Source organism: Actinoplanes sp. ATCC 53533 (assembly GCF_003947245.1).
Genome location: NZ_QHHV01000074.1, coordinates 1 through 90198 on the forward strand (window position 1 = coordinate 1; position 90198 = coordinate 90198).

93 protein-coding genes are annotated in these 90198 nt (G+C 72.2%); 50 read left to right on the top strand and 43 right to left on the bottom strand.

Features of this window, described 5'->3' with window-relative positions; all coding sequences use genetic code 11:
• The 3 genes from glgX to treZ form a co-directional block, all read left to right on the top strand.
• On the top strand, nucleotides 1-1363 hold a 1363-nt coding region (gene glgX, locus DMB66_RS24450; protein WP_125806456.1), incomplete at its 5' end, for a glycogen debranching protein GlgX.
• A 1-nt stretch (nucleotide 1364) separates the two neighbouring features.
• Nucleotides 1365-3632, top strand: coding sequence for a malto-oligosyltrehalose synthase (treY, locus tag DMB66_RS24455; protein WP_125806457.1), 2268 nt, complete (start codon nucleotides 1365-1367; stop codon nucleotides 3630-3632).
• Nucleotides 3632-5365 (top strand): malto-oligosyltrehalose trehalohydrolase, encoded by a 1734-nt coding sequence (gene treZ, locus DMB66_RS24460; RefSeq protein WP_125806458.1) that lies wholly within the window; start codon nucleotides 3632-3634, stop codon nucleotides 5363-5365. Before treY ends, treZ begins: the two co-directional genes overlap by 1 nt.
• A gap of 229 nt (nucleotides 5366-5594) precedes the next feature.
• Here treZ and DMB66_RS24465 read toward each other — a convergent pair whose 3' ends face one another.
• Nucleotides 5595-6344: a hypothetical protein gene (locus DMB66_RS24465; protein ID WP_125806459.1), complete on the bottom strand. Its 750-nt coding sequence runs from the start codon at nucleotides 6342-6344 to the stop codon at nucleotides 5595-5597.
• Nucleotides 6345-6413: 69 nt separating this feature from the next.
• Here DMB66_RS24465 and yidD point away from each other — a divergent pair, with 69 nt between their 5' ends.
• The 5 genes from yidD to DMB66_RS24490 all read left to right on the top strand — a co-directional run bounded on the left by yidD (nucleotide 6414) and on the right by DMB66_RS24490 (nucleotide 12322).
• Nucleotides 6414-6785 carry a membrane protein insertion efficiency factor YidD gene (gene yidD, locus DMB66_RS24470; RefSeq protein ID WP_233624812.1) on the top strand — a complete coding sequence of 124 codons (372 nt, stop codon included), beginning with the start codon at nucleotides 6414-6416 and terminating at the stop codon, nucleotides 6783-6785.
• Between the two features lie 45 nt (nucleotides 6786-6830).
• A complete protein-coding gene (locus DMB66_RS24475; RefSeq protein WP_233624813.1) occupies nucleotides 6831-7982 on the top strand; it encodes a transporter substrate-binding domain-containing protein in 1152 nt (383 codons plus the stop codon).
• Entirely contained in the window at nucleotides 7979-9010 is a 1032-nt protein-coding gene (locus DMB66_RS24480) for a hypothetical protein (RefSeq protein WP_125806462.1), read from the top strand. The genes DMB66_RS24475 and DMB66_RS24480 overlap by 4 nt, the downstream gene beginning before the upstream one ends.
• 91 nt (nucleotides 9011-9101) lie before the next feature.
• On the top strand, nucleotides 9102-9824 hold the full coding sequence (locus tag DMB66_RS24485; protein WP_125806463.1) for a PP2C family serine/threonine-protein phosphatase: 723 nt from the start codon (nucleotides 9102-9104) through the stop codon (nucleotides 9822-9824).
• Nucleotides 9825-10003: 179 nt separating this feature from the next.
• The gene (locus tag DMB66_RS24490; protein ID WP_233624814.1) at nucleotides 10004-12322 is read left to right on the top strand and encodes a bifunctional diguanylate cyclase/phosphodiesterase; all 2319 of its coding nucleotides are present in this window, start codon (nucleotides 10004-10006) and stop codon (nucleotides 12320-12322) included.
• Nucleotides 12323-12353: 31 nt separating this feature from the next.
• Here the strand turns inward: DMB66_RS24490 and DMB66_RS24495 are convergent, their stop codons facing one another.
• Entirely contained in the window at nucleotides 12354-14720 is a 2367-nt protein-coding gene (locus DMB66_RS24495; protein ID WP_125806464.1) for an ABC transporter permease, read from the bottom strand.
• Complete coding sequence (locus tag DMB66_RS24500) at nucleotides 14717-15409, bottom strand: ABC transporter ATP-binding protein (RefSeq protein WP_125806465.1); 693 nt, start codon at nucleotides 15407-15409, stop codon at nucleotides 14717-14719. The genes DMB66_RS24495 and DMB66_RS24500 overlap by 4 nt, the downstream gene beginning before the upstream one ends.
• A gap of 77 nt (nucleotides 15410-15486) precedes the next feature.
• On the opposite strand from DMB66_RS24500, the gene DMB66_RS24505 reads away from it, so the two are divergent.
• Together DMB66_RS24505 and DMB66_RS24510 are read left to right on the top strand one after the other, a co-directional pair.
• Entirely contained in the window at nucleotides 15487-16368 is an 882-nt protein-coding gene (locus tag DMB66_RS24505; RefSeq protein ID WP_125806466.1) for a sensor histidine kinase, read from the top strand.
• Nucleotides 16365-17066 carry a response regulator transcription factor gene (locus DMB66_RS24510; RefSeq protein WP_125806467.1) on the top strand — a complete coding sequence of 234 codons (702 nt, stop codon included), beginning with the start codon at nucleotides 16365-16367 and terminating at the stop codon, nucleotides 17064-17066. Before DMB66_RS24505 ends, DMB66_RS24510 begins: the two co-directional genes overlap by 4 nt.
• A gap of 39 nt (nucleotides 17067-17105) precedes the next feature.
• On the opposite strand, the gene hrpB is transcribed toward DMB66_RS24510, so the two are convergent.
• Nucleotides 17106-19682: an ATP-dependent helicase HrpB gene (hrpB, locus tag DMB66_RS24515; protein ID WP_125806534.1), complete on the bottom strand. Its 2577-nt coding sequence runs from the start codon at nucleotides 19680-19682 to the stop codon at nucleotides 17106-17108.
• A 129-nt stretch (nucleotides 19683-19811) separates the two neighbouring features.
• On the opposite strand from hrpB, the gene uraD reads away from it, so the two are divergent.
• The 6 genes from uraD to DMB66_RS24545 all read left to right on the top strand — a co-directional run bounded on the left by uraD (nucleotide 19812) and on the right by DMB66_RS24545 (nucleotide 25664).
• Nucleotides 19812-20321: a 2-oxo-4-hydroxy-4-carboxy-5-ureidoimidazoline decarboxylase gene (gene uraD, locus DMB66_RS24520; protein ID WP_233624815.1), complete on the top strand. Its 510-nt coding sequence runs from the start codon at nucleotides 19812-19814 to the stop codon at nucleotides 20319-20321.
• Nucleotides 20308-20670: a hydroxyisourate hydrolase gene (uraH, locus tag DMB66_RS24525; protein WP_125806468.1), complete on the top strand. Its 363-nt coding sequence runs from the start codon at nucleotides 20308-20310 to the stop codon at nucleotides 20668-20670. Before uraD ends, uraH begins: the two co-directional genes overlap by 14 nt.
• 5 nt (nucleotides 20671-20675) lie before the next feature.
• Nucleotides 20676-21536, top strand: coding sequence for a factor-independent urate hydroxylase (gene pucL, locus DMB66_RS24530; protein ID WP_125806469.1), 861 nt, complete (start codon nucleotides 20676-20678; stop codon nucleotides 21534-21536).
• The gene (locus tag DMB66_RS24535; protein WP_125806470.1) at nucleotides 21533-22885 is read left to right on the top strand and encodes an 8-oxoguanine deaminase; all 1353 of its coding nucleotides are present in this window, start codon (nucleotides 21533-21535) and stop codon (nucleotides 22883-22885) included. The genes pucL and DMB66_RS24535 overlap by 4 nt, the downstream gene beginning before the upstream one ends.
• A gap of 65 nt (nucleotides 22886-22950) precedes the next feature.
• Nucleotides 22951-24501, top strand: a complete 1551-nt coding sequence (gene aceB / locus DMB66_RS24540; protein WP_125806471.1) for a malate synthase A — start codon at nucleotides 22951-22953, stop codon at nucleotides 24499-24501.
• A 2-nt stretch (nucleotides 24502-24503) separates the two neighbouring features.
• Nucleotides 24504-25664, top strand: a complete 1161-nt coding sequence (locus DMB66_RS24545) for an aldolase/citrate lyase family protein (RefSeq protein WP_125806472.1) — start codon at nucleotides 24504-24506, stop codon at nucleotides 25662-25664.
• 51 nt (nucleotides 25665-25715) lie between these two features.
• On the opposite strand, the gene DMB66_RS24550 is transcribed toward DMB66_RS24545, so the two are convergent.
• Nucleotides 25716-26264, bottom strand: a complete 549-nt coding sequence (locus DMB66_RS24550) for a hypothetical protein (protein WP_125806473.1) — start codon at nucleotides 26262-26264, stop codon at nucleotides 25716-25718.
• Between the two features lie 190 nt (nucleotides 26265-26454).
• On the opposite strand from DMB66_RS24550, the gene allB reads away from it, so the two are divergent.
• Both allB and alc read left to right on the top strand, forming a co-directional pair.
• The gene (allB, locus tag DMB66_RS24555) at nucleotides 26455-27765 is read left to right on the top strand and encodes an allantoinase AllB (protein WP_125806474.1); all 1311 of its coding nucleotides are present in this window, start codon (nucleotides 26455-26457) and stop codon (nucleotides 27763-27765) included.
• 2 nt (nucleotides 27766-27767) lie between these two features.
• Nucleotides 27768-28769 (top strand): allantoicase, encoded by a 1002-nt coding sequence (gene alc, locus DMB66_RS24560; protein ID WP_125806475.1) that lies wholly within the window; start codon nucleotides 27768-27770, stop codon nucleotides 28767-28769.
• On the opposite strand, the gene DMB66_RS61340 is transcribed toward alc, so the two are convergent.
• The gene (locus DMB66_RS61340) at nucleotides 28751-29287 is read right to left on the bottom strand and encodes a hypothetical protein (protein WP_158647346.1); all 537 of its coding nucleotides are present in this window, start codon (nucleotides 29285-29287) and stop codon (nucleotides 28751-28753) included. The genes alc and DMB66_RS61340 overlap by 19 nt on opposite strands.
• A 106-nt stretch (nucleotides 29288-29393) precedes the next feature.
• Entirely contained in the window at nucleotides 29394-30179 is a 786-nt protein-coding gene (locus DMB66_RS62720) for a transglutaminase family protein (protein ID WP_199752611.1), read from the bottom strand.
• A gap of 78 nt (nucleotides 30180-30257) precedes the next feature.
• Here DMB66_RS62720 and DMB66_RS24575 point away from each other — a divergent pair, with 78 nt between their 5' ends.
• Together DMB66_RS24575 and DMB66_RS24580 are read left to right on the top strand one after the other, a co-directional pair.
• Nucleotides 30258-31433 (top strand): phosphotransferase family protein, encoded by a 1176-nt coding sequence (locus tag DMB66_RS24575; RefSeq protein WP_125806476.1) that lies wholly within the window; start codon nucleotides 30258-30260, stop codon nucleotides 31431-31433.
• On the top strand, nucleotides 31426-32532 hold the full coding sequence (locus DMB66_RS24580) for a protein-L-isoaspartate O-methyltransferase (protein WP_125806477.1): 1107 nt from the start codon (nucleotides 31426-31428) through the stop codon (nucleotides 32530-32532). Before DMB66_RS24575 ends, DMB66_RS24580 begins: the two co-directional genes overlap by 8 nt.
• Before the next feature lie 11 nt (nucleotides 32533-32543).
• On the opposite strand, the gene DMB66_RS24585 is transcribed toward DMB66_RS24580, so the two are convergent.
• The 3 genes from DMB66_RS24585 to DMB66_RS24595 all read right to left on the bottom strand — a co-directional run bounded on the left by DMB66_RS24585 (nucleotide 32544) and on the right by DMB66_RS24595 (nucleotide 36143).
• Complete coding sequence (locus DMB66_RS24585; protein ID WP_125806478.1) at nucleotides 32544-33197, bottom strand: response regulator transcription factor; 654 nt, start codon at nucleotides 33195-33197, stop codon at nucleotides 32544-32546.
• Nucleotides 33185-34492, bottom strand: a complete 1308-nt coding sequence (locus DMB66_RS24590; protein ID WP_125806479.1) for a sensor domain-containing protein — start codon at nucleotides 34490-34492, stop codon at nucleotides 33185-33187. Before DMB66_RS24590 ends, DMB66_RS24585 begins: the two co-directional genes overlap by 13 nt.
• Before the next feature lie 70 nt (nucleotides 34493-34562).
• Nucleotides 34563-36143 carry a phospholipase D-like domain-containing protein gene (locus DMB66_RS24595; protein WP_125806480.1) on the bottom strand — a complete coding sequence of 527 codons (1581 nt, stop codon included), beginning with the start codon at nucleotides 36141-36143 and terminating at the stop codon, nucleotides 34563-34565.
• Between the two features lie 99 nt (nucleotides 36144-36242).
• On the opposite strand from DMB66_RS24595, the gene DMB66_RS65295 reads away from it, so the two are divergent.
• Together DMB66_RS65295 and DMB66_RS24600 are read left to right on the top strand one after the other, a co-directional pair.
• Complete coding sequence (locus tag DMB66_RS65295) at nucleotides 36243-36371, top strand: hypothetical protein (RefSeq protein WP_255440918.1); 129 nt, start codon at nucleotides 36243-36245, stop codon at nucleotides 36369-36371.
• A gap of 79 nt (nucleotides 36372-36450) precedes the next feature.
• On the top strand, nucleotides 36451-37848 hold the full coding sequence (locus tag DMB66_RS24600) for a hypothetical protein (RefSeq protein ID WP_125806481.1): 1398 nt from the start codon (nucleotides 36451-36453) through the stop codon (nucleotides 37846-37848).
• A gap of 39 nt (nucleotides 37849-37887) precedes the next feature.
• Here the strand turns inward: DMB66_RS24600 and DMB66_RS24605 are convergent, their stop codons facing one another.
• Nucleotides 37888-38523 carry a TetR/AcrR family transcriptional regulator gene (locus DMB66_RS24605; protein ID WP_233624816.1) on the bottom strand — a complete coding sequence of 212 codons (636 nt, stop codon included), beginning with the start codon at nucleotides 38521-38523 and terminating at the stop codon, nucleotides 37888-37890.
• Nucleotides 38524-38602: 79 nt separating this feature from the next.
• Here DMB66_RS24605 and DMB66_RS24610 point away from each other — a divergent pair, with 79 nt between their 5' ends.
• The 7 genes from DMB66_RS24610 to DMB66_RS24640 all read left to right on the top strand — a co-directional run bounded on the left by DMB66_RS24610 (nucleotide 38603) and on the right by DMB66_RS24640 (nucleotide 45459).
• Nucleotides 38603-39568, top strand: a complete 966-nt coding sequence (locus DMB66_RS24610) for a zinc-binding dehydrogenase (RefSeq protein ID WP_125806483.1) — start codon at nucleotides 38603-38605, stop codon at nucleotides 39566-39568.
• Between the two features lie 74 nt (nucleotides 39569-39642).
• Nucleotides 39643-41964 (top strand): polymorphic toxin-type HINT domain-containing protein, encoded by a 2322-nt coding sequence (locus DMB66_RS64005; protein ID WP_125806484.1) that lies wholly within the window; start codon nucleotides 39643-39645, stop codon nucleotides 41962-41964.
• A 46-nt stretch (nucleotides 41965-42010) separates the two neighbouring features.
• Entirely contained in the window at nucleotides 42011-42415 is a 405-nt protein-coding gene (locus tag DMB66_RS24620; RefSeq protein WP_125806485.1) for a hypothetical protein, read from the top strand.
• A gap of 400 nt (nucleotides 42416-42815) precedes the next feature.
• Complete coding sequence (locus DMB66_RS24625) at nucleotides 42816-43103, top strand: DUF1778 domain-containing protein (protein ID WP_125806486.1); 288 nt, start codon at nucleotides 42816-42818, stop codon at nucleotides 43101-43103.
• A gap of 44 nt (nucleotides 43104-43147) precedes the next feature.
• On the top strand, nucleotides 43148-43621 hold the full coding sequence (locus DMB66_RS24630; RefSeq protein WP_233624817.1) for a GNAT family N-acetyltransferase: 474 nt from the start codon (nucleotides 43148-43150) through the stop codon (nucleotides 43619-43621).
• Between the two features lie 523 nt (nucleotides 43622-44144).
• On the top strand, nucleotides 44145-44654 hold the full coding sequence (locus DMB66_RS24635) for a hypothetical protein (protein WP_125806488.1): 510 nt from the start codon (nucleotides 44145-44147) through the stop codon (nucleotides 44652-44654).
• A 247-nt stretch (nucleotides 44655-44901) separates the two neighbouring features.
• Entirely contained in the window at nucleotides 44902-45459 is a 558-nt protein-coding gene (locus DMB66_RS24640) for a hypothetical protein (RefSeq protein ID WP_125806489.1), read from the top strand.
• A 16-nt stretch (nucleotides 45460-45475) separates the two neighbouring features.
• Here the strand turns inward: DMB66_RS24640 and DMB66_RS24645 are convergent, their stop codons facing one another.
• The 6 genes from DMB66_RS24645 to DMB66_RS24665 form a co-directional block, all read right to left on the bottom strand.
• Complete coding sequence (locus DMB66_RS24645; RefSeq protein WP_125806490.1) at nucleotides 45476-46087, bottom strand: dihydrofolate reductase family protein; 612 nt, start codon at nucleotides 46085-46087, stop codon at nucleotides 45476-45478.
• Nucleotides 46088-46162: 75 nt separating this feature from the next.
• On the bottom strand, nucleotides 46163-47005 hold the full coding sequence (locus DMB66_RS24650; protein WP_125806491.1) for a helix-turn-helix domain-containing protein: 843 nt from the start codon (nucleotides 47003-47005) through the stop codon (nucleotides 46163-46165).
• Between the two features lie 39 nt (nucleotides 47006-47044).
• Complete coding sequence (locus tag DMB66_RS24655) at nucleotides 47045-48016, bottom strand: pirin family protein (RefSeq protein ID WP_125806492.1); 972 nt, start codon at nucleotides 48014-48016, stop codon at nucleotides 47045-47047.
• 10 nt (nucleotides 48017-48026) lie between these two features.
• Nucleotides 48027-48491 carry a MarR family winged helix-turn-helix transcriptional regulator gene (locus tag DMB66_RS24660; RefSeq protein WP_125806493.1) on the bottom strand — a complete coding sequence of 155 codons (465 nt, stop codon included), beginning with the start codon at nucleotides 48489-48491 and terminating at the stop codon, nucleotides 48027-48029.
• Between the two features lie 56 nt (nucleotides 48492-48547).
• Nucleotides 48548-49720: an MFS transporter gene (locus tag DMB66_RS61350; protein WP_158647347.1), complete on the bottom strand. Its 1173-nt coding sequence runs from the start codon at nucleotides 49718-49720 to the stop codon at nucleotides 48548-48550.
• 7 nt (nucleotides 49721-49727) lie between these two features.
• Nucleotides 49728-50345, bottom strand: coding sequence for an HAD-IA family hydrolase (locus tag DMB66_RS24665; protein WP_125806494.1), 618 nt, complete (start codon nucleotides 50343-50345; stop codon nucleotides 49728-49730).
• A gap of 52 nt (nucleotides 50346-50397) precedes the next feature.
• Here DMB66_RS24665 and DMB66_RS24670 point away from each other — a divergent pair, with 52 nt between their 5' ends.
• Nucleotides 50398-51570, top strand: coding sequence for an ROK family protein (locus DMB66_RS24670; RefSeq protein WP_125806495.1), 1173 nt, complete (start codon nucleotides 50398-50400; stop codon nucleotides 51568-51570).
• A 53-nt stretch (nucleotides 51571-51623) separates the two neighbouring features.
• The gene (locus tag DMB66_RS24675; RefSeq protein ID WP_125806496.1) at nucleotides 51624-52154 is read left to right on the top strand and encodes a GNAT family N-acetyltransferase; all 531 of its coding nucleotides are present in this window, start codon (nucleotides 51624-51626) and stop codon (nucleotides 52152-52154) included.
• Here DMB66_RS24675 and DMB66_RS24680 read toward each other — a convergent pair.
• The 6 genes from DMB66_RS24680 to DMB66_RS24705 all read right to left on the bottom strand — a co-directional run bounded on the left by DMB66_RS24680 (nucleotide 52142) and on the right by DMB66_RS24705 (nucleotide 58018).
• A complete protein-coding gene (locus DMB66_RS24680; protein WP_125806497.1) occupies nucleotides 52142-52564 on the bottom strand; it encodes a hypothetical protein in 423 nt (140 codons plus the stop codon). The two genes, DMB66_RS24675 and DMB66_RS24680, sit on opposite strands and share 13 nt — an antisense overlap.
• A gap of 87 nt (nucleotides 52565-52651) precedes the next feature.
• Nucleotides 52652-53278 (bottom strand): Clp protease N-terminal domain-containing protein, encoded by a 627-nt coding sequence (locus DMB66_RS24685; protein WP_125806498.1) that lies wholly within the window; start codon nucleotides 53276-53278, stop codon nucleotides 52652-52654.
• 1 nt (nucleotide 53279) lies between these two features.
• Nucleotides 53280-53516 (bottom strand): helix-turn-helix domain-containing protein, encoded by a 237-nt coding sequence (locus tag DMB66_RS24690; protein WP_125806499.1) that lies wholly within the window; start codon nucleotides 53514-53516, stop codon nucleotides 53280-53282.
• A gap of 104 nt (nucleotides 53517-53620) precedes the next feature.
• Nucleotides 53621-54406, bottom strand: a complete 786-nt coding sequence (locus tag DMB66_RS24695) for a VOC family protein (RefSeq protein ID WP_233624818.1) — start codon at nucleotides 54404-54406, stop codon at nucleotides 53621-53623.
• A gap of 157 nt (nucleotides 54407-54563) precedes the next feature.
• The gene (locus DMB66_RS24700) at nucleotides 54564-55832 is read right to left on the bottom strand and encodes a sodium:proton antiporter (RefSeq protein ID WP_125806501.1); all 1269 of its coding nucleotides are present in this window, start codon (nucleotides 55830-55832) and stop codon (nucleotides 54564-54566) included.
• Between the two features lie 47 nt (nucleotides 55833-55879).
• The gene (locus DMB66_RS24705; protein ID WP_125806502.1) at nucleotides 55880-58018 is read right to left on the bottom strand and encodes a SpoIIE family protein phosphatase; all 2139 of its coding nucleotides are present in this window, start codon (nucleotides 58016-58018) and stop codon (nucleotides 55880-55882) included.
• Between the two features lie 468 nt (nucleotides 58019-58486).
• On the opposite strand from DMB66_RS24705, the gene DMB66_RS24715 reads away from it, so the two are divergent.
• Nucleotides 58487-59923, top strand: coding sequence for a hypothetical protein (locus tag DMB66_RS24715; RefSeq protein WP_125806503.1), 1437 nt, complete (start codon nucleotides 58487-58489; stop codon nucleotides 59921-59923).
• A gap of 76 nt (nucleotides 59924-59999) precedes the next feature.
• On the opposite strand, the gene DMB66_RS24720 is transcribed toward DMB66_RS24715, so the two are convergent.
• Together DMB66_RS24720 and DMB66_RS24725 are read right to left on the bottom strand one after the other, a co-directional pair.
• Nucleotides 60000-60347 carry a DUF6401 family natural product biosynthesis protein gene (locus DMB66_RS24720; RefSeq protein WP_125806504.1) on the bottom strand — a complete coding sequence of 116 codons (348 nt, stop codon included), beginning with the start codon at nucleotides 60345-60347 and terminating at the stop codon, nucleotides 60000-60002.
• A gap of 229 nt (nucleotides 60348-60576) precedes the next feature.
• On the bottom strand, nucleotides 60577-60774 hold the full coding sequence (locus DMB66_RS24725) for a hypothetical protein (protein ID WP_125806505.1): 198 nt from the start codon (nucleotides 60772-60774) through the stop codon (nucleotides 60577-60579).
• Nucleotides 60775-60889: 115 nt separating this feature from the next.
• Between DMB66_RS24725 and DMB66_RS24730 the strand changes: the two genes are divergently transcribed.
• Nucleotides 60890-61600, top strand: a complete 711-nt coding sequence (locus tag DMB66_RS24730) for a hypothetical protein (protein ID WP_233624819.1) — start codon at nucleotides 60890-60892, stop codon at nucleotides 61598-61600.
• 56 nt (nucleotides 61601-61656) lie between these two features.
• On the opposite strand, the gene DMB66_RS24735 is transcribed toward DMB66_RS24730, so the two are convergent.
• Both DMB66_RS24735 and DMB66_RS24740 read right to left on the bottom strand, forming a co-directional pair.
• On the bottom strand, nucleotides 61657-62121 hold the full coding sequence (locus tag DMB66_RS24735) for an SRPBCC family protein (RefSeq protein WP_125806506.1): 465 nt from the start codon (nucleotides 62119-62121) through the stop codon (nucleotides 61657-61659).
• Between the two features lie 66 nt (nucleotides 62122-62187).
• Nucleotides 62188-63159, bottom strand: coding sequence for a YihY/virulence factor BrkB family protein (locus tag DMB66_RS24740; protein ID WP_125806507.1), 972 nt, complete (start codon nucleotides 63157-63159; stop codon nucleotides 62188-62190).
• A 106-nt stretch (nucleotides 63160-63265) separates the two neighbouring features.
• Between DMB66_RS24740 and DMB66_RS24745 the strand changes: the two genes are divergently transcribed.
• Nucleotides 63266-64855 (top strand): NAD(P)/FAD-dependent oxidoreductase, encoded by a 1590-nt coding sequence (locus DMB66_RS24745; RefSeq protein ID WP_125806508.1) that lies wholly within the window; start codon nucleotides 63266-63268, stop codon nucleotides 64853-64855.
• Nucleotides 64856-64920: 65 nt separating this feature from the next.
• On the opposite strand, the gene DMB66_RS24750 is transcribed toward DMB66_RS24745, so the two are convergent.
• Nucleotides 64921-65379 carry an SRPBCC family protein gene (locus DMB66_RS24750; RefSeq protein ID WP_125806509.1) on the bottom strand — a complete coding sequence of 153 codons (459 nt, stop codon included), beginning with the start codon at nucleotides 65377-65379 and terminating at the stop codon, nucleotides 64921-64923.
• Nucleotides 65380-65497: 118 nt separating this feature from the next.
• Here DMB66_RS24750 and DMB66_RS24755 point away from each other — a divergent pair, with 118 nt between their 5' ends.
• From DMB66_RS24755 to DMB66_RS24765, 3 genes are all read left to right on the top strand, one after another.
• Complete coding sequence (locus tag DMB66_RS24755) at nucleotides 65498-66700, top strand: glycosyltransferase (RefSeq protein ID WP_125806510.1); 1203 nt, start codon at nucleotides 65498-65500, stop codon at nucleotides 66698-66700.
• Nucleotides 66701-66789: 89 nt separating this feature from the next.
• Nucleotides 66790-67701 (top strand): ABC transporter ATP-binding protein, encoded by a 912-nt coding sequence (locus DMB66_RS24760; RefSeq protein WP_125806511.1) that lies wholly within the window; start codon nucleotides 66790-66792, stop codon nucleotides 67699-67701.
• Nucleotides 67701-68441 carry an ABC transporter permease gene (locus tag DMB66_RS24765; protein ID WP_125806512.1) on the top strand — a complete coding sequence of 247 codons (741 nt, stop codon included), beginning with the start codon at nucleotides 67701-67703 and terminating at the stop codon, nucleotides 68439-68441. Before DMB66_RS24760 ends, DMB66_RS24765 begins: the two co-directional genes overlap by 1 nt.
• A gap of 73 nt (nucleotides 68442-68514) precedes the next feature.
• On the opposite strand, the gene DMB66_RS65300 is transcribed toward DMB66_RS24765, so the two are convergent.
• On the bottom strand, nucleotides 68515-68643 hold the full coding sequence (locus tag DMB66_RS65300) for a hypothetical protein (RefSeq protein ID WP_255440919.1): 129 nt from the start codon (nucleotides 68641-68643) through the stop codon (nucleotides 68515-68517).
• Between the two features lie 17 nt (nucleotides 68644-68660).
• Between DMB66_RS65300 and DMB66_RS24770 the strand changes: the two genes are divergently transcribed.
• From DMB66_RS24770 to DMB66_RS24780, 3 genes are read left to right on the top strand one after another with little or no spacing between them, the layout of a single operon-like run.
• A complete protein-coding gene (locus tag DMB66_RS24770) occupies nucleotides 68661-69722 on the top strand; it encodes a sensor histidine kinase (RefSeq protein ID WP_233624820.1) in 1062 nt (353 codons plus the stop codon).
• Entirely contained in the window at nucleotides 69719-70345 is a 627-nt protein-coding gene (locus tag DMB66_RS24775) for a response regulator transcription factor (RefSeq protein ID WP_125806513.1), read from the top strand. Before DMB66_RS24770 ends, DMB66_RS24775 begins: the two co-directional genes overlap by 4 nt.
• A gap of 46 nt (nucleotides 70346-70391) precedes the next feature.
• The gene (locus DMB66_RS24780) at nucleotides 70392-70838 is read left to right on the top strand and encodes a hypothetical protein (RefSeq protein WP_125806514.1); all 447 of its coding nucleotides are present in this window, start codon (nucleotides 70392-70394) and stop codon (nucleotides 70836-70838) included.
• Here the strand turns inward: DMB66_RS24780 and DMB66_RS24785 are convergent.
• From DMB66_RS24785 to DMB66_RS62725, 9 genes are all read right to left on the bottom strand, one after another.
• A complete protein-coding gene (locus DMB66_RS24785) occupies nucleotides 70792-71655 on the bottom strand; it encodes a class I fructose-bisphosphate aldolase (RefSeq protein WP_125806515.1) in 864 nt (287 codons plus the stop codon). The genes DMB66_RS24780 and DMB66_RS24785 overlap by 47 nt on opposite strands.
• A gap of 135 nt (nucleotides 71656-71790) precedes the next feature.
• On the bottom strand, nucleotides 71791-72012 hold the full coding sequence (locus DMB66_RS24790; protein ID WP_125806516.1) for a hypothetical protein: 222 nt from the start codon (nucleotides 72010-72012) through the stop codon (nucleotides 71791-71793).
• Nucleotides 72009-75056: an SUMF1/EgtB/PvdO family nonheme iron enzyme gene (locus tag DMB66_RS24795; RefSeq protein ID WP_125806517.1), complete on the bottom strand. Its 3048-nt coding sequence runs from the start codon at nucleotides 75054-75056 to the stop codon at nucleotides 72009-72011. The genes DMB66_RS24790 and DMB66_RS24795 overlap by 4 nt, the downstream gene beginning before the upstream one ends.
• Entirely contained in the window at nucleotides 75056-75769 is a 714-nt protein-coding gene (locus tag DMB66_RS24800) for an SDR family NAD(P)-dependent oxidoreductase (protein WP_233624821.1), read from the bottom strand. Before DMB66_RS24800 ends, DMB66_RS24795 begins: the two co-directional genes overlap by 1 nt.
• 245 nt (nucleotides 75770-76014) lie before the next feature.
• Nucleotides 76015-76434: a VOC family protein gene (locus DMB66_RS24805; protein WP_125806519.1), complete on the bottom strand. Its 420-nt coding sequence runs from the start codon at nucleotides 76432-76434 to the stop codon at nucleotides 76015-76017.
• Nucleotides 76427-77275, bottom strand: a complete 849-nt coding sequence (locus DMB66_RS24810) for an AraC family transcriptional regulator (protein ID WP_125806520.1) — start codon at nucleotides 77273-77275, stop codon at nucleotides 76427-76429. Before DMB66_RS24810 ends, DMB66_RS24805 begins: the two co-directional genes overlap by 8 nt.
• 75 nt (nucleotides 77276-77350) lie before the next feature.
• Nucleotides 77351-77854 (bottom strand): hypothetical protein, encoded by a 504-nt coding sequence (locus DMB66_RS24815; protein ID WP_125806538.1) that lies wholly within the window; start codon nucleotides 77852-77854, stop codon nucleotides 77351-77353.
• Nucleotides 77855-77865: 11 nt separating this feature from the next.
• On the bottom strand, nucleotides 77866-79515 hold the full coding sequence (locus DMB66_RS24820) for an ATP-dependent DNA helicase RecQ (RefSeq protein ID WP_125806521.1): 1650 nt from the start codon (nucleotides 79513-79515) through the stop codon (nucleotides 77866-77868).
• A 71-nt stretch (nucleotides 79516-79586) separates the two neighbouring features.
• Nucleotides 79587-79727, bottom strand: a complete 141-nt coding sequence (locus DMB66_RS62725) for a hypothetical protein (RefSeq protein ID WP_199752612.1) — start codon at nucleotides 79725-79727, stop codon at nucleotides 79587-79589.
• A 172-nt stretch (nucleotides 79728-79899) separates the two neighbouring features.
• Between DMB66_RS62725 and DMB66_RS24825 the strand changes: the two genes are divergently transcribed.
• Entirely contained in the window at nucleotides 79900-81585 is a 1686-nt protein-coding gene (locus tag DMB66_RS24825; RefSeq protein WP_125806522.1) for a glycoside hydrolase family 3 protein, read from the top strand.
• Nucleotides 81586-81588: 3 nt separating this feature from the next.
• Here the strand turns inward: DMB66_RS24825 and DMB66_RS24830 are convergent, their stop codons facing one another.
• Nucleotides 81589-81870 (bottom strand): GNAT family N-acetyltransferase, encoded by a 282-nt coding sequence (locus DMB66_RS24830; RefSeq protein WP_125806523.1) that lies wholly within the window; start codon nucleotides 81868-81870, stop codon nucleotides 81589-81591.
• 45 nt (nucleotides 81871-81915) lie between these two features.
• On the opposite strand from DMB66_RS24830, the gene DMB66_RS24835 reads away from it, so the two are divergent.
• The 7 genes from DMB66_RS24835 to DMB66_RS24865 all read left to right on the top strand — a co-directional run bounded on the left by DMB66_RS24835 (nucleotide 81916) and on the right by DMB66_RS24865 (nucleotide 86145).
• Nucleotides 81916-82239, top strand: coding sequence for a hypothetical protein (locus DMB66_RS24835; protein ID WP_125806539.1), 324 nt, complete (start codon nucleotides 81916-81918; stop codon nucleotides 82237-82239).
• A gap of 61 nt (nucleotides 82240-82300) precedes the next feature.
• A complete protein-coding gene (locus DMB66_RS24840) occupies nucleotides 82301-83122 on the top strand; it encodes a DUF1206 domain-containing protein (RefSeq protein WP_125806524.1) in 822 nt (273 codons plus the stop codon).
• An 82-nt stretch (nucleotides 83123-83204) separates the two neighbouring features.
• Nucleotides 83205-84407, top strand: coding sequence for a mechanosensitive ion channel family protein (locus DMB66_RS24845; RefSeq protein ID WP_125806525.1), 1203 nt, complete (start codon nucleotides 83205-83207; stop codon nucleotides 84405-84407).
• 74 nt (nucleotides 84408-84481) lie between these two features.
• Nucleotides 84482-84916, top strand: a complete 435-nt coding sequence (locus tag DMB66_RS24850; RefSeq protein ID WP_125806526.1) for a phage holin family protein — start codon at nucleotides 84482-84484, stop codon at nucleotides 84914-84916.
• Nucleotides 84917-84971: 55 nt separating this feature from the next.
• Entirely contained in the window at nucleotides 84972-85409 is a 438-nt protein-coding gene (locus tag DMB66_RS66020; RefSeq protein WP_125806527.1) for a DUF3618 domain-containing protein, read from the top strand.
• Entirely contained in the window at nucleotides 85406-85678 is a 273-nt protein-coding gene (locus DMB66_RS24860) for a DUF4235 domain-containing protein (RefSeq protein WP_125806528.1), read from the top strand. Before DMB66_RS66020 ends, DMB66_RS24860 begins: the two co-directional genes overlap by 4 nt.
• 263 nt (nucleotides 85679-85941) lie before the next feature.
• Nucleotides 85942-86145, top strand: coding sequence for a cold-shock protein (locus DMB66_RS24865; protein WP_007458127.1), 204 nt, complete (start codon nucleotides 85942-85944; stop codon nucleotides 86143-86145).
• A 116-nt stretch (nucleotides 86146-86261) separates the two neighbouring features.
• Here the strand turns inward: DMB66_RS24865 and DMB66_RS24870 are convergent, their stop codons facing one another.
• The gene (locus DMB66_RS24870) at nucleotides 86262-86468 is read right to left on the bottom strand and encodes a hypothetical protein (protein WP_199752613.1); all 207 of its coding nucleotides are present in this window, start codon (nucleotides 86466-86468) and stop codon (nucleotides 86262-86264) included.
• A gap of 10 nt (nucleotides 86469-86478) precedes the next feature.
• Nucleotides 86479-87468: an aldo/keto reductase gene (locus DMB66_RS24875; RefSeq protein ID WP_125806530.1), complete on the bottom strand. Its 990-nt coding sequence runs from the start codon at nucleotides 87466-87468 to the stop codon at nucleotides 86479-86481.
• 66 nt (nucleotides 87469-87534) lie between these two features.
• Here DMB66_RS24875 and DMB66_RS24880 point away from each other — a divergent pair, with 66 nt between their 5' ends.
• Entirely contained in the window at nucleotides 87535-88305 is a 771-nt protein-coding gene (locus DMB66_RS24880) for a trans-aconitate 2-methyltransferase (RefSeq protein WP_125806531.1), read from the top strand.
• Nucleotides 88306-88314: 9 nt separating this feature from the next.
• The gene (locus DMB66_RS24885) at nucleotides 88315-89337 is read left to right on the top strand and encodes an adenosine deaminase (RefSeq protein WP_125806532.1); all 1023 of its coding nucleotides are present in this window, start codon (nucleotides 88315-88317) and stop codon (nucleotides 89335-89337) included.
• Here DMB66_RS24885 and DMB66_RS62730 read toward each other — a convergent pair.
• Nucleotides 89331-89489 (bottom strand): hypothetical protein, encoded by a 159-nt coding sequence (locus tag DMB66_RS62730; protein WP_199752614.1) that lies wholly within the window; start codon nucleotides 89487-89489, stop codon nucleotides 89331-89333. The genes DMB66_RS24885 and DMB66_RS62730 overlap by 7 nt on opposite strands.
• Before the next feature lie 22 nt (nucleotides 89490-89511).
• Nucleotides 89512-90198: RICIN domain-containing protein (locus tag DMB66_RS24890; RefSeq protein WP_199752615.1), on the bottom strand; the 687-nt coding region annotated here is incomplete at its 5' end.

Genomic DNA, 90198 nt, shown 5'->3' on the forward strand with positions numbered 1-90198 from the left:
GGGGATGGTCAAGGCGCTGCACGCGGCCGGCATGGAGGTCATCCTCGACGTCGTCTACAACCACACGGCGGAGGGCAACCACCTCGGCCCGACCATGAGCCTCAAGGGCATCGACAACCGGACCTACTACCGCCTGGTCGACGATCAGCCCAATTTCTACATGGACTACACCGGCACGGGTAACAGCCTCAACGTGCGCAGCCCGCAGAGTCTCCAGCTGATCATGGATTCGCTGCGGTACTGGGTGACCGAGATGCACGTCGACGGCTTCCGGTTCGACCTCGCCTCCACCCTGGCCCGGGAGTTCTACGACGTCGACCGGCTCTCCACCTTCTTCGAGGTGGTCCAGCAGGACCCGGTGGTCGGGCAGGTCAAGCTCATCGCGGAGCCGTGGGACGTCGGCCCGGGCGGCTACCAGGTCGGCAACTTCCCGCCGAACTGGACCGAATGGAACGGCAAGTACCGCGATACCGTGCGCGACTTCTGGCGGGGTGAGCCGGCCACCCTGGCCGAGTTCGCCAGCCGCATCACCGGCTCGGCCGACCTCTACCAGGACGACGGCCGTAAGCCGTTCCACTCGATCAACTTCGTGACCGCGCACGACGGCTTCACGCTCAACGACCTGGTCTCGTACAACGACAAGCACAACGAGGCGAACGGCGAGGAGAACCGCGACGGCGACGGCCACAACCGGTCCTGGAACTGCGGCACCGAGGGCCCGACCGACGACGTGCAGGTCCTGGCGCTGCGGGCCAAGCAGCGGCGCAACTTCCTCGCCACCCTGATGCTGAGCCAGGGCGTGCCGATGATCTCGCACGGCGACGAGCTCGGCCGCACCCAGCAGGGCAACAACAACGCGTACTGCCAGGACAACGAGGTCAGCTGGATCGACTGGGAGAACGCCGACGAGACGCTGCTGGAGTTCACCCGCAAGCTGACCGCGTTCCGGCACCGCCACCAGGTCTTCCAGCGGCGCCGGTTCTTCACCGGCCTGCCGGTGACCGCGCGCGGCGGCGGCGACCCGCTGCCCGACCTGGAGTGGTTCACCCCGGACGGCCGGCAGATGGCCGGCGACGACTGGGGCAACGACTTCGGCCGGGCGGTGGCCCTGTTCGTCAACGGCGAGGGCATCCGTGAGCGCGGCCAGTACGGCCAGCGCCACGTGGACAGCTCCTTCCTGCTCTTCTTCAACGCACACGACGCGCCCATCGAGTTCCACACGCCCCCCACGGAGTACGGCGAGAAGTGGGAGAAGGTCATCGAGACCGCGGAGCCGTCGCCGGACAGCCCGGTGTTCGTCGAGGCGGGCTCGGCCCTGCTCGTGCCGGACCGCTCGCTCATCGTCTTGGACAGGACGGTCTAAATTGCCCCTTTCTGGCACCTATCGCGTCCAGGTCCGCCCCGAATTTCCCCTGAAGGCCGCCGCCGAAGTCGCCGACTACCTGGCTGACCTCGGGGTCAGCCACCTCTACACCGCCCCGCTGCTGACCGCGACGCCCGGCTCCGGGCACGGCTACGACGTCGTCGACCACAGCCAGGTCAACCCGGCGCTCGGCGGCGAGGAAGGCCGGCTGGCCCTGCGGGCGGCCCTGGACGGCGCCGGGCTGGGGCTGGTGATCGACATCGTGCCCAACCACGCCGGCGTCGGCGTCCCAGCGGCCAACCCGACGTGGTGGGACGTGCTCAAGCGCGGCGAGCAGTCCGCGTACGCGAAGTTCTACGACATCGACTGGTCCCGCGGCCGGCTGCTGATCCCGGTGCTGGCCGACGAGCCGGACGCGGTGGAGCAGCTCAAGGTCGAGGGCGACGAGCTGCACTACTTCGACAAGCGTTATCCGATCGCCGAGGGCACCGGCGGGGGCACCCCGCGCGAGGTGCACGACCGGCAGCACTACGAGCTGGCCAACTGGACCCGTGGCGACTCCGAGCTGAACTACCGCCGGTTCTTCACCATCACCGACCTGGCCGGCCTGCGGGTCGAGGATCCCGAGGTTTTCGCCGCGACCCACCGTGAGATCCTGCGCTGGTACGACGAGGGCGCCGTGCAGGGCATCCGGGTCGACCACCCGGACGGCCTGCGCGACCCGGGCGAATATCTGCGGCGGCTGCACGAGGCCGCGCCGGACGCCTGGATCACGGTGGAGAAGATCCTCGAACCCGGCGAGAAGCTGCCGGACTGGCCGGTGGCCGGCACGACCGGGTACGACGCGCTGGCGGAGATCTGCGGAGTCTTCGTCGACCCGGGCACCGAGGCGTTCTTCGACACCCTCGACCACCACCTGACCGGCGGCGAGCGCAGCTGGCAGGACCTGATGCACGGGACCAAGCTGCACGCCGCCAGCACGCTGCTCGCGGCCGAGCTGGCCCGGATGTGCCGGCTGGTGCCCGAGATCGGGGCCGCCCCGCGTGCCCTCGCCGAGTTGGCCGCCTGTTTCCCGGTCTACCGCTCCTACCTGCCGTTCGGCTCGCGGCATCTGGCCCAGGCGCGGTCCGAGGCCGGCCGGCGGTGCCCCGCGCTGATCCCGGCCCTGGACCAGCTCACCGCCCGGCTGCGGCGCCCGGAGGACGAGCTGGCCATCCGGTTCCAGCAGTACACCGGCGCGGTCATGGCCAAGGGCGTGGAGGACACCGCCTTCTACCGGTGGACCCGGTTCACCGCCCGCAACGAGGTCGGCAACGACCCGGCCAAGTTCGGCGTGCACCCGGACGAGTTCCACGAGTATGCCGCCGAGCGGCTGCGTAAATGGCCCGAGACCATGACCACGCTCTCCACCCACGACACCAAGCGCAGCGAGGATGTCCGGGCCCGGCTCGCCGTGCTCAGCGAGCTGCCGGGGGACTGGACCGAGACCATCCGCCGCTGGGTCCGGCTCGCCCCGCTGCCCGATCCGGCCCTGGCCCACCTGATCTGGCAGGCCGCGGTCGGCGCGTGGCCGCTGCCACGGGAGCGGCTGCAGGCGTACGCGCTCAAGGCCGCCCGCGAAGCCGGCGCCGGTACCACCTGGCAGCATCCCGACGACCGGTTCGAGACCGCGCTGCGGGAGATGGTCGACAAGATCTACGACGACCCGGCCCTGCACGCCGAGGTCACCGACTTCGCCACGGCGATCACCGCGCCCGGCTGGTCCAACTCGCTGGGCCAGAAGCTGATCCAGCTCACCATGCCCGGCGTGCCGGACACCTACCAGGGCACCGAGCTCTGGGATTTCTCGCTGGTCGATCCCGACAACCGGCGGCCTGTCGACTACGGCCTGCGCCGGGAGTTGCTGGGCCGGCTGGACGACGGCCCGCCGCCGCCGATCGACCCGACCGGCGCCGCGAAACTGCTGGTCACCAGCCGCACCCTGCGGCTGCGCCGGCAGCGGCCGGAGCTGTTCACCGGCTACCGGCCGGTGTTCGCCGAGGGCCGGGTCTGTGACCACGTGCTCGCCTTCGACCGGGGCGGCGTGGTGGCGGTCGCGACCCGGCTGCCGGTGGGATTGTCACGCCACGGCGGCTGGCACGACACCACGTTGTCACTCGACGGCCACACCTGGCGGGAAGTCTTCACCAATACCAGCTACGGCGGATACCGCCTGGCGGTGGCCGACCTGCTGCACACCTACCCCGTCGCGCTGCTGGTGAAAGAGTGATGACGCTCTTCGAAGTGTGGGTCCCCGAGAAGACCGTCAGGCTGCGGGTCGACGGAACGGACCGCGAGATGGAACGTGGCGACGACGGGTGGTGGCGCCTCGAGGTGCCCGAGGCCGGGCCGGGCACCGACTATGCCTATCTGCTGCCGGACCACGACGGTGCGCTTCCCGACCCACGCTCGGCGTGGCAGCCTGGTGGCGTGCACGGCCCCAGCCGGGTGTACGACCACTCCGCCTTCGCCTGGACGGATGGTTCCTGGACCGGCCGCCAGCTACCGGGCGCGGTTCTCTACGAGTTGCACGTCGGCACGTTCACCCCGCAGGGCACCTTCGACGCCGCGATCGAGCGGCTGGACCACCTCGCCGACCTCGGTGTGGATCTGGTCGAGCTACTGCCGGTCAACTCCTTCAACGGCGAATACAACTGGGGTTACGACGGCGTCTGCTGGTATGCCCCGCATGAGGTGTACGGCGGCCCGGACGGTCTCAAACGCTTCGTGGACGCCGCCCACCGCAGGGGCATCGGGGTGGTGCTCGACGTCGTCTACAACCACTTCGGCCCGAGCGGTGCGTACGCGCCGATGTTCGCGCCGTACCTGAGCGCCGCCGGGACCAACCCGTGGGGCGACTCGGTCAACCTCGACGGCCCGCTGTCGGAGGAGGTGCGCCGCTACATCATCGACAGCGTGCTCGGCTGGCTGCGTGACTACCACGTCGATGGATTGCGGCTCGACGCCGTGCACGCGCTGGCCGACCACAACGCGATCCACCTGCTGGAACAGCTGGCGGTCGAGGTGGAGAGCCTGTCCACCCACCTGAACAGGCCGCTGTCGCTGATCGCGGAGTCCGACCTCAACGACCCGAAGCTGATCACCGGTCGCGAGGCGAACGGCTACGGTCTGCAGGCGCAGTGGGACGACGACGTGCACCACGTCCTGCACGCGCTGCTCACCGGCGAGCGGCAGGGCTACTACGGCGACTTCGGCTCGCTGGAGAGCCTGGAGACGGTGCTCACCGGCGCGTTCTTCCATGCCGACACGTGGTCCAGCTTCCGCCGCCGCCGGCACGGCCGCCCGGTCGACCGGGCCCGCATCCCGGGGCACCGGTTCGTCGCGTACCTGCAGAATCACGACCAGATCGGCAACCGGGCGGTCGGTGACCGGCTGTCCGCGACGCTCTCGCCCGGCCGGCTCAAGATCGGCGCCACGCTGCTGTTCACCGCGCCGTTCACACCGATGCTGTTCATGGGCGAGGAGTGGGCGGCGAGCAGCCCGTGGCAGTTCTTCACCAGCCACCCGGAGCCGGAGCTGGCCACGGCGGTGCGGAAGGGCCGGCGGCGCGAGTTCGCCACGCACGGCTGGGCCGAGGCCGAGGTGCCGGACCCGCAGGATCCCGCCACGTTCGAGCGATCCAAGCTGGACTGGGACGAGCGGGACAAACCGGGCCACGCGGAGATCCTGGAGCTGCACCGGCGGCTGATCGCACTGCGCCGCAGCCGCACCGACCTGTCCGACCCGCGCCTGGACAAGGTCGAGGTCTGGCACGGCGACCAGTACGTCGTGATGCGCCGCGGCGCCTGCGCGGTGGCCGCGAACCTCGCCGCGGTCCCGCAGACGATCAGCCTGCGCGCGACGCCCCGCAGCGTGCTGCTGGCCACCGAGCCGGGCGTCGTGCTGCAGCGCGACCGGGTCGAGCTGCCCCCGGAGACCGCGGTGGTGGTCGCCTTCCGCTGACGACGGCCCACCGCACCGGATCCCTGAGACACGCGCTCAGGCGAGGCGGGCTGGTCCAAGACGCCCGCTAAGCGGTGCGGTGCGGGGCGGTCCGCGACACCCGCTCAGTGGGGTGGGCTGGTGCGGGAGAACCGCTCAGCGGGGTGGGCTGGTCCGTGACGCTCGCTCGGCGAGGGTGGGCTGGTGCGGGAGAACCGCCCAGCGGGGTGGGCTGGTCCGTAACGCTCGCTCAATGGGGCGGGTTGGTCCGGGCCACAGCCGCCGGGTTCGGCGCGGCCGGGTGGGCTCCGCGCCAGCGTTGGCTCAGCCGGTACGCCGCCGCCCGGGTGCCGTGCCCGATGCCGGTCGGATACAGGTCCGGCGGGGCGTTACGGACCGGGTCGAACGCCAGTGCCGCGTCCTGGGCGGCCGGCAGGACCGCGCCGAAGCGTACCCGGCCGACGACGTCGACGGCGGCGCCGTCGGCCAGCGACAGCAGCAGCCGGGCGCCGTCGTGCTCGGCCGCGGCGACGACCGATTCGAGGGTGCGGCCGAGCGGCCGGCCGGATGGGTCCGGCCGGACCTCGAGGTGGAACGTGCGCCCGGAGCCCGACCGGTACGGCAGGATCGAGTCGTAGGTGGCGTCGAAGCCGCGCCGGGGCACCGGCACGTGGCGCAGCAGCCGGCCCTGCCCGGCCGTGGAGAAGAGCAGGTCGTGCCGCCGTCCCGCGACGGGACCGTGCACCCGGACGGCGACACCGAGGACGTCGGCGCGGCCCGGCCGGGTGCCGGCGCCCTTGGAGATCCGCAGGGTGACCGGGTGCCGGCCGGGGCGGTCGAGCAGCGCCGAGCCGGTCGGTGCGGGCGCACCCCAGACTTCCAGGTCGCCGGTGAAGGAGCGGCCGTCCGGATGCAGGAAACGGCGGTCGCGGGAGCGTGCGACACGCACCGCCACGGCTGCGGCGACGGCGGCCGCCGTCAGGGTCGTGGCGATTCGCATGCTGCGCGGTTACCCCGATCCGGGTGGCGATATGCGGGACTGTCGCACCCGTACGCCACCATGGTCAGCATGTGGGGGAGCAAGCGGCGCCGCAAGCGCAAGGGCAAGTGGTACGACAACTGCGACTGTGACTGCAGTTTCTGCGATTTCTGCGATTTCTGCGACTTCAACCTGCTGAGCAGCACTTTGCTCGCGCTGTCCCGGCTCGGCGGCCGACGGCGGGGCTCGCGTGCCGACGCCGCCGTCACCGCCGCCATCCGCGGCTACCGCCGGATCTCGCCGCGCCTGCCCACCCGCTGCCCCTACACCCCGACCTGCAGCGCGTACGGCCTCGATGCGGTCCAGCGCTACGGCACCCGCAAGGGCCTGCGGCTGACCGCGGGCCGGCTGCGGCGCTGCCGCCCCGGTGTCACGTTCGGGACGGCGGACCCCGTTCCGTGACATTCGTCCGGCACGATGTCGATCCGGAACGCGGACGGGAGAGCGGTGTCGACGATCGATGACGAGAACGGCGGGGCGCAGGTTCGCAAGGTGGTCCTGCACCGGCGGGTGCCCACGCAGCGCCGGCCCCGCCCGGCCCGCGCCCAGCGCGCGATCGCCGGCCTGCGGCGCACCTTCACCCAGTCGGATTACCCCCAGCCGGATTTCGTCCGGCCCGACCGGCTGATCCGCACCTGGGGTGGCTCGCTCGCGCCGTGGCGGCTGGCCGCCGTCGGCGTGATCATCATTCTCCTGCTGTCCTTCGCCTGGGTGCGGCTCTTCCACATCGGCCCGCCCTCGATCGAGGACCTGCGCCGCACCGCCGGGGTCGACGAGTGGCAGACGCTGCCCATCGGCGTCAAGGACGACCAGCCCAGGGTCGCCGAGCGGAACAAGGCCACCGGGAAGTGGAGCGGCTTCGACATCGACATCGCTTACATGATCGCCGAGGATCTGGGCTTCCGCCGCGAGGAGGTGCTGTTCTACGGCATCGAGAGCGAGGACCGGGCCCGGATGGAGGCCACCGACCTGAACGGCAAGCCGGTGCCGGTCAAGATGGTGATCGCCAGCTACAGCATCACCGAGGATCGCGAGCGCGAGCCCAACGTGATGTTCTCGCAGTCATACCTGCACACCGAGCAGTCGGTGATCACCCTCAAGGGGCATGACAAGGTCGCCAGCCTCGAGGAGTTCAAGGACAAGGATGTCTGTTCGCTGTCGAGTTCCACCAGCGCCAAGACCGCCGACGACTCCAAGGCCAGGCTGACGCGGCGAAACCGCGTCTCGGAGTGCTTCCGCCTGCTGGACGACGAGAAAGTTCAGGCGGTCACCACCGACGCGGCCATCCTGGGCGGCTACAAGGACCGTTTCCCGACCAAGTACGACCACTGGGACCTGGGCCTGGACAAGACCGAGGCGTGGGGCGTCAGCGTTGGCGCCAACGCCGCCCTGCGCGACCTGGTGAACATCACGCTCTACCGGTCCTTCAAGGATCCGAAGGACGCGCGCTGGGAGCACGCGTACGAAAACAACATCCTGCCGGAGACCGTGACGAACAAATCGGCCGACGGTGAGCTCGTGCCGCTGGCCCGGCCGCAGCAGCCCGTCACGGCCCGGCCGCGGGTCCGCGAGCTGCCCTGGGAGGAGGTGGTTCCGTGACCGTGACGCCGATCGCGCGGCCGCCGCGCCGGGTGCGCCGCAGCCAGCTCAACTGGCTGCTGACCGCGCTGCCGGCCTTCCCGCTGGTGCTGCTCGTGCTCCGGCTCTGGTATCTGAGCCGCCAGGATCTGCCGACGATGCTGCTGCTGGTGCAGTACATCAGCCCGCTCGGCATGATCAGCGCCCTGATCATCACGCTGATCTGGACCGTCCCGGCGGTCGTGCTGGTGCTGCGGGCCCTCGGTGGCCTGCTGCTGGTCAGCACGCCCGATCAGGAGGACGCCGCCCGCCGTTCGTTGCTCGCGCTGACCGCGCTGCGCATGCCGGACTGGGTGGTGGCGGTCGCCGTGGCGCTGGCCGGCTTCACCTGGCAGCTGCGCCTGCTGCCCACGCTGTTCATGCTCGTCGCCGTCATCCTCGCGCTGACCGCGGTGCAGCGCCATCCCGGCGAGCGGCGGATGCTCGTCGTGGCGACGCTGGTGGTGCCGGTCGTGCTCGGCCTGATCGTGCTGCTCTGGGCCTGGCCGGGCATCCGGATGTCGCTGGCCGCGGGGGAGTACGGCACGGCCGCGCTGCTGATCGCGCCGTCCCTGCTCGGCTGGCTGCTCACCGGCCCGCTGCCGCCGCGCGCGGCCCGGCTCGCCACCCACTGGCCGGCCGTGGCGGCCGTGATCGTCGCCCCGTTCGTGATCGGCGTGGTCTTCCTGCGCGCGCCCGTGCTGCCCAACAGCGCCGTCGAGGTCGGCGATCCCGCTCCCGCGGCCACGGTCGAGGTCATCCGCGGCCAGCTGATCACGGTCGACGACACCGCCACCACGATCCTGCAGCGGGGCGGCGAGGTAAGGTTCATCGCCAACGATCAGGTCCGCTCCAAGACCCTGTGCCCGGAGCCGATCCGGACCCAGCACAGCCGGATCACGGTGCGCGGCTGGGCGATCGACCAGTCCGCGCTGGAGTGGGTCGCGCCCACCCGGCGGGTCACCGATGTTGACCCGCGCTGCCTCGGCCGCCCGCTGAAACCGCGATGACCTCGGGATTTGCGGGGGTACGAGCCGGTTGTCCCGGCGCGCCGCCGACCACGTGCAGACAGGTTGGACCGGACCTGGCAGGCTGCACGCCATGACCTTGCACCTGCGGTGGGCGGCCGTCACCGATAGAGGCCACGTCCGGAGCAACAATCAGGACGCTTACTACGCCGGTGACCGGCTCCTCGTCGTCGCGGATGGTATGGGCGGCATGGCCGCCGGTGACGTCGCGAGCCGTCTCGCCGTCGAGGCGATGACCTCGCTCGACGTGGCGATCGACAACGACAGCCAGATGGACGCGCTGCACAAGGCGCTCGAGGTGGCGAACGGCCGGATCGCCGAGACCGTCGCCACCGACGCCGCCCTGCAGGGCATGGGCACGACGCTGACCGCCGTGATCTTCTCCGGTGACCGCGCCGCCCTGGCCCACGTCGGCGACTCCCGGGCCTACCTGCTGCGCGACGGCCGGCTCAACCAGCTGACCAAAGACGACACCTACGTGCAGATGCTGGTGGACCAGGGCCTGATCCGGCCGGAGGAGGCGGGCAGCCACCCGCGCCGCGCGGTCGTCACCCAGGCGCTGCAGGGCGAGCCGGTCAGCCCCTCATATGTCATCGTCGAGCCCGAGGCCGGCGACCGCTGGCTGCTGTGCAGCGACGGCCTCACCACGGTCGTCTCCGCCGAGCGGATCGAGGCGGAGATGCTCGCCTGCGACGATCCGCGGAGCTGCGCCGAGCGGTTGCTGGATCTCGCCCTGCAGGGCGGCGGTCCGGACAACATCACGGTGATTGTCGCCGATTTGACAGCCATCGACTGAGTCGACCCGCAGCGGAAATCCCCTGCGGGTCCGCCAAATACGCGCGGCCTGAATCCGGGTCCGCACAGCCTTCCCGCAACGGCCCGGGGCTGCGGTACCTTACTCCGGTCGCGGGACGGCCAGCCGCGGCTCTGCTGCGGGTGGTGATGACGACGGGACGGCTGTCGGCACAGTCAGCCGTGACGCTGGCGCTCGTCGCCGCCGTCACGGCGATCGGCACGTACGCCGTGCCCGCCGGCGCCGGCCAGCGGCTCTTCATCGACGCGGCCCAGGCCGCCGCCGGGGTGCTCGCCGCCGTCGTCTGCTTCGCGGCCGGCCGGGACCGCAGCGGCCCGCGGCGCCGCTGGCGCGTCCTGCTCGGCACCGGCCTCGCCGGCTTCGCGGCCGTCCGCCTGTGGTGGACCATCAGCGACGTCATCGAGCCCACCCGGCCCGTCGCCGCCCGGGTCATCGACGTCGGCTTCCTCGGCCTGCCGCTCTTCGCGGTGCTGGCCCTGATCGCCGGCTCGATGGCGCTGCCCCGCCCGGTCCAGGCCTCGGTGCGCCGCGACCAGGTCGTGCTGTTCATCGACAGCGTCCTGATCACCGGCTCACTGCTCGCGCTGGCCTGGTCGGCGCTGCCCCGCCGGATCTTCGACGAGATGGGCGACAACCCCAGGGTGGTGGGCTTCGCGGCGGCATACCCGATCGCGGATCTGCTCATCGCGGTGATGATCATGCTGCTGCTGGCCACCCGGCCGGCCTCGCGGGCGGCCCGGGTGCCCCTGCGGCTCAGCGCGCTGGCCATGCTGGCCCTGGGCGTCTCCGACGCGCTGCGGCTGCTGCACCTGAGCAGCGGGGTGCTCTCGCCGGTCGAGTCGGCCGGCTATCTGCTCGGCCCGATGCTGCTCGCCCTCGCCGCGGTCAGCAATCCCGGCCTCGGCGGTCCCGGCGGTCCGCGCCTCGAAGGGCGCGCCGAGGCGGACTGGCTGCACCTGCTGCTGCCGTACGTGCCGGTCGTCGCCACCGGCGTGGTCATCGCCGTGCGCACCGGGGCGGGCGGGCAGCTCACCTCGTACGAGGCCTATCTGGGGTGGCTCGGCCTCGGCCTGGTGGTGGCCCGGCAGATGTTCACCATCGTCGACAACACGGTGCTGCTCGCCCGCGTCTCCGAGGGCCAGCAGCGGCTGCACCACCAGGCATACCACGATCCGCTGACCGGGCTGGCCAACCGGGCGCTGTTCCGCGAGCGGCTGGTGCTCGCCCTCGACGCGCACCGCTACCGCGCCGCACCGGTGGCCCTGCTCTTCGCCGACCTGGACGACTTCAAGCTCATCAACGACAGCTTCGGGCACGCCATGGGCGACCGGCTGCTGCGCGCGATCGGCGAGCGGCTGGTCGCCGCGGTCGGCCCCGAAGCCCTGGTCGCCCGCCTCGGCGGCGACGAATTCGCGGTGCTGCTGGAGCACCGGACGGCCGACGCCGAGCCGGCCGGCCACCGCATCCTCGGGGCGCTGCGCGAGCCGTTCTCGATCGACGGCCACACGGTCGGCGTCAGCGCCAGCCTCGGCCTGGTCCTGCCGGAGCCCGGCGACGTCGAACTGTCGGCGGACACCCTGCTGCGCCGCGCCGACGCGGCCATGTACGTCAGCAAGCGCCGCGGCAAGAACGCCCTCGCCCGCTACGCCGGCAGCGCCGACGGCGGCCCGAACGCGGATCTGCCGCACCTGCTGGCCCGGGCGCTGTCCGGCGCGCCCGCGGCGGCCGGCTTCGAGGTCTACTACCAGCCGATCGTCCGGCTCTCCGACGGCGTGGTCGTCGCGGTGGAGGCCCTGGCCCGCTGGACCGACCCGGTGGCGGGCCCGGTCGACCCGGACGTGTTCGTGACGGTCGCCGAACGCACCGGGCTGGTCGCGGCGATCGACGACTTCGTGCTCGACCGGGCCTGCGCTGACGCGGCGGGACTGGCCAGCACCTACGGCCGGCCGATCGACGTGCACGTCAACGTCTCCGCGGCCCGGCTGGGCCAGCACGGGCTGGAGGAAGCGGTGGCGCAGGCCCTGGAGCGGCACAACGTGCGGCCGTCCCGGTTGGTCGTGGAGATCACCGAAACCCGCCGCATCCCGGACCTGCCGCGCGCGGCCGAGGTCGCGGACCGGCTGCGCCGGCGGGGGGTACGAATCGCCCTGGACGACTTCGGCAGCGGATACAACGCGCTGGCGCAGTTGCACTCGTTGCCGGTGGACATCGTGAAGCTGGACTCGACCCTGACCGATGTGGACGTCTCGCCGGAGCGGGCCGGGGCGTTGTGCCGCTCCGTGCTGGCGATCTGCGCGGAGCTGGGCATCGCCGTGGTGGCCGAGGGGATCGAGACTCCCGCCCGGGCCCGGGCGCTGGCCGCGCTGGGCTGCCACCTCGGCCAGGGCTATCTGTTCGGTCAGCCCGGGCCCGTGCACCGGCTGGCCGCGACGATTCCCGCGCAGCCTTCCCCACACCCCACCTCACACCTGGCCTCCTAGTTAGGAGACCAGGTGCCGCGGGAGGAGGCGCTTACTCGTTGTGCAGCACCTCGGCGATGGTGAGCCGGGCCGCGCCGCGGGCCGGGAGCAGCGCGCCGAGCAGGGCGATCACGACGCCAGCGAGGGCCATGAGCGCGAGCATCGGCGCCTGCCATACCTCCAGCACCGCCTGCGGGATGGCGACCCGCGCCGCGTCGGCGGCGGCCGGCAGGATGTAGCGGTGCGCGACGATCCCGATCGGGATGCCGAGCACGCCGCCGAGCACGCCGACGACGGCCATCGACGTCAGCACCATCGTGACGACCTGGCGCGGTGTCATCCCGATCGACTTCAGCATGCCGAGGTCGCGTCGGCGCTCCCGGACGTTGAGTACGACCGTGTTGAAGACTCCCAGCGCCGCCACGGCGGACAGCAGCAGCGACAGCACCGACGAGAAGCCGATCACGGTCACCTCGAAGTCGCTGACCTGGGCGGTGTCCCAGGCGTCGAGCGCCGGGTCGGCTGCTTTGACCGCGGTGAGGTAGGCCGTGACGTCGCCACCGGGCTTGAGCTGGACCTGGTAGAACACCTCGTCCGGTCTGACGACGCGGTCCGGGGCGAGGTCGGTGCGGACCCGCCAGTCCGCGAAGATGCCGGGCGGCCCGGACGGGCCGTCCATCGTCTCCCCCACCACGGTCAGGACGGCCTGTCGGCCACCGAGGGCCAGGGTGAGTTTGTCGCCGATCCTCAGCCCGAGTTCCCGCGTGAGCTGCGACGGCACGACCGTCTGGTCCGCACCGGTCATCCAGCGCCCGGCGGTGAGCTCGCCCTGGTAGCCCATCGATGAGTAGTCACCGCGGACGAAGTTGACGTTCAGCGGCTGCATCTGCCCGACGGTGGGCACCGGCAGCGAGTAGACCGCGGTCACCCGGGCAGCGCCCGGCAGCCCGCGCAACAACTCCTCGACCTGCGCGTCGGTGCGGCTGGTCCGCGCCGGTGGCGCTGTCGGCGGTTGGCCCTGTCTGCCGATCCGCGTCTGACCGTCGAACGGCCGGACCCCGATCTGGCCCGAGGCCCGGTCCTCGAGCGTGGAGATCCGGGTCAGCGAGTCGGCCAGCCCGGTCGCGAAGGTCACCGTGGTCACGCCGAGCAGGACGGCCACGACGGTGAACAGGGTCCGGCCCGGGCGGGCGAACGGCATGCCCAACCCGAGGGTGACGGGACGCGGCAGCCCGACCCCGGCGAGCCGGCGCTGGATCCGCGTCCCGTGCCCGGTCCGCGGGGAAGTGCCGGCGCTGATCGCCTGGGCGGGGGACAACCGGTGCGCCCGTACGGCGGGCACGAACGCCGCCAGGGCGACGAGCGCCGGCACGCCGACCAGCCCGGCGACCCAGATCCAGCCGCCGACGTTGATGCCGACGTCCAGCCCGAGGCCCTGGAACCCCTCGCTGAGCAGCGGCTGGGCGGCCAAGGTGCCGGCTATGGTGCCGATGACGCAGCCGACGACAGTGGGTACCGAGACCATGACCAGGTAGACGGCGACCACCTGGCGCGGGGTGAACCCGAGCGCCTTGAGGATGCCGATGTGCCGGAAGCCGGAGACGACCGCGCCGCTGACCACGTTGCCGACGATGACGACCGCGACGATCAGCCCGAGCACGCCGAACGTGGCCAGGAAGGGCACGTACACGCCGATGTCCTCGGCGACCTCCTCCTTGACGGCGAGGTAGGGCTGCTCGGCGATCAGCGCGCCCGGCGGCAGCCCGGCCGTGACGGCGGCCAGCCCGGTCCGGACCGCGTCCTTCGTCGACACGTCACCGCCGAAGCGGTAGAGCATCTGGGTGGACGTGGGGTGCAGTGCGGTCATCTGTGCCGGTGTCACCCACATGTCGGCGGTCTGGCCGAGACTGTGGGCCCGGCCGACGATGGTGTACCGCTGGCCGCCGAGGGTGATCTCCCCGCTGTCCATCGGCGGCCCCTCGTTGTCCGGGCCGGGATCCGCCTGGTTGAGGGCGACCTCGCCGGGTGCCGCGGGCCAGCGCCCCTCCCAGAGGCTGAGGCGGTCCACCGGACCGCCCGGGTCGGCGCGCCCCACGACGGTCTTCGGACCCGGCGGGCCCAGCGCGCTGAACCCACTGACGTCCAGCGTGACCTGCCCGAACGGTCCCGCCGCGGCCGTCACGCCGGTGCGTGCGCCGGCGAGTTGCGCGTCGGTGACCTTGGCCGGGTCGTAAACGGCGATCGCATGTGGTCCCTGCTGCTTGGCGAAGGCCTCGTCGAACGGCGCCGAGGACGCCTGGAGCAACGCGAGCGCCACCACGATGGTCGTGGTGGAGAGCAGGACGACCAGACCGATGACGAACGTCTGCACCCGGCGGCGCTTGACCGCCGCCCGAGAGGCCCGCCAAACGGCACTCATGCGCGTTCCAGGGTGCGCTCGCGGGTGATCTGGCCGTCGGCCAGCTCGACCACGCGGCTGGCGCACCGCGTCGCCAGCCGCTCGTCGTGGGTGACGATGAGCAGGGTCTGCCCGATCTGGTTGAGGTCCAGCAGCAGGTCCATCACCTGCTCTCCGGCGCGGCTGTCCAGGGCGCCGGTGGGCTCGTCGGCCAGCAGCAGCGCCGGGCGGTTCATCAGCGCCCGGGCCACCGCGACGCGCTGGCGCTCGCCGCCGCTCAGGGTCGCCGGATAGGCGTTGCGCCGGTCGGCGATGCCGAGTTCGTCGAGCAGTTCCATGGCCCGCTTGCGGGCCGGGCCGGCCTTGGTGCCGGTCAGCTGGGCGGCGAGGGTCACGTTCTCCAGCGCCGGCAGGTCGTCGAGCAGGTTGAAGAACTGGAAGATCATGCCGATCCGGTGCCGCCGGAACAGCGCCAGCTTGGTCTCGTTCAGCCGGCCCAGGTCCTCGTCGTGCACGCGCACCGAGCCGGAGGTCGGCCGGTCCAGCCCGGCGATCATGTTCAGCAGGGTGGACTTGCCGCAGCCCGACGGGCCCTTCACGGCGACCGCCTCGCCGGTGTGGATCTCGAGTGAGACACCGTCCAGGGCGGTGGTGTCGCCGTACTCTTTGCGGACGTCGTCCAGCCGCACGACGCGGGTGTCAGTGGTCATGGGGAGCACGTTATGGCCGCGACCGGGGCCCGGTCGTCGGCCCCGGGAGGTAAGCCGCCCGCGCCGTCATCCCCGGGATGTACCGGCTGCATACCGGGGATGATGTGGCGCCGATCGTCCTCTGCGAGGATTCCCGGGTGGGATCGGGAGCGGTGTGGCTGACCGGCGCGCTCGTCGCCGCCTGTGCGACCGCGGCCGGGCTCGGTGTCGCCCTGGTGCGGGCCCGCCGAGAGCATCGCCGGGCCCTGGAGCAGCGGGGGTGGTTCCTGGAACGGGAGCGGGAGAGCGCGGCGAGCACCGCGGTCGACGCCGAACGGGCCCGCATCGCCCGCGAGCTGCACGACATCGTGAGCCACAACGTGAGCATCATGATCGTGCAGGCCGCCGCCGCGCGCGAGGTGCTCACGACCATGCCCGGCGACGCCGCGGCGGCGATGTCGGCCGTGGAGGGTGCCGGCCGGACCACGATGACCGAGCTGCGGCACCTGCTCGGCCTGCTGGCGCCCGCGGCGGACGGCGAGGACGACAGCGGCGGGTCCGCCCTGGCGCCGCAGCCCAGCCTGAGCCGGCTCAGCCCGTTGATCGACCGGATCGCGTTCGCCGGCCTGCCGGTCGAGGTGCGGATCTCCGGTGAGCTCCGGCCGCTGCCGTCCGGCATCGACGTCACCGCGTACCGCATCGTGCAGGAGGCGCTGACCAACGCGCTCAAGCACGGCACCGGAGGGCAGGCGGAGGTGACGATCCGGTATGCCGAGCACTCGCTGCGGGTGGAGGTGCTCACCAGGGGGCCCAGCGTGCTGACGGGTGACCGGCCCACGGCGCGCGGCGGAGAGGGCGCCGGGCGGGGGCTGCTGGGGCTGCGGCAGCGGGTCGCGGTCTACGGTGGCGATCTCGACGCCCGGCGGCGGCTCGGCGGCGGATACCGGGTCCGCGCGCGCATCCCGTTGGAGCGCCCGTGACCGCCGGGCCGCCCCCGTCGCCGCGGGTGCTCATCGCCGACGATCAGGAGCTGATCCGCACCGGCTTCCGGCTGATCCTCACCGCCCGCGGCATCGACGTGGTCGGCGATGTCGCCGACGGCGCCGAGGCGGTGGCGGCCGAGCGCCGGCTGCGTCCCGACGTCGTGCTCATGGACATCCGGATGCCGACGATGGACGGGCTGGAAGCGACCCGGCGCATCCTGGAGCACAGCCCGCGCTGCCGGGTGCTCATGCTCACGACCTTCGACCTCGACCGGTACGTCTACGCCGCGCTGGCCCTCGGCGCGAGCGGCTTCCTCCTCAAGGACGTCACCGCCGACCACCTCGCCGCCGCCGTGCGCCTCGTCGACACCGGCGACGCCCTCCTCGCGCCCTCGATCACCCGGCGGCTGGTCCAGCGCTTCGCCGCCGAGAGCGGGCGCGCCGGCGACAGCGCGGCGCCTGCGGTCCACCGGGATCTCACCGCGTTGACGCCGCGCGAGTTGGAGGTGCTGACGCTGCTCGGCCGCGGCCTGTCCAACACCGAACTGGCCCGGGCGCTGACGCTGAGCGAGGCGACGGCGAAGACCCACGTGGCGCGGATCTTCGCCAAGCTCTCGCTCCGTGACCGCGCGCAGGCGGTCGTCCTGGCGTACGAGACGGGCCTGGTCGCCCCCGGCGACGCCGCAGCGGACTGACCGCACGAGTCGCCGGGCCGCGCCCGGCGGCGTGCGCCGTCAAGGGCTCCGGCGGTTCAGGCGGCGGGTGGGCACCGCGGTCGTCGGGTCCTCCGGCCAGGGGTGGCGGGGGTATCGGCCGCGGAGTTCGGCGCGGACCTGTGGGTAGCCCGTGGCCCAGAAGGACGCGAGGTCCCGGGTCACCGCCACCGGGCGCCCGGCGGGGGAGAGCAGGTGCAGCAGGATCGGGATGCGGCCGTCGGCCAGGCGGGGTGCCTCGCGCCAGCCGAAGGCCTCCTGGACCTTCACCGCGAGGACCGGGGCCGCGGGGTCCGCGTAGTCGATTCTGACCTTGGAGCCGCTCGGGACCGGGAGGCGTTCGGGGGCGATCTCGTCCAGCCGGCCGGCCACCGACCAGGGGAGCAGCCGGCGCAGGGCGCCGGCGGTGTCGATCTTCGCCAGGTCGGCGCGGCGGCGGGCCTGGCCCAGGGGCAGCCAGTCCTCCAGCGACTTCAGCAGCGAGCCGTCGTCGACCGCCGGCCAGGGTGCGCCCAGGGCGGCGTGCGCGAAGGCCAGCCGTTCCCGCAGCTCCGTGGTGGTCCGGGACCAGGTGAGCAGCGCCAGGCCCTCCCGGCGCAGGCCGTCGAGCAGGGCCGCCCGGACGCGTTCCGGGTCCGGCTTGTCGATGCGGCGCTCCACCAGGGTGATCGCGCCCAGCCGTTCCGTGCGGCGGGCCACCACGTCGCCGTCGCGCCAGGCGATCTCCGTGCCGGATTCCAGCAGGGCCGCGGCCGCCTCGCGGGCCGTCGCCTCGTCCAGCGGGGCGGCGCTGCGGATGCGCGCGGTGCGGGCGCCCGGTGCCCGGTCCGCGTCCGCGATCGCCAGCCAGGTCGTGCCCGCCAGGCCGCTGCCGCCGGTGAGGTCCGCGGCGGTGCCGCCGGCCATCAGGTACGCGCGCCCGCCCGGCTCCCGCACCCGCGCCACCCGCTCGGGGTACGCGAGCCCCACGATCAGCCCGGCGGCCAGATCATCGGCCAGCCACTCCCGGCCGCCTTCCGCGAGGTCCTTGCGACGGCCACCGCCGGAGCCGGCGGTGCGCGGAGATGGCTCGGTGATGGCGTATTCGGCGGCGTCGGTGGCGTCCTCGTCCGTTGCCGGGTTCCGGGTCGTCGCCGCGGTCAGCCGGCGGACCTCGGTGCGCCAGGCCGGATCCCGGTCCGTCCGGGCCCGGCGCCAGGCCGCCGCCAGGTCGTCCGCCGTCCGGTCCGCGTCCAGCAGGGCCACGACCTCGGCGGCCCGGCGCCCGCCGATCGTGCGCGCGCCGTCCAGCAGGGCCCGGGCCAGGCGGGGGTGCAGGCCCGCGTCGGCCAGGGCCCGGCCCCGGGCGGTGATCCGGCCCGCCGCGTCGGTGGCGCCCAGGGCGCGCAGCGTGTCGGTCGCCACCTGCAGCGCCCCCGGCGGCGGTGGGTCCGGCAGGCTCAGGCCCGTACCGTCGGGGTGACCCCACTGGGCCAGGTCCAGGGCGAAGCCGGTCAGGTCCGCCGCCGCGATCTCCGGTTCCGGCTGCGCCGGCAGGCGGTCGTGCTGGGCCTGCGACCAGCAGCGGTAGACCCGGCCGGGGGCCCCCCGCCCGGCGCGGCCGGCCCGCTGGGTCGCCGACGCCCGGGAGACCGGGACCGTCACCAGGGCGCCCAGGCCCCGGCCGTGGTCCATCCGGGGGACCCGGCTCAGGCCCGCGTCGACCACCGCGCGTACGCCGGGAACCGTCAGGCTGCTCTCCGCGACCGCCGTGGCCAGCACCACCCGGCGTACCGGGCTCGGCCGCAGCGCCGCGTCCTGGGCGGAGCCGGACAGCCGGCCGTGCAGGGCGACGATCTCCGCGTCGGCGCCGCGGAGCCGGTTGGCGACCGTCTCGATCTCGCGGGCCCCCGGCAGGAACGCCAGCACGTCGCCGTCGCCCTCGGCCAGGGCCCGGCGGATCGTCGTGGCGACGTGGTCGAGCAGTTTCGGGTCTACCCGCAGGCCGTGCGGCGGGGTGATCGGCTGCGGGGGCGGCGACCAGTGCACCGCCACGGGGTGCAGGGCGGACCTGGCCTCGACGACCGGCGCGCCGCCCAGGACCTCGGCCAGGCGCCGGGACTCGGCGGTCGCCGAGGTGGCCAGCACCCGCAGGTCCGGGCGCAGGGCCGCGCGGACCTCGATCAGGAAGGCCAGCGCCAGGTCCGAGTCCAGGTGGCGTTCGTGGCACTCGTCGAGGATCACCACCGCGGTGCCCGCCAGTTCCGGGTCGCGGTGCAGGCGGCGCACCAGCACGCCGGTCGTCACCACCTCGACCCGGGTCCGCCCGGAGACCTGGCGGTCACCGCGCACGGTGTAGCCCACGCGGTCGCCCACCTGCTCGCCGAGCAGGGACGCCATCCGCCGCGCCGCCGCGCGGGCCGCGACCCGGCGTGGCTCGGCCACCACCACCTTCGCGCCGGGCGCCGCGCCGGCCAGCGCCAGCGGCACCAGGGTCGTCTTGCCCGTGCCCGGGGGCGCGACCAGCACCGCCGCGCCCGCTGCGGCCAGGGCGCCGGCCACCTCCGCCAACACCGCGCGGATGGGCAGGTCGGGCAGGTCTTCCGCGGCGATCAGCACCGGACAAGTCTCGCGCACGGCCGCTTCGTCGATCACGTCACGTGTTCGAGGTGGTGATTCGCGGGGGAAACTGGTGCAAGATCGGTTGGTGGCCTGCTTGACTGTCCGTCAGAAAACAGGGGGTGAGCGGTGGATCAGGTGGAGGCTTTCAACTCCCTGCCCGCCGACCGGCTAACAGCGGAGCTGCTCGCCGTGTGTGCCGCGTCCGCCTGGGGCAGCGCGGTCGCCGCGCTGCGGCCGTACCCGTCGAGGGCGGCCGTGATCGCCGCGGCCGACACCGCCGCACGCGGCCTGAGCTGGCCGGATGTCCTGCGGGGTCTGTCCGCGCATCCCCGGATCGGGGAACGGGCAGAGGGCGCCTCGAAGGAGGCCGCGTGGTCGCGGCGGGAGCAGTCGACGGCCGCGAGCAGCGGTGACGACGCCACCAGGGCCGCGCTGGTCGCCGCGAACCACGCCTATGAGGACAAGTTCGGGCACGTGTTCCTGATCTTCGCGAGCGGGCGGACGCAGGCGGAGGTCCTGGCGGCGGCGCGGGACAGGATCGGCAACGACGAAGAGACCGAGCGGGCGATCGTCACCGACGAGCTCCGCAAGATCGCCCTGTTGCGGCTGGAGAGGCTGCTCGATGCCCTCGACTGACGGCACGGCGGCGACGTCGCATGCCAAGATTTCGACGCACATCCTGGACACGGTCACCGGCGATCCGGCCCGCGACGTGTACGTGCGCCTGGAGCGCCGCGACTCCGACGGCTGGAAGCTGATCGCCGAGGGCCGCACCGACGACGACGGCCGGCTGCGCCACCGGGTCCCGCTGCACGACTGGCAGGCCGGCGGCTACCGGCTGGTGTTCTACGTGGAGCCGTACCTCGGCGGCGAGGCCTTCTTCCCGGAGATCACCGTCGCGTTCCACGTGCACGACCCGGGCCGGCACTACCATGTGCCGCTGCTGCTGAGCCGCTACGGCTACACCACCTATCGAGGGAGCTGACCCGCGTGGCGATCGTGTTGGGCCGCAACCGTTACGGCAAGGCGGAGACGCGCCTGGTGCACGTCGGCCGCGGCGGCGACAGCCATGACCTGACAGATCTGAACGTGAGCGTCGCGCTCTCCGGTGAGCTCGCGGCCACCCACCTGCGCGGCGACAACGCCGGGGTGCTGCCCACCGACACGATGAAGAACACCGTGTACGCGTTCGCCCGCGAGCACGGCGTCGGCTCGCCGGAGGCCTTCGGGCTGCTGCTGGCCCGGCATTTCGTGACGACGCAGCCGCAGGTCTCCGGCGCCAAGGTGACCCTGGAGTCGTACGGCTGGGAGCGGCTCGGCCCGCACTCGTTCCGGCGCTCGGGCGACTTCGTGCGGACCGCCGTGGTGACCGTCGCGGAGCAGGGGACCCAGGTGGTCTCCGGCCTGAAGGACCTGGTGCTGCTCAACACGACCGACTCGGAGTTCCACGGCTTTCCCCGCGACAAGTACACCACCCTGCCGGAGGCGACCGACCGGATCCTCGCCACCGCCGTCGCCGCCCGCTGGCGGCACCTGACGGACGCCGCCGACTGGGAGGAATCCTTCGTAGGTGCGAAGGACGCGCTGGTGGAGGCGTTCGTGGGCACCTACAGCTATTCGTTGCAGCAGACGCTGTACGCGATGGGCGAGCGGGTGCTGCAAAACCGGCCGGAGCTCGCCGAGATCCGGCTCGAACTGCCCAACAAGCATCACTACCTGGTGGATCTGTCGCCGTTCGACCTGGCGAATCCGCAGGAGGTCTTCATCGCCGGCGATCGCCCGTACGGCCTGATCGAGGGCACCGTCACGCGCGACGACGCGCCCCCGGCCAGCGCGGAGTGGTACCTATGATCGTGATCGAGAACGTGACCGTCGCGACGGTCGACGCGGACGACACCGAGTATGCGGACGGCCACGTGGTCGTCGGCGACGACGGCCGGATCGCCGCTGTCGGCGCCGGTGGCGCAGGCCCGCTGCCCGGCTCGCCGCGCCGGGTCGACGGCACCGGTTGCCTGGTCACCCCGGGCTTGATCAACACACACCACCACCTCTACCAGTGGGTGACCCGGGGCCTGGCCCAGGACGACAACCTGTTCGGCTGGCTCACCACGCTGTATCCGATCTGGGGGCGCATCGACGCCGAGGTGGTCGGCGCCGCGGCGGGCGCGGGCCTGGGCTGGCTGGCGCTGTCGGGCTGCACGACGAGCATGGACCACCACTACGTCTTCCCGCGCGACGGCGGGGACGTGCTGGCCGCCGAGATCGAGGCCGCGCGGCAGATCGGGCTGCGGTTCCACCCGACCCGCGGTTCGATGGACCTGGGCCGCTCGTCGGGCGGGCTGCCGCCGGACCACGTGGTCGAGGAGACCGACGCGGCCCTGGCGGCCACCGAGGCGGCGATCGACCGCTGGCACGACCCGTCACCGGAATCGATGCTGCGGATCGGCGTCTCGCCCTGCTCGCCCTTCTCGGTGACCCGGCGGCTGATGAGCGAGGCCGCCGAGCTGGCCCGCCGCAAGGGCGTCCGGCTGCACACCCACCTCGCCGAGACCGACGACGAGGAGGACTTCTGCCGGGAGCAGTTCGGCTGCACCCCGGTGGAGTATGCGGAGCAGCTCGGCTGGCTGGGCGAGGACGTCTGGCTGGCGCACGGCGTGCACCTGGACGACGCGGCCGTGGCCCGGCTCGGCGCGACCGGCACCGGGGTCGCGCACTGCCCGAGCTCCAACGCCCGGCTCGGCGCGGGCCTGGCCCGGGTCCGCGACCTGCTGAACGCCGGCGTGCCGGTGGGCCTGGGCGTGGACGGCTCGGCGTCGCAGGAGGCGGCCCACCTGGGCGAGGAGCTGCGCCAGGCGCTGTACGTCGCCCGGCTGCGGGGCGGCCCGACGGCGCTGTCGGCCCGCGAGTCGCTGCGGCTCGGCACGATGGGCGGCGCCCGCTGCCTCGGCCGCGCGGCCGACATCGGCTCCATCGAGGTGGGCAAGCTCGCCGACCTGGTGCTGTGGCGCCTCGACGGGCTCGGCCACGACGGCATCGACGACAAGGTCGCGGCGCTGGTGCTGGGCCCGGCCGCGCCGGTCGAGCTGGCCCTGGTCGGCGGCCGCCCGGTGGTGGAACGCGGCGAACTGGTCAACGCCGACGCCCGCAGCCTCACCCTGCGCGCCCGCAACGCGCACCGCAGGCTGCTCGACGGGGCTTAGCGGATGCGCGCGGCGCGGGGACGGATACCGTACGGGGGAGAAGCCTTCGAGGGGAGTCGCCGACCGTGACCGAGATTCTGTCCGACCAGGCTGTGGCGTTCGTCGCCGAGCTGAACAGGCGGTTCCGGCCGCGCCGGGACGAGCTGCTGGCCGCCCGTGCCGCCCGGCGCGCCGAGATCGCCGCCGGTGGCAGCCTCGGGTTCCTGGCCGAGACGGCCGACGTGCGGGCGGGTGACTGGCGGGTGCCCCCGGCGCCCGCCGATCTGACCGACCGGCGGGTGGAGATCACCGGGCCGACCGAGCGCAAGATGACCATCAACGCGCTGAATTCCGGCGCGAAGGTCTGGCTCGCCGATCTGGAGGACGCCAACACCCCGCACTGGGCGAACGTGGTCGACGGCCAGCAGAATCTCTACGACGCGATCCGGCGCACGATCACGCTGGACACCGGGCAGAAGACCTACGAGCTCGGCGAGGGCCCGTACCCGACGATCGTCATGCGGCCCCGGGGTTGGCACCTGGACGAGCGGCACCTGCCCGTGGACGGCGAGCCGGCCGTCGGCGCGCTGGTCGACTTCGGGCTCTATTTCTTCCACAACGCCGCCGAGTTGCTCAGCCGGGGCAGCGGGCCGTATTTCTACCTGCCGAAGATGGAGTCGCACAAGGAGGCGGCGCTCTGGAACGACGTCTTCACCTACGCCCAGGAGGCGCTCGGCATCCCGGTCGGCACCATCCGGGCCACCGTGCTGATCGAGACCATCCCGGCCGCCTTCGAGATGGACGAGATCCTGTACGCCCTGCGCCCGCATATCTCGGGGCTCAACGCGGGCCGCTGGGACTACCTGTTCAGCATCATCAAGTACTTCCGGGACAACCCGGCGATGGTGCTGCCGGACCGGGCGGCGGTCACGATGACGGCGCCGTTCATGCGGGCGTACACGGAATTGCTGGTCTCGACCTGTCACAAGCGCGGCGCCTTCGCGATGGGCGGAATGGCCGCCTTCATTCCCAGCCGCCGCGACCCGGCGGTCAACGAGGTCGCCCTCGCCAAGGTCCGCGAGGACAAGGAGCGCGAGGCCGGCGACGGCTTCGACGGCTCCTGGGTCGCGCACCCCGACCTGGTGCCGGTCTGCCGGGAGATCTTCGACCGGGTGCTCGGTGACCGGCCCAACCAGCTCGATCGCCGCCGCGACGACGTCGTCGGCGTGGACGCGGGGCGGCTGCTCGACGTGGCGGTCACCGGTGGCGCGGTGACGGAGGCGGGCCTGCGCGGCAACGTCTCGGTCGCCCTGCAGTATCTGGAGGCCTGGCTGCGCGGCAACGGCGCGGTCGCGATCAACAACCTGATGGAGGACGCGGCCACCGCGGAGATCTCCCGCTCCCAGGTCTGGCAGTGGATCCACAACGGGGTACGCCTGGACGACGGCACCGCGATCACGGCCGAGCTGGTCGGGCGGATCGAGGACGAGGAGCTCGCCAAGATTCGCGAGGCGCTGGGCGACCAGGCCTGGTCCGCCGGCCGCTTCGACGACGCCCGCAAGCTCTTCGAGCGGGTCGCGCTCGCCGACGACTTCGCGGAGTTCCTGACGACGGCCGCCTACGACTCGATCGACTGACGATGCGGCTCAGCGACGACGACTACGCCGCCCTGGACCGCCGGCTCGCCGCCCACGACACGTTCCTCGCCACCCGCTATCCGGGTGAGCGTCCCGGGCGGCAGCCGGTGCACACGGTCTACATCCCGGCCGACCGCATCGGCGGGTTCCGCGAGTGGGGTCCGCAGGCGTTGGCCGCCCTGGACGACTGCCCGCCGCTGCCGTTCCCGGCCGCGCTCGCCGACCGGGTCCGGGCCAAGCTGGCCACCGAGCCGATCGAGGACCTGCGGGTCGACTTCGAGGACGGGTACGGCGTCCGCGACGACGACCAGGAGGACGCGGCGGTCAAGGCGGCCGTCGCCGTGCTCGCCGAGGGCCCCCGGCCGCCGTTCCTCGGCATCCGGATCAAGTCGCTGGAGGCGGCCACCCGGCACCGGTCGCTGCGCACCCTGGACCTGTTCCTGTCGCTGTACGGCTCGCTGAACCCCGAGCCGTTCACGGTGACGCTGCCCAAGGTGAGCGGCCCGGACCAGGTCACCGCGATGGTCGCGCTCTGCGAGACGCTGGAGCGCGGGTACGGCCTGGCCGCCGGCACGCTGACCTTCGAGATCCAGATCGAGCTGCCGTCGGCGGTGCTCGGCGCGGACGGCACCGCGACGGTGGCCCGGCTCATCACGGCGGCCGCCGGCCGCTGCACGGGCCTGCACTACGGCACGTACGACTACAGCGCGGCGGCCGGCGTGGCGGCGGCCTACCAGGCGATGGACCACCCGGTGGCCGACCACGCCAAGGCGGTCATCCAGGCCGCCGCGGCCGGCACCGGCGTCCGGCTCTCCGACGGCTCGACGAACATCCTGCCGGTCGGCTCGGACGTGGCCGTGCACGACGCCTGGGCGCTGCACCACCGGCTGGTGCGCCGCTCCCTGGAACGCGGCTTCTATCAGGGCTGGGATCTGCACCCCGCGCAGCTGCCGACCCGGTTCGCGGCCACCTACGCGTTCTTCGCCGACGGGGTCGACGCGGCCTCGATCCGGCTGCGCCGCTACCTGGACAGGCAGTCGGGCGGCATTCTGGACGAGCCGGCGACGGCCCGGGCGCTGGCCGGCTACCTGCTGCGCGGCCTGGACTGCGGCGCCCTGGACGACGTGGGCTTCACCCGGGAGGAGCTCACCGCCCTGACCTGACCGCGCCGGCCCACGGAAATCGCCGCGCCGCCCCGGATGCCGGGCGGCCGGTCAGCCGCCCGAGGTGCCGGTGCTGATGCCCGAGCCGGCGCTGCCGCGCCCGACGACGCCGGTCTTGATGGTGCCGTTGCCGACCTTGCCGGTGGCCGGCAGCTTGAATGCCCGCCGGGCCGCCCGGTCGCCCGCCGAGATGTAGTCGCCGCCGTCCAGGAACGTGCCCGGCCGCAGGCCCCGGGCGTAATTCGGCGAGTACCAGAGGAAGTACGACGAGGTCTCGTCGGCGTCGGCGCAGTATTCCTCGTCGAGGATCTCGCCCTCCTCGTCGGCGCAGTAGAACACCTCGTCGGTCGCGGTTTCCTCGTCCTCGTCCTCGTCCTCGTCCTCGTCCTCGGCCTCCTCTTCCTCGGCCCCCGAGAAGTCGGACTCGTACGAGCCGGAGCCGGAGCCGGGCTCGGCGTCGTGGTCGTCCGACTCCCATTCGTAGGTCGACCCGGCGAGATCGTCGTCGCCGAGGTTGTCGCAGGCGGCCGTGCCACCGGCGGCCAGGGCGAGGAAGGCGGCGGTCAGGGCGACCTTGCGGGAGGCCATGCGTCGGGTCATGCGGGTGGGACTCCGTCCTGGTCAGTGGCCAGGCCGGAGGGCTCGCCGAGATCTTTTTATACCGGCACCGGGCACGTCTCCGCTGTCCCGGCGGTCGCAACGGTCAGGAACCGGACAACCCGGTGTGATCTTGCGCGGCGGCTTCGCGCGACGGAACCGTCCGGCAACGCCGGGCGGTTAGGCTCGGCGCATGGTCGATCTCGTGCTGCGGTCCCGTCGTGCCATCGTCGCGGGCGGTGAGCGCCCGGCCGCCGTGTCCGTCGCCGCCGGCCGGATCGTCGCCGTCGACGACTACGCCGCCGACCTGGCCGCCGCCGAGGAGGTCGACCTCGGCGACGTCGCGCTGCTGCCCGGCCTGGTCGACACCCACGTGCACGTCAACGAGCCCGGCCGGACCGAGTGGGAGGGCTTCGCCACCGCCACCCGCGCCGCCGCCGCCGGCGGGGTCACCGCCATCGTGGACATGCCGCTCAACAGCCTGCCGCCGACCGTCGACGCCGCCGCGCTCGCGGTCAAGCAGGACGCCGCCCGCGGCCAGATCCACGTGGACGTCGGCTTCTGGGGCGGCGCGATCCCCGGCAACGCGGGCGCGCTGCCCGCCCTGCACGCCGCCGGGGTGTACGGCTTCAAGGCCTTCCTCGCCGATTCCGGGGTGCCCGAGTTTCCGCCGCTGAGCCCCGGCCAGCTCGGCGACGCCCTGCGCGCGGTCGACGCCCAGTTCGTGGTGCACGCCGAGGACCCCGACCACCTGCACGCCGCGGCGTCCTCCCCGGCGTACGCGGACTTTCTCGCCTCCCGGCCGCCCGACGCCGAGCACGCCGCCGTCGCGACCGCGATCGCGGCCGCGCGTGCCACCGGCGGGCGGGTCCACATCCTGCATCTGTCCGCCGCCTCCGCCCTGCCGCTGATCGCCGAGGCCAAGGCGGAGGGCCTGCGGGTCACCGCCGAAACCTGCCCGCACTACCTGACCCTGGACGCCGCCGAGATCCCCTCCGGCGCGACCGAGTTCAAGTGCTGCCCGCCGATCCGGGACGCGGCCAACGCCGACCGGCTCTGGGCCGCGCTCGCCGACGGCCTGATCACCTGCGTGGTCAGCGACCACTCGCCGTGCACGCCCGAGCTCAAGCGCCGGGACACCGGCGACTTCGCCGCGGCGTGGGGCGGCATCGCGTCCGTGCAGCTCGGCCTGCCGGTGATCTGGACCGCCGCCCGCCCGCGCGGGCACACCCTTTCCGACGTGGTGAGCTGGATGGCCCGCCGGCCCGCCGACCTGGTCGGGCTGCACCGCAAGGGCCGGATCGCGGTGGGTGCCGACGCCGACCTGGTCGCCTTCGACCCGGAGGCGGATTTCACCGTCGATCCGGTACGGCTGCACCACCGCAACCCCGTCACGCCGTACGCGGGAAAGGTCCTGACCGGTGTGGTCCGCACGACCTGGCTGCGCGGGCGGACCGTGACCGGCGACGCCCCTCGCGGCGTCTTCCTGACCCGGGAGGTCTGAGGATGGAAGAGTTCACGTTGCTGCCCGACCTGGCGTCGCGCACCTTCGGCGGCGGGGTGGTGTTCGCCAACGACGAGTTCTTCGCCGCCGCCGACCACCTGGTCGAGCCGGCCCGGCCGGTGTTCGCGCCGCAGACCTTCGGGCACAAGGGCCAGGTCTACGACGGCTGGGAGACCCGGCGGCGCCGCGAGCCGGGCCATGACACCGTGATCGTCCGGCTCGGCGCGCCCGGCATCGTGCACGGCGTCGACATCGACACGGCGTTCTTCACCGGCAACTACCCGCCGCACGCCTCGGTCGAGGGCGCGGCGCTGGAGGGCTACCCCGACCCGGTCCAGCTCGCCGAGGCGCGCTGGGTGCCGCTGGTGCCGCGCTCCCCGCTGGTCGGCGACAGCCAGAACCTGTTCGCCGTCGACTCCAGCCAGCGATACACCCACATCCGGCTGAACATCTACCCCGACGGCGGGGTGGCCCGGCTGCGGGTGCACGGCGAGGTGGTGCCCGACCCGCGGCTGCTGCCGAGCGTCTTCGACGTGGCGGCCGCCGAGCACGGCGGCCGGATCGCCGGCTGCAGCAACATGTTCTACGGCCACCCGCAAAACATGATCTATCCGGGCCAGGCCCGCTCGATGGGCGACGGCTGGGAGACCTCCCGGCGGCGCGACGACGGCAACGACTGGGTGCTGGTGCAGTTGGCGGTGCCGTCGGTGATCGAGCTGGCCGAGCTGGACACCAGCCACTTCAAGGGCAACGCGCCGGGCAGCGCGATCCTGCGCGGCATCGACGCCCGCACCGGGCTGCTCGACGACCCGACGGACTGGTTCGACCTGCTGCCGCAGGTGCGGCTCTCGCCGGACACCCGGCACCGCTTCGGCGTGTCGGTGGTGCCGGTCGCCACCCACGTCCGGCTGGACATCTTCCCGGACGGCGGCATGGCCCGGCTGCGCCTGCACGGCCGCCCCGACGGCACCGTGCTGCGCGCCCGCTACGAGGCGGTGACGTGACACCATCGTGACGGAGGGGAGATGATTGTCATGGCCAAAGTGGTAGCCGACATGTCGATGTCGCTGGATGGCTTCGTCGCCGACCTCGGCGACGGCGTCGACGAGCTGTTCGGCTGGTACGGCAACGGGGACGTCGAGATCCCGAGCTGGAACGCGGACATCACCGCCCGGGTCTCCGCGGCCAGCGCGGAGCATCTGCGACCCGCGTTCACCGGGGCGGTCGGCGCGCTCCTCGCCGGCCGGCGCGTCTTCGACCTGGCCGGCGGCTGGGGCGGAACGCACCCGTGCGGTGCCCCGGTCTTCGTGGTGAGCCACTCGGTGCCGCCGGGCTGGCCCCGGGCGGACTCGACCACCACGTTCCACGACGACGCGCTGGCCGCCCTGGCGGCGGCGAAGGCCGCCGCCGGCGACAAGATCGTGGCGGTGGCGACCCCGACCCTGACCCGGCAGTATCTGGACGCCGGTGAGCTGGACGAGATCGTGGTGTCGCTGATCCCGGTGCTGCTGGGCCGCGGCATCCCGTTCTTCTCGAGCCTGACGAAGACCCCGGTCCGGCTCGACCGACCCGAAGGTCGTCGAGGGCACCGGCGTCACCCACCTGACCTACCAGGTCCGCAAGGACGGCTAAGCCAGCTCCACGAGCCCGGTGTGGTCGTCGATCGGCAGGTCGCCGCCGGCCACCGCGGTGATGAGCAGCTCCGGCATGGTCAGCCAGCCGGACAGGGTGGTGGCCAGCGCGGTGTCCGCCGCGTCGCGGCCCGTGGCGATCCGGATCAGGCTCTGCCGGGGCGCGAGCCCGGTCGCGTCCCAGACCCGCCACCGGCCGTCCAGTGCGGTCTCCGCCACCAGGTGGAAGTCCATCGGGGACAGACCCGGCGCGTAGACCGCCGCCACCCGGGCCGGCACGTTCAGCGCCCGGCAGAGCGTGGTGACCAGGTGCGCGTAGTCGCGGCAGACGCCGCGCCCGTCGAGCAGCGTGTCCGCCGCGTCGGTGGTCGGCCCGCTGCTGCCGGGCTCGTAGCTGAGGTGGTCGTGCACCCAGTCCCGGATCGCCCGGACGGTGCTGGCCGGGTCCGGCAGGCCGCCGAACATCGTGCCCGCGAAGCCGGCCATCCGGTCCGAAGGGCAGTACCGGCTCGGCCGCAGCGCGACGATCCGGTCGAGCTCGGTGACGTCCGGCGACCTCGGCCGGGTCGGGGGGACCTCGGCCGAGTACGTCACGGTCAGCCGGCCCTCGGGGGCCCGCAGGTAGTGCTGGCGGCCGGGCAGCTCCACCGCCTCGACGGCGCGGCCGCCGCTGGAGATCAGCAGGGATTCGGTGACCGGGTCGACGGCGGCGATCCGCAGGACGATCTCGGCGGGCTCGGTGACGTCGAAGACGAGGGTCGAGCCGACCTGGGAGTTGTTCACAGACACCACGGTATCCAGGTTCCGGTGCGGGCCTGAAAGCGTTCGCCGGCGTGGCGGACCACCGGCTACCTTCCTCGGGTGAGCCGAACCGTGACACTTGTCCTCGTCGACGCCGATGGTGCGCTGCTGGGCGCGCTGCCACCCGTGGCGGTCGAGGTGCCCTGGTGGATGTCGGTGGCCGACGTGGTCGCGGCGGCCCGGGCCCGCCACGGCGTCGAGGTGCACGTGCTGCGGCTGCTGCACGCCGACCGGCCCCGCCAGCCGGGCGGCCACGTGACCTACCTGGCCCAGGTCTTCGAGCCGCCGGCGGTGCCGCTCGCCCCGGCCGATGTGGACCTGGCGCCGCACCCGTTGCGGGCCCCGTACGCGGTTCCCGGCGGCCCGGCCGCCTCGGTGGCCTGGGCGCTGGCCGCGGTGGGCCGGGACGGCCTGACCGCCGTGCAGGAGCGCACCTGGAACTTGTCGATGATCTGGCATCTCGACGCCGCGGGCAGCCCGGTGGCCTGGCTCAAGCAGGTGCCGCGGATGTTCGCCCACGAGCCCGCCGTGCTCGCCCTGGTGGACGGCTTCGCGCCCGGCCTGGTGCCCACCGTCCTCTCCGCCGCCGCCCCCGGCCGGATGCTGCTCGCCCACGTGCCGGGCGAGGACCGGTACGGCGCCGACGCCGACTTCTGCGCGGCCGTCGCCGCCGACTGGCACCCGGCCCAGGTGCACTTCGCCGGCCGGGTCGACGAACTGCTCGCGGCCGGGCTGCCGGACCAGCGGTTCGACGCCGACCGGTACGTGCGGGTGGCCGAGCCGTTCCTGGACGGCATCGACGGGCTCGCCGCGCTGCTGGACGAGCTGCCCGCGCGGTTCGCCGCGATCCGGGCGTGCGGGCTGCCCGACACGCTGGTGCACGGCGACCTGCATCCCGGCAACGTGCGCGCCGACGGCGACACCCGGGTGATCGTCGACTGGGGCGACGCGTCGGTCGCCCACCCGGCGTACGACATCCTGCGGCTCGCCGAGGGGTTGGACGAGCCCGGCAAGGTGCTGCACGCGTGGGCCCAGCGGTGGCGCGCGGAGCTGCCCGGCGCCGATCCCGAGCGGGCCGTCGACCTGATCCGGCCGGTCGCGGAGCTGCGCGCGGCCGCGGCGTACGCGGACTTCCTGGACCGCATCGAGCCCGCGGAGCGGCCCTACCACGAGGCCGACGTGCCGGATCGACTGAGCGCCGCGGCCGCCGCGGCCGTACGGTGGAGGAGTGACTGACCTGCGGCGACGATTCGTGGAGCAGCTCCGTCGCAACGGCGCCCCGCTCACGCCCGAGCTGGCCGCCGCATTCACCGCCGTGCCCCGCGAGGTGTTCGTCGCCGAGGGCTTCCAGCGCCGCGACGGGTCCTGGGCCCGGCCCGGCTCCGCCGGCTTCCGCACCGCGGTCTACCGCGACGACGTGCTGGTCACCAAGGTCGACGGCCGGGTGGCGGTCAGCTCGTCCAGCCAGCCGTCCCTGATGGCGATCATGCTGGCCGGCCTGGACGTGCGCCCCGGCGACCGGGTGCTGGAGATCGGCGCCGGCACCGGCTACAACGCCGCCCTGCTGGCGGCGCTGGGCGCGCGGGTCACCAGCGTGGACGTGCAGGAAGACGTCGCGGCCCGGGCCCGGGCCGCGCTGGCCACGGCCGGCGTCGAGGGCGTCCGGGTCGTCACCGGCGACGGCTACGCGGGCGTGCCGGGCGAGAGCTTCGACCGGGCGATCGTGACCGTCGGCGTCGCCGGAGTGTCGCCGCGGTGGCTGGCCCAGACGCGGCCGGGCCCGGTCGTCGTGCCCGTCGAGCACGCCGGCACCCACCCGGTCCTCGCGATCCAGGGCCCGGCGGAGGGGCCGGTGACCGCGACGGTGCTCTGCCCGTCCGGGTTCATGAGCGCGTCCGGCCCGCTGACCGCCACCCATCCCGGCTCACACCCGGCGCCGGCGTCGTCCGGGTCGCTGACCGCGTTCGCGCCGTTCGCCCCGCCGCGCTGGGAGCCGGCCCTGGATTCGTACGGCTACCGCGACCTCTGGTACGCGGCCGGGGTGTGGAGCAACCGGGCCACCCACGCCGCGCTGCCGGGCCACGACCTGAGCGGGGTGGTCCTGCTGGACGAGGACGGCAGCGGCGGCGCGGCCATCCTGCCCGACGGCTCGGTGCTGGCCGGGGGAGACCAGGCGACCGGGTACGGCGACCAGGCGGTGGAGATCATCGACCGCTGGGACGCGGCCGGCCGCCCCTCGATGCGGGCCTGGCGGATCGGCCTGCGGCTGACCGGTGACCCGCAGGCCCCGATCTGGGCGCCGGCCACCTGGGCGCTGCGCCCGGAACATCTCTAGGCCGGCACGCTTCAGGCCCGAAGGTAGGCCAGCACGGCCAGCACCCGGCGGTTGGTGTCGTCGGCCGGTGGCAGGTTCAGCTTCGCCAGGATGTTGCCGACGTGCTTGCCCACCGCCGCGTCGGTCACGAACAGCCGGGCCGCGATCGCCGAGTTCGAGTGGCCCTCGGCGACCAGCCCCAGCACCTCACGCTCGCGTGCCGACAGCGTCGCGAGTGGATCCCGGGACCGGCGCAGCAGCCGGCGCACGACCTCGGGGTCGACGACCGTGCCGCCGTCGAGGACCGTGCGCAGCGAGGCCATGAAGTCCGGCACGTCGACCACCCGGTCCTTGAGCAGATAGCCGATCCGCCGGCCGTCGCCGGTGTCCAGCAGCGCGGCCGCATACTCCTCCTGCACGTACTGGCTCAGCACGACGACGGCCAGCTCCGGCCGCTCCCGGCGCAGGGTGACCGCCGCCCGCAGGCCCTCGTCGGTGAAGCCCGGCGGCATCCGGATGTCGGTGATCACCAGCTCCGGCCGGTGCTCGGCGACCGCCGCGAGCAGCGCCGGGCCGTCGCCGACCGCCGCCACCACCGTGCACCCGAAGCGGGAGAGCACCCCGATCAGACCCTCGCGCAGCAGCACGCCGTCCTCGGCGAGCACCACCCGGATCAGTTCTGCCACGGAAGCTCCACCCGGATCAGGGTAGGGCCACCCGCGGGGCTGGCCAGCAGCAGCCGTCCGCCGACGGCCGCGACCCGGTCGGCGAGCCCGGTCAGCCCGGTGCCGTGCGCCGGGTCCGCGCCGCCGTGGCCGTCGTCGCGGACCTCCAGCACCAGCATGTCGCCGGGCTGGGCCAGCAGCAGGTCGGCGCGGCTCGCCCCGGCGTGCTTGACCACATTGGCCAGAGCTTCCGAGGCCGCGAAATACGCGGTGCTCTCCAGGTGCGGGGCCGGCCGGTGCAGCCCCTCCGCGACCGTGACCGTGACCGGCAGCGGGGAACGGACCGTCAGCTCCCGCAGCGCCGCGGGCAGGCCGAGATCGGCCAGCGACTGCGGCCGGATGCCGTGGATCAGCTCGCGCAGCACCACCATCAGTTCCTTCGCCTCGTCGTGCGCCTGCGCCAGCGGGGCCGCCGCCGGCGAATCCGCGGGCACGTCCAGGCGGGCCATCCCCAGTTGCAGGGTGAGGCTGGTGAGCCGGTGCTGGGCGCCGTCGTGCAGGTCGCGCTCGATGCGCCGGCGTTCCGCCTCGAAGGCGTCCACCAGCCGGGCCCGGGACTGCGCCACCGCCCGCAGCGCGATGCCGTCGCGGTCGCCGAGCAGCGCCCGCGCGGTGGCCGCCTGCCCGGCGGAGATCAGCCCGAGCAGGTAGATCAGCACCGGGACCAGCAGCAGCCCGACGACCGCCAGCGGGATCGCCTGGCCGACGGTACGCACGCTGAACACACCGAACTGCCAGCTGTCCGTGCCGGTCGCGGCGAGCAGCGGGCTCACCAGGAAGCCGATGTCGATCAGCACGAAGAAGGCGTACACGCCGTAGACGACCGGGACGATCAGACCCAGGAAGGCGCTGTAGAGAACCTCGCGCCAGGTGGCGCTCTCGGAGTAGCGGACCCGCAGCCAGGTCAACGGATCCACCGCGAGCGGCCGGTGCGCCGACTGCACGGGACGCCGGTCGACCAGGGCCAGCCGGCCCCGCTCGACCACGGCGAGCGGGATGGCGAACAGCGGGCCGAGCCCGGCGAACAGGGCGAGAGCGACCACCATCAGGAACAGCAACGGGGCGCCGAGCGCCCGGCCCTCGTCCACGCGCACGCCGGCGCCCAGCCATGGCAGGATCAACATGCCCAGCGCCGTGCCGGCGACCCCGGCGAACGGCAGCGTGGTGAGGACGTAGACCAGGGCGCGCCACGGACCCGCCGAGAGCAGGTAGCGGCGCTCGCTGAGGGCTTGCCAGGGAGACTCGTTTGTCGACACAGCGTCACGGTAGTGAGCGCGGGGTGGTCGTTCCCAGCCGTCCACGGCTACTTCCGGGGTATGGCTGGCACTACCACGTGCCGGCCCGGCGAGCCCGCCACGGGCGGCCGTCCGGGTCGTAGATCAGCCGGTACGCCGGGACCGCCCACAGCCGCTGGTGCCACGGCAGGCGCTCGGTCTCGTGCGGCACCAGCCGGCCGGGCGGGCGGGGGCCCCGCTCGCCGCCGGCGTGCCAGTCCCGCAGCGCGTCGGCGGCGGCGCTGATCACGCGTACGGCCTCGTCGGGGTCGATCAGGTCGGCGTCGTCGCCGGCCCGATCCAGGTGCTCCCGGTTCAGCGCGAGCCGCAGGTCGCGGGCGTACCTCCGGGCGCCCTCGCCCCGGCCGGCGGGATCGCGCGGCTCCCGCTCGTCGGGGGTCCGGTCGAGGACGGCGCACGAGAGCTCGCTGTCGTGGGTCCACGAACGACGGTTGAAGTTGTCACTGCCCGTGCTGGCCCAGGTGTCGTCGACGACGCAGACCTTGGCGTGCACATAGACCGGCGTGCCCGCGTGGTTCTCCACGTCGAAGACGTGCACCCGCTCGGGCGCGGCCTTGCGGCACAGCGCGATGGCCTCCTCGCGGCCCACCTGGTTGGGCGGCAGGGCGAAGCGGCCGTCCACGTCCGGGTGCCGGGGCACCACCGCGACCAGGTGCAGGCCCGGGTTGGCGTTGAGCGCGTCCGCGAAGAGCTGGGCGACCTCCTTCGACCACAGGTACTGGTCTTCCAGGTAGATCAGCCGGCGGGCCCGTTTGATGGCCTTGGTGTAGCCACGCGCGATGCTCTGCTCGCCCAGCCGGGCGAAACCGTACGGCGGGCGCATCGCCGGGTAGGTGCGCAGCACCTGGATGTCGTAGGGGCCGCACTCGGGCGGGTCCGGCGGCTGCGGCGGCAGCCGGTCGGCATGCAGGTCGGCGCCGCGCAGCTTGTCCTGCACCGTGGCGATCGGTCCGTGCTGGTCCAGCGGCACCCGGTCGGTCCAGCGCTCCCGGAAGGTGAGATCAAGGGCGCCGACCACCGGGCCGCGCAGCGCGAGCTGCACGTCGTGCCAGGGCGGGTGCTTACCGTACGCGGCGGACATCGCGATCGGCTGCGGGTCGCCGTGGTGACCGGCGTCGTCGCGCCGGCTGTGGCACAGGTCGATGCCCCCGGCGAACGCGATGTCACGTTCCGGATTGCCAAGGTGACGCAGGATCACCAGCTTTTGGTGGTGTGATCCGCCGCGCCGGACCCGCTGGTCGAGCAGCACCTCGCCGCCGGCGGCGGCGATGTCGTCACCGAGGGTGCGGTTCTCCTCCTCGCTGTACGCCAGCTTGTCCATGTGGGAGCGCCAGAGCAGGCCCTTGACCACCACACCGCGCTTGGCCGCCGCGGCGAACAGCTCGGCGACGGTCGGTCCGTCATCACGCATCCGCTCGTCGGGGTCGCCGCGCCAGTCGGTGAAGAACAGGTGGTCGCCGTCGCGCAGCGCTTCCACCTCGCTCACCAAACGGTCGAAATACGTTCTTCCGTGAATAAGCGGCTCTGCGGTGTTTCCCCCGCACCAGGTGGGTATGTGTGAGTCCGGGTTGCCGCGCTCGTCCGCGGTCAGGAACCAGTCCTCCAGTGGCACGGGGCAGCCCTTCCGAGGTCGACGACGCCCTCACCGTAGGCCCCTTGACGGCCGACCGCACCCTGAAGCCGGCCTCCCCCGCGAGATAGGAAACCCGCCATGACCACCGAGCCCCTGACTTCGACGGTCGCACCGGCCGAAGCGGCAGCCGCCTCCGAGCGGGGCCTGCTCATCGCGATGCTGGTGCTGGTTCTGTTCGGCGTGGGTGCGATGCTGATGATCTCCTGACCTGCCGATACCGAACCGTTGTCCCAGGTGACGGATTTCGGGCAGCGCCGGCTGGCGTGCCTCATCCATACTCGTCAGCATGACGGGGGATCCGGGGTTTCAGAGCGCAGTCATCGAGGTCCCGCAGGCGGAGGCGGCGGCCGGCACGACCAGGCAGGTCTGGTCACCGACGCACGGTCCGCTCCACGTGGTCATCCCGCCCGGGACCGTGGACGGTGCGGTCGTCTGGGCGCAGAGCCAGACCGCCGGCAACGTGCCCGTCACCATCCGGGTGTCCTCCCCGTTCCCCCCACCGCAGCCCTATTCGGGCGCTCCCGTCTCCGTCCCGCCCGGGCCCGACTATGCGCCGGGCCAGCCTTACCCTGGTCAGCCCTACCCCGGTCAGCCTTTCGCCGGCCAGCCGCAATACCCGGGCCAGCCCCAATATCCGGGCCAGCCCCAATACCCGGGCCAGCCGCAATATCCGGGTCAGCCGCAGGCGCTCGCCGGGCCGCCGCAGGCCGGCGCGCGCAGCAGCCGGCGCACGGCGGTGATCGGCGGCAGCATCGTCGTCCTGCTCGCCCTGGGCTGCTGCGGCATCGTCCGGGTGTTCTCCGGCGGCGACGACAGCCCGGAGGCCGGCAACCGCAACGGCATCGCGGCGACCGGCGGCACCAACGCGCCCAAGGTGGCGACCGACCCGCTCACCCCGGAGCAGTACGTCAAGGTGCTGGCGGCCTCCGACACCGCGATCGGGACGAGCTTCAAAAAGCTCAACACCGCGGACGGCGCGGCCTTCGCCAAGGCGGCCCCGGCGGCCGCGACCACGATCCGCGCCGAGGCCGACAAGCTGCGCGCCACCCTGCCGCCGGCCGGCGCGGCCGCGGCGCACGGGCAGCTCGCGCTGGAGCTGGAGAGCCTCGGCGACATGGTCGACGAGACCGCCTCGGCCAAGCAGGAGTGCCCGGCGGCCTCGCCGTGGGCGACGGTGCTGCAGTCGGGCTGGGCCGACGGCATCCGCGAGGACGCGAAGAAGCTGGCGGCGACGGACCCGAAGTACAAGTTCGGCACGTTCCTGCCGGCGGCGCCGAAGGAGACCAAGAACCGCCTCAAGAACGGCACGTTCATCAAGCGCACGAGCTCGGGCGGCTCCGGCCACCTGAAGATCAAGAACGGCGCGGCCGACACAACGGTCAGCCTGGTGCCGACCAAGGGCAAGAACCCCAAGGCAGTCCTGACGGTGTACGTCCGCGGCGGCGGCACCTTCACCGCCAAGGGGGTGCGCGACGGCACCTACCGGGTCTACACGGCCTCGGGCGTGGACTGGAACAAAGCCAAGAAGGGCTTCACCCGGGACTGCTCGTTCAGCAAGTTCGACGACACGTTCAAGTTCAGCACGACGGCGGTCTCGGCCTCGATCTGGACGATCACGCTCACCCCGGTGATCGGCGGCAACGCCTCGACCAGCGACGTGGACCCGAAGTCCTTCCCGGGCTGACCAACGGCCGCGGCCGCGGACGCGGCCGGCGGCGGGCGCCTACGGCGCGCGGTGGCCGAGCAGGGCGAACGGCAGTGCCTCGTTGAGCCAGGTCTCGGAGTCGTCCAGCGACCACCCGAGGTCGTCGGTGCGGACGAAGTAGGCGGCGTTGCAGAGGTGGAGCCAGAGCACATCGGTGGCTCGGGCGACGTCCATACCGGGGCGCAGCGCGCCCATCGCGGCCAGCCGGCGGGCGGTCAGATTCAGCCCACCGCGCATGCTTTCGTGGGCGATCCGCAGGCTCTCGCGCACGCTCGCCTCCTGCGGGGCGGCGGCGACGACCTGTCGCATCAGGCCGGACCACTGCGCGAACTTCAGGCGCGTGGCATGAACGATGAAGCGGATCAGCTCTTCCGGCTCGGCGATCGACTCGATCCGGACGAGTATCCGCGGGATGTCGTCGGCCGCGGTGCCGGACTCGATCAGCGTACGGATCAGGCCGTTCTTCCCGCCGCCGACCGCATAGACCGTCGCCGGCGCGACGCGAGCCGCCCGGGCGATGTCGTCGATCTTCGTGGCGAAATAGCCCCGCTCCACGAACAGGTCGCGGGCCGCCTCCAGGATCGCCCGGCGGGTGAGCTCGGCGTACTCGGCCCTCCTGCCCTTCGGGGCAGGGCTGCTCCGCGCGGATGTCACGCCGTTGATCATAGATGCTAGATTTCGCCAGAGCCGACTCTGGTGAATGAGTCATGGTCTATTGATGGGAAGTGGCGCTGTGCGTGCTGTGTGGCTGAAGGAATTCGGCAAGCCCGACCTGCTGCGGGTCGAAGACACCCCGCCGCCGGTGCCGGCGGCGGGCCAGGTCCTGATCGCCGTGGAGTTCGCCAACATCACCTGGATCGAGACGATGTTCCGCGCGACCGGCTTCGGGCCGTTCCCACCGCCGCCGATGATTCCCGGCAACGGGGTGGGCGGCGTGGTGACCGCGGCCGGCTCCGCCGCGGAGGAGCACCTGGTGGGCAAGCGGGTGGTGACCGGCACGGGCGGCTCGGGCGGGTGTGCGGAGCTGGTCGCCGTCGATGCCACCCAGCTCATCGAGGTGCCGCCGACCGTTCCGATGGACGACGCGGTCGCCCTGCTGTCGGACGGCCGCACGGCACTGATGATCATTGCGGCCGCCGAGGTCCGCGCCGGCGACCGGATCTTGATCGAGGCGGCGGCCGGCGGCGTCGGATCGCTGCTCGTGCAGTTGGCCGAGGCCGCGGGGGCGCGCGTGGTCGCCCTGGCCGGTGGGCCACGAAAGATGGCGCTGGCGCGGGAGCTCGGCGCCGCGATCGCGATCGACTACCGGGAACCCGACTGGGCCGCAGCGGTGCGAGCAGCCTGCGGGGAGGTGGACGTCGTCCTGGACGGCGTCGGTGGTGCGGTCGCCGAGGTGGCCTTCGATCTGCTCGGTCGCGGCGGCAGGATGATCAGCTTCGGCTTCAGCTCGGCCGCCGGCTGGCCGGACCTGTCGGAGGAGGCCATCGCTGAACGCGGGATCCGAGTGCGCCGCGGGGTCTTCGGCCCGCCCGAGGAGCAGACCCGGCGCACCACCGAGGCCCTCGCCCTGGCAGCGGCGAGCCGGCTGCGACCCGTGATCGGGCAGCGTTTCCCGCTCGACGGGGCCGGCGAGGCCCACCACACTATGGAGACCCGCGCCGCGGTCGGAAAGACCCTGCTCTATACCGCGTCCAGCTAGTTGGCGCGGTCGTCGACCAGGCCTACGAATACGATCCCGCCGGGAACATCCTGTCCATCAGCGACAACCCCCAGGTGGGGACCGCCGACAAGCAGTGCTTCGGATACGACGGACTGCAGCGGATGACCTCGGCGTGGACCCCCAAGAGCGGGATCGCATGCTCGGTGGCACCCTCGACCGGCGACCTCGGCGGCCCTGCTCCGTACTGGTACGACTGGACGATCGACAAGATCGGCAATCGCACCAAGGAGGTCTCGCACGCCGCGGGCGGAGACACCGTCCGCAGCTACGCCGCTCCGGCCGCCGGAGTGGGTGTGGTCCGTCCGCACGCCGTCACGTCGATGACCACCAGCCAGCCTGGGCAGAGCACCGACAGCACGGTCTCCTACGGCTACGACAACACCGGCAACATGACCACCCGACCCGGCGCGACCAACGGTCAGGTGCTCACCTGGGACGCCGAGGGCCGCCTCGCCAAGGTCGTCGAGGGCGGTAGCACTACCACCAACCTCTACGATGCGAGCGGCTCCCGGCTCATTCGCCGCGACGCCGGCGGCACCACGCTCTACCTGCCCGGCCAAGAGATCCGCCGAGCTGTCTCCGGCAACACCGCGACGGTTTCCTGCACGCGCTACTACACCTTCGCCGGCGCCACGGTCGCTTCGCGGAGCACCGGACAACAGAACCTCACCTGGCTGTTCAGCGACCATCAAGGCACCCAGCAGGCCTCGGTCAACGCCTACAGCCAGCAGGTGAGCATCCGCCGGCAGAACCCGTACGGCGAACCCCGCGGTGTCAATCCGACCTGGCCGACCCAGAAAGGCTTCGTGGGCGGCGACATCGATCCGACCGGCCTCACCCACCTCGGCGCGCGGGAATACGACCCGGCTCTGGGCCGGTTCATCTCGGTCGATCCGCTCCAGGATCTCACCAATCCGCAGCAGTGGAACGCGTACAGCTACGCCAACAACAGCCCGATAACCCTGAGCGACCCGAGCGGCACCGACCCGTGCCCCGGCGGCGGAGGCGGCTGCGGCTACGACGACACACCGGAGCACGTCAAGGACCCGGGAAGCTGCGGCAGCGCGAACTCGTGCGAGCACCACCAGGAGACAGACGGTAGCGGCACCGGCGGCATCGCAAAGGGCAGTGGTGGCGGCGACGGCGGAGGCCGTGGGGGCAGCGGCGGCAGCTCCGGCACGAAAGCCGGCTGCGGCACCGGCAACTCCTGTCAGGAGACCGAACGCCTGCGTTCCGCCATGATCCAGATCATGTCGGCATCCAACCCCGACACCAGTACGGAGATCGGCGCATTCTGCAGGATGCGGAGTGATCTGTGCGCCGGCTATCTCAACGATCTGAAGAACGGCGCAGTTCCCTGGCACATCGCCGCGTCTATTCATTGCGGCGAAAGCATCGCCTGCCGGCAGGACTACGGGATCGCCGGTATGGCCGGCGGACAATCACTCGGCAGCACCTTGAACCCCACCGTGGGCGACGCCCTGTTCCTGTCGGTCGTAGGCGGTGGGAGCTCGGGGATCGTGCGGATGGTGAAGGCGGCCCTCAGCGGTAACAAGGAAGCCGGGCAAATGCTGAGAAGCTGTGTCGCCAGCTACGGCGCCAACAGCTTCGACCCGGCCACGTTGGTTCTCATGGCCGACGGGACCACCAAGCCGATCCGCGATGTCCAGGTCGGCGACCGGGTCCTGGCCGCCGACCCGGAGACCGGCGCCAGGGCTGCCAAGGAAGTCACCGTTCTGCACAACAACCTCGACGTTGATCTTGTCGACGTGGAGATCGCGCGCGCCGGTGAGATCGAGACTCTTCACACCACGGCCGACCACCCCTTCTGGGACAAGACCCTGGGCCGGTGGGTCGGCGCCGGCGACCTCGAGCCCGGCCACCGGCTGAGCACCGCGCAAGCTGGCACTGTCACGGTGGTCGACCGGAGGCCGGCTCCCGGCAGCAACTTCATGCTCAACCTCACGGTGAGCGATCTGCACACGTACTATGTGCTCGCCGGCAAAACCCCGGTCCTGGTGCACAACACGGGCGGCTGCATCCCTGCGCTGCGTAACTGGCAGAGTGCGCGATTCCAGTTCGGCAACCAGCAATTCCTGCTTGACAAGAAGGGAATGGAGCACATTCTGACGCGGCATCATCCTGCCCACTGGGATGGCTCAGTGAAGGCGCAGCAGAGTTTCTTCGACCGCTCCATGTCTGTGGAGGATGTGCAGAGTGCGATCGGCTCTGTTATGCGGCAGAACCGGGATACGCTGGTGCAGCGTGGAGGGCGAGGCATGTATCAAGTTCAAGGAAACGTGAACGGCGTGGATTACGTACTCGGAGTCAACAACGGTCGCGTGGGCCAGTTCTATCCATTGCCGGGCAACTGAGATGTTGACTGTTAACTCTTTTATTAGGCTCCCTGACGGATCGTTTGTGCACGTCGATTCATATGGGGATCGTCCAGCAGACCCCGACTATGTCGAGGGCGCGATCGAGATCGTTGCGGATGGCGTGGAGATCGTCGGTCAGCGGGAATGGGACTATGTCGATCAACTTTGGTCCTATCTGGCGGACGCCTTGGAGCGGTTTCGGGCGGATGGGGCCGCAAGTACTTACTATCCGGATCAGCCGATTCTGATAGAGTTCTCGGCGCAGGGTTCCCGTGTTCTCATCTCGTCCACTGGAGGAGAGCATGTGCGTCGGGTCAGCGTCAATAGAACTGAGTTCGAAGAGGTCTTTAATGCGGCTGGCCGACGATTCTTTGACCGGATCTCAGAGATTGTCCCGGTCAATTCTGATGGCTACGCGGCGGCCCGCTCTAAGCTGGTGACTGGCTGAGCTTCCATTGGTACAGCGTTGCTGTGCGTAGTGGTGTCGCCGTCGTCGCCTGTGCTGGATCGTGGACGTTGCCGTCAGGGTGGCCGTCAAGCTGAAGCATCAATCGATGACTATCGCTGAATGGGCCGAGTGATCAGCTGAGATGTGGTCCGGGATTGCTGCGTCTGTTGTGGCAGTGATCCCGGACTTCCCGGCATGGCGGGCGCATCTGTTCTGCCAGTGTGCGGGCTGTGAAGCTTGTGTTCGGTATTGCTGGGCGTGCGCGCGGGGCCGTAGGCCTTGAGCGCGTGCGCGCGGCCCGGCTTCGGCCGGGCCGCATCTCTTGATTGTGTAGAGCAAATTTGGACCAGCCTCGGTTGCAGCCCTTCGCTCTGGCGTACGTTGTGCGTACACTTGGGTGATGAGTGCGAAGGCGGAACGGCTGCACCTGCGGGTGGATGCTGAGCAGAAGGCGTTGCTGGAGGCGGCTAGTCAGGCCGCGGGCGCGAGTGTGTCGACGTTCGTGCTGAAGGCGGCCACCGACGCGGCGGCTGATGTGCTCGCCGATCGGCGAGCGTTCTTGCTGAACGAGGACGCGTGGCGGGTGTTCGACGAAGCGCTCGAGCGCCCGGCCCAGGATGTCGCCGGCCTGCGTGAGTTGCTGACCGCGCCGACGGCTCTGGACAACCCTGGCGAGGCGCAGCGGTGAGCTCGCGTTTCTCGCCGGTCGAGCCGCTGTCGGCCACACATGTGGTGACCGGCTTCGACTGCGGCTCACCGGCCCAATCCGTCTGGTTGGCCGAGCACGCGCTGCAGGCACACCGGGCCGGGCTGTCCCGCGTGTACGTCGTCGGCGACATCGATCACCCGGATCGCCGGGTTATCGGCTACTACGCTCTCGCAGCGGGCAGCGTCGCTCCTGCTGACGCCTCTCCGCGGCTGCGGCAGGGTGCCGGCCGCTACCACCAGCCCGTGGTGATCCTGACCCGTCTCGGCGTCGACCGTAGCGCCCAGGGTGCCGGACTCGGACGTGCCCTGGTGGTCGATGCGCTGCGACGGATCGCCACCGCGGCCGAGGTCATCGGTGTGCGGGCGGTGCTCATCCACTGCGAAACTGACGCCGCCCGCGACTTTTATCTGCGGCTGGCCAAGTTTGAGCCGAGTCCCACGGATCCGATGCACCTGCTGCTGTTGATGAAGGACCTCCGCCGGGCACTCGCGGGGTAGCGCGCGTTGTTCGGACGTAGTGGTCTGTGCGCGTTGCCGTCACGGTTGCCGTCAACCCCGTCCGACAGTCCGATCCGCTGCCGGACCGTTCCGAGAAAGACCAGGTGAGAGCCCCTCACTGATCGGTCACTCTCCGTGTCGGCGGTGAATATGCCACACGTACTATGTGCTCGCCGGCGCCGCGCCGGTGCTGGTGCACAACGATCCAGCGCCCGTGCCGCCTATTATTCAGAACGCAATCGACGCCTATAATAATGGTCAACTCAGTCAGCGAATGACGGGCCCAAAGGATGCGCAAGTGCCGGATGTTTTCCGTGGTAACACCGGCCCAATCGGAGCGCGGAAGTTCTGGAAGGATACAAAGATCTACGATGTGCCCGGTGGTGGTAACGATTGGCGGCTTCTAGTAAAGTCCGACGGCACTGTAGGCTGGGTCGGACCGACGGGAGGAGTGAGGGGTGCGGGCCACAACTACGACCGGATCTCCACGTACAAGCCGTCTTGTTGAATTGCGGGAATCTTGATGTTCGATCAGCAGGCTATTGAGGCGTCACTTCGGACTGCGGGAATTGTGATGCTCGACTTTGTGTGGCCTTCACCCGCATTGCCTGCCAGTGCGGCATGGATGCTGACGGCTTGCCTTCCTGAGGACGGCAGAACCGACCGCACTTTCGATCTTGACGAGCCCGATCTCGTTGGGTTGGCGAACGATGCTTGGTGGCAACTCGTGGTCGAGTACGACTTACTCGACGAGGATCGAAGGTTCCTCGTCTCTGTTGGTCCTGTGGATCAGGTGACTCCGGCAAGACCGCACTGGGCGCGAGTAAGGCTGGAACGCGATTGGAACATTGTGGGCGGGGGTGTCGACAATGGAGTGCTCGGTGGCCCGCCGGGCCGGCCGGGTTTCGTGATGTTGTCGCTGAATGAAGGCGTTTTGATCGGAGGTACTACGTGGAATGACTCGATTGGCATTATCGCGCTTCCAAATCCGGTTGCTGCCAGCGCCATTCGAAAGTTCGTGGACCGGTTGTAGTAGGTAGTTGTATTCGTCACGCACAGCTTTCAGATTTGCCGCCGATTCCGAGCCTACCGGACTGGCGTGCTGGAACACCTCGGTCCGGTCATGAAGCAGAAGTTTGTAGGGATACGTCCGGAGGGCCGATGTCTCGTTCATTGTTTCCGCTGCCGTCCTCGGCGCAGACTCCACGCCCCGAGTTTCGGGCGCCGTCGTGACGGTGTCGGCTCGGCGATGGCGGGCAGTCGGGCGCAGCCCCGCGCTGGTGTTGCTACTGACGCTGGCGGCCGGGTGCGGCGACGTCGGAGCCGCGACCCCGGCGCCTGCGCCGGCCCGGACGGCGGCCACCTGGCAGCGGTTCGCCGTGGAATGCCCCGAGCTGGTCAACGCACCCTACGGGCTGCCGACGCGAGGTAAGCCATCCGCCGCGGACCATGTCGATGACGCCGGGCGCTACGAGGAACGGTGCGAATATGCGGCGCCGGGCGGCCGGCCGCTGCTCACCCTCCATGTGACGGTCTTCCGCGGGGCGGACGGTGCGACGCGCGTCGAGCAGGAATATCTGAAGGAGCGCACCGCGGCTGACAGCACCGAGTCTGTTGACTTCGTCGATGTGCCGCAGCTCGGTGACGCTGCCTTCGCGATATACGACAAGGGGGCGTGGAATGTGCTGATGAAAGCCCGCACGGGGAACGCGATCGGCGTCGCGGAGCTGCTCGCGGGCAAAGATGTCGCCGAGTCGTGGAGCGCCAGTGCGCCTCTGGAACAGCAGGTCCCCAAGCTGTCGGTCTTGATGACGAACTTCCTGACCGGACTCAGCTGATCGTGGGCGCCCTGGCCTAGCGGCGCACCTTGAACTTCAGGTGCAGCACCCGGTCGCCCTGGATGACCACGTGGGGATCCTCCAGCAGACGCTGCCCGTCGATGCTGCCGAAGTAGCGTTTGCCCGACCCGAACACGACCGGCACGATGTCCATCGCCACCTCGTCCACGAGGCCGGCGGCGAGGATCTGGCCGCCGACCTCGCCGGCGTTCACGCTGACGATGCGCGCCCCGGCGAGCTTCTGGGCCTTGTCGATCGCGGCCGCCACGTCGTCGACGAAATGGTATGACGCCTCGGGGTGCCAGCCCTCGGGCTTGGGTCGGTGTGACACCACGACCACGTGGTCGCCGGCGGGTGGTTGACCCTCCCAGCCGTTCATCAGGTCGAACATGGTGCGGCCCTGCACGATCGTGCCGATCGCCTCCCACATCGGCCGGACGTACTCCGCCGACGCGCGTGAGACCTTGAAGCCGCTTCCGGCTCCGGAGTGATCGTATTGCTGGTCGCCGCCCTGGGTGATCGGGGTGTCCCCGTTGAAGTACCACTCGTGGAGCGGCCCGACGTCGTCGTTCGCGTCGGCGATGAAGCCGTCCACCGACACCACGCTGTGCATGACTACTGTGCCCACAGGTTTCTCCTTGAGTCGCCTTGCGTATTCGCCTCCGATCTTTTCGTTGCCTGGGGCGCCCGGGCTTGTAAAAAATCAATCTGCGGGCATCGGACCGCTGTCCGGCGGGAACCCCCGCTCGGCGGGGAACCGGCGCCGCAGGGCCAGGTACTGCGTCGGGGTGTGGCCGGTGAAGTCCTTGAACTCCCTGCTGAAGTGGGCCTGGTCGAAGTAGCCCGCCGTCTGGGCGAGCTCCGACCAGTCAACCGGGCGCAGGGTGTCGACGGACAGGATCAGCCGTGCGAAGCGGTAGATCCGCGCCAGCCGCTTCGGGGTGACCCCGACATGAGACTTGAACTGGGTGGCCAGGTGATTGCCACTCACCCCGGCGGCATCGGTCAGCGCACAGACCGGGACCGCACCGTGGAGGGTCGCCAACCGCCCGCCTGTGTGCTGGACCAGGTCGAGGCCGCGCGATGGGCCCTCGGCGAGTCGCGATCGCAGCTCCCGCTCCAACGCCCGCAGCGTCTCGGAGGCCGATGCGAGCTCGCCGACCTGATTGCGAATCCGCTCCACCGACCGTTGCCAGACGGCGTCGACCGGCACCCATCGGTCCCGCAGGTCGGTCGCCGGCAGGTCGACGAACGGCGACATCCCCCAGGGCTTGAAGTGCACCCCGACGAGCCGCACCCGGGTGGGGTACTCGATGAGGAAGCGCCTGGTCCATACGCCCATGAACCACCCATCGGTGAGAACCGCCGGCGGCACCGAAGGATCGGAATCCCACAGGCGGACGGGTGCGCTCAGGTTGACGAACAGGTGCGCCGACGGCATCGGCGGGATGTTCATCCGGCGATGCCGCGGCACTCCGGTCAGGCAGTAGATGTCGTCGATGAACCGGTCGAGCGGCGGGGCGGGCACCTGGCCGACGTACTCCATGGGCTCAGTGTGCCCGGCACCCGCGGGTCAGGACGGCCGTCAGTTGGTGTGCGGCAGGCGCTCCGCCGGGATCACACCCAGGCGGCCCTTCTGGTAGTCCTCGAACGCCTGCGCGAGCTCCTCCCGCGTGTTCATCACGAACGGACCGTACTGCGCCACCGGCTCGCGGATCGGCCGGCCGCCCATGATGAACAGCTCCATCGCCGGGATGTTGGCGTCCTGCGACTTGTCGGCGGTGACCCGGATCGTGTCGCCGGCGCCGTGGGCGGCGAGCTGGCCGATCTGGATCGGGCGCCGTTCCGCACCGACCGTGCCGCGGCCCGCCAGCACGTAGACCAGCGCGTTGTAGTCCGCCTGCCAGGGCAGGTCGAGCTGGGCGCCCGGCTGCAGGGTGACGTGGGCCAGGTTGATCGGCGTGAACGTCGAGCCCGGGCCGGCGTGCCCGGCGATCTCGCCCGCGATCACCCGGATCAGGCTGCCGCCGTCCGGGGTGGTCAGCAGCGTCGACTCGCGGCCGCGGATGTCCTGGTATTTCGGGGCGATCATCTTGGCGGCCCGGGGCAGGTTGACCCAGAGCTGCAAGCCGTGGAAGAGCCCGCCGCTGGTGACCAGCTGCTCCGGCGGCGCCTCGATGTGCAGGATGCCGCCGCCCGCGGTCATCCACTGGGTGTCGCCGTTGGTGATCGAGCCGCCGCCGCCCAGGGAATCCTGGTGGTCCATCTGACCATCGATCATGTAGGTGACGGTCTCGAAGCCGCGGTGCGGATGCCATGGGGTGCCCTTGGGCTCGCCCGGCGCGTAGTCGACCTCGCCCATCTGGTCGAGGTGGATGAACGGGTCGAGCTCGTTCGTCGGCACGCCGGCGAAGGCGCGCCGGACCGGGAAGCCCTCGCCCTCGAAGCCGGACGGGGCGGTGGTCAGCCGGAGCACGGGCCGGTAGCTGGTGGTGGTGGGATCCAGCTGCGGCAGGCGCGGCAGGACCAGGACGTCGTCGACGGTGATCGCTGGCATGGTCTTCTCCTCAGACAGCGACCGGCTGCGTGCGCAGTCGGGGGCCCAGGCGTCCGAAGACGCGCGTGATGGTGGCGAGCTCGGCGTCGTCGAGGTCGTCGATGAACGTTTCCCGCACGGTGGCGAGGTGCAGTGGCGCGGCGGCGGTCAGCGCGGCCATCCCGGCGTCGGTCAGCACGGCCTCCTGGCCGCGGCCGTCGTCGCAGCAGCTCTGCTTGCGGACCAGGCCGCGCTTGACCATCGTGGTGATCTGGTACGTGCACCGGCTGGGCGAGAACACCAGGCGGCTGGCCAGCTCGCCCATGCGGAGCCGGTGCTCCGGCGTCTCGGAGAGCACGACCAGCACGTGATAGTCGGACATGCTCAGGCCGGTCGTGGCCCGCAGGTCGTCCTCAAGACGGTTGTGCAGCGCCCAGCTGCTCTCCACGAAGGCGCGCCAGGCGGCCTGCTGGGTGTCGCTGAGCGGTTCGGTCATGAGCAGAACGATACTCCTTCAAATCTGAAATACCAGCGGTTCGACGGTGGCGGTCGTCACTGACGGTGGCGCACCAGGAGCAGGGCGGCCAGCAGCGGAAGCGTGATGAGGAACGCGAGCCGCAGGTCCACCACGTCGGCGAGCCGGGCCAGGGCCGCGGGGGCCGCCAGGATGGCCGTACCCGAGGCGAGGGCGCCCAGCGACGCGGCGTGGGTGGCCCGCAGGCGCGGCGTCGCGACCAGGCCGGCCAGGGCCACCGGGTAGAGGGTCGCCACGCCCGCGCCGGCCGCGACGAGCCCCGCGGTGATCGCGGCCGGGCCGCTAGCGGCGACGACCACCAGGGCGCCGGCCGCGGTGATCGCCGCGCCGATCGGCACCACCGGGATCCGGCCGATCAGCGCCGGGCCCGCCAGCCGGCCCAGGGCCATGCCGATCGGGAAGGCCGTGCCGAGCGCGGCGGCGGTCCCGGGCGCCAGGCCCGCGGCGGCGAGCCGGGCCACGGCCCAGATGGTGAAGCAGAACTCGACCGAGACGGCGAGCACCACGGCGGACCAGCGCCGCGCCACCGCACCGGCCGCGGGCCGGCCCACCCCACCGGCCGCGGGTCGGTCATCCGCGTCGGCCGCGGGTCGGTCATCCGCGTCGGTTGGGGGCCGGGCGGGTCGGGCGGGCCAGGCGGGTCGGGCGGCCGGCGTCGGCCAGGATTTCGTTGGGCGCACGGTCGCGGCCAGATAGAGCAACGGGGGTACGACGAGCAGCAGCGCCAGCCGCCCGTTGACCAGGCCGGTCGCGTTCAGGCCGCCGATCGCCGCCGGGGCGAGCACCGCCGCGCTGCTGGACGCGGCGTTGACCTTGGTGAGCTGCACCGCCGCCTCCGCCCCGGCCAGCAACGCGGGGGTGACCAGCGCGAACGCCGCTCCTCCCGCGCCCAGCAGCAGGGCGCCCGCGACCGCCACCGCCGCCACCGGGGCGAGCGCGAGCAGCGTCGCTCCCGTCGCGACGGCCAGTGCGCCGCCGGCCAACGCCGGGCGCGGGCCGTTCCGCAGCAGCAATGGCCCGGCCGGTGCCATGACCAGCAGCCCGAAGCCGAACGTCGCGGGTAGCCAGGCCAGCTCCTCCGGCGGTACGCCGAAGTCGCCGGCCAGCAGCACGAGACAGGCGCCGAGCGCGGTGATCGCGTAGCCCAGGGCGGCCTGCGCGATCCCGGCCTGCCTGACCTTGCTGTCCATTCGATCCTCAGGGCTGTGGGGCCAGGAGTCGCGCGAGGGTGCCGAGATCGGCGATGGCGAGATCGCCGTCGACGCCCTTGAGGGCGGCCACCTGCGCTCCCGCGGCCCGGCCCGCGGCGACGCCGACCTCCGCGTCCTCGACCACCAGGCAGCGCTCCGGCGCGACGCCGAGCAGTTCGGCGGCGCGCAGGTAGCCCTCCGGGTCGGGCTTGCCCACCCGTACGTCGTCGACGGTGATCAGCAGCGGGGCCGCGATGCCGGCCGCGCCCAGCCGGGCCTTGGCGAGTCGCGCGTCGGCGCTGGTCACGATCGCCCACGGCAGTCGCAGCGCCGCCAGCAGCTCGTGTGCGCCGGGCGTGGGCACGACGTCGGAGAGATCTTCGTACTGGAGCTCGAGCTGGCGGGCGGCGGCCACGGCCGCGGCGGCGTCCGCCCCGGTCAGGTCCGGGCGGACCAGGCCGACGGTCCGTTCGGCCGGGGCGCCGTGCGCGACGGCCAGCACGGCGGCCGGGTCGACGCCGTATTCGGCGGCCCACGTCCGCCAGGCGCGTTCGACGGCGGCGTCCGAGTCGACCAGGGTGCCGTCCATGTCGAAGAGCACCGCCTCGATGATGGTGAGGTCCACGTCGTCCTCCTATTATCCTCGTAGTACGAGGATAAGGTGGTGAACCCCTGTCATGGCAAGCCCGACCCGCCGCCGGGCCCAGGAGACCCGCTGGCACACCGCGTCCCAGGTGCTCGCCTGGCTGCGCCTGCACCCCGGCGCGACCCGCGCGGCCCTGGCCCACGACCTGCAGCTCACCAGCGGCCTGGCGACCGAGCTCACCGGCCGGATGCGGGCGTTGAGCCTGCTCGCCGAGACGCCCGCGCCGCCGCGGGGCCGGGGCCGGCCGACCACCGTGCTGGGTGCGCACCCGGCCGGGCCGGTGGTGCTCGCGGTCGACGTCCGGGTGGCGGACTGGCGGCACGCGGTCGCCGGCCTCGACGGCCGCCTGCTCGACATCACCGCGGCCCGGCACGCCGGCGACCCCACCGCCGTGCTCAGTGCCGTCCGGCGGACAGTCGACGAGGTTCGCGAGCGGTACGGAACGCGGCTGCGGGCGGTCGCGGCAGCGGTCGCCGGGTCGATCCACGACGGCCGGCTGGCCCAGTCCGCGACCCTCGGCTGGCGTGACGTGGAGCTGGCCGGGCTCACCGCCGGCACCCCCGTTCCGCTCCTGCCCGGCAACGATGCGACGCTCGCCGGGCTCGCCGAGGCCCGCACCGGCGCTGCCGTCGGGGCGCGAGCGGCGCTGCACCTCATGGTCGAGGTCGGTATCGGTGGGGCGTTCACCGTCGATGGTCGCCCGTGGACCGGCGCGCACGGTGCTGCGGGTGAGTTCGGCCATCAGCCGTACGGGGACCGGTCCTTGACCTGCCCCTGCGGGGCGCGCGGCTGCTGGGATCTGGAGATCGACGGTCGCGCGCTGGCCCGCCACCTCGGCGTGACCGCCCCGGGCGACCCGCGGGGGTATGCGCGGCAGATCCTGGACCGGGCGGCGCACGACGCCGACGCCCGGCGAGCGCTGGCGATCGTCGCGGGCGCGCTCGGCGGGGGCATCGGCGCCCTGGTCAACGTGCACGATCCGGACACGGTCACGCTGGGCGGGCTCGCCGCACCGCTGCGCGCCGCCGCGCCGGACAGCTTCGCCGCGGCCTACGCCGGCGGGCTCATGGCGTTCCATCGTGGACAGCCGCCGCCGGTGGTCGACGCGGTGCACGGCGACGACGGCGCCCTGCACGGCGCGGCGATCCTGGCGCTGGACCACATCACCAGCGAAACCGCCCTGGCCGAGTGGTCAGCCCGATAGCCGGCGCGGGTGACCAGATCGTCGTAGCCGGACACCCGCGCCATAATCGCGCGATGGAACTGACGACCGCGCGGCTGTTTCTGCGCCCGTTCCGCGCCGACGACCACGCGGAACTGCACGCCATCGCAGGCGATCCGGAGGTCGTGCGCTGGATGGACTGGGGCCCGAACACACCCGAGGAGACCGGCGTCTTCCTCGGCTACGCCCTGGCGTCGGAGGCCGAGACCCCGCGGCGCGCCTGGAAGTTCGCGGTGATCCGGCGGACGGACGCGACGCTCATCGGCTCGGCGGAACTGCACATCGAGAGCCCCGAACACCACCGCGGCGCGATGGGCTATCTGATCGCCCCGGCGGCGCAGGGCCACGGGTACGCGACAGAGGCGGCGCAGGCCGTGCTGGACTTCGGGCTGACCGAAGGTGGCCTGCACCGGATCACGGCGACCTGCGACCCGGAGAACGTCGGTTCGAACCGCGTGCTGGAGAAGATCGGCATGAGCCGCGAGGGCCACCTGCGCGACCACTTCCTGATCCGCGGCGAGTGGCGCGACCGCCTGCTCTACGCCAGGCTCGCTCAGCTGCGATAGTAGATCCGCAGCTCGAAGCCGCTGGGGCCGGGCCGCCAGCCCAGATCGTCGACGGCGACCACCTCCGGGCGCCCGGCCAGCCAGTTCGCGGCCATGCCGAGCACATCGGCCGGGGTCGACCCGGTGAACACCCGCCGCCGGGCGAGATCGTCGGTATTGGCCGGCGCGTGCCGCGGCACACTCTGCGCGGCCAGCATCGGCTCGGGCCCGGTGACGACCGCGGTCGCGCCGATGGTCCTGCCGTCGACCACGCCCTGGACGAACCAGTCGTTGATCGACTCGTCGTGCTCGACGGTCCACCCGCTGACCGGCCCGATATCCGCGGCGATGGCGTGCTTGGCGTTGTCCAGGGCGGCGTCCAGGGTGGCGAGCTCGAGATCTTCGCCGTTGTATTCGACCCGATAGCTCATGTGTGTCCTCCGGCGTGTCCAACGAGCGGCCCAGCGGTGAGCCAGTACCCAGCCGGGAACCTGTTCAGTCAGGTCCGCCCCCGGGGCTCAGGCCGCCTGGTCCCGCAGGGAGCGGGTCACCTCCGCGCGGAGTCGCGCCGGATCCACCTCCGCGTCCGCGAGGATCCGCATCGCCAGGCCCTGACCCTCGCGCAGGATGCCGAGCACGATGTGTTCCGGCGCGATGAAGTTGTGCTTGAGCCGGAGCGCCTCGCGCAGGGACAGTTCGAGGATCTTCTTGGCGCGCGGCGAGAACGGAAGGTGGCCGGAGGTGAAGGCGCGCGGCGCCCGGCGCAACAGGCCGCGGCGCTTCGGGGCGGCCGGCTGGGGCAGGCGCAGCGCCCCGGGACCGAAGTTCTCCTCGATGGCCCGGCGGACCGCGTCCAGGTCGATGCCGATTGCCTTGAGGGCCGCGGCGTCGTCCGCGGTGGTGTCGATCTCCGGGGTGCTCGGCTCGGGGCTGGGCTCGACCAGGCGGATGACCGCGGCCCGGACGGACCGGGCGTCGACCCCGTGCTCGGTCAGCGCCGGGGCGGTGGCGACCGGGCCGGCGCTGTCCGCGAGCAGGGCGAGCAGCAGGTGCTGCGTGCCGATCGGGCGCTGGGCCAGGTCTCTGGCCTCCTCCTGGGCGCGCACCACGACCTCGCGTGCGGCATGGGTGAATCGCTCGAACATCTCAGCCCTCCCGTGGGTCCAGCATGGGCACGCGACCGGCGTGCTTCTTGTGTACGCCCTGGCGGGTCACCTCGAGGGCGTCCGCGATCTCCTGCCAGGACCAGCCTTTGCGTCGCGCGTTGGCCACCTGGAGATTTTCGAGGCCCTCCAGGAGGCGGCGCAGCGCCACGACCGCCCGCAGGCCGACCCGAGGATCGGTGCTGCCGGCGGCGGCGGCGAGATCGGTTGCTTCGGTCATGCTGTCAACTTACGTTGACAGCCGCGGCCTGTCAACCAAGGTTGACAGGACGAGCGCGAAAAGGCGCCGGGCGGATGCCCGGCGCCTTGCTGATCGTGGTTGGTCTACAACACCCCGAAGGTCAGCTCCATGCCGGCCGTCGAGTTGAACGACATGCTGAGCTCCACCGGCAGGGCCGCCGGGGCGGCCACCGCGAACGGCACGCCCCACGGGTCGAGGAGCTCCGCGTAGCTGCCGAAGCCCATGTCCGTCGGGCCGGCGATCACGCCGCCGCCCAGGTTGCGGCACGCCTGCATGGTCGCCGCGCAGTCGGCCACCTGGAACGCCGCGCGCCACCAGCTGCCGCCGTGGCTCGGGGCCAGCCCGGCCATCGCGTCGTGCGCCGTGGTGATCCATTCGCCTCGGGTGCCGTCGCTGCCGTACTCGTCGCGCAGCAGCCATCCGAACGCCTGGCCGTAGAACCGGGCCGCGGCCACCGCGTCGTCGGTGAGCAGCTCCGGGAAGGTCATCGTGCCCGGCTCGCCGCCGACCTCGGCGCCGGTGAAGCTGCCGCTCTCCCAGAGGCCCAGCAGGGCGCCGGCCGGGTCGGCGACCAGCGCCGAGCGCCCGCCGCGCCCCTCGGCGGGCTCGCTGACCAGGCTGCCGCCGGCCTCGCGGACCCGGGTGATCGAGGCTTCCAGGTTGTACTCGGTGAGGTAGGTGAGCCAGCCGGCGGGCCGGTCGGCGCGGGCGCGGGTCAGCCCGGCCGCGGCGCGGCCGCCGAGCTTGAATCGATCGCCGGCGGGTTCCCAGCCGAAGAGCCCGGCGTAGAAGTCCGCCGCACGAGCGGGATCAGCACTCGCCAGCTCGACCCAGCAGGGGGTCGCCGGCGCAAAGCCCCGAAGTCGCATCGGCCGCACCTTTCCTGTCGTTCCATCGTGGAATCTCGGCCCAGCGGAGATTGCCGATCACCTTACAGCTATGAATACGCTCTGCCACTACACCCGGGTTCAATGTCCTCAATAAACCACGACTTTGCGGGAGTGGGGCTACTCAGAGTTACGATGGTTACTGAGCGTGTCGCTCTTCCGGGGTACGCGATCGTTCGTTGTATCGGTCCAGAAGCCGCATCACGGGCGTCACCGCAACGCCGTGCAACACCACGCTCACGACCACGACGAAGGCCACTGTCGCCCATGCGACATCCACGGCCGGGAACGGTGCGTGGCTCATCGCGTACGCGAGGTAGTAGAACGAGCCGATGCCGCGAATGCCGAACGCGGCGATGACGGCGTGCTCGGCCGGATGGCCGGGCGCGCCGCGCAGCGACAGGAAGCCGGCCACCGGCCGGACCACGAAGATCAGCGCCAGCCCGGCCAGGGCGGCGGGCCAGGTGAGCGGGCCGAGCAGGCCGCCGACCACGGCGCCACCGAGCAGCAGGAGCAACAGTACGGTGAGCAGCCGCTCGATCTGCTCCGCGAAGTCGTGCAGCACCTGGTGGTACTCGTCGGTGCGCTGCGCCGAGCGGATGCCGCGCGCGGCGATGAAGACGGCCAGGAAGCCGTACCCGCCGGCGACCTCGACGAGCCCGTACGCGAGGAACGTCGCGGCCAGCGCCAGGAAGCCCTCGGAGTGGTGGGCCAGCCGGAGCTTGTGGTTGGGCGCGCGGAAGAAGAGCTTGCCCAGCAGCCGGCCGACGAGCAGACCACCGGCCACCCCGACGGCGACCTTGTAGAGCACATCCTTCAGGACCCACTCGCCGAGCCAGCTCTCCCCGGTCGCCGCGACGGTGGCCAGCGCGATGGCCGCGTACACGAAGGGGAAGGCGAGCCCGTCGTTGAGGCCCGCCTCCGAGGTCAGCGCGAACCGCACCTCGTCCTCGGAATCCTCCTCGTCGGTCGGCTCGCCGACCTGGACGTCCGAGGCCAGCACCGGGTCGGTGGGCGCGAGGGCTGCGCCGAGCAGCAGCGCGGTGGCCGGCACCAGCCCGGCCCACCACCAGCCGAACAGCGCCGTCGCCGCGATGGTGACGGGCATCGCGACGGCCAGCAGTCGCCACGTCGACGACCACCGGCGGGCGCCCAGCGGCCGGTCGATCTTCAGCCCGGCGCCCATCAGCGCCACGATCACGCAGACCTCGGTGAGGTGCTCGGTGAGCTTCGGATGGGCGAGCGGGTCGGCGGCGGGCAGCCCGAGGGGGAGCGCGAAGACGATCATCCCCAGGGCGAGGAAGACGATCGGCATGGACAGGGGGCGGCGTTCGAGGACCCGCGGCAGGATTCCGGCCAGCAGGGCGCCCACGCCGAACAGGGCGAAGAGAAGGTCGGGCAGCTGCACGGCTTTGAACTGCCCAGCCGCGGGGGAAACATGCCGCGCGGGTCAGCTCAGCGGGCTGGGATGAGCATCTCGAACCAGACCGTGGAGCCGCGCACCGTCGGGTCCGTGCCCCAGGTGTCGCTCAGCTCCTCGATCAGGCCCAGGCCGCGGCCCCGGCTGCTCAGCGCGTCCGTCCGGGCCCGGGTCACGCTGCCGCGCGTGCCGGTGTCCGCCACCGACACCAGCAGGCGCTCCGCGCTCAGGTCGATGTGCACCTGGGCCGGGGTGCCCGCGTGCAGCAGGGCGTTCGTGGTCAGCTCGCTGGTGCACAGGATGGCCGCGCCGATCACCGGCTCGGGCACCGACCACTCCCGCAGCCGGGTCGTCATCCACTGGCGGACCCGGCTCGGGCCGGTCGGCTCGGCCGGGACCAGCATCGTCGCCGAGCGGCTCAGGGCCACCGCCCGCTCCACGGCCAGCACCGCCACGTCGTCGTCGGTGCGGCCGGACACCGCCGCCGTCGCCAGCGAGCACAGGTTGCGCGGGTCGCCGCTGGTCGTGGCTGCGGCCGCGGCCACCAGATCCGCCAGGCCCGCGCTCAGCGGGCGGTCCCGGCGCTCCACCACGCCGTCGCTGAACATCAGGATCGAGTCACCCGGGTCGAGCCGCAGCACCGTGGTGCGCCAGCGCCCGCCGAGGCCGAGCGGCGCGCCCGGCGGCACCGGGACCAGCTCCGCGGTGGCCGGCCCGCCGAGCGGATCGACCCGGCGCAGCACCGGCGGCGGGTGGCCCGCGCTGGCCAGGGTGATCGTGCCGTCGGCCGGCTCGAGGACGCCGTAGACCACGGTCACGAAGATCTCCTCGTTGCGCGACTCGGCGCCCAGCGAGCCGACCAGCCTGTCCAGGCCGGCCAGCACGGTCTCGGGCGCCGGGTCGGTCAGCGCCAGCGCCCGCAGCGCGGCCCGCACCTGCCCCATCACGGCGGCGGCCCGGACGTCGTGCCCGGCGACGTCGCCCAGCACCATCGCCAGGCGCCCGTCGGAGAGCTCGAACGCGTCGTAGAAGTCGCCGCCGGCCGCGTTGCCGTCCACGCCGACGTCGTAGCGGGCCGCGATCCGGAACCTGTCCAGCTCCGGCAGGTGCTCCGGGAGCATGCTGCGCTGCAGCAGCTGGGCGGTGCCGTGCTGGGCCTCGAACCGGCGGGCCCGCTCGGCGGCCTGGGCCACCAGCTCGGCGGCCGCATACAGCAGGGCGCGCTCGGCGGGCAGCCAGGTGTGCGCGGTCCGGTAGCCCATGGTCAGGGCGCCGCGCAGGGACGCGGTGCGCAGCGGCATCGCGGCCAGCGCGCGGACCCGGCGCTCGTGCCGGTCGGTGGCGATGTCGGCGAGCGGGGCGCCGTCGGCCTGGAACGTCGACCGGCCGGTCTGCGCGGCGGTCACCATCGGCGAGCCGGGGTCGGGGCCGATCCTCTTCCACAGCGGCGGCAGGCGCTCGTCGGCCTCGTCCATCATCTCGCCGCGGATGCGCCGCACGTAGCGGAACTCCGCGCCGTCGTCCACCGCGAAGACACAGTGATCGACGTCGAACGAGGTCATCCCGTACGACAGGACGACCCGGGCGACGTCGTCGATGGTCAGCGCGGAGGCCAGCCGGGCGGTGAGGTCGCCGAGGCTCTGCAGCCGCCGGGTCACCTGGGTGGTCTCGGCGGCCACGGTCAGCACACCGGCGATGCCGCCGTGCACGTCCCGGATGATCGAGTGGCCGCGGGTGAACGATGCCTGCTCGACGTGCCCGGCGCCGCCGCGGGCCACGGCGACCTGCGTCTCGGCTTCGAGGAACGGCTGGCCGCTGCGGTAGACGTCGGCGATGACGCCGCCGACGCCGGGCGCCTGCCACTGCTCGCCGAAGACCTCGGCGGCCGGGCGGCCCACGGCCGCCGGGTGCCGGGCGCCGAGCACTTCCGCGTACGCGTCGTTGTAGATCATCACGTGGTCGTCGCCCCACGCGAGCACCATCGGCACCGGGGAGCCGAGCAGCATGTCCACGGTCGCGCGCACCACCGGGTCCCACGCCTCGGCCGGGCCCAGCGAGGTCGTCGCCCACGGGTGCAGGCGGACGAGCTCAGCGCAGTCGAGCGTGCGCTCCGGAGGCACACCGGTCTGATCGGGCAGCGTGGTCATCGCGAGAGAGCTCCCCATGCCGACCATGAGATGAGCGTAGCCCGCGTCGGCCGTTCGGACGATGCGGGCACCATACGGACGTCCGATTATGCCCGGTACGCGCGGCCAAAGGGTTGTGCCGCTCGCTTATAGTTCCTCGCCGGCCGAAACCCCGCCGGATCGGCCCTGCCGTCCTGGGCTGCGGCGCTGAGCTGCGACGATTCGATCTCTCGGCGCCGGATGTGTGCTCACGTCGCCGGTGCCGGCGACCGGAGCGGCTCCCGGCGCAGCCGTCGGCTAGGGCATCGACGGCGGTGATGGTGTCGCACATTCGACAGCGGCCGCGGCGCCGGCTCCCCGCGCTGGCTCCCCGGCCGTGCCCGTAGCGGCCGCGGCGCCGGCTCCCCGGCCGTGCCCGTCGACGGGCTGCTTCCGCAGTGCGGATCGGGTTTCGGCGACCTATGGTCGGCGCAGGGGCCGCATCGACGCAGGCCGTTGGGAAACCGAGGAGAGCGGATGAGCGGCGCCGATCTGAGCGATGCGTTGAGCGACATGTGGCGTTCCGTGTTGTTGTTCGTGCCGACGGCGCTGGCGTTCCTCGCCATCCTGCTCATCGGCTATGTGCTGGCCCGGCTGGTCCGCACGGTGGTGGTCAAGACACTGAGCCGGATCGGTTTCGACCGGGCCGTCGAGCGCGGCGCCATCGGGAAGGCGCTGGGCGGCCGGGTCGAGCCCAGCGACCTGTGCGCCAAGATCGCGTTCTACGCGGTGCTGCTCTTCGCGCTGCAGCTGGCCTTCGGCATCTGGGGCCCGAACGCGGTCAGCGACCTGCTCACCGCGCTGATCGGCTGGCTGCCCCGGGCGTTCGTGGCCATCGTCATCATCGTGGTGGCCGCGGCGATCGGCGGCGCCGTGCGGGATCTGATCGGCAGCGCGCTCGGCGGCCTGGCGTACGGGCGGGTGCTGGCCCGGGCCGCGTACTGGCTGATCGTCGCGCTGGGTGTCATCGCGGCCCTGGACCAGGTGCAGATCGCCACGGCGGTCACCCAGCCGGTGCTGATCGCCGTGCTGGCGACCGTGGCCGGGGTGCTCATCGTCGGCGTCGGCGGCGGGCTGGTCCGGCCCATGCAGCAGCGCTGGGAGATCTGGCTGGACCGGGCGAGCACGGAGTCGGCGGCGATCCGCGAGCACGCCCGCGGCTATGCGGACGAGCGGGCCCGGGTGGCGGCCGAGAAGCAGGCCGCCGAGCAGAAGGCGGCCGAGGAGGCAGCCGCCCGGGTGGCTGCGGAACTGGCCGCCGAGCAGGCGCGGCGGGCCGAGGAGGCCCGGGTCGCCGAGGAGACCCGACGGGCGGAGGAAGCGCGGCGGGCTGAGGAAGCGCGGCAGGCCGAGCAGGCGCGGGTCGCCGAGGAGGCCCGGCGGGCCGAGCAGGCGCGGGTCGCCGAGGAGGCCCGGCGGGCCGAGGAAGCGCGGGTCGCCGAGCGGGACCGGGCCGCCGACGAGGCGCGGGCCGCTACGGAGGCCCAGGCTGCCCGGCTCGAGGCCGGGCGGGTCGCCGGGGAAGCCGAGCGCAGGCGGGCGCTGGAGGCCGCGGCCGAGGAGAAGACGCAGGTCATCCCGGTGCAGCGGCCGTGGCCCGGCAGCGACGACCAGCCGCACATCGTGCCGGGCTTCGACGACCCCGAACCGGTCGGAGTGTCTGATATCGGGCCGGGCGCCGACGCCGGTCCCGACGAGCAGCCGGGCGGCGTCGCGGCCCGGTCCGCGGATGACGACGCGGAGACCACGGCGGACGTCGCGAGGCGAGGTGACGAGCCGGAGCAGTCCGGCCGGGAGCCCGAGACGACCTCGCCGAGCGGGCGGCGCCCCGTGCCGCCGCAGCCGGGTGGTGCGGTGGAAGCGGAGAAGACCCAGCTCATCGACCCTCGGCTCGACGACGAGACCAGGCCCTGACGCGGGTATGACGAGGGGCCGGTACCGGATTTCCGGTACCGGCCCCGAATGGTCGGTGTGGCCTGTCAGCGCAGGATCAGGGCAGGGTGCGGGCGAGCGAGCACACGCCCAGCAGGCGGTTGAGCACCCAGTCGTTCTTGGACCAGTTGATCGGGCCGGCCGGCGGGCGCCAGCCGTGCTTGAACGCCGCGTCGCGGACGCCCTCGGCGTAGGCGGCGAGGATGACCGCCGTCAGCGGGCGTACGTCCGACGACAGGCTGTCGCGGATGCCCGCGACGTGCTGGTCGACGGTGGCGAGCAGTCCCGGGGACTGCGTCGCGGCTTCGAGGCCGGCTGTGCCGACGGACGACATCAGCTCCTCGAGGCAGTCGTGGGCGGAACGCAGGGCAGCACGGGCGGCAGCGCCGCTGAACAGGCCATTCATAGGAAGAAACGTTAGGTAGCCCGGGGTAGCCAACGGTGTCTCCGATCGGTGCAGCTCGGTTGAAACCGCGCCGGTGGGGAACGGCGAGCGCCGCCAGGCGAGGGAGGCACCGGATGGCGGACGGCCCGGACAGCGCGCGCCGGCACCGCCACGAGGCCGAGCTCAAGGAACGCCGCGGGACCCGTGGCCGACCGGGGCATGAAGCCCGCTGACCCGGCTGAGCCCGCCGTCAGTCGGTGGTCGGGCGCCGGCGGTGGACGTCGTCAGCGACGATCACCGTCGCGACGAGGATCGCGACCACCACGGCGAAGAGCCACGAGGCGTCGTCGATGAGCTGGGCGGCGGCAGGTGCCTGGAAGGCGGCGAGCAGGAAGCCCACCCACGCGAGGCGACGCTGACGCTCGGACAGGAAACCGGCTGAACGCATCCGGATATTGTGGCCCGATTTGGGCGCTTCACCGTCACCCTTTCGGCCGATCTCGGGTTGTCCGATGGTGCCTACTGCGCAGCGTCATCGTCGTCACACGAACGGTGCGCGATCGGTGTTTTCGCTGCTCGCGGCCTTGATCGTGGTGATCTCCGGCGCCGGGTGCGGGCCGGCGACCAGGCTCGGCGCCCGGCAGATGCCCGCGCGGGACGGCCCGCAAGAACATGTGCTCGCCGGCGCGTCGCACGGCCGGGCGCGCGCGTTCCTGATCGTCCGGGACTCGGCGTCGCGGGTCGACGTGCGCCTGGTGGACCTGCCGGGGCTGCTCTACCGGATCAGCACGCCGGCCGACTCGGGCCTCGCCCCGGCGGTCACCGGCGCCCCCGGCCGGGTCCGGCTCGGCCTGCGCCCGACCGGCGCCGACGGCCCGGACACCGTGGAGATCCTGCTGAGCCGGGCGGTCCGGTGGGACATCCGGCTGCCGGCCGGCGCCGGCGAACAACACCTGGACCTGGCCGCCGGCCGGCTGAGCCGGCTCGAACTCGGCGCGGGGACCGGCCTGGTGAGCCTGCGGCTCCCGCCGCCGCGCGGCACGGTGCCGATCATCGTGGCGGGCGGCGTGGGCGAGGTGGCGCTGGCAACACCCCCGGGTACGCCGGTGCGCCTGCACCTTCGCGGCGGGGCGGGCCTGGTCGCCGTCCCGTGGACCGGCCGGGCCCGGGCCCTGGCGGGCGCGGTCGTGGCCACCGCGGGCTGGCGTACGGCCCCCGACCGCTATTCGGTGAACGTAGCCGCGGAGGTAGGCAGCGTCACGATCTGGGGCTGACCGTGACGCGCCGAAAACGGCCGCCGGTTACCCGGCGGCCGTTTCGGTCTACGCGATCATGCTCCGGGGCGGTCCACCTGGCCGCGCCAGCCGCCGCTCTCGATGCCGCCGCGGCCCTCGATGTATTCCTTGAACCGCTTCATGTCGCCCTTGACCTGGCGGTCGAGGAAGCCGAGCTTGGCGCCGGCCTGCTCGGCCACGCCCTGCGGCTCGAAGTCCAGCTGGCAGGTGACCCGGGTGGTGGTGTCGTCGAGACGGTGGAACGTCACGACGCCGGCCTGCTTGGAGCCCTCGATGGAGGTCCAGGCGACCCGCTCGTCGGGGAGCTGCTCGGTGATCTTGGCGTCGAACTCGCGCTTCACACCGTCGATGTTGGTCTTCCAGTGCGTGGTGGTGGCGTCGAGCTGCCGGATCTCCTCGACCCCGCCCATGAAGCGAGGGAACTCCTCGAACTGGGTCCACTGGTTGTACGCGGTGGTTACCGGCACGTTGACGTCAACGGACTCGGTGACTGTACTCACGGTGATTCCCCTTTGCTGTGTGTTGCCCCGCCTTGCTGTAGTAACTGGTGCCCGGCCTCCTCGCGGCTAAACCGGCTCGTCGTCCGCGGCCTCGCGCGGTGCCAGCGGCGGGTCGGGGTCCTTCGCGCCGGCCTGCAGTTGCCGGCCGCGCTGCACCTCGGCGTTGATCTCGACGCCGAGCATGAGCGCGCAGTTGGAGAGATAGAGCCAGACCAGGAAGGCGATCGCGGCGCCGAGGCTGCCGTACGTCTTGTCGTAGGAGCCGAAGTTGGCGACGTACAGGCCGAAGCCGAACGACGCCAGCCCCCAGGCCAGCAGCGCGACCGCGCCGCCGGGGGTGAGCCAGCGGAACCGGGGCTGCCGTACGTTCGGCGCGATCCAGAACAGCAGGGAGAGCAGCAGCATCAGGATCAGCACGAGCAGCGGCCAGCGGCCGATCGAGTAGGTGAGCTTGGCGGCGTCGCCGGCGTGCAGGGCGTTGCCGACCGCGTCCACCAGCGGGCCGCTGATCACCAGCCCGGCGGCCACCACCGCCATCAGGACCAGGGCGATCGCGCTCAGACCGACCTGCAGCGGGCGCAGCTTCCACCACGCGCGCCCCTCGCGCACCCCGTAGACGCGGTTGGACGCGCGGGTGAAGACCCCGACGTAGCTGGACGCCGACCACAGGGCGCCGAGCAGGCCGAAGCTGAGCAGCACCTTGGCGGAGCTCTGCTGCACGATGATCGCGTCCAGCACGTCCGTGAGGTTGCGGTCGGCGACCACCGAGCCGGCGCCGAGGTCCTGCAGGATGCCGATGATCGTGGTGACCGCGGTGCGGCCGTCGGTGACCAGGTTCACCATGGCGACCACGACGATCCCGACCGGGAAGACGGCCAGCACCGCGTTGTAGGTCAGGGCCCCGGCGAGGTCGCCGCAGTCGTCGTCGAGAAAGCCGTTGACGCTGCGCCACAGCACCCCGCGCCAGGTCGACCAGCGCAACTGGCGGAACCGGGTGGGCAGCGGGGTCGTCTCGGTACGGGCGGTGGCGGCTGTCATCGTGGGGCTCCTCATCCGTCACGCCTTGCGCACACAGCACTACCCGGGCGTTGTTTGCGACAAACTCGGCGGGGTAGGGCGAGCGCGACGAGAGGCGGCGGGCGACGTGGAACGTGCGGACGCGATAGTCATCGGGGCGGGACACAACGGGCTGGTGGCGGCCAACCTGCTGGTCGATGCCGGCTGGAGTGTCGAGGTGCTGGAGGCGACGCCGCAGCCGGGTGGCGCGGTGCGCTCCGGTTATGTGACGGCTCCCGGCTACCTCAGCGACCTGTTCAGCTCCTTCTATCCGCTGGGCTACGCCTCGCCGGTGATGCGCGGGCTCGAGCTCGGCGACCACGGGCTGAGCTGGACGCACGCCCCGGACGTGCTGACCCACCTGCTGCCGGACGGCCGGGCGGCGACCGTCAACCGCGACATCGGGATCACCATGGCCTCGATGGAGCAGTTCGCCGCCGGGGACGGTGAGCGGTGGCGGCACGCGTACGACGACTGGCGCGACGTCTCCGAGCAGATGCTCGGCGCCCTGTTCGACCCGTTCCCGCCGGTGCGCTCGGGGCTGGAACTCGCCCGCCGGCTCCGCGTCGGCGGCGCGCTGCGGCTGGCCCGCCGGCTCGTGCTGTCGGTGCGTGAGCTGGGCACGGAGCTCTTCTCCGGCGAGGGTGCCCGGCTCGCGCTGGCCGGCTGCGCGCTGCACACCGACCTGTCGCCGGAGGACGCGGGCGGCGGCGTCTACGGCTGGCTGCTGGCCATGCTGGGCCAGGAGCACGGCTGGCCGGTCCCGGTCGGCGGCGCCCAGCAGATCACGTCCGCGCTGGTCGCGCGCCTGGAGTCGCGCGGCGGGCGGATCACCTATGACACCCCGGTGGCCCGCGTCCTGGTCGCCCAGGGCAAGGCGATGGGGGTACGCACGGCGGACGGCCGCAACTGGCGCGCCCGGCGGGCCGTGCTGGCCGACGTGCCGGCGCCGGCGTTGTATCTGGACCTGGTGGGCGCGCGGTGGCTGCCCTCGCGGCTGCGGGAGGACCTGGAGTTCTTCCGCTGGGACGGCGCCACGGTCAAGGTCGACTGGGCGGTCAACGGCAAGATCCCCTGGAAGAACCCGGCGGCGGCCGGCTCCGGCACGGTGCATCTGGGCGCGGACCTGAACGGCCTGACCCGGTACGCGGCCCACCTCGCCGTCGACGAGCTGCCACCGAGCCCATTCCTGCTGCTGGGGCAGATGACGACCGCGGACCCGTCGCACTCGCCGGAGGGCACCGAGTCGGCGTGGGCGTACACCCATCTGCCGCACCGCGCGCACTGGGCGGCCGAGGAGATCGCCGCCCACGTCGAGCGCATGGAGGGTGTGCTGGAGGAGCAGGCGCCCGGCTTCGGCCGGATGGTGGTGGGCCGCAACGTGTTCTCCCCGGCGGATCTGGAACGGGAGAACCCGTCGCTGGTCGGCGGGGCGCTGGGCGGCGGCACGGCGGCGGCGTTCCAGCAGCTCTTCCTGCGCCCGGTCCCCGGGCTGGGCCGGCCGGACACCCCGGTGGACCGGCTGTTCCTGGCCAGCGCGTCGGCGCATCCGGGCGGGGGAGTGCACGGCGCGCCGGGTGCGAACGCGGCCCGGGCGGCGCTGGCCCGCGACCGGCTGCTGACCGGCAAGCTCTACGCGGCCGCGATCGGCGCCGCGCACAAGGCGATCTACCGCTGATCGCGGCGGACCCGCTGCTGGTGAGCGACCCGCTGCTGGTGAGCGGCGGGCCCGCTGCTGGTGATCTACCGCTGATCGCGGCCGACCCTGCCGGCCGAGCGCAGCACGATGTCGGTCAGCCGGCTTAGCGATTCGATGTTGCGCCGGTGCAGCACCAGATCGTTGATCTTGTTGCGGATCCAGAGCAGCGGCCCGGCCTCGAAGTCCTCCGCCATGACGATCCGGGTGCCGCCGCCCGCCGGCGCCAGGTCGATGGTGACGATCGCCGACCCGAGCGGCCAGAGCCCGGCGCGCAGCCGCAGCGACCGGCCCGGCACGACGGCCAGCACCGTCGAGCTGTCCTGCAGCGACAGGGGCCACGGCCCGGCCTTGTGATGCAACTGGGCGCCCACGGCGGGCCAGTGCTCGTCCACGTCCCTGATGTGCACCGTGCCGACGACCCAGTCGCTGTAGGTCCACCCGTCGGCGAGGACGGTGAAGACCTGCTCAGGGGAGGCCTGGACGGTACGCTGCACGATAGCCACGAGGCACTCATACCCGGCGCCGGAATGTTTACGCTTTCGGGTGACGGGCATGTCTCGCCGCGTATCACAGCCTCAACTCCGGTCTTTCTCCCGGAATCAAGCTGTTGGAGGAGGACCCGTGCGCATCGCGATGATCTCCGAACACGCGAGCCCGCTGACCACCCCGACCACCACCGGCGTGCAGCAGCGCCACGTGGCCGAGCTGTCCGCCGCACTGGCCGAGCTGGGCCACGACGTCCGCGTCTACACCCGCCGCGACGACCCCAACCTGCCGGCCATCGTGAAGATCAGCGAGGGGGTGTGCGTCGTGCACGTCCCCGCCGGTCCCGCCGTCGCGCTGCCGCCGGAGCAACTGCTGTCGCACATGGGCGATTTCGCCCAGTGGCTGCGCGCCGAGTGGCTCGACGCCGACTGGCTGCCCGAGGTCGCCCACGCCCACTTCTGGACCAGCGGCCTGGCCGCGGTCACCGCCGCCCGGCAGGTGGGCATCCCGGTCGTGCAGTCGTTCCACGAGCTCGGCCCCGCCGGCCAGACCGGCGGCGGCGCGTCGCGGGCCGGCTACGAGCGTGCCCTCGGCCGGGCGGTCGACCGGGTGGTCGCCCAGACCCAGAACGAGGTGCGCGGGCTCGTGCGCATCGGCGTGCCCCGCACGCAGCTCACCGTGGTGCCCGCCGGTGTCGACAGCGACCGTTTCACCCCGGACGGCCCGGCCGCCGAGCGCGACCCGGAACGGCCCCGCATCCTGTCGGTCGGCCGGCTGGTCGAGCGCAAGGGCTACGGCGACGTCATCCAGGCCATGCGCTATCTGCCGGGCGCCGAGTACGTCGTGGTCGGCGGCCCGTCCGCGGCCCAGCTCGCCGACGACCCGCAGGCGAAGAAGCTGCGCGCGCTCGCCGAGCACTACCAGGTCGCCGACCGGGTCCGCCTGGTCGGGAGCGTGCCCAGCGCCGACATGCCGCGCTGGTACCGCTCGGCCGACCTGCTGGTCGCCGCGCCCTGGCAGGAGCAGTTCGAGCTGGCCCCGCTGGAGGCGATGGCCTGCGGCGTGCCGGTGATCGGCACCGCCGTCGGCGGGATCAACGAGACCGTCGTCGACGGCCTCACCGGCGAGCTGGTCCCGGCCCGCGACCCGCGAGCGCTGGGCGGCGCGCTGCGCCGGCTGATCAACGACAAGGTACGGCGGTTCGCGTACGCGACGGCGGCGCTGGACCGGGCCCGCCAGGCGTACTCGTGGAAGCGCGTCGCCGCCCAGGTCGGCTCGGTGTATTCGGCCGTCGCCGGCCGCAAGCCCACAGAGGCCGGTGCCGAGGCGACCGTGTGAGGGCGTAGCCCGGGGTCCACCGATCGGTTGACCGGTGGACTCGCGAGCTGGTCGATTCGCCGCCCGGCGTCCACTGTGACGCTGGGAACATGACAGTCATCAACGTCGACCGCCTGCGGAAACGGTACGGCGACACCGTCGCGGTCAGCGACGTCTCCTTCACCGTCGAGCGCGGCGAGATCTTCGGCATCCTCGGCCCGAACGGCGCCGGCAAGACCACCACCGTCGAGTCCATCGCCGGGCTGCGCACCCCGGACGGCGGCACGATCACCGTGCTGGACCGCGACCCCGGCGACCCCGAGCTGCGCCGGCTGGTCGGCGTGCAGCTGCAGGAGAGCCAGCTCCCCGAGAAGATGACCGCGGGGGAGGCGCTGGAGCTCTACGCCGCGTTCTACCCCGAGCCCGCCGACTGGCGCCGGCTCGCCGCCGAGCTCGGCCTCGCCGGCAAGCTGACGACCAGGTTCGGCAAGCTCTCCGGCGGGCAGAAACAGCGCCTGTCCATCGCGCTGGCGCTGATCGGCGACCCGGACATCGCCATCCTGGACGAGCTGACCACCGGCCTCGACCCGCAGGCCCGCCGGGACACCTGGGGCCTGGTCGAGTCCGTCCGCGACCGCGGGGTCACCGTGCTGCTGGTCACCCACTTCATGGCGGAGGCCGAGCGGCTCTGCGACCGCGTGGCCCTGATCGACGGGGGCACGGTCGTCGCGCTCGACACCCCGTCCGGGCTCATCGCCGGCGTCTCGGCGGAGCAGCGGATCCGCTTCCGGCCGTCCGTGCCGCTCGACGACGCCCTGCTCACCGGCCTGACCGAGGTCCGCGAGGTCCGCCGGCACGGCACCCAGCTGGAGGTGATCGGCGAGGGCAACCTGCTGCACGCCGTCACCGCGACGCTGGCCGCCCACCAGATCATCGCCAACGACCTGCGCGTCGAGCAGGCCAGCCTGGACGACGCGTTCGTCCGGCTGACCGGCCGCGCCGCCACGGAGGAGCACTCCTGATGCGCGTCTTCGCCAAGCTCACCCGCACCGAGTTCCGGCTGCTCCTGCGGGAACCGATGCAGCTCTTCTGGATCTTCGCCTTCCCGTCGCTCCTGGTGATCATCCTGGGCGGCATCCCGGCCTTCCGGGAGCCCAGCCCCGACCTCGGCGGTCTGCGCGTGATCGACCTGTACGCGGCCATCGCGATCATCCTGACCCTGGCCATGCTCGGCGTGCAGTCGGCGCCGCTGGTGCTCACGACCTACCGGGAACGCGGGATCCTGCGCCGGCTCGCCACCACGCCGGTGCGGCCCGTCGCGCTGCTCGGCGCGCAACTGGTGATGAGCCTGCTCACCGCGATCGTCTCGGTCGCCCTGCTGCTGATCATCGCCCGGCTGGTCTTCGCCGTGCCGCTGCCCCGGCACGGACCTGGGTTCGCGGTCGCCTTCCTGGCCACGGCCGGTGCCGCGTTCGCCATCGGGCTGTTCATCGCCGCGGTCGCACCCGGCGGCAAGGCGGCCAACACGATCGGCACCCTGTCCTTCTTCCCGCTGATGTTCTTCGCCGGGCTGTGGACGCCGCGCGAGGTGTTTCCCGAGGTCCTGCGGCGGATCGCCGACCTGACGCCGCTGGGCGCCGGCGAGCGGGCCGTGCAGGAGGCGATGGCCGGGCAGTGGCCCGCCTGGGGTTCGCTTACCGTGCTGGTGGCGTACATGCTGGTGTTCGGGCTGGCCGCCGCCAGACTGTTCCGCTGGGAGTGAGGAGCGCGATGTCCGACGCGAGCCGGCTGGAGACGCGGGTGCGCCGGACCGACAAGCGGTTGCTGCTGATGCCCTACGCGGCCTTGGCCGGCTCGATCGTGCTGGTGGTCGTGGCCGGTGACATCGGGGTGCCGCGCCAGAGCCTGCCGGTCACCCTCGTGGTCGCCGCGGTCGCCGCCGCCTGGTTGCTGTGGATGGTCACCCTCCATCCCCCAGTGGGTGGACCGGCCGCGGGTCATGGCGGTGTTCTTCGTCGGCCTGCTGGTGCTGATCGGGCTGCTGGTCTGGTGCCACCCGTTCTTCGGGTTCTTCGCCTGGAGCGGCTACCTGTTCACGGTGCCGGCGCTGCGCGGCCGGTGGCGGCTGGCCGGCGCGGCCGGGGTCGCCGGCTGCACGGCGGTCTCGCAGATCGGCGGATTCGGCATCCTCGCCATGGCGGGCGCCTGGATCCCGTTCCTCATCATCCTGGCCTTCAACATCGGCATCGCCGTGGCGATGACCTTCCTGTCCATGGTGAACAGCGACCACGCCGCCCGCCGGGCGGAACTGCTGCGCCAGCTCACGGAGGCCAACGACAAGCTGGCCTCGGCGCTGACCGAGAACGCGGGACTGCACGCCCAGCTGCTGGTGCAGGCCCGGGAGGCCGGCGTCCTGGACGAGCGGCAGCGGATGGCCGGGGAGATCCACGACGTGCTGGCGCAGGGCCTGACCGGCATCGTGACCCAGCTCGAGGCGGCCGACCAGGCGGCCGGCCGGGAGCACGACCGGCGCCGGCACCTCGACACCGCGAAGCGGCTGGCCCGCGACAGCCTCACCGAGGCCCGGCGCTCGGTGCAGGCGCTGCGCCCGCAGCCGCTCGCCGGCGCGGCGCTGCCGGACGCGCTGGCCGAGGTCGTCGACGGCTGGTCGGCCCGCAACGGGGTGAGCGCCGAACTGATCACCACCGGCACCGCGCAGCCGCTGCTGCCGGAGATCGAGGCGACCCTGCTGCGCACCGCGCAGGAGGCGCTGGCCAACGTGGCCCGGCACGCGAGGGCCGGCCGGGTCGCGCTGACCCTGTCCTACATGGAGGATCTGGTGACCCTGGACGTGCGCGACGACGGCGCCGGCTTCGACCCGGCCCGGCGCCGCACCGAGCAGTACGAGGGCGGCTACGGGCTGACCGCCATGCGGGACCGGGTCCAGCGGGTCGCCGGCACCCTGGAGGTGGAGTCGGAACCGGGCGCGGGCACGGCGATCTCGGCCTGCGTACCGGCGCTGCACGTGGCGTCCGCCGCATGATCGGCCTGCTGATCGTCGACGACCACCCGGTGGTCCGCGACGGCCTGCGCGGCATGTTCGCCGGCGACGACCGCTTCCGGGTCCTGGGCGAGGCCGCCGACGGCAACGAGGCGCTGGCCGTGGCCCGGGCGGTGCGACCGGACGTGGTGCTGATGGACCTGCGGATGCCGGGCATGGACGGCGTGACGGCCATCCGGGCGCTGCGCGAGCAGGGCTTCCAGGCCCGGGTCCTGGTGCTGACCACGTATGACACGGACAGCGACGTGCTTCCGGCGATCAGGGCGGGCGCGACGGGCTACCTGCTCAAGGACACCCCGCGGGAGGAACTGTTCCGCGCGGTGTCGGCGGCGCACCGCGGCGAGTCGGTGCTCTCCCCGGCGGTCGCCGGGCGGCTGATGGGCGAGCTGCGCTCCCCGGCCCGCGACGAGCTGAGCCAGCGCGAGCTGGAAGTGCTGGGCCTGATCGCCCAGGGCTGCACCAACCGGGAGACGGCGACCCGCCTGTTCATCAGCGAGGCGACCGTGAAGACGCACCTGCTGCACGCCTACGCCAAGCTCGGGGTGCGGGACCGGGCGGCGGCCGTGGCGGCGGCCTATGCCCGCGGCCTGCTCGGTGGCTCATAGGCTGCGCGGGCGAGGATCCCGGGTCCCGGCTGGATACCATCGGGGTATGGACTGGGGGAACGTCCCGGCTTGGGTGGGGTCGCTCCTCACCGGATTCTCCCTGACGATCGCCGCGATCACCTATCTGCGCAACGGTCAGGAGCGGCGCAAGGAGAACGCCGAACGGGCACGGGAGCAGGCCGCCCTGGTCAGCTGCTGGGCGGTCAATCCGCGGCGCTGGGTGGTCAAGAACGGCAACGGTGTCGCCGTTTCCGTGCGGGTGGTGGTCGACGCCGAGACGTGGTCCGCGCCGGTCGTCTTCTTCCCGGGTGAGACCCGCGGTCTGCGAGTGCCCAGCGACGTGGAGATCGGGACGCTGTTCCTGCCCCAGGAGATCGTCGACTCGTTCGGGCGGCGGTGGGAGCGGCTCGGGTCCGGTGAGCTGCGCGAGACCGACGGCGTCGAGGTCAGCTCCCGCCCAGCAGCGCGCTTGACCTGGGAGGAACGGACGTGACCGTCCGGTTGCGCTCGGCCCAGCAGTCGTCCATGCCGGTCCGCAGCTTCTGCACGAACGGGCCGGGCTCACCCCGGGCGAAGATCTGCCGGCCGAACGCCACGCCGGCGGCGCCGGCCCGGATGGCGTACTGCGCCTTCGCCATGGCCTCGCCCTCGTCGATCAGCTTCTCGCCGGCGATCAGCACAGGCACGTCCATGGCGCACTCCACGACCGTCCGGAACGATTCGACCGTTCCGGTGTAGATGGTCTTGACCGCCGATGCGCCCAGCTCCACCGCCGCGCGCACGCCGTGCCGCACCAGCACCGCGAACTCGTCGGGGTCCCGCTCGCGGAGAGCCAGGTGGTTGTCGTCGGTGCCGTCGGGGTGCCGGCCACGGGGATAGGCCATGGCGATCACCGGCATCCCGTACGCGTCAGCCTCGGAGACCAGCCGGCCCAGGATCTCCAGCTGCTCACCTTCGTAGGCGGACGTGACGTTGATGTGGCAGGCCACCGCCTCCGCACCGTCGCGGACGGCGTCGGCGACGCGGCCGACCACCACCTTGCGGGTGTGCTCGCCCAGCGTGGTGCTGGCCGTCAGGTTCATGATCGTGGGAGTCCGCGTCAGCTCACGGTGGCAGGAGCGCAGCGCGCCGCGGAAGCCGAGGACCGCGGTGACCGGCTCGACGACGTCGCGCGTGAGGAACTGGCGAAGGTCACGCAGGTGATCCTCCGGGCCGGAGATCAGCCCGTCGTCGAGCGGCAGCCACAGGGCCGCGCTCGTGTGCGGGACGAGACGGGTGAGGCGTCTTTGCGTTCCGATGTCGTGAAGCACCTTGCACCTCCGCTGGTGAGGGACGCGACTTTAGCCCTAGTCCAGCGACCAGCACCACACAGGATGTCTTCCGCCGGGTCCACGCCTCCAACGACAGCACGGATGGGGAGGTTGTGCGGTCGATTGTCGAAAGGATTACCCGAGCACGTCGGGGACGTCGAACCGGACCAGCGCGGTGAAGATCTCCCCGGCGGTGAACGTGCTCGCGAGATTGTTCAGCTTCCGCAGGATCTCCTCGTCGTCGGAATCCGGGTCGGCGGCGAGCAGGGCGATCTCGCCGACCTGATCCTCCGCGCCGGGGGGCGCCGCCCGCATCTCGTCGGCGGGTTTGCCGTACGCGTCACCATGCCCGTTCATGCCGGCTCCTCCGTGATCACGTAACGGAATCCGAGGTCGTTGTTCCGGTTGTCGACGTCGCCCCGTCCACGGTACGCCGGGCGTGCACGCCACAACTCCTGCTGCCAGGAGCCGCCCTTGACCGTTCGGCGGTTGTGGACGCCCGCCGCGTAGTAGTCGAACGTCCACTCGAACACGTTGCCGAGCAGCTCGACGGGCAGCAGCCGCCGTTCCTGCTCGCGGGTGGCGAAGGTGCCGATCGGCGTGGTCGCCTCGTAGCCGAACTCTTTCGTGTTCGCGTATCCGGCGCCCAGCACAGCCTCGATGCCGGCCGTCGTCCGGACCTGCCACGAGTGCAGGCAGGCCGCCTCCCACTCGTTCTCGCTGGGCAGCCGGACCGCGGCCCGCAGCAGCCGGCCCAGCCACGTGCAGTAGGCGTTGGCCTCGAACCAGGAGACGCCGACCACGGGTTGCAGGCGGTTGCGCAGGGTCGTCTCGTGCCAGTACTTCGGCTTGGTCACCGGCTGAGCCAGCTGGGTTCGCGCGTGCTCGGCGATCTCCCACTCCGGCATCGTCGCGAAGCGGACCAGGGCGGCCGCGCCGACCGGCGTGGCCGCACCGCTGCGCAGCAACTCGAGGACCATCTGCGGGTACTCGCTCTTCAGCTTCTCCTGACGCCGCTGCCAGTCGGAGACGAACTGGTCGACCGCGCGGCGCCGCATGCGCCACTCCCAGCCCTCCGGCGACCACAGCGTCGGGTCCTCGTAGCCGCCGGACTGGATGAACAGTTCGAACTCGGCGTTGGACACCGGGAAGCGCGCGATCCGGAAGGCCGGCAGGCTGATCGTGCGCACCTCGCTGCCCACCCGCCGGTCGGTGTTCTCCTCCCGGCGATCACCCAGCTGCCATTCCCGGGCCGGCACCAGCACGGTCGCGCCGCCGCCCTCCTCGGTCGACGGCAGGCTCCAGCCCATGTCGCCCAGCGCGGCCAGCATCGCGCTGCGCTGGCGGCGATCGGTCAGGTCGCGCAGCCGGCGCAGGATCGCGTTCCGGATCCGCGCCGCGACCGCCGCGTCGGTGTCCGACCGGATGGACAGGTAGACGCGGGCGGCCAGCACCGGGTCGACATCGGCCAGCCGGTCCGCGACCTCGACACCGCGCAGCTGGGCGGCGAACTTGAACAGCTCCTCGTACCGGTGGTGCGCGTAGCCGGGCGCGGTGACCGGCGACGCGGGCGGCGCCTGGCCGTCCGGCAGCGGGCGCTCCTGCGCCGGGGTGACGCTCAGCTTCTGCCGGGCCAGCGAGACGATGTCCTCGACGGGCGTGCCGAGCGCCGCGAACAGGTGCTGCATCGACGGATGGGCGAAGCGCACCTTCGTCGGGTCGTCGGCGAGGATGTGCAGGTCCTTCGCGGTCTCCACGATCAACGCCGGGTCGACCGCCCGCTCACCGGCGTCGTGCAGCGCCTGGCTGAGCGCCGTCCCGCCGTCCCGCGGTGACATGGTCAGCCGCGCGCGACCGCCCGGCTCCGCGGGCAACGTCAGCTGCCGGGCGAGCCCGCCGAGCGCCCGGATGAGCGGCATGCTCTCCAGGACCGGCCACGGGTCGGCGCCCGAGCTCGCGATTCGCTTGAGGCGGTTCGGGATGCCGACCGGCACGAGTGGCCCGTGGGCGGCGTCATGCTCCCACTCGTGCACGATCGCCGCCGACACGGCCGTGCCGAACAGCAGCGTCTCGGTGTCCGCGACCTGCGGCGCGCCGGAGCGCAGGAACGACGCCAGCCGGAACGGGTTGGAGTAGAGCTCGATCAGGCCCTCGTCGGAGCGCAACGCCTCGTGCAGGCGCGCGCCCGTGTCGACGTCGTGCCCGGTGGCGATCGCGATGATGTGGTCCCGGGACAGCGGCAGCAGGGAGACCTCCGTCGGATCCCGGTTCTCCGGCGCTCGCATGTTGATCACCTGGTCGCGGGTGCGGCAGGTGACCACCACCTTCGACGCACCCCGCCGCAACAGGTCGCGGATCACGTCGCGCCAGTGCACCATCCACTGCGTGAGTTGCAGCGTACGAATGCCGCCCTCGTTCAGCCCGTCCAGCAGCACCGTGCCGCCGTCGTGGACGAACTGGTCGAGGTCGCACCACTGGCTGGTGTCGACCATGTCGCTCCACCGTGAGGCCAGCCAGTTGAACGAGATGTCCGGGCTGGCCGGCTGGTCGGCGAGCGCCACGTAGAACGAGTTCCCCTTCGCCGACGGATCACCCGGTCGCCGGATCGACCGCAGCGCGGCGAGCGCGTCGTGGTAGCGCAGTTGCAGGCTCTTGCCGGCGCCGGGCTCGCCCAGCACCATGATCAGCCGCCGGGTCCGCTTGCCGAGCACCACCTCCTCGAGGGACTGGGGCCTGGTCAGCGACGAGTTCAGGTCGTCCTTGTTACCGAGCCGCAGGTTGATCACGGTGTTGCGGCGCTCGTCGCGGGTCCACCGGGCCAGCCGGATCAGGTCGTAGTCGAGCGGCCCGGTGGCCTTCTCGGTGTTCACCAGCTCGTCGTAGAGCGGCTGCGCGATCGGGATCACCCGGGGCAGGTCCGGCCGACGCAACTGCTCGACCAGGGACTGACGCGAACTGGCCCAGGGCAGGCGCGGCGGTGGGCGCTCGGTCCCCAGCAGCGACGGAAACGGGGCGAAAGGCAGCCCGGTGTGGCTGACCAACCGGATCAGGCCCTCGGCGATGCGGTCGAGGTCGGCGCCCTGCCCGGTCCAGCAGAGCGTCACCTCCCGGGGCCACGGGGGCGCCCGTCGGGGGGCACGCGGCGGCTCGACGGCGACCGTCATCCGCGCCCGGTTCGCCAACTCCGCCAGCCGCGCCAGACCGGCGTCGTTGAGCGGCGACCGCATCAGGACGACGAGGCACTCGACCAGGGTGGTGAGCCCGGCGCCGAGCAGCGCCACCGGCTGGTTCCGTGATCTCAGCTCGTGGAGCAGCTGATCGGCCGGTGCCGGGTTGTCGCTCCAGATGCCGAACCTGATCTGGGCCGACGCGGTACCCAGCGGGTCCTCCGGGGCGGTCATCAGACCACCGACCCGCCGTCGACGGGGATCGAGACGCCGTTCACGTTGCCGGCCTGCGCGCCGGCCAGATACAACGCGACCGAGGCCACCTCCTCGGCCGTCACGAGCCGGCCCGACGGGTTCATCGAGCGGTACTCGTCGAGCACCCGCTCGACCGTGATGCCGCGGGCGGCGGCCCGGTCCTCCGCGATCCGGTTGATCAGCCGGGATTCGACGGCGCTCGGGCAGATCTCGTTGCACGTGACGCCGGCGCCCGCGTACTCCTTGGCGATGGTCTTGGTCAGCGCGCTCAGGGCGTGTTTCGACGCCGCGTACGGTGCCCGGTGGGGTGCGACCCGGAGGCTGTAGATCGAGCCGATGTTGATCAGGCGGCCCCAGCCGCGTTTCACCATCCCGGGCAGCACGGCCTGGGTGAGGAGCAGCGGGATGGTGGCGTTGATCCGCAGCATCCGCTCCCAGACGGCGAGGCTGACGCTTCCGGTCAGTTCCTCGGACTCGTTGATCCCGGCGCAGTTGATCAGCACGTCGAACTCACCCGGTGGTGTCTCGAACTCACCGGCGAAATCGATGCGCACCCCGGCGGCGCCCCACTCGGACTCCAGCCGTTCCGCGACCTCGAGGTTGCGGTGGTACTGAAAGGAGACCCGATTCCCCGCCTTGGCGAACGCCGCCACCATCGCCTCGCCCAGCGTCCCGGTGCCGCCGGTGATCAAGATATGCAACGGTATGGGTGGCTCATTGCTGACACCTGCGCTCATCTCGCCTCCGCTCGAGAGCAGCGCCCACCCAAGGCGCGTGTCCCGTAGCGCAGGGTAGTACGGCTGTCACGATGCGGCCACTTTGATCTATCGATCGAGGACAATCAAACCCGGTCGGCCGACCGGATCCGCGTGTGGGCCCGGTCGCTCCGGAAAGGAGCGAAGCTCGGCGCCGACGGCCAACCGGACCCGGTCCAGGATCAGCCGGCCGGCGGGCGTGCCTCACCCCGGTAGGTGCCGAACGACCACAGGTTGCCCTCCGGGTCGCGGACGGCGAAGTCGCGGGAGCCGTAGTCGGTCTCCCGCAGCTCCTGGACGATCGTCGCGCCGGCCTTCAGCGCGCGGTCGTGCAGCCCGTCGGGATCGTCGGTCACCACGTAGGCGCCGAAGGTGCCCGGCCGCAGCGCCCACGGGTCGTCCGGATCGTCCCGGTGCGAGCCGAGCATGATGCCGCCGCCGGGTGGCCAGGCCAGCTCGGCGTGCGCGACGTGTTCGCCCTCGCCGTACACGGCGGTCTCGGTGAAGCCGAAGGCTTCGACCAGGAAGCGGATCAGGGCCCGGGCGTCGCGGGCCCGCAGGGTGGGCCACACCTGCGGTGGCGGGGTCGTCTTCTCAGTCATGAGACTCATCCTGCGCGCCGGGCGGCACGTGGTCTTGGACGAAAGTGAACTCGTCGGCGAGCCAGCGCGACGGCGAGCAGCCGGCCAGGGCCCGGAACTCGCGGGCCAGGTGCGCCTGGTCGTAGTAGCCGGTGTCGGCGGCGAGCCCGGCCAGCTCGGTGCCGGGGGTCAGCCCCCGCCGGGCCCGGTCGAAGCGGACCACCCGGGCCGCCTCCTTGAGGCCGAGGCCCGTCTCCACCCGGAACCGGTCGGTGAGGTGGCGCGGGCTCCAGCCGACCTCGCCGGCCAGCTCGCGGACCGGCAGCCGGCCGCCGGTGGCCAGCAGCCGCCGGTAAGCGTGGGCGACGTCGGGATGCACCTCGGCAGCGCGGCGCCCGGCCAGCCTCAGCAGGGCCGCCTCCAGCACCGCGAACCGGGCCGGCCAGGCCGGCGCCGCCCGCAGCCGGCCCCGCAGCTCCTCGACGCCCAGGGCGCCGAGCAGGTCGGCGAGGTCGAGATCCAGGCCGGCCAGCTCACCCGCGGGCAGGCCGAACAGCGCACGGCAGCCCAGCGGCTGCACGGCCACCTGGACCCCGGACTGCCGGCCGCCGTGCGCGATCAGGGCCGGGGCCAGGTGCAGCCCGCCGACCAGGGCGTCGTAACTGCCCGGCGCCTGCCGGGCGTCCGGGTGCGCGTGGACGACCAGCGGGTCGTCGAGGGTCAGCACGAGCGTCAGGTAGGGCGACGGCAACCCGCGATGGGTCACCGCCGGCACCCCCCGCTGACGCCAGCCGGCGAAATGCGCGACGTACGGCCGCAGCACCGCCGACGGTCGCGCCCACGCGGACTCGTCCACCACCATCTCCCGAGCATTCCACCCGGCCCGGGGTCGGGGGGCCGTGCCGGTCGTCCAATACCGAAGCGGCCCCCGAGTGGTTCAGGCGCCCAGGGCCTTGGCGAGGGCGTCGCGGAAGGCGCGCTCGTTGTCGGTCACGGTGTCGCCGCCGAGCCCGAGCATGCCGCCGGTCGAGGCCGCGCCGACCACGCTGTCGGCGATCCCCACCAGCAGGTGCTTGTACGTCTCCGCGTCCGCGGGGTCGGTCTTGGCGGCCAGCAGCGTGGCTGCCTCGGCGGCCCGGCCGACGACGTCCTGGGCGTAGCCGACCGGGTCGGCCGGCTCGATGGCCTGCAGTTCCTCGCCGCGGTCCGGGTCGCCGGTCTGGTCCAGGACCGCGGCGGCGATCGCGGTGACCAGCGGGCTGGCCGAGGAGCGCGCGTCGGAGATCTGGTCGAGGCCGGCGGCCGTCTCGGCGCGGGTCTTGCGGGCACTGTCGTGGGTCGCCACACTCGCGGCGGTCAGCACCGACTGCGGCAGGCCGACCAGCAGCCCCCACTCGGCGTCGGTGAAGCCGAACGTGGCGTACAGCGGTTCGTCGGTCACGAAATCCTCACTCATTTCTTCTTCTTCTCAGCGACCAGCAGCGCGTGCTGCTGGACGACCGGCACCGAGAGGGTCTTGTAGCCGACCTCCTCGAACAGCACGGTCATGCGATCCTCCTCGTACCCCATCACCATGCCGGGGCCCCAGTCGGTGTGCCGCACCGTGCTGTGCACGGCGAACGGTTCGTCGCCGGCCTCTTCCTCGGTCTCCTCGGCCACGCCGTCGGCACAGTTGTCACAGTGGCCGCAGCGCTTGACGAGATCCTCGCCGAAGTAGGCCAGCAGGGTCTGGGAACGACACGCGTTGCTCTGCGCGTACCCCCGCATCATGTCGTTGCGTGAGCGCAGCACCACCTGTTGCCGCGCGTATTCGGCGACGGCGGCCTCGGCCGCCGCGGCCGGCAGCGGCGCGAAGACCGGCACCGTCCACTTGTTGGCGCTGCCGGCGACCGCCGCGCCGACCTGTTCCAGCAGGCCGAGCAGTTGGCCGAGCTTGCGGGTGCCGTGGCCGGTCTTCTCCTTCAGTGCGGTCTTGGTGGCCGGGCCGGCCCGCAGGGCGGCCGCCAGGTCGCGGATCTCCGCCTCGTCGGGGGAGCCGCCGGCGAAGAACCGCTGGATCGCCTCGTCCTCGGCGCGCCACAGCAGCAGTGCGCGGCTCGGCTCGCCGTCGCGGCCCATCCGGCCGATCTCCTGGAAGTAGCTGTCCGGGGAGTCGGGCAGGGCGACGTGAGCCACCCAGCGGATGTTGGCCTTGTCGATGCCCATGCCGAACGCCGAGGTCGCGACCATGATGTCGGTCTTGTCGGCGAGGAAGTCCTCGTGCGCCTGCTCGCGGGCGCCACCGGCCATCCCGCCGTGGTAGAACGTGGCGCTGTAGCCGGCGCCGGTGAGGCGCTCGGCGAGCTCCTCGGCGGCCCGCCGGGTGGCGACGTAGATGATCCCCGGCCGGCCCGCCTCGTCCAGCAGCGCGGTGAGCCGCCGCCACCGGTAGTCCTCGTCCGGGCAGTACGCGACCTCGAGGAACAGGTTGCGCCGGTCCAGGCCGGACACGTGGATCTCGGGTTTGTGCAGGTGCAGCCGGTTGATGATGTCCTCGCGGATCGGCGGCGAGGCGGTGGCGGTCAGCGCCAGCACCGGCGGCCGGCCGAGCTGCTTGATCAGGTGGCCGAGGGCGAGGAAGTCGGGGCGGAAGTCGGGGCCCCAGGCGGAGATGCAGTGCGCCTCGTCGACCGCGACCAGCCCGGGCTTCAGGGCGCGCACCTCGGCCAGCCGATCGGGGTTGCTGAGCTGTTCCGGCGTGATGAAGAGGAATTCGGCCCGGCCCTCCCGGATCTCCCGGATGGCCTCGCGCTGCTGGTTCGGGGTCTCGGCGGAGCTGACCCGGACGGCGCGGATGGCCGGGTCGGCACGCTCGTTGAGGGCGGCGATCTGGTCCTGCTGCAGGGCCAGCAGCGGTGAGATCACCACGGTCGGCCCGCGCAGCAGGACCGCCGGGATCTGGTAGATCGCCGACTTGCCGGCGCCGGTGGGCAGGACGACGAGGGCGTCGCGGCGGCGCAGCACAGCCCGCATGGGCTTGAACTGGCCGGGGCGCAGGGAGGGCCAGCCGAAATGCCGGCGGGCGACCTTGCGAAGGCGAGGGCCGTAGATGGGTAGCTTCATCGAGCGGCCATTGTGCCCCACCGATGTGTCGCGCAAACGCTCGCCGGCGTTCCTTGATCGTCGGGCCGCGGCTATTTGCCGCGGAACATCCGGCGGATGGCCCAGAACAGGATCAACGCCCCCAGCGCGACGCCGAGCAGGCGCACGGCGTGCACCTCCGACCAGTCCACGCCGGAGGCCGCCAGGCGGGGCGCTGCCCACTGTGTTCGCACGTAGCGAAGCTTAGCGAGCCGGGCAAGCCGGCTTAATAGAAAGGTTTGTTGACTAAAAGGCCGGAGTGGGTGACCATTGGTCGTCGCCGCGCCCATGACGGATGTCGGCCGATCACGTTGGGGGACGTGCTCGCTGAGCGCGTATTCGTCGTCACCGGAGGTACGCGGACACATGCCGAATCATGGCGATTTGCCGGATCTCGCCGCGACGGTGCTGCAGCCCGGATTCGAGGGCACCACCGTGCCCGGCTGGGTGCGTCGCTGGCTCGCCGACGGGCTGGGCGGCGTCGCCCTGTTCGCTCGCAACGTCGAGACGCCCGCGCAGCTCGCGGCGCTGACCGCGCAACTGCGCGCGGAACGGCCCGACGTCATCGTGGCCATCGACGAGGAGGCCGGCGACGTCACCCGGCTGGAGTCCCGGCACGGCAGCTCCCGGCCCGGCAACCTGGGCCTGGGCGCGATCGACGACACCGAGCTGACCCGCGCCGTCGCCCGGGACCTGGGGCTCGAGCTGGCCCACGCGGGCATCACGCTCGACTACGCCCCGGACACCGACGTCAACAGCAACCCGGACAACCCGATCATCGGGGTACGGGCGTTCGGCGCCGAGCCCGGCCTCGTGGCCCGGCACGGCGCGGCCTGGATCGGTGGCCTGCAGGAGTCCGGGGTCGCCGCCTGCGCCAAGCACTTCCCGGGCCACGGCGACACCGCCGTCGACTCGCATCACGCCGTACCGCTGATCGACCGCAGCCGTGAGCGGCTCGCCGAGGTCGAGCTGGTGCCGTTCCGGGCCGCCATCGCCGCCGGCGTGCAGTCGATCATGACCGGTCACCTGCTGGTTCCGGCCTACGACCCGGAGCTGCCCGCCACGCTGAGCCGGCGCATCCTCACCGGCCTGCTGCGCGAGGAGCTCGGCTTCCAGGGACTGATCGTCACCGACGGCATCGAGATGCAGGGCGTGCGCCACCGGTACGGCCTCGAAGGGGCGGCCGTCCGGGCGCTGGCCGCCGGCGCCGACGCCATCTGCGTCGGTGGCGACCACGCCGACGAGCACACCGCCGTGCGGCTGCGGGACGCCGTCATCGCCGCCGTGCGCGGCGGCGAGCTGAGCGAGGAGCGGCTGCGCGACGCCGCCGCGCGGGTCCGCAGGCTGGCCGCCTGGACGCTGGAGACGCAGACCGCGATCGGCGCCCGGGCCGTGGCCGACGCCGCCGGCTCGGCCGCGCCCCGCCGGCCTGGTCTCGGCGGCATGGCCGGAGATCAGCGCGTCGCCGGCGGTGACGCGCGCGAGATCGTCATTGGCGGTCCGGCGGATCACCGCGTCGTCGGCGACGCCCGCGAGATCGTGGTCGGCGGGTCGGCCGTCGGGCAGGCCGCCGCCCGTCGAGCCGTCAAGGTCACCACCACCGCGGCCGCCCCCGAGTTGCCGCTGTCCAGCCCGCCGCACGTGGTCGAGTTCGCGCCGCCGCGCAACATCGCGATCGGGGCCGAGACGCCGTGGGGCGTGGGCGCGCCCCTGGGCACCCTGCTGCCCGGCACCACCGCGGTGCGGTTCAGCGCCGAGGACCTGGCCGGGGTGGCCGAGGTGGCCGGGCATGTCCTGGCCGGAGCGGGCGCCCGGCCGCTGGTCCTGGTCGTGCGCGACGTGCACCGGCACCGGTGGATCGCCGACGCGCTGCGGGACACGCTGGCGGTGCGCCCCGACGCGATCGTGGTGGAGATGGGCGTGCCGGTCGCGATCAGCGGCGGCGTGCACCTGGCGACCTACGGCGCCACCCGCGCCTGCGGGCAGGCGGCCGCGGAGATCATCGCCGGCACGTCGGTGCCGCGGCTGTCGGCGCAGGCGCTCGCCGCCTGAGCGTCACTCGACGACGATGTCGTCGTACTCCGGGTGCTCGGCGACGTACTTCGCGAAGAACGGGCAGGCGGGAACGACCTTCTCGCCGCGCTCGCGCAGGGTGTCGAGGGTGCGCGCGGCCAGGATGCCGCCCAGCCCCTTGCCGCGCTGCGCCGGATCCACCTCGCTGTGCAGCACGACCACGGCGCCGTCGCGCACCCGGTAGTCGGCGAAGCCGCCCACCTCGCCGTCGAGCAGGATCTCGAAGCGGCGGCGGGCGGGGTTGTCCTGCACGGTGACGGCCATGCGATCAGCTTATGGTGGTTCGGGGCCCGTACTCTTGATCCCGTGATGAACACCGCAGCACCGCGTATCGCCGCCCTGTTCACCTCGGCCGCCCTCGGGCTGGCCCTGCTCGCCGGCTGCAGCAGCGACAACGTCGACTGTGGCCTGGACCAGTGCACCGTCACCATGGAACGCAGCACCAGCGCGAGCGCCAGCGTCCTCGGCGTCGAGGCCAAGTTCGTCAGCGCGGACGCCGACACCGTCACCCTCGACATCGCCGGGGAGCAGGTCCAGCTCACCAAGGGTCAGCAGGCGGTGGACGTCGGCGGCCTGCGGGTCTCGCTGGACAGCGTCACCGCCGACGCCGTCCAGTTCGTGGTCGCCCGCTAGCACGTCCGGCTGGCACGGGTGGCAGGTTTCAAAAAAGTCGCGTCAGGTCATTCAAAGCGGCATGTCTGCCACCCAGCACGCCCGGAGCACCGCGTCACGCGCTGCCGACAGTAAACCGCTCGAATATCTCGCCCGCGGCGGCTTCATCGTGTACGGCGTCATTCACCTGCTCTTCGCCTGGCTGGCGCTGCAGGTCGCCCTCGGCGACTCGAAGGGCGAGAGCGACCAGTCCGGCGCCCTGCAGAGCCTGGCCGGCCAGCCGTTCGGCAAGACCATGCTGGTGATCGCCGTCATCGGCATGATCGCCCTGGCCCTGTGGCAGGCCTTCGAGGCCGCCATCGGCGAGAGCGGCCCGCAGGACAAGGAGGCGATCGCCGAGCGCGTCGTCTCCGGCTTCCGCACGGTCATCTACCTGTCGTTCGCCTGGATCGCCATCCGGGTGCTCCAGGGCGCGAACGCCTCGACCGGCGACAGCCAGGAGAAGGGCGCTTCCAGCCTGATGGCCAACTCCGGCGGGCGCTGGCTGGTCGGGCTGATCGGGATCGTGGTGGTCGGCGTGGGCATCGGCCTGCTGCTCTACGGCGTCACCAAGAAGTTCGAGAAGCACCTCAACACCCAGCAGATGAATCCCACCGTCCGCAAGACCACGCGGCGCCTCGGCGTCGCCGGCTATTCGGCCAAGGGCGTCGCCTACACCATCGCCGGTGGCCTGATCGTGGCCGCGGCCGTGACCTACGATGCGGAGAAGGCCCGCGGCCTGGACGCCGCGCTGCGCCTGCTCGCCGAGCAGTCGTACGGCCCGTGGCTGCTGGGCCTGGTCGCGCTGGGCATCGCTGCCTTCGGCGTCTACTGCTTCTCGCAGGCCCGATACCGCAAGGTGTGACGCATCACCGCACGGCGTGACGCATCGCGAGGTGGAAAGGTAGAACGCTGGCAACGAACCCTGAAGTCTGGAGAGGGAAACCGTGACCAGCGTGCTCACCGCCCTGCTCGCCGTCGTGATCGCGGCGGGCGCCGCGATCGTCCTCGTCGAGGCCGTGCACTGGGTCGTCAGGCGGCTCGGGCGCCGCTCGACCCTGCTCAACGACCTGGCGAATACGGCGCACCGGCCGTTCCTCGCCACCGTCACCATCTTCGCCGTGCAGCAGGCCGTCCGGGGCTTCGCCGGCCCCTTCCCGGGCCGGGCCGGGGTGCTGCACGCCCTGGTGATCCTGGTGATAGCCGCGATCGCCTGGCTCGTCGGCGCGTTGCTGCTGGTGCTGGAGGATCTCGCGCTGGCCCGCTGGCGGGTCGACGTCCCGGACAACATGAAGGCCCGCCGGGTCAAGACCCAGGTCGTCATGCTGCGCCGGGTCACGGTCGCGGGGATCGTGGTGCTGACCGTCGGCGTCATGCTGATGACCTTTCCGAACGTGCGCGCCCTCGGCGCCAGCCTGATCGCCTCGGCCGGCCTGATCAGCGTCATCGCCGCGCTCGCCGCGCAGAGCACCCTCGGCAACCTCATCGCCGGCCTGCAGCTCGCCTTCAGCGACGCGGTGCGCATCGACGACGTCGTGGTCGTCGAGGGGGAGTGGGGCCGGATCGAGGAGCTGACCCTGACGTACGTCGCCGTGCAGATCTGGGACGATCGCCGGCTGATCCTGCCCACCTCGTACTTCACCACCAAGCCGTTCCAGAACTGGACCCGGACCGGTTCCGCGGTGCTCGGCACCGCGGAGATCGACGTGGACTGGTCGGCGCCCGTCGAGCCGATGCGCGCCGAGCTGCGCGCGGTCTGTGAGGGCACCGAGCTGTGGGACGGCCGGGTCTGCGTGCTGCAGGTGACCGAGGCGACCGGCGGCATGATCCGGCTCCGCGCGCTGGTCAGCGCGCACGACGCCGGTTCGCTGTGGGACCTGCGCTGCCTGGTCCGCGAGCGCCTGGTCGGCTGGGTCTTCGAGCACCAGCGGGACTCCCTGCCGCGGCTGCGTGCCGACGTGGCCCGGGACGAGCGCGTGCTCCCCGGCCGAACCGCCCAGCCGCCGGCCGCCGACCGGCCGGCCGATGAGGCGGAGGCCGGCGGCGACGCCCGGGTCTTCGGCGGTACGGGCGACGGCGACGAGCGGGCGGTGGCCTTCAGCGGACCCGACGAGCAGGCGGCCCCCGCCGGGTCCGGCATGCGGCAGTAATTCCGGCCCGGAAAGGCGAGGATTGACCCTGGCATGTGCAGGGCATAGTGGCTTCATGGGGAAAGGAGGACACCATGGCCGATGTCTTGAACGGTAGCCCGGTCCGTCCGGGGACCGACCCGTCCACCGCGGAATTGGTACAGAAGGCGAGCGAGCAGCTCTCTCGCCTGGTGAAGGACGAGATCGCGCTTGCGAAGGCGGAGCTCGCGGAGAAGGGTAAGCACGCAGGCATCGGGGTGGGTCTGTTCGGCGCGGCAGGTGTGCTGACCCTGTACGGCGTCGGCGCGCTGTTCGCCACGCTGATCATCGTCCTCGACGTGTTCCTGGAGCTGTGGCTGGCCGCGCTGATCGTCACCGTGGTGCTGTTCGGGTCGGCCGGCATCCTGGCGCTGTTCGGCAAGAATCAGGTCACCCGGGCGGTCCCGCCGGAGCCCTCGGCCGCCATCGCCAGCGCCAAGGCGGACGTCGACGAGGTCAAGCACGCGATCAAGAGCAGGAGCCGGGCATGAGCGAGCTTGCGAGCCGATCATCAAGCACGACGAGGGTCATCGCCGGAGTGACGGCATGAGCGACAAGAACGGATCCGCCCGGGCCAAGCCGGATGTGGCGGCCCTGCGCGAGGAGATCAAGCGGACCCGCGCCGAGCTCGGCGAGACGGTCCAGGCCCTCGCGGCCAAGGCGGACGTCAAGGCCCGGGCGCGGGAGCAGGTCGAGCTGACCAAGCAGAAGGCCAGGGCGCAGGTGCACGATGCGACCGGCAAGGTCCGCGAGGTCGCGGCAGCCGCCGTCGGCGTCGCGTCGGAAAAGGTCCGCAACGCCACGGCGCAGGCCGGTGACAGGGCCGCTCTCGCAAGGGTGGCGGGCGGGGAGTCCGGCGCGCTGGTCAACGCTCACGACGGCGGCATGCGGATGCGGCGCAATCCGATCCCGTTCGCCGCGATGCTCGCGGCCGGCGTCGCGCTGGTCGGCATCGTCCTCATCGTGCGCGGGAGGCGTAAGTGAGCAAGAAGCTGCGGAAGGTGGCATACAAGCCGGTCGGTCTGCTGCTGGGCATCGGGGCCGGCGCCATCGCCGGCTTCGTCTTCAAGGAGGTCTGGAAGTTCGCCTCCGGCGACGACGATGCCCCGAACGCGACCGACGAGGATCGGAGCTGGGGCGAGATCCTCGCCGCGGCCGCCCTGCAGGGCGCGATCTTCGCGACGGTGAAGGCGCTCGTCGACCGGGGCGGAGCCGCCGGCGTTCGCAAGATCACCGGGGAATGGCCTGATTGATCGCCTTCTTGCATAGACCACGGTCTAGGTCTTCGATGCCGCTCGGCCGGCGCCGAGGGCCTATTCCGGTTCTGTCGGAGTCGACGGGATTCGGCTGAGGGGCAGCTTTCGGGCTCGTTCTTCGGGTACAGTGTGGCCAGTTTTTGTGTACGTGGTTCAGAGGTTCGTCCTTCTGGAACGCCGCCCCTCGCGGCGGCCGCTTGCGCGGAAACGACCATCGGCCCCGCATCACCGGGCCGGCATTTTCAGAAGGAGAGTTCAGCATGGCGCAGGGAACCGTGAAGTGGTTCAACGCAGACAAGGGCTTCGGCTTTATCACCGTCGATGGCGGGGGTGCTGACGTGTTCGTCCACTTCTCGGCCATCCAGACGAGCGGCTACCGCAGTCTGGAAGAGAACCAGCGGGTCGAGTTCGAGATCGCCCAGGGCCAGAAGGGCCCTCAGGCGGAGCAGGTTCGCCCGCTCTGAGACCATCCTGCCGGCGGCGACGCCGGCCGCCGATCACCTGGCGGAGATCGGCCTGAGTAACCCCGCATCCCTTCTTCGAGGGATGCGGGGTTTTTCTGTCCCCGGCAAGGCCGGCCTCAGGGCTGCTGCTTGCTCCGCGCCCGGACCCGGACCCCCAGCACGATCAGCACCAGGCCGCCCACGGCGACGATCGGCCCGATGACGGCCCAGATCGTCACGCCGCTCATCACGCTCCCGCCGAGCAGGTCGAGCCCTTGCGCCGTCCACAGCACGCCCAGCACGACGCCCAGCAGGCCCAGGGCGAGCCACAGCCAGCCCTTCATCGGTGCCCCCTCACCAGCGGTCATGGACCTGGGGCCTGATCAGCTCGTCGTAGACGGAGCGGACGGCCGCGTGGGCCTCGTCGCTCAGCGGCGCCAGCGCCGCGGCCGCCACGTTGCCGCGGGCCTGCTCCGCGTTGCGGGCGCCCGGGATGACCACGGTGACCGCGGGCTGGTCGATGATCCAGCGCAGGGCGAACTGGGCCATGGTCGCGCCCGTGGGCACGTGCGGCAGCAGCCGCTTGACGGCCGCCAGCCCGCTGCCGAAGTCGACCCCGGAGAAGGTCTCGCCGACGTCGAAGGCCGCGCCGTGCCGGTTGTAGGTGCGGTGGTCGTCGGCGCCGAACGTGGTGTGCTCGTCGTAGCGGCCCGAGAGCAGGCCGCTGGCCAGCGGGACCCGGGCGATGATGCCGACGCCGGCCGCGGCGGCCGCGGGCAGCACCCGCTCGAGCGGCTTGAGCCGGAGCGCGTTCAGGATGATCTGGACGCTCGCGGTGCCCGGCCGGGCGATGGTCGCCAGCGCCTCGTCGACCTTCTCGACGCTGACGCCGTAACCCGCGATGGCCTTCTCCTGCACCAGGGTGTCCAGGGCGTCGTAGACGGCCTCCGTGGAATACACCGGGGTGGGCGGGCAGTGCAGCTGGACCAGGTCGAGGGTGTCGACGCCCAGGTTGGCGCGGGAGCGGTCGGTCCAGGCCCGGAAGTTGTCGAGGGTGTAGCTGGCCGGCACCTGAGGCAGCCGGCGGCCCATCTTGGTCGCCACGGTCAGCTGCTTGTCCCGGACGCCGGGCTGCTTCAGGAACGCGCCGATGACCTGCTCGCTGCGGCCGTCGCCGTAGACGTCGGCGGTGTCGATGAAGGTCACGCCGGCGTCCACGGCCGCGCCGAGCGTGCCGAGCGCGTCCTCCTCGCTGACGCTGCCCCAGTCGGCGCCGAGTTGCCAGGCACCGAGTCCGATCACGCCGACGGTGCGCCCCAGGCGGGCGAAGCTGCGATTTTCCACCCCGCGAGCCTACGTCCGCCGGTGCTACGCTGCAAAAAAGACGTACGTACGGTTTGGAGAACGGTCATGTGGGATCCCACCGTCTACCACCGCTTCGGCGACGAACGCTCGCGCCCGTTCCACGACCTGGTCGCCAGGATCGGCGCCGAGCGGCCCCGCGCCGTCGCCGACCTCGGCTGCGGCCCCGGCGAACTCACCGCCGGCCTCGCCCGGCGTTGGCCGGATGCCCGGGTCACCGGGCTGGACTCGTCGCCCGAGATGATCGGCAAGGCCCGTGCCCTGGCCGCGCCGGTGGCGTTCGACGTCGCCGACGTGCACGACTGGCAGCCCGCGCCGGACACCGACGTGGTCGTCACCAACGCCGTTCTGCAGTGGGTGCCGGAGCACCGCGCGCTCATCGAGCGGTGGGTCCGCGCGCTGCCGTCCGGCGCCTGGTTCGCCATGCAGGTCCCCGGCAACTTCGACGCGCCCTCGCACCGCGCCCTGCGCGCCCTGGCCCGCAGCGCCCCCTACGCGGAAACCGTCGGCGAGATCGTGCGCGAGGCGCCGGTGGACGACGCCGCCGGCTATGCGGCGCTGCTGACCGGCGCCGGGGCGACGGTGGACGCCTGGGAGACCACCTATGTGCACCTGCTGGCCGCCACCGGGCCCGAGCACCCGGTGCTGCGCTGGATGGAAGGCACCGCGCTGCGACCGGTGAAAGCCGCGCTGGCGGAACCGGCGTGGCGCGGGTTCCGGGCCGCGCTCGGTGCCACTCTGGCAGCGGAATACCCTGCCCGCAACGGGTACGTGGCGTTCCCGTTCCGCCGGATCTTCACGGTCGCGACCATCGCCTAGGGGGAGAAATTGACCGACCTGACCTCGTTCATCGCCCAGCTGCCGAAGGCCGAGCTGCACGTGCACCACGTCGGCTCGGCGTCGCCGCGCATCGTCGCCGAGCTGGCGAGCCGGCACGAGGGTAAGAGCTTGGTGCCGGCCGACCCGGCCGCCCTCGCCGACTACTTCGCGTTCCGCGACTTCGGCCACTTCATCGAGGTCTACCTGAGCGTGGTGGACCTCATCCGCGACGACGAGGACGTCCGGATGCTGACCTACGAGGTGGCCCGCGAGCTCGCCCGCCAGCACGTCCGGTACGCCGAGCTGACCGTCACGCCGTACTCGCACGTGCGGCGGGGCATCCCGGCGCCGGCGTTCTGCGCGGCCATCGAGGACGCCCGGGCCGGCGCCGCCGCCGACTTCGGGGTGGAACTGCGCTGGTGCTTCGACATCCCGGGGGAGGCGGGACTGGCCGCCGCCGAGGAGACGCTGCGGATCGCGCTTGTGGAACAGCCCGCCGGGCTGATCAGCTTCGGGCTCGGCGGTCCCGAGGTCGGGGTGCCGCGGCCGCAGTTCAAGCCGTACTTCGACAAGGCCCGGGCGGCCGGGCTGCACAGCGTGCCGCACGCCGGGGAGACCACCGGACCGCAGACCATCTGGGACGCGCTGCGTGACCTCGGCGCCGAGCGGATCGGGCACGGCATCGCCGCCGTCCAGGACCCGCAGCTCATGGCCTACCTGGCCGACAACGAGATCCCGTTGGAGGTCTGCCCCACCTCCAACGTGCGGACCCGGGCGGTGGCCGGCATCGACGAGCACCCGCTGCCGGCCCTGGTCGCCGCCGGCGTGCCGGTCACCATCAACTCCGACGACCCGCCGATGTTCGGCACCACCCTGGAGGAGGAATATGCGGTGGCCGCCCGGCTGCTGGATCTCGACGCCGCCGGGGTGGCCGGTCTCGCCCGCGCGGCCGTGCACGCGTCGTTCCTGCCGGCGGCCGGGAAGTCACGGCTGCTGACCGAGATCGACGACTACGCCGCGCGGAATCAGTAGCCCGCGTAGAGGGGCTCGTCCCAGATCGCCAGCACGGCGAGGATCCCCAGCACCAGGATCGTCACCACCCGGACGACCCGGCGCCGGTTGAACCGGCGCGGGTCCTCGTCCGGCTCCAGCTGCGGGTCGATCCGTACGTCCGTGTCCAGCATCGTCACTCCCCTCGCCCGGATCTCAACCGGGAACCGCCGTCCAACTCTGGTGCCGGGCCTGCTCCGGCTGTTGCAGGACGAGCAGCCGGGCGGCGCCGAAACGCTGGCTGCCCACGCCGGCGACCAGGCCGCCGATGGTGGTGCGCAGGCTGAAGCCGAAGTCGGTGGCGATCAGCGACCACCGGCCGCTGTCGGCCGAGGTGCAGTCGCCCTGCACCAGCGGCGCACCCGTCGCCGGGTTGCCGTTCAGCGGGATCACGCACTTGCCGGTGGCCCTCGACTGCAGCGAGTACGAGCCGGCTGCTGCCGGGATCAGCTTCCACTGCTGCTGCGCGTCACCGTCCGGGCCGCCGAGGGTCACCGGGGTGCCGTTCGCGGTCCGCGCCGCGTAGAGGTCCGCCGCGCCGCCGGTCAGCGAGTTGGTGAGCACGAACCAGCTGTTGGCCGTGGGCCGGGCCGCGGGCGCGGACTGGGCGACGGCCTTGGCCAGGTAGCCGTTCGCGCTGCGGATCGTCACCTGGTATTTGCCGTCCGGGCGCATCCCGATCAGCCTGGCGCGGGTGGCCACGGTCGTCGCGATCTTCTTCCCGTCCACCTCGACGTCGTACGTCGCGGTGGGCGACGCGGCGCTCCAGGAGAGCCGTACCGAGGTGCTGTTGGGATCGCGGACCTCGAGGACCGCCTGCACGGGCTGGGCCGCCGCGGGGCC

What these genes read in the sequence shown, in the direction of transcription:
- DMB66_RS24775 (WP_125806513.1), top strand. Translation starts at nt 69,719, where the DNA reads ATGATCGGCCTGCTGATCGTCGACGACCACCCGGTGGTCCGCGACGGC.
- DMB66_RS24790 (WP_125806516.1), bottom strand. Translation starts at nt 72,012, where the DNA reads ATGAACGGGCATGGTGACGCGTACGGCAAACCCGCCGACGAGATGCGG.
- DMB66_RS24835 (WP_125806539.1), top strand. Translation starts at nt 81,916, where the DNA reads ATGAACACCGCAGCACCGCGTATCGCCGCCCTGTTCACCTCGGCCGCC.
- DMB66_RS24795 (WP_125806517.1), bottom strand. Translation starts at nt 75,056, where the DNA reads ATGACCGCCCCGGAGGACCCGCTGGGTACCGCGTCGGCCCAGATCAGG.
- DMB66_RS24505 (WP_125806466.1), top strand. Translation starts at nt 15,487, where the DNA reads ATGTACCGGCTGCATACCGGGGATGATGTGGCGCCGATCGTCCTCTGC.
- DMB66_RS24635 (WP_125806488.1), top strand. Translation starts at nt 44,145, where the DNA reads ATGTTCGATCAGCAGGCTATTGAGGCGTCACTTCGGACTGCGGGAATT.
- DMB66_RS24545 (WP_125806472.1), top strand. Translation starts at nt 24,504, where the DNA reads ATGCGGCTCAGCGACGACGACTACGCCGCCCTGGACCGCCGGCTCGCC.
- DMB66_RS24465 (WP_125806459.1), bottom strand. Translation starts at nt 6,344, where the DNA reads ATGCGAATCGCCACGACCCTGACGGCGGCCGCCGTCGCCGCAGCCGTG.
- DMB66_RS24660 (WP_125806493.1), bottom strand. Translation starts at nt 48,491, where the DNA reads ATGACCGAACCGCTCAGCGACACCCAGCAGGCCGCCTGGCGCGCCTTC.
- DMB66_RS24740 (WP_125806507.1), bottom strand. Translation starts at nt 63,159, where the DNA reads ATGACAGCCGCCACCGCCCGTACCGAGACGACCCCGCTGCCCACCCGG.
- DMB66_RS24650 (WP_125806491.1), bottom strand. Translation starts at nt 47,005, where the DNA reads ATGGAGTACGTCGGCCAGGTGCCCGCCCCGCCGCTCGACCGGTTCATC.
- DMB66_RS24625 (WP_125806486.1), top strand. Translation starts at nt 42,816, where the DNA reads ATGAGTGCGAAGGCGGAACGGCTGCACCTGCGGGTGGATGCTGAGCAG.
- DMB66_RS24830 (WP_125806523.1), bottom strand. Translation starts at nt 81,870, where the DNA reads ATGGCCGTCACCGTGCAGGACAACCCCGCCCGCCGCCGCTTCGAGATC.
- DMB66_RS24500 (WP_125806465.1), bottom strand. Translation starts at nt 15,409, where the DNA reads ATGACCACTGACACCCGCGTCGTGCGGCTGGACGACGTCCGCAAAGAG.
- DMB66_RS24680 (WP_125806497.1), bottom strand. Translation starts at nt 52,564, where the DNA reads ATGAGCTATCGGGTCGAATACAACGGCGAAGATCTCGAGCTCGCCACC.
- DMB66_RS24725 (WP_125806505.1), bottom strand. Translation starts at nt 60,774, where the DNA reads ATGCGTTCAGCCGGTTTCCTGTCCGAGCGTCAGCGTCGCCTCGCGTGG.
- yidD (WP_233624812.1), top strand. Translation starts at nt 6,414, where the DNA reads ATGTGGGGGAGCAAGCGGCGCCGCAAGCGCAAGGGCAAGTGGTACGAC.
- DMB66_RS65295 (WP_255440918.1), top strand. Translation starts at nt 36,243, where the DNA reads ATGACCACCGAGCCCCTGACTTCGACGGTCGCACCGGCCGAAGCGGCA.
- DMB66_RS24825 (WP_125806522.1), top strand. Translation starts at nt 79,900, where the DNA reads ATGCCGAATCATGGCGATTTGCCGGATCTCGCCGCGACGGTGCTGCAG.
- DMB66_RS24840 (WP_125806524.1), top strand. Translation starts at nt 82,301, where the DNA reads ATGTCTGCCACCCAGCACGCCCGGAGCACCGCGTCACGCGCTGCCGAC.
- DMB66_RS24870 (WP_199752613.1), bottom strand. Translation starts at nt 86,468, where the DNA reads ATGAAGGGCTGGCTGTGGCTCGCCCTGGGCCTGCTGGGCGTCGTGCTG.
- DMB66_RS61350 (WP_158647347.1), bottom strand. Translation starts at nt 49,720, where the DNA reads ATGGACAGCAAGGTCAGGCAGGCCGGGATCGCGCAGGCCGCCCTGGGC.
- DMB66_RS24780 (WP_125806514.1), top strand. Translation starts at nt 70,392, where the DNA reads ATGGACTGGGGGAACGTCCCGGCTTGGGTGGGGTCGCTCCTCACCGGA.
- DMB66_RS24820 (WP_125806521.1), bottom strand. Translation starts at nt 79,515, where the DNA reads ATGAAGCTACCCATCTACGGCCCTCGCCTTCGCAAGGTCGCCCGCCGG.
- DMB66_RS24550 (WP_125806473.1), bottom strand. Translation starts at nt 26,264, where the DNA reads ATGACCCGACGCATGGCCTCCCGCAAGGTCGCCCTGACCGCCGCCTTC.
- DMB66_RS61340 (WP_158647346.1), bottom strand. Translation starts at nt 29,287, where the DNA reads ATGCCGCGGCCCAGCAGCACCGGGATCAGCGACACCACGATCTCGTCC.
- DMB66_RS24880 (WP_125806531.1), top strand. Translation starts at nt 87,535, where the DNA reads ATGTGGGATCCCACCGTCTACCACCGCTTCGGCGACGAACGCTCGCGC.
- DMB66_RS62730 (WP_199752614.1), bottom strand. Translation starts at nt 89,489, where the DNA reads ATGCTGGACACGGACGTACGGATCGACCCGCAGCTGGAGCCGGACGAG.
- treZ (WP_125806458.1), top strand. Translation starts at nt 3,632, where the DNA reads ATGACGCTCTTCGAAGTGTGGGTCCCCGAGAAGACCGTCAGGCTGCGG.
- DMB66_RS24715 (WP_125806503.1), top strand. Translation starts at nt 58,487, where the DNA reads ATGAGCGGCGCCGATCTGAGCGATGCGTTGAGCGACATGTGGCGTTCC.
- allB (WP_125806474.1), top strand. Translation starts at nt 26,455, where the DNA reads ATGGTCGATCTCGTGCTGCGGTCCCGTCGTGCCATCGTCGCGGGCGGT.
- DMB66_RS24685 (WP_125806498.1), bottom strand. Translation starts at nt 53,278, where the DNA reads ATGTTCGAGCGATTCACCCATGCCGCACGCGAGGTCGTGGTGCGCGCC.
- DMB66_RS24720 (WP_125806504.1), bottom strand. Translation starts at nt 60,347, where the DNA reads ATGAATGGCCTGTTCAGCGGCGCTGCCGCCCGTGCTGCCCTGCGTTCC.
- DMB66_RS24810 (WP_125806520.1), bottom strand. Translation starts at nt 77,275, where the DNA reads ATGGTGGTGGACGAGTCCGCGTGGGCGCGACCGTCGGCGGTGCTGCGG.
- DMB66_RS24495 (WP_125806464.1), bottom strand. Translation starts at nt 14,720, where the DNA reads ATGAGTGCCGTTTGGCGGGCCTCTCGGGCGGCGGTCAAGCGCCGCCGG.
- DMB66_RS24760 (WP_125806511.1), top strand. Translation starts at nt 66,790, where the DNA reads ATGACAGTCATCAACGTCGACCGCCTGCGGAAACGGTACGGCGACACC.
- DMB66_RS24600 (WP_125806481.1), top strand. Translation starts at nt 36,451, where the DNA reads ATGACGGGGGATCCGGGGTTTCAGAGCGCAGTCATCGAGGTCCCGCAG.
- DMB66_RS24690 (WP_125806499.1), bottom strand. Translation starts at nt 53,516, where the DNA reads ATGACCGAAGCAACCGATCTCGCCGCCGCCGCCGGCAGCACCGATCCT.
- DMB66_RS24695 (WP_233624818.1), bottom strand. Translation starts at nt 54,406, where the DNA reads ATGCGACTTCGGGGCTTTGCGCCGGCGACCCCCTGCTGGGTCGAGCTG.
- DMB66_RS24805 (WP_125806519.1), bottom strand. Translation starts at nt 76,434, where the DNA reads ATGACTGAGAAGACGACCCCGCCACCGCAGGTGTGGCCCACCCTGCGG.
- uraH (WP_125806468.1), top strand. Translation starts at nt 20,308, where the DNA reads ATGCCCTCGACTGACGGCACGGCGGCGACGTCGCATGCCAAGATTTCG.
- DMB66_RS24850 (WP_125806526.1), top strand. Translation starts at nt 84,482, where the DNA reads ATGGCCGATGTCTTGAACGGTAGCCCGGTCCGTCCGGGGACCGACCCG.
- DMB66_RS24865 (WP_007458127.1), top strand. Translation starts at nt 85,942, where the DNA reads ATGGCGCAGGGAACCGTGAAGTGGTTCAACGCAGACAAGGGCTTCGGC.
- DMB66_RS66020 (WP_125806527.1), top strand. Translation starts at nt 84,972, where the DNA reads ATGAGCGACAAGAACGGATCCGCCCGGGCCAAGCCGGATGTGGCGGCC.
- DMB66_RS24705 (WP_125806502.1), bottom strand. Translation starts at nt 58,018, where the DNA reads ATGGTCGGCATGGGGAGCTCTCTCGCGATGACCACGCTGCCCGATCAG.
- alc (WP_125806475.1), top strand. Translation starts at nt 27,768, where the DNA reads ATGGAAGAGTTCACGTTGCTGCCCGACCTGGCGTCGCGCACCTTCGGC.
- DMB66_RS24670 (WP_125806495.1), top strand. Translation starts at nt 50,398, where the DNA reads ATGGCAAGCCCGACCCGCCGCCGGGCCCAGGAGACCCGCTGGCACACC.
- DMB66_RS24655 (WP_125806492.1), bottom strand. Translation starts at nt 48,016, where the DNA reads ATGCCAGCGATCACCGTCGACGACGTCCTGGTCCTGCCGCGCCTGCCG.
- DMB66_RS24535 (WP_125806470.1), top strand. Translation starts at nt 21,533, where the DNA reads ATGATCGTGATCGAGAACGTGACCGTCGCGACGGTCGACGCGGACGAC.
- DMB66_RS24485 (WP_125806463.1), top strand. Translation starts at nt 9,102, where the DNA reads ATGACCTTGCACCTGCGGTGGGCGGCCGTCACCGATAGAGGCCACGTC.
- DMB66_RS24765 (WP_125806512.1), top strand. Translation starts at nt 67,701, where the DNA reads ATGCGCGTCTTCGCCAAGCTCACCCGCACCGAGTTCCGGCTGCTCCTG.
- DMB66_RS24675 (WP_125806496.1), top strand. Translation starts at nt 51,624, where the DNA reads ATGGAACTGACGACCGCGCGGCTGTTTCTGCGCCCGTTCCGCGCCGAC.